Source organism: Bradyrhizobium sp. HKCCYLRH1034 (assembly GCF_051168375.1).
Lineage (GTDB): Bacteria > Pseudomonadota > Alphaproteobacteria > Rhizobiales > Xanthobacteraceae > Bradyrhizobium.
On sequence record NZ_JBNPUW010000003.1, the window covers coordinates 170,597 to 282,786 of the forward strand.

General features: G+C 66.0%; 102 protein-coding genes (1 of these 102 cut by a window edge). 49 read left to right on the top strand and 53 right to left on the bottom strand.

The genetic code is table 11. The features are described from left to right. The first annotated feature begins 309 nt into the window (after positions 1–309). Both ACQR0W_RS07885 and ACQR0W_RS07890 read left to right on the top strand, forming a co-directional pair. Positions 310–2,217, top strand: a complete 1,908-nt coding sequence (locus ACQR0W_RS07885) for an acyl-CoA synthetase (protein ID WP_316170989.1) — start codon at positions 310–312, stop codon at positions 2,215–2,217. Positions 2,218–2,334: 117 nt separating this feature from the next. Beyond that, the gene (locus tag ACQR0W_RS07890) at positions 2,335–3,060 is read left to right on the top strand and encodes an outer membrane protein (protein WP_316170990.1); all 726 of its coding nucleotides are present in this window, start codon (positions 2,335–2,337) and stop codon (positions 3,058–3,060) included. A gap of 57 nt (positions 3,061–3,117) precedes the next feature. Here the strand turns inward: ACQR0W_RS07890 and ACQR0W_RS07895 are convergent, their stop codons facing one another. After that, positions 3,118–4,116 (bottom strand): glycerophosphodiester phosphodiesterase, encoded by a 999-nt coding sequence (locus ACQR0W_RS07895; protein ID WP_316170991.1) that lies wholly within the window; start codon positions 4,114–4,116, stop codon positions 3,118–3,120. 210 nt (positions 4,117–4,326) lie between these two features. Here ACQR0W_RS07895 and ACQR0W_RS07900 point away from each other — a divergent pair, with 210 nt between their 5' ends. From ACQR0W_RS07900 to ACQR0W_RS07910, 3 genes are all read left to right on the top strand, one after another. Next, positions 4,327–5,625, top strand: a complete 1,299-nt coding sequence (locus tag ACQR0W_RS07900) for a flavin-dependent oxidoreductase (protein WP_316170992.1) — start codon at positions 4,327–4,329, stop codon at positions 5,623–5,625. Positions 5,626–5,697: 72 nt separating this feature from the next. Continuing rightward, entirely contained in the window at positions 5,698–6,831 is a 1,134-nt protein-coding gene (locus tag ACQR0W_RS07905; protein WP_315715207.1) for a glycoside hydrolase family 3 N-terminal domain-containing protein, read from the top strand. A 199-nt stretch (positions 6,832–7,030) separates the two neighbouring features. After that, the gene (locus ACQR0W_RS07910; RefSeq protein WP_316203125.1) at positions 7,031–8,155 is read left to right on the top strand and encodes a caspase family protein; all 1,125 of its coding nucleotides are present in this window, start codon (positions 7,031–7,033) and stop codon (positions 8,153–8,155) included. Between the two features lie 142 nt (positions 8,156–8,297). Here the strand turns inward: ACQR0W_RS07910 and secA are convergent, their stop codons facing one another. Then, a complete protein-coding gene (secA, locus tag ACQR0W_RS07915; protein ID WP_315751945.1) occupies positions 8,298–11,150 on the bottom strand; it encodes a preprotein translocase subunit SecA in 2,853 nt (950 codons plus the stop codon). A 392-nt stretch (positions 11,151–11,542) separates the two neighbouring features. Between secA and ACQR0W_RS07920 the strand changes: the two genes are divergently transcribed. Then, a complete protein-coding gene (locus ACQR0W_RS07920; RefSeq protein ID WP_315715204.1) occupies positions 11,543–12,457 on the top strand; it encodes a peptidylprolyl isomerase in 915 nt (304 codons plus the stop codon). A gap of 255 nt (positions 12,458–12,712) precedes the next feature. Further along, positions 12,713–13,954: a bifunctional glutamate N-acetyltransferase/amino-acid acetyltransferase ArgJ gene (argJ, locus tag ACQR0W_RS07925; protein WP_315715203.1), complete on the top strand. Its 1,242-nt coding sequence runs from the start codon at positions 12,713–12,715 to the stop codon at positions 13,952–13,954. Between the two features lie 9 nt (positions 13,955–13,963). On the opposite strand, the gene ACQR0W_RS07930 is transcribed toward argJ, so the two are convergent. Both ACQR0W_RS07930 and ACQR0W_RS07935 read right to left on the bottom strand, forming a co-directional pair. Further along, positions 13,964–14,335, bottom strand: coding sequence for a hypothetical protein (locus ACQR0W_RS07930; RefSeq protein ID WP_315751942.1), 372 nt, complete (start codon positions 14,333–14,335; stop codon positions 13,964–13,966). A gap of 91 nt (positions 14,336–14,426) precedes the next feature. Continuing rightward, positions 14,427–15,776 (bottom strand): TadE/TadG family type IV pilus assembly protein, encoded by a 1,350-nt coding sequence (locus ACQR0W_RS07935; RefSeq protein ID WP_316186612.1) that lies wholly within the window; start codon positions 15,774–15,776, stop codon positions 14,427–14,429. A gap of 180 nt (positions 15,777–15,956) precedes the next feature. Here ACQR0W_RS07935 and ACQR0W_RS07940 point away from each other — a divergent pair, with 180 nt between their 5' ends. Further along, the gene (locus ACQR0W_RS07940; protein ID WP_316166260.1) at positions 15,957–16,367 is read left to right on the top strand and encodes a (deoxy)nucleoside triphosphate pyrophosphohydrolase; all 411 of its coding nucleotides are present in this window, start codon (positions 15,957–15,959) and stop codon (positions 16,365–16,367) included. A 159-nt stretch (positions 16,368–16,526) separates the two neighbouring features. Here the strand turns inward: ACQR0W_RS07940 and ACQR0W_RS07945 are convergent, their stop codons facing one another. After that, complete coding sequence (locus ACQR0W_RS07945; protein WP_316170994.1) at positions 16,527–17,375, bottom strand: methyltransferase domain-containing protein; 849 nt, start codon at positions 17,373–17,375, stop codon at positions 16,527–16,529. Between the two features lie 78 nt (positions 17,376–17,453). Between ACQR0W_RS07945 and ACQR0W_RS07950 the strand changes: the two genes are divergently transcribed. From ACQR0W_RS07950 to ACQR0W_RS07970, 5 genes are all read left to right on the top strand, one after another. Beyond that, entirely contained in the window at positions 17,454–18,257 is an 804-nt protein-coding gene (locus ACQR0W_RS07950; protein WP_316170995.1) for a ComF family protein, read from the top strand. A gap of 29 nt (positions 18,258–18,286) precedes the next feature. Continuing rightward, on the top strand, positions 18,287–18,562 hold the full coding sequence (gene grxC, locus ACQR0W_RS07955; protein WP_315715197.1) for a glutaredoxin 3: 276 nt from the start codon (positions 18,287–18,289) through the stop codon (positions 18,560–18,562). Next, positions 18,559–19,437 (top strand): carbon-nitrogen hydrolase family protein, encoded by an 879-nt coding sequence (locus ACQR0W_RS07960; protein WP_316170996.1) that lies wholly within the window; start codon positions 18,559–18,561, stop codon positions 19,435–19,437. Before grxC ends, ACQR0W_RS07960 begins: the two co-directional genes overlap by 4 nt. Continuing rightward, positions 19,434–19,910 (top strand): DUF1178 family protein, encoded by a 477-nt coding sequence (locus ACQR0W_RS07965; RefSeq protein WP_315751936.1) that lies wholly within the window; start codon positions 19,434–19,436, stop codon positions 19,908–19,910. The genes ACQR0W_RS07960 and ACQR0W_RS07965 overlap by 4 nt, the downstream gene beginning before the upstream one ends. A 140-nt stretch (positions 19,911–20,050) precedes the next feature. Continuing rightward, positions 20,051–20,488, top strand: a complete 438-nt coding sequence (locus tag ACQR0W_RS07970; RefSeq protein WP_315751935.1) for an EamA family transporter — start codon at positions 20,051–20,053, stop codon at positions 20,486–20,488. On the opposite strand, the gene ACQR0W_RS07975 is transcribed toward ACQR0W_RS07970, so the two are convergent. Further along, the gene (locus tag ACQR0W_RS07975) at positions 20,489–21,388 is read right to left on the bottom strand and encodes a DMT family transporter (protein WP_316170997.1); all 900 of its coding nucleotides are present in this window, start codon (positions 21,386–21,388) and stop codon (positions 20,489–20,491) included. A 233-nt stretch (positions 21,389–21,621) separates the two neighbouring features. On the opposite strand from ACQR0W_RS07975, the gene ACQR0W_RS07980 reads away from it, so the two are divergent. Then, entirely contained in the window at positions 21,622–21,903 is a 282-nt protein-coding gene (locus ACQR0W_RS07980) for a GIY-YIG nuclease family protein (protein ID WP_316170998.1), read from the top strand. A 102-nt stretch (positions 21,904–22,005) separates the two neighbouring features. Here ACQR0W_RS07980 and ubiG read toward each other — a convergent pair whose 3' ends face one another. Further along, the gene (gene ubiG, locus ACQR0W_RS07985) at positions 22,006–22,770 is read right to left on the bottom strand and encodes a bifunctional 2-polyprenyl-6-hydroxyphenol methylase/3-demethylubiquinol 3-O-methyltransferase UbiG (RefSeq protein ID WP_409977941.1); all 765 of its coding nucleotides are present in this window, start codon (positions 22,768–22,770) and stop codon (positions 22,006–22,008) included. Between the two features lie 47 nt (positions 22,771–22,817). Then, positions 22,818–23,285 carry a PH domain-containing protein gene (locus tag ACQR0W_RS07990; protein WP_316166266.1) on the bottom strand — a complete coding sequence of 156 codons (468 nt, stop codon included), beginning with the start codon at positions 23,283–23,285 and terminating at the stop codon, positions 22,818–22,820. A gap of 147 nt (positions 23,286–23,432) precedes the next feature. On the opposite strand from ACQR0W_RS07990, the gene ACQR0W_RS07995 reads away from it, so the two are divergent. The 5 genes from ACQR0W_RS07995 (at position 23,433) to ACQR0W_RS08015 (ending at position 30,870) form a co-directional block, all read left to right on the top strand. Further along, positions 23,433–24,689: an aspartate kinase gene (locus ACQR0W_RS07995; protein WP_315715188.1), complete on the top strand. Its 1,257-nt coding sequence runs from the start codon at positions 23,433–23,435 to the stop codon at positions 24,687–24,689. A gap of 302 nt (positions 24,690–24,991) precedes the next feature. Next, a complete protein-coding gene (gene ptsP, locus ACQR0W_RS08000) occupies positions 24,992–27,259 on the top strand; it encodes a phosphoenolpyruvate--protein phosphotransferase (protein WP_315715187.1) in 2,268 nt (755 codons plus the stop codon). 62 nt (positions 27,260–27,321) lie between these two features. Further along, entirely contained in the window at positions 27,322–28,407 is a 1,086-nt protein-coding gene (gene prfA / locus ACQR0W_RS08005; RefSeq protein ID WP_315751933.1) for a peptide chain release factor 1, read from the top strand. 193 nt (positions 28,408–28,600) lie between these two features. Beyond that, positions 28,601–29,488: a peptide chain release factor N(5)-glutamine methyltransferase gene (gene prmC / locus ACQR0W_RS08010; RefSeq protein WP_316171000.1), complete on the top strand. Its 888-nt coding sequence runs from the start codon at positions 28,601–28,603 to the stop codon at positions 29,486–29,488. 551 nt (positions 29,489–30,039) lie between these two features. After that, positions 30,040–30,870 carry a DUF4167 domain-containing protein gene (locus ACQR0W_RS08015; protein ID WP_315751931.1) on the top strand — a complete coding sequence of 277 codons (831 nt, stop codon included), beginning with the start codon at positions 30,040–30,042 and terminating at the stop codon, positions 30,868–30,870. Between the two features lie 87 nt (positions 30,871–30,957). Here ACQR0W_RS08015 and ACQR0W_RS08020 read toward each other — a convergent pair whose 3' ends face one another. Next, complete coding sequence (locus ACQR0W_RS08020) at positions 30,958–31,734, bottom strand: class I SAM-dependent methyltransferase (protein WP_315751930.1); 777 nt, start codon at positions 31,732–31,734, stop codon at positions 30,958–30,960. 193 nt (positions 31,735–31,927) lie between these two features. Here ACQR0W_RS08020 and gloB point away from each other — a divergent pair, with 193 nt between their 5' ends. Both gloB and ACQR0W_RS08030 read left to right on the top strand, forming a co-directional pair. After that, on the top strand, positions 31,928–32,695 hold the full coding sequence (gloB, locus tag ACQR0W_RS08025; protein WP_315715182.1) for a hydroxyacylglutathione hydrolase: 768 nt from the start codon (positions 31,928–31,930) through the stop codon (positions 32,693–32,695). A 14-nt stretch (positions 32,696–32,709) separates the two neighbouring features. Beyond that, positions 32,710–33,144: a cupin domain-containing protein gene (locus ACQR0W_RS08030; protein ID WP_315715181.1), complete on the top strand. Its 435-nt coding sequence runs from the start codon at positions 32,710–32,712 to the stop codon at positions 33,142–33,144. A gap of 1 nt (position 33,145) precedes the next feature. On the opposite strand, the gene ACQR0W_RS08035 is transcribed toward ACQR0W_RS08030, so the two are convergent. The 4 genes from ACQR0W_RS08035 to ACQR0W_RS08050 form a co-directional block, all read right to left on the bottom strand. Next, positions 33,146–35,155 (bottom strand): putative bifunctional diguanylate cyclase/phosphodiesterase, encoded by a 2,010-nt coding sequence (locus ACQR0W_RS08035; protein WP_316171001.1) that lies wholly within the window; start codon positions 35,153–35,155, stop codon positions 33,146–33,148. Between the two features lie 227 nt (positions 35,156–35,382). Beyond that, entirely contained in the window at positions 35,383–36,255 is an 873-nt protein-coding gene (yddG, locus tag ACQR0W_RS08040; protein WP_316171002.1) for an aromatic amino acid exporter YddG, read from the bottom strand. 153 nt (positions 36,256–36,408) lie between these two features. Continuing rightward, entirely contained in the window at positions 36,409–37,134 is a 726-nt protein-coding gene (locus tag ACQR0W_RS08045) for a beta-ketoacyl-ACP reductase (RefSeq protein ID WP_315715178.1), read from the bottom strand. 270 nt (positions 37,135–37,404) lie between these two features. Next, on the bottom strand, positions 37,405–38,583 hold the full coding sequence (locus ACQR0W_RS08050; RefSeq protein ID WP_315715177.1) for an acetyl-CoA C-acetyltransferase: 1,179 nt from the start codon (positions 38,581–38,583) through the stop codon (positions 37,405–37,407). Positions 38,584–38,965: 382 nt separating this feature from the next. On the opposite strand from ACQR0W_RS08050, the gene phaR reads away from it, so the two are divergent. Then, positions 38,966–39,559, top strand: a complete 594-nt coding sequence (phaR, locus tag ACQR0W_RS08055) for a polyhydroxyalkanoate synthesis repressor PhaR (RefSeq protein WP_315715176.1) — start codon at positions 38,966–38,968, stop codon at positions 39,557–39,559. Positions 39,560–39,579: 20 nt separating this feature from the next. Here phaR and ACQR0W_RS08060 read toward each other — a convergent pair whose 3' ends face one another. After that, positions 39,580–41,247, bottom strand: a complete 1,668-nt coding sequence (locus tag ACQR0W_RS08060; protein WP_316171117.1) for an EAL domain-containing protein — start codon at positions 41,245–41,247, stop codon at positions 39,580–39,582. Positions 41,248–41,614: 367 nt separating this feature from the next. Between ACQR0W_RS08060 and ACQR0W_RS08065 the strand changes: the two genes are divergently transcribed. Beyond that, the gene (locus tag ACQR0W_RS08065; RefSeq protein WP_315715175.1) at positions 41,615–41,836 is read left to right on the top strand and encodes a hypothetical protein; all 222 of its coding nucleotides are present in this window, start codon (positions 41,615–41,617) and stop codon (positions 41,834–41,836) included. 18 nt (positions 41,837–41,854) lie between these two features. Here the strand turns inward: ACQR0W_RS08065 and ACQR0W_RS08070 are convergent, their stop codons facing one another. The 3 genes from ACQR0W_RS08070 to ACQR0W_RS08080 form a co-directional block, all read right to left on the bottom strand. Further along, on the bottom strand, positions 41,855–42,565 hold the full coding sequence (locus ACQR0W_RS08070) for a hypothetical protein (protein ID WP_316171003.1): 711 nt from the start codon (positions 42,563–42,565) through the stop codon (positions 41,855–41,857). Between the two features lie 187 nt (positions 42,566–42,752). Continuing rightward, complete coding sequence (rpmF, locus tag ACQR0W_RS08075) at positions 42,753–42,935, bottom strand: 50S ribosomal protein L32 (protein ID WP_006610266.1); 183 nt, start codon at positions 42,933–42,935, stop codon at positions 42,753–42,755. Positions 42,936–43,103: 168 nt separating this feature from the next. Then, the gene (locus ACQR0W_RS08080; protein WP_315751924.1) at positions 43,104–43,775 is read right to left on the bottom strand and encodes a transglycosylase domain-containing protein; all 672 of its coding nucleotides are present in this window, start codon (positions 43,773–43,775) and stop codon (positions 43,104–43,106) included. A 185-nt stretch (positions 43,776–43,960) separates the two neighbouring features. Between ACQR0W_RS08080 and ACQR0W_RS08085 the strand changes: the two genes are divergently transcribed. Then, entirely contained in the window at positions 43,961–44,884 is a 924-nt protein-coding gene (locus tag ACQR0W_RS08085) for a polyprenyl synthetase family protein (RefSeq protein ID WP_315751923.1), read from the top strand. A 9-nt stretch (positions 44,885–44,893) separates the two neighbouring features. Next, the gene (locus ACQR0W_RS08090; protein ID WP_316171004.1) at positions 44,894–45,586 is read left to right on the top strand and encodes a DUF1345 domain-containing protein; all 693 of its coding nucleotides are present in this window, start codon (positions 44,894–44,896) and stop codon (positions 45,584–45,586) included. Here ACQR0W_RS08090 and ACQR0W_RS08095 read toward each other — a convergent pair whose 3' ends face one another. Further along, positions 45,587–47,482, bottom strand: a complete 1,896-nt coding sequence (locus ACQR0W_RS08095) for a caspase family protein (RefSeq protein ID WP_315825546.1) — start codon at positions 47,480–47,482, stop codon at positions 45,587–45,589. A 219-nt stretch (positions 47,483–47,701) separates the two neighbouring features. Between ACQR0W_RS08095 and ACQR0W_RS08100 the strand changes: the two genes are divergently transcribed. Together ACQR0W_RS08100 and ACQR0W_RS08105 are read left to right on the top strand one after the other, a co-directional pair. Continuing rightward, on the top strand, positions 47,702–48,076 hold the full coding sequence (locus ACQR0W_RS08100) for a nuclear transport factor 2 family protein (protein ID WP_315825547.1): 375 nt from the start codon (positions 47,702–47,704) through the stop codon (positions 48,074–48,076). 30 nt (positions 48,077–48,106) lie between these two features. Continuing rightward, a complete protein-coding gene (locus ACQR0W_RS08105) occupies positions 48,107–49,714 on the top strand; it encodes a Na+/H+ antiporter (protein ID WP_315751919.1) in 1,608 nt (535 codons plus the stop codon). A gap of 143 nt (positions 49,715–49,857) precedes the next feature. Here the strand turns inward: ACQR0W_RS08105 and ACQR0W_RS08110 are convergent, their stop codons facing one another. From ACQR0W_RS08110 to ACQR0W_RS08125, 4 genes are all read right to left on the bottom strand, one after another. Beyond that, a complete protein-coding gene (locus ACQR0W_RS08110) occupies positions 49,858–50,370 on the bottom strand; it encodes a GNAT family N-acetyltransferase (protein ID WP_315751918.1) in 513 nt (170 codons plus the stop codon). A gap of 478 nt (positions 50,371–50,848) precedes the next feature. Next, a complete protein-coding gene (gene ispG / locus ACQR0W_RS08115; protein ID WP_315825549.1) occupies positions 50,849–52,150 on the bottom strand; it encodes a flavodoxin-dependent (E)-4-hydroxy-3-methylbut-2-enyl-diphosphate synthase in 1,302 nt (433 codons plus the stop codon). Positions 52,151–52,163: 13 nt separating this feature from the next. Further along, complete coding sequence (locus tag ACQR0W_RS08120) at positions 52,164–53,117, bottom strand: DMT family transporter (RefSeq protein ID WP_316186610.1); 954 nt, start codon at positions 53,115–53,117, stop codon at positions 52,164–52,166. 194 nt (positions 53,118–53,311) lie between these two features. Continuing rightward, positions 53,312–53,803 (bottom strand): Fur family transcriptional regulator, encoded by a 492-nt coding sequence (locus ACQR0W_RS08125; RefSeq protein ID WP_315751916.1) that lies wholly within the window; start codon positions 53,801–53,803, stop codon positions 53,312–53,314. A 173-nt stretch (positions 53,804–53,976) separates the two neighbouring features. Here ACQR0W_RS08125 and ACQR0W_RS08130 point away from each other — a divergent pair, with 173 nt between their 5' ends. From ACQR0W_RS08130 to ACQR0W_RS08140, 3 genes are read left to right on the top strand one after another with little or no spacing between them, the layout of a single operon-like run. Beyond that, a complete protein-coding gene (locus tag ACQR0W_RS08130; protein ID WP_315751915.1) occupies positions 53,977–54,456 on the top strand; it encodes a MarR family winged helix-turn-helix transcriptional regulator in 480 nt (159 codons plus the stop codon). After that, positions 54,449–55,606: an HlyD family secretion protein gene (locus ACQR0W_RS08135; protein WP_316234937.1), complete on the top strand. Its 1,158-nt coding sequence runs from the start codon at positions 54,449–54,451 to the stop codon at positions 55,604–55,606. Before ACQR0W_RS08130 ends, ACQR0W_RS08135 begins: the two co-directional genes overlap by 8 nt. Positions 55,607–55,610: 4 nt before the next feature. Then, positions 55,611–57,167, top strand: a complete 1,557-nt coding sequence (locus ACQR0W_RS08140) for an MDR family MFS transporter (protein ID WP_315751914.1) — start codon at positions 55,611–55,613, stop codon at positions 57,165–57,167. A gap of 264 nt (positions 57,168–57,431) precedes the next feature. On the opposite strand, the gene ACQR0W_RS08145 is transcribed toward ACQR0W_RS08140, so the two are convergent. The 6 genes from ACQR0W_RS08145 to pcaF all read right to left on the bottom strand — a co-directional run bounded on the left by ACQR0W_RS08145 (position 57,432) and on the right by pcaF (position 64,621). After that, positions 57,432–59,123: a flotillin family protein gene (locus tag ACQR0W_RS08145; RefSeq protein ID WP_316186608.1), complete on the bottom strand. Its 1,692-nt coding sequence runs from the start codon at positions 59,121–59,123 to the stop codon at positions 57,432–57,434. 36 nt (positions 59,124–59,159) lie between these two features. Beyond that, complete coding sequence (locus ACQR0W_RS08150; RefSeq protein WP_316234936.1) at positions 59,160–59,810, bottom strand: OB-fold-containig protein; 651 nt, start codon at positions 59,808–59,810, stop codon at positions 59,160–59,162. 22 nt (positions 59,811–59,832) lie between these two features. Beyond that, entirely contained in the window at positions 59,833–61,005 is a 1,173-nt protein-coding gene (locus tag ACQR0W_RS08155) for a PspA/IM30 family protein (protein ID WP_316171118.1), read from the bottom strand. A gap of 257 nt (positions 61,006–61,262) precedes the next feature. Beyond that, positions 61,263–62,327, bottom strand: a complete 1,065-nt coding sequence (locus ACQR0W_RS08160) for a phosphotransferase (protein WP_316200490.1) — start codon at positions 62,325–62,327, stop codon at positions 61,263–61,265. A gap of 60 nt (positions 62,328–62,387) precedes the next feature. Then, complete coding sequence (locus tag ACQR0W_RS08165) at positions 62,388–63,281, bottom strand: dioxygenase (protein ID WP_316166281.1); 894 nt, start codon at positions 63,279–63,281, stop codon at positions 62,388–62,390. Between the two features lie 131 nt (positions 63,282–63,412). After that, a complete protein-coding gene (pcaF, locus tag ACQR0W_RS08170; protein ID WP_316171010.1) occupies positions 63,413–64,621 on the bottom strand; it encodes a 3-oxoadipyl-CoA thiolase in 1,209 nt (402 codons plus the stop codon). Positions 64,622–64,981: 360 nt separating this feature from the next. On the opposite strand from pcaF, the gene mutS reads away from it, so the two are divergent. Then, positions 64,982–67,726, top strand: a complete 2,745-nt coding sequence (gene mutS / locus ACQR0W_RS08175; protein WP_316234935.1) for a DNA mismatch repair protein MutS — start codon at positions 64,982–64,984, stop codon at positions 67,724–67,726. A 217-nt stretch (positions 67,727–67,943) separates the two neighbouring features. On the opposite strand, the gene ACQR0W_RS08180 is transcribed toward mutS, so the two are convergent. The 5 genes from ACQR0W_RS08180 to ACQR0W_RS08200 form a co-directional block, all read right to left on the bottom strand. After that, positions 67,944–68,747: a hypothetical protein gene (locus tag ACQR0W_RS08180; protein ID WP_316171012.1), complete on the bottom strand. Its 804-nt coding sequence runs from the start codon at positions 68,745–68,747 to the stop codon at positions 67,944–67,946. A 219-nt stretch (positions 68,748–68,966) separates the two neighbouring features. Continuing rightward, the gene (locus ACQR0W_RS08185; protein WP_315715155.1) at positions 68,967–69,476 is read right to left on the bottom strand and encodes an OsmC family protein; all 510 of its coding nucleotides are present in this window, start codon (positions 69,474–69,476) and stop codon (positions 68,967–68,969) included. Positions 69,477–69,533: 57 nt separating this feature from the next. Beyond that, a complete protein-coding gene (locus ACQR0W_RS08190) occupies positions 69,534–70,319 on the bottom strand; it encodes an ABC transporter ATP-binding protein (protein ID WP_315715154.1) in 786 nt (261 codons plus the stop codon). Next, the gene (locus ACQR0W_RS08195; protein ID WP_315825556.1) at positions 70,319–71,170 is read right to left on the bottom strand and encodes an ABC transporter permease; all 852 of its coding nucleotides are present in this window, start codon (positions 71,168–71,170) and stop codon (positions 70,319–70,321) included. Before ACQR0W_RS08195 ends, ACQR0W_RS08190 begins: the two co-directional genes overlap by 1 nt. A 326-nt stretch (positions 71,171–71,496) precedes the next feature. Continuing rightward, the gene (locus ACQR0W_RS08200) at positions 71,497–72,471 is read right to left on the bottom strand and encodes an aliphatic sulfonate ABC transporter substrate-binding protein (protein WP_315715152.1); all 975 of its coding nucleotides are present in this window, start codon (positions 72,469–72,471) and stop codon (positions 71,497–71,499) included. 196 nt (positions 72,472–72,667) lie between these two features. Here ACQR0W_RS08200 and ACQR0W_RS08205 point away from each other — a divergent pair, with 196 nt between their 5' ends. The 3 genes from ACQR0W_RS08205 to ACQR0W_RS08215 all read left to right on the top strand — a co-directional run bounded on the left by ACQR0W_RS08205 (position 72,668) and on the right by ACQR0W_RS08215 (position 77,529). Then, a complete protein-coding gene (locus ACQR0W_RS08205; protein WP_315768051.1) occupies positions 72,668–75,463 on the top strand; it encodes a [protein-PII] uridylyltransferase in 2,796 nt (931 codons plus the stop codon). A 94-nt stretch (positions 75,464–75,557) separates the two neighbouring features. Beyond that, on the top strand, positions 75,558–75,923 hold the full coding sequence (locus ACQR0W_RS08210) for a DUF1304 domain-containing protein (protein WP_315825557.1): 366 nt from the start codon (positions 75,558–75,560) through the stop codon (positions 75,921–75,923). Positions 75,924–76,302: 379 nt separating this feature from the next. After that, positions 76,303–77,529, top strand: coding sequence for an ABC transporter substrate-binding protein (locus tag ACQR0W_RS08215; RefSeq protein ID WP_315715149.1), 1,227 nt, complete (start codon positions 76,303–76,305; stop codon positions 77,527–77,529). A gap of 259 nt (positions 77,530–77,788) precedes the next feature. Here ACQR0W_RS08215 and ACQR0W_RS08220 read toward each other — a convergent pair whose 3' ends face one another. The 4 genes from ACQR0W_RS08220 to ACQR0W_RS08235 all read right to left on the bottom strand — a co-directional run bounded on the left by ACQR0W_RS08220 (position 77,789) and on the right by ACQR0W_RS08235 (position 79,837). Then, a complete protein-coding gene (locus tag ACQR0W_RS08220) occupies positions 77,789–78,406 on the bottom strand; it encodes an ATP-dependent Clp protease proteolytic subunit (RefSeq protein ID WP_316171013.1) in 618 nt (205 codons plus the stop codon). Between the two features lie 43 nt (positions 78,407–78,449). Beyond that, positions 78,450–78,809, bottom strand: a complete 360-nt coding sequence (locus tag ACQR0W_RS08225) for an SRPBCC family protein (RefSeq protein ID WP_315768057.1) — start codon at positions 78,807–78,809, stop codon at positions 78,450–78,452. Next, complete coding sequence (locus ACQR0W_RS08230) at positions 78,806–79,120, bottom strand: ArsR/SmtB family transcription factor (RefSeq protein WP_315715146.1); 315 nt, start codon at positions 79,118–79,120, stop codon at positions 78,806–78,808. The genes ACQR0W_RS08225 and ACQR0W_RS08230 overlap by 4 nt, the downstream gene beginning before the upstream one ends. Before the next feature lie 288 nt (positions 79,121–79,408). Beyond that, positions 79,409–79,837 (bottom strand): DUF1330 domain-containing protein, encoded by a 429-nt coding sequence (locus ACQR0W_RS08235; protein ID WP_316171014.1) that lies wholly within the window; start codon positions 79,835–79,837, stop codon positions 79,409–79,411. A gap of 154 nt (positions 79,838–79,991) precedes the next feature. Here ACQR0W_RS08235 and ACQR0W_RS08240 point away from each other — a divergent pair, with 154 nt between their 5' ends. Further along, a complete protein-coding gene (locus ACQR0W_RS08240; RefSeq protein ID WP_316171015.1) occupies positions 79,992–82,190 on the top strand; it encodes a transglycosylase domain-containing protein in 2,199 nt (732 codons plus the stop codon). Between the two features lie 49 nt (positions 82,191–82,239). On the opposite strand, the gene ACQR0W_RS08245 is transcribed toward ACQR0W_RS08240, so the two are convergent. From ACQR0W_RS08245 to ACQR0W_RS08265, 5 genes are all read right to left on the bottom strand, one after another. Continuing rightward, on the bottom strand, positions 82,240–84,903 hold the full coding sequence (locus ACQR0W_RS08245; RefSeq protein WP_316171016.1) for an EAL domain-containing protein: 2,664 nt from the start codon (positions 84,901–84,903) through the stop codon (positions 82,240–82,242). A gap of 317 nt (positions 84,904–85,220) precedes the next feature. Continuing rightward, positions 85,221–86,060 carry a M48 family metallopeptidase gene (locus tag ACQR0W_RS08250; RefSeq protein WP_316171017.1) on the bottom strand — a complete coding sequence of 280 codons (840 nt, stop codon included), beginning with the start codon at positions 86,058–86,060 and terminating at the stop codon, positions 85,221–85,223. A gap of 208 nt (positions 86,061–86,268) precedes the next feature. Then, the gene (locus ACQR0W_RS08255; RefSeq protein WP_315715141.1) at positions 86,269–87,597 is read right to left on the bottom strand and encodes a polyhydroxyalkanoate depolymerase; all 1,329 of its coding nucleotides are present in this window, start codon (positions 87,595–87,597) and stop codon (positions 86,269–86,271) included. Between the two features lie 123 nt (positions 87,598–87,720). Continuing rightward, positions 87,721–88,533 (bottom strand): ABC transporter permease, encoded by an 813-nt coding sequence (locus tag ACQR0W_RS08260; RefSeq protein ID WP_315715140.1) that lies wholly within the window; start codon positions 88,531–88,533, stop codon positions 87,721–87,723. Next, positions 88,530–89,321 (bottom strand): ABC transporter ATP-binding protein, encoded by a 792-nt coding sequence (locus ACQR0W_RS08265; RefSeq protein ID WP_316171018.1) that lies wholly within the window; start codon positions 89,319–89,321, stop codon positions 88,530–88,532. Before ACQR0W_RS08265 ends, ACQR0W_RS08260 begins: the two co-directional genes overlap by 4 nt. Before the next feature lie 97 nt (positions 89,322–89,418). Between ACQR0W_RS08265 and ACQR0W_RS08270 the strand changes: the two genes are divergently transcribed. Together ACQR0W_RS08270 and ACQR0W_RS08275 are read left to right on the top strand one after the other, a co-directional pair. After that, positions 89,419–90,774, top strand: coding sequence for an ActS/PrrB/RegB family redox-sensitive histidine kinase (locus ACQR0W_RS08270; protein WP_315715138.1), 1,356 nt, complete (start codon positions 89,419–89,421; stop codon positions 90,772–90,774). A 175-nt stretch (positions 90,775–90,949) separates the two neighbouring features. Further along, positions 90,950–91,504, top strand: a complete 555-nt coding sequence (locus tag ACQR0W_RS08275; RefSeq protein ID WP_315715137.1) for an ActR/PrrA/RegA family redox response regulator transcription factor — start codon at positions 90,950–90,952, stop codon at positions 91,502–91,504. Between the two features lie 23 nt (positions 91,505–91,527). Here ACQR0W_RS08275 and ACQR0W_RS08280 read toward each other — a convergent pair whose 3' ends face one another. The 3 genes from ACQR0W_RS08280 to ACQR0W_RS08290 form a co-directional block, all read right to left on the bottom strand. Beyond that, positions 91,528–91,893, bottom strand: coding sequence for a hypothetical protein (locus ACQR0W_RS08280; RefSeq protein WP_315715136.1), 366 nt, complete (start codon positions 91,891–91,893; stop codon positions 91,528–91,530). Between the two features lie 218 nt (positions 91,894–92,111). Then, positions 92,112–92,408, bottom strand: coding sequence for a hypothetical protein (locus ACQR0W_RS08285; RefSeq protein ID WP_315715135.1), 297 nt, complete (start codon positions 92,406–92,408; stop codon positions 92,112–92,114). Next, on the bottom strand, positions 92,401–92,670 hold the full coding sequence (locus ACQR0W_RS08290; protein WP_172115156.1) for a hypothetical protein: 270 nt from the start codon (positions 92,668–92,670) through the stop codon (positions 92,401–92,403). Before ACQR0W_RS08290 ends, ACQR0W_RS08285 begins: the two co-directional genes overlap by 8 nt. 504 nt (positions 92,671–93,174) lie before the next feature. Between ACQR0W_RS08290 and ACQR0W_RS08295 the strand changes: the two genes are divergently transcribed. From ACQR0W_RS08295 to ACQR0W_RS08305, 3 genes are all read left to right on the top strand, one after another. Then, positions 93,175–93,312 carry a hypothetical protein gene (locus ACQR0W_RS08295; RefSeq protein WP_172115158.1) on the top strand — a complete coding sequence of 46 codons (138 nt, stop codon included), beginning with the start codon at positions 93,175–93,177 and terminating at the stop codon, positions 93,310–93,312. A gap of 117 nt (positions 93,313–93,429) precedes the next feature. After that, complete coding sequence (locus ACQR0W_RS08300; protein WP_315751895.1) at positions 93,430–93,672, top strand: hypothetical protein; 243 nt, start codon at positions 93,430–93,432, stop codon at positions 93,670–93,672. A gap of 103 nt (positions 93,673–93,775) precedes the next feature. Next, positions 93,776–94,036, top strand: a complete 261-nt coding sequence (locus tag ACQR0W_RS08305) for a DUF1488 domain-containing protein (protein ID WP_315715133.1) — start codon at positions 93,776–93,778, stop codon at positions 94,034–94,036. 156 nt (positions 94,037–94,192) lie between these two features. Here ACQR0W_RS08305 and ACQR0W_RS08310 read toward each other — a convergent pair whose 3' ends face one another. After that, the gene (locus ACQR0W_RS08310) at positions 94,193–94,675 is read right to left on the bottom strand and encodes an MmcB family DNA repair protein (RefSeq protein ID WP_315751894.1); all 483 of its coding nucleotides are present in this window, start codon (positions 94,673–94,675) and stop codon (positions 94,193–94,195) included. A 124-nt stretch (positions 94,676–94,799) separates the two neighbouring features. Between ACQR0W_RS08310 and ACQR0W_RS08315 the strand changes: the two genes are divergently transcribed. After that, positions 94,800–96,521 (top strand): alpha-amylase family protein, encoded by a 1,722-nt coding sequence (locus ACQR0W_RS08315; protein WP_316186604.1) that lies wholly within the window; start codon positions 94,800–94,802, stop codon positions 96,519–96,521. 27 nt (positions 96,522–96,548) lie between these two features. Here ACQR0W_RS08315 and ACQR0W_RS08320 read toward each other — a convergent pair whose 3' ends face one another. From ACQR0W_RS08320 to ACQR0W_RS08335, 4 genes are all read right to left on the bottom strand, one after another. Next, positions 96,549–96,950 carry a hypothetical protein gene (locus ACQR0W_RS08320; RefSeq protein WP_316186603.1) on the bottom strand — a complete coding sequence of 134 codons (402 nt, stop codon included), beginning with the start codon at positions 96,948–96,950 and terminating at the stop codon, positions 96,549–96,551. Positions 96,951–96,985: 35 nt separating this feature from the next. Then, entirely contained in the window at positions 96,986–97,201 is a 216-nt protein-coding gene (locus ACQR0W_RS08325; protein WP_316186602.1) for a nucleotidyl transferase AbiEii/AbiGii toxin family protein, read from the bottom strand. Beyond that, positions 97,173–97,514: a hypothetical protein gene (locus tag ACQR0W_RS08330; protein WP_316186601.1), complete on the bottom strand. Its 342-nt coding sequence runs from the start codon at positions 97,512–97,514 to the stop codon at positions 97,173–97,175. Before ACQR0W_RS08330 ends, ACQR0W_RS08325 begins: the two co-directional genes overlap by 29 nt. Positions 97,515–97,753: 239 nt before the next feature. Then, positions 97,754–99,352 (bottom strand): alpha-amylase family glycosyl hydrolase, encoded by a 1,599-nt coding sequence (locus ACQR0W_RS08335; RefSeq protein WP_316205691.1) that lies wholly within the window; start codon positions 99,350–99,352, stop codon positions 97,754–97,756. Between the two features lie 152 nt (positions 99,353–99,504). On the opposite strand from ACQR0W_RS08335, the gene ACQR0W_RS08340 reads away from it, so the two are divergent. Further along, positions 99,505–100,173 (top strand): MBL fold metallo-hydrolase, encoded by a 669-nt coding sequence (locus tag ACQR0W_RS08340; RefSeq protein ID WP_315751891.1) that lies wholly within the window; start codon positions 99,505–99,507, stop codon positions 100,171–100,173. 44 nt (positions 100,174–100,217) lie between these two features. Here ACQR0W_RS08340 and ACQR0W_RS08345 read toward each other — a convergent pair whose 3' ends face one another. After that, positions 100,218–101,675: an extracellular catalytic domain type 1 short-chain-length polyhydroxyalkanoate depolymerase gene (locus ACQR0W_RS08345; protein WP_316186599.1), complete on the bottom strand. Its 1,458-nt coding sequence runs from the start codon at positions 101,673–101,675 to the stop codon at positions 100,218–100,220. A 452-nt stretch (positions 101,676–102,127) separates the two neighbouring features. On the opposite strand from ACQR0W_RS08345, the gene ACQR0W_RS08350 reads away from it, so the two are divergent. After that, on the top strand, positions 102,128–103,369 hold the full coding sequence (locus tag ACQR0W_RS08350) for an LLM class flavin-dependent oxidoreductase (protein ID WP_315715125.1): 1,242 nt from the start codon (positions 102,128–102,130) through the stop codon (positions 103,367–103,369). 175 nt (positions 103,370–103,544) lie between these two features. On the opposite strand, the gene ACQR0W_RS08355 is transcribed toward ACQR0W_RS08350, so the two are convergent. Then, positions 103,545–103,955, bottom strand: a complete 411-nt coding sequence (locus ACQR0W_RS08355) for a response regulator (RefSeq protein WP_315825568.1) — start codon at positions 103,953–103,955, stop codon at positions 103,545–103,547. A 313-nt stretch (positions 103,956–104,268) separates the two neighbouring features. On the opposite strand from ACQR0W_RS08355, the gene ACQR0W_RS08360 reads away from it, so the two are divergent. The 4 genes from ACQR0W_RS08360 to ACQR0W_RS08375 all read left to right on the top strand — a co-directional run bounded on the left by ACQR0W_RS08360 (position 104,269) and on the right by ACQR0W_RS08375 (position 108,151). Continuing rightward, positions 104,269–105,063: an outer membrane protein gene (locus ACQR0W_RS08360; protein WP_316171026.1), complete on the top strand. Its 795-nt coding sequence runs from the start codon at positions 104,269–104,271 to the stop codon at positions 105,061–105,063. Between the two features lie 114 nt (positions 105,064–105,177). Next, positions 105,178–105,489: a hypothetical protein gene (locus ACQR0W_RS08365; protein WP_315715122.1), complete on the top strand. Its 312-nt coding sequence runs from the start codon at positions 105,178–105,180 to the stop codon at positions 105,487–105,489. A gap of 216 nt (positions 105,490–105,705) precedes the next feature. Then, on the top strand, positions 105,706–105,864 hold the full coding sequence (locus tag ACQR0W_RS08370) for a hypothetical protein (protein ID WP_213737209.1): 159 nt from the start codon (positions 105,706–105,708) through the stop codon (positions 105,862–105,864). A 910-nt stretch (positions 105,865–106,774) separates the two neighbouring features. Beyond that, the gene (locus ACQR0W_RS08375) at positions 106,775–108,151 is read left to right on the top strand and encodes a cytochrome P450 (RefSeq protein ID WP_316171084.1); all 1,377 of its coding nucleotides are present in this window, start codon (positions 106,775–106,777) and stop codon (positions 108,149–108,151) included. Positions 108,152–108,324: 173 nt separating this feature from the next. On the opposite strand, the gene ACQR0W_RS08380 is transcribed toward ACQR0W_RS08375, so the two are convergent. Beyond that, a complete protein-coding gene (locus tag ACQR0W_RS08380; protein ID WP_315715120.1) occupies positions 108,325–109,167 on the bottom strand; it encodes an SDR family NAD(P)-dependent oxidoreductase in 843 nt (280 codons plus the stop codon). A gap of 181 nt (positions 109,168–109,348) precedes the next feature. On the opposite strand from ACQR0W_RS08380, the gene ACQR0W_RS08385 reads away from it, so the two are divergent. Both ACQR0W_RS08385 and ACQR0W_RS08390 read left to right on the top strand, forming a co-directional pair. Next, a complete protein-coding gene (locus ACQR0W_RS08385) occupies positions 109,349–110,317 on the top strand; it encodes a sensor histidine kinase (protein WP_316171085.1) in 969 nt (322 codons plus the stop codon). 191 nt (positions 110,318–110,508) lie between these two features. Beyond that, positions 110,509–112,190: the 5' portion of a putative bifunctional diguanylate cyclase/phosphodiesterase gene (locus ACQR0W_RS08390; RefSeq protein ID WP_315825571.1), read on the top strand. It continues 97 nt past the right edge of the window; the window shows 1,682 of its 1,779 coding nt (coding positions 1–1,682); its start codon is at positions 110,509–110,511; its stop codon lies off the right edge, out of view.

Consider the following 112,190-nt stretch of genomic DNA (forward strand, 5'->3'; position numbering starts at 1 on the left):
TATCCTCCCGTCATTGCGAGCGCAGCGAAGCAATCCAGAGCCCCGCCCACCACCCTGGATTGCTTCGCTGCGCTCGCAATGACGCGGAAATCGGAGCGGTCTTCGCGTCGCATCAAGACGACTTGACCACGCCTCGTCTCCTCGCCTGCGGCAAATCGGGCGGTCCGCCCGGCAACGCCGGGATAGACGCAAGACGAATCCTCCCTCATCCTGTCCTGTGACGATCGCGACGAACGGGCCGCATAGAGCCCGCGCGCAGTCGCCGGCCGCAATCGACCGGACGAGGACACGACACAGGGAGGACAGGCCATGGGCATTCACCTGCTCGATCGCGCCATCGGCAGCGATTATCCGACATTCGCAAGCACCGCTGACATCCGCGCCGTCGAGCAGACGCCGTATGGCGAACGGATCGCCGCGCAGAGCACCTATGAGGCGTTGAAGTGCGGCGCCTCGGTCAACCCGGATGCGCCGGCGATCCAGTTTCTGCCCAACGCCGATCCGGCCGACACGCCGGTCGTGATCTCCTATCGCGACTTCATCGCCCGGGTGACGCAGGCGGCGAACATGTTTCATGCGCTCGGCGTCGGCCCCGACGACGTCGTCAGCTTCATGCTGCCTTTGGTGCCCGACGCCTTCGTCACGCTGTTCGGCGCCGAGGCCGCCGGCATCGCCAACCCGGTCAATCCGCTGCTCGAGCCGCACCAGATCGCCGAGATTCTCGATGCCGCCAGGACCAAGGTGCTGGTGGCGCTCGGCCCCCTGCCCGGCACCGACATCTGGCAGAAGGTCGAGAAGGTGCGCGGCGGCCTCAAGCACCTCAAGGCGATCGTGCAGGTGCATGGCGGCGGCGGGGACCCCGCCAACGGCATTCACGCGTTCAATGACCTGATCGGAGCGCAGCCGAGCGACCATCTCGTCAGCGGCCGGCAGATCAAGGCCAGCGACACCGCCGCCTATTTCCACACCGGCGGCACGACCGGCACGCCGAAGCTGGTGCGCCATAGCCATGGCAACCAAGTCTATCAGGCCTGGGGGATCAACCTGGTCCTGAAGGCCAAGCCCGGCGGCACCTTGCTGTTCGGCATGCCGCTATTCCATGTCGGGGGATCGCTGACCCAGGCGCTGCAGACGCTGTCGGCGGGCGGGTCCCTCGTCGTGCTGTCGGGCGCCGGCTGGCGCAATCCGAATGCGGTGCGCAACATCTGGGGTCTGGTGCAGCGCTTCAAGCCGGAGACGCTGTCGAGCGTGCCGACGGTGCTGGCGGCGACGCTCGCGGTGCCGCAAGGCGCCGCCGACATCTCCAGTCTGCGCTATGCCGCGGGCGGCGGCTCGGCGATTCCGGTCGCCGTGGGGCAGGCGATCATGGACAAGCTCAAGCTGCCGGTGATCGAGGTCTACGGCATGACCGAGACCGCGAGCGTGCACACCATGGCCTATCCGGACCAGCCGATCCGGCTCGGCTCGGTCGGCCTGCCGCTGCCTTACGCGAAGGTGCGGATCGTCAAGCTCGATGCCGACGGGCGCTATGAGCGCGACTGCGCAACGGATGAGATCGGCGTCGTCATCATGGCCGGGCCCGGCGTGTTCTCCGGCTATCTCGACGACGCCCACAACAAGGGCGCCTTCGTCCAGGGACATTGGGTCAATTCCGGCGATCTCGGCCGGCTCGATGCCGACGGCTTCCTGTGGATCACTGGCCGCGCCAAGGACCTCGTGATCCGCGGCGGCCACAACATCGATCCGGCGCCGATCGAGGAGATCCTGTTCCAGCATCCGGCCGTGGGCTTCGCCGCGGTGGTCGGTCAGCCCGACGCCTATGCGGGCGAGCTGCCGATCGGCTATGTGCAGCTCAAGCCCGGCGCGAGCGTGCAACCGGGCGAGCTGGAGGACTGGGTGCGCGCCCGCACTCCGGAGCGCGCCGCGGTGCCGGTGCAGATCATCCCGATCGATCCGATGCCGGTGACCGGCGTCGGCAAGGTGTTCAAGCCGCAACTGCGCTGGGACGCCGCGACGCGGGTGTTCGCCAAGGTGTTGTCGCAACTGACCGACCGCGGCATCGATTGCAGCGTCAAGGTCGGCCCGCACGGCAGCCACGGCAGCATCGCCACGGTGACGTTGCGCAACGTGCCGGCGGAAAGCCGCGAGGCGATCGCAAACGAGGTGCATACGCTGCTCGCGCCGTTCGTGATCCGGCACGAGGTGGTGATGGAGTGAGCTGCCCCGAGTCGCCAGCAAAGTTCCCGTATTTTTGCGGCATGTTGCTGGCGGACAACATACAGAACTACCATCAGGTGCTACCACCTCAGCGCGAATGTGCTGAGGTGTCTTGGAATGCTCAAGGTTCTGCTGACTTCAACGGCGATCGCTTTGTCCGGTGCAGCGGCGGCTGCTGCCGATCTGCCGATCACGGCCAAAGCTCCAATTCCGGTCAGGTTCAGCTGGACCGGTTGCTACATCGGCGGTCACGTCGGAGGAGTCGTCAGCACCGACACCACGATCAACGATTTGGGAGCCGTCAGAGACTACAGCGGGGCCGGCGTTGTTGGCGGCGGCCAAATCGGTTGCGATTATCAGTTCGCACCGGCCTGGGTGATCGGCGCCGAGGCCCGCGCTGCCTGGAGCAGCCTGCGAACCAGCCATGGCGGCACGGTCCGAAATCGCATCACCGGTGTGATTCGCCCGTCGCAGTTCATCACGACGAACGATTTCCTGGGCTCTGCAACGGCCCGGCTCGGCTATGTCTACGCCGAACGCTGGCTGGTCTATGCCCGCGGCGGCGCGGCCTGGACGCGCGAGCGCAACGAGGATCCGTTCATCCTTCCGTCTGGAGTCGCCGTCGATCCGAGCACGACCTCAATGCGAACCGGATGGACGGCGGGCGCAGGTGTGGAGTGGGCCTTTGCCCCGCACTGGTCCGTGAATGCCGAGTACAACTATTACGATTTCGGCAAAAGCGGCATCGTAATGACCAACACGGTGCCGGTCGTCAACATCACGGGCTTCGAGGTCAAGGACCGCATTCACGCCGCGACCCTCGGCGTCAACTATCGGTTCTGAGACGCGCTCTACCTCTCCGGGCGTTGAAGGCAACGGACAGGCCTCCGCCGTTCATTGCTAGTTTGGTCCGGTTGCTGATGCGACGGGCAAGGCGATGCCCTTCTCCGCCAAGGCCTTGCGCAACAGATCCGGCCGATCGGAAATGATGCCATCGACGCCGGTGTCGATCAGCCGCGCCATGTCCTCCAGCTTGTTCACGGTCCAGACCACGACCTGCAGCCCGAGCGCATGCGCTTCGGCGACCAACTCCGGCGTGACGTCGGCGAAATAGGGCGACCACACCTTGCCCCCGGCCGCTTTGATCGTGCGCGGCAGCGAGCCGCCGTGATCGGCAGAATTGAAGCCGGCGGTCCAGCGGGTGGCCGCGGTCAACGACACCGTCGGCGCCTTGCCCCGCTGCAGTGACAAATAGACGGTTGGAATCCGAGGTGCGCGTTGCTGTACCAACTGCAGGGTGCGCCAGTCGAACGACTGGATCATGACGCGATCCGCGAACTGCTCAGCATCGATCAGGCCGAGCAGCAGGCTGACGAACCGCGCCGGGTCAGGCGCTTCGTTGGGAAACGCCGGATCGAGCTTGGTCTCGATGTTGAGACGCACATGGTCGTCTCCGGAGCGCCTGACGAGATCGAACACCTGCTTCAGGGGCGGAATGCGCGGCGACACGTCGCCCGCGAGCGGCTGCTGCTCCGGAAACTGCCTGGCATAGTCGCTGCCGGGGCGAATCCGGCCGACATCGTAGGACTGCACCTCGGCCAGCGGCAGGTCGATCAGCAGCGGTCCGGGCGGCGCGACGTAGTTGCCGGAAGCGTCGCGGGCGAGATCGGGATTGAGCCGCCGCTCGTGCGAGACGACCAGCACGCCGTCGGCCGTGGCGCCGACATCGAGCTCCAGCGTATCGACGCCCAACGCGAGCGCTGCGGCGAAGGCCTGCAGCGTGTTCTCCGGATGCAGTGCCCGCCCGCCGCGATGAGCCTCGACGTCGAAGGCTGTCGCGGGACTCGCCAGACCGGCCAGCAACAGGGCCGCACAGAGGGAGAGAGTTGGACGGTGCATGGCACCAGCCTACCATGACGGCGCGGATTGCCCATTCCCCTTGTTTCGGCTGGCCTTCTGAATTAGGCCTTTGCCACAGACCGGCGGATAACGCTGGCCACGGATGGATCGAGGGAGGCGATCCGCGCGCTGCACGCGTCGTGCCAGCATCCCTATCGACCCTCCTTTCGAGCTTTGTTTCCCGAGTTCAGGCGCGACGGACCCATGCCCATGACCGACCTTCCTGTCATCATCGCCGGCGGCGGCATCGGCGGCCTCGCGACCGCACTCACCCTGCAGCAGATCGGCGTGCCCTGCGTGGTCTACGAGAGCGTGCGCGAGATGCGGCCGCTCGGGGTCGGCATCAACCTGCAGCCCAATGCCGTGCGCGAGCTGTATGATCTGGGCATTGGCGCCGACGATCTCGATCAGGTCGGCGTGCCCGCGAAGGAATGGGCGCTGGTCGGGCTGAACGGCAACGACATCTATTCCGAGCCGCGCGGGCTGCTTGCCGGCTACAATTGGCCGCAATATGCGGTTCACCGCGGCAAGCTGCACATGCTGCTGTACAGCCGGCTGGTGCAGCGGGCTGGCGCTGATTGCGTACGGCTCGGCAGCCGCGTCAGCGGCTATGAGAAGAACGCGGACGGCACGGTGACGGCGCGCATCGAGCACGCCGATGGCTCGCGATCCGAGCAGCGCGGACGGCTGCTGATCGGCGCCGACGGCATTCATTCGGCGGTGCGCGCGCAGATGCACCCCACGCAACCACCGATCCATTGGGGCGGCGCAGTGATGTGGCGCGGCGTCACCTGGGCGAAGCCGATGCGCACCGGCTCGTCCTTCGTCGGGCTGGGTACTCACCGCCATCGCGTCGTGGTCTATCCGATCTCGCATCCCGACCCGAAGACGGGGCTGGCGCTGATCAACTGGATCGCGGAAGTGACGATGGACAACACCGAGGGCTGGAAGCAGACCGGCTGGTTCCGCCAGGTCCCGGTGCAGGAGTTTGCGCATCACTTCGCCGGCTGGACCTATGACTGGCTCGACGTGCCCGCGCTGATCGCCGGCGCCGATGGCGCCTATGAGAACCCTATGATCGACCGCGATCCGGTCTCGACCTGGGTCGATGGCCCGGTCGCGCTGATGGGCGACGCCGCGCATGCGATGTACCCGACCGGCTCCAATGGCGCGAGCCAGGCGATCGTCGACGCCCGCGTGCTCGGCACCTGCCTGCTGGCGCACGGCGTGACGCCGGCGGCGCTCGCCGCCTATGACGAGAAACTGTGCGGCCCGATTTCGGCTGTCATCCTGCGCAACCGCGGCGCCGGCCCGTTCGGCCTGCTCAATCTGGTCGACGAGCGCTGCGGCGGGACCTTCACCAATATTGACGAGGTCATCCCACCGGCCGAGCGCGACGCGTTCATGGCCGGCTACAAGAAGGCGGCAGGGTTTGCCATCGAGCAGCTCAATGCCGCGCCGCGGACCATTGCCGAGGGGGCGACGGTCGCGAGCCTGTCAACAACCTGAGATTTGCCTTCGCGGCGATCTGACCCCGTGCATATGAGCGAGTCACCTCCACAGCCGCGAGGCGTGATCGCAATGCTGCGACGACTGGGCCGACTGTCCCTCGCCCTCGCACTCCTGATGCACTCGGGGCACGCCGGCCTTGCCGCCGGCTGCCGCAACACAGCGGCAACGTCGCGGCTCGTGGGCCCGATGATCATGGCCGGCTTCTTCGGGACCAAGGCATCGGATGCCGGATTTCAGCAGATTCTGTCCGATCTCGAGGAGGGGCTGATCGGCGGTGTCGTGATCCTCGGCCGCAATGTCGGAACGTCAGATGATCTCGCCGCGATGATCGATCGACTCCGGTCCTGCAAATGCGCGGCTCCTCCGTTCATCGCCATCGACGATGAAGGCGGAACGGTCGAGCGGCTCGGATCGAATGTCGGCCTTGCGGAAACGCCGTCGGCCGCGGAGATCGCCCGCGGCTCCGTCCCGGCGGCGCGCCGCGCTTACGCGGCACTCGCCGAGAAGCTCGCGACGCTGCACATCAACATGAATCTCGCGCCGGTGGTCGATCTCAACACCAACCCGTCGAACCCGATCATCGGTCAGCGGCAACGCAGCTATGGCCGCGACGCCGACACGGTGGCGCGCTACGCGGCAGCCTTCATCCGGGCGCACCGAAGGCAGGGCATCCTGACGGTGCTCAAGCATTTCCCGGGGCATGGATCGTCCACCGCCGACAGCCACGCCGGCATCGCCGACGTCACGACCACCTGGTCATCGGCGGAGCTGAAGCCGTACAGGCGCCTGATTCGGCGGGGGATGGCCGAGGCGATCATGGTCGGCCATCTCGCCAATACCCGCCGCTGGGGCGGTGTCGCAACGCAGAATGGCGCGCACGCGATCGACCGTCTTCTGCGCCGCGAGCTCGGCTATGACGGCGTGGTCATGACGGATGACCTCGCCATGAAGGCCATTCTCGACGCCAAGCCGCCGGCCACCGCCGCCATCGATGCCGTCAAGGCAGGCGCCGATATCATCATGTTCACCAAGCTGAGCGACGAGGACCAGACGTCCGACGTCGGCCGCGAGATCAACAGCGCGTTGACAGCAGCCGCTTGCTCACGTGAGCTCCCGTTGGATCTGGTCAAACGGTCGTATGCCCGTGTTCGTGGACTAAAGGCGATGAGCATCCAGCGAGATCGAAGCGGGGGGAGTCATTAACTTGTGTCTAAGCGCCAGATTTTTGTTGATCTGCTTAGCGGTATGTGCGTGGTCGGCCGCTGTATGCTCAGTACATGCGCGGCCTATCGAGAGCGATGCTTGGAAACGCTGCCAATCGTCGGATGCCGACCAGCGGATATCCGGCTGCAGCGAAGTAGTCTCTCAAGGTAGAAGTCCTAAGTCTCGGCTTGCCGACGCTTTGGACGGGCGCTGCTGGGCATACCACGTCAAGGGACTGTATGAACTGGCCGTTGCAGACTGCAGGGCAAGCATATCGCTTCGACCGAACTATTCGTACTCCTACAACAATCTGTCCTCGGCTTTCCTGGGATTGAAGAATTTTGGGGAAGCTGCCAACGCCGCGAGGAAGGCTATCGAGCTAAAGCCTCGGTTCTTTTGGTCCCATCTAAATCTGGCCCGATCACTCGCTGGGCTCGGTGAGCTCGATCGAGCCAGAGCGGAATACCAAATAGCTCTCGCTATTGAACCGAGCAGCTCAGAAGCCACCGAAGAGCTGAGAATTCTTTCAGCTCAGACAGCAGAAAAGTTAAATCAACCTTCTTCTTCTGAAACCTCTACGAGGCCTTCCGGTGGCGCCTCTCTACCTATTTGGTCTAAACCCAGCCGTCGGGTTGCCCTCGTGATCGGCAACTCGAAATACAGTTCCGTTCCGGAGCTTCCAAATCCTGTGAGAGACACGGACCTCATTTCACAAACGCTGAAGTCTATCGGGTTTGACGAGGTAATCGCAGGAAAGAACCTGTCGCGCGATGCTTTACACAAGTTGTTGTTGGAGTTCTCGAAGAAGTCTTCGGAGGCCGACTGGTCGGTCATCTACTACTCGGGACATGGCATCGAAGTGGGTGGCGCCGACTACATGATCCCCGTCGACGCTCACCTCGAATCTGACAGAGATGTAGATTTTGAGACCGTTCCACTCTCCTTGGCAATCTCTGCTGCGGACGGTGCAAGGAAGCTGCGCATGGTGATCATGGATGCCTGTCGCAGCAATCCGTTTCTGAGTCAGATGAAACGGACCATCGCCACCCGCTCGTTAGGGCGCGGCTTGGCTGCCGTCGAGCCGGAGCCGGGATCGCTAGTTATATTTTCGGCAAAGCACGGAGAGACTGCCCTCGACGGAGATGGCTCCAACAGCCCGTTTGCGATAGCGCTCGCAAGCCGGCTGAAAGTCGCCGGTCTTGAGGTCCGTCGCTTGTTTGATCTCGTGCGAGACGATGTGCTCCTAGCGACCAATCGCCGGCAACAGCCGTTCTCTTATGGCTCGCTCTCAGGTAACGAAGACTATTTCTTTGTTGCCAAATGAACTGACTGAATCAAGGGCAGTTTCGGAACTCGACGGCTCTTAAATCTAGCTCGATCGGCGGAGCGACATTCGGGTCTTTCCACCCATCCGTCGCTTCGCTCCTTTCACGCGAGCACGTCGAATGTTACTGCCCGGCCCGCGCTTACGCGTAGCGGCCGTGGCAGTGCTTGTACTTCTTGCCGGAGCCGCAGGGGCAGTCCTCGTTGCGGCCAATCTTGCCCCAGGTCGAGGGATCGTTCGGGTTGCGCGCTTCGGCCGGGACCGGGGCGGCGCCCGAAGAGGGCACGAGTGACACGTTGGCGAAGGCCATCTCGTCCTCGCCGGTGCTGGGATCGGCGTGGTGCGCCTGCATCGGCGGCAGCACCGGCTGCTGCTCCTCCGGTGGCACGATCTCGACCCGCATCAGCTGCGCGGTGACGGCCTCGCGCAGATGCGCGATCATCGCCTCGAACAGCGTGAAGGCTTCCGACTTGTACTCCTGCAGCGGATCGCGCTGGCCGTAGCCGCGCAGGCCGATGACCTGGCGCAAATGGTCGAGCATCACCAGGTGCTCGCGCCAGAGGTGGTCGAGCGTCTGCAGCAGGATGGTCTTCTCGACGTAGCGCATCACGTCGGGGCCCCATTGCGCGACCTTGGCGGCCATGCGCTCGTCGGCGTGGGTCTCGATGCGCTTGAGCAACTCCTCGTCGGCGATGCCCTCTTCCTTCGCCCATTCGTCGACCGGCAGGTCGATGTCGAGCACGCGCTTCAGCTCTTCTTTCAGGCCGGCGACGTCCCACTGCTCGGCATAGGCGTGCTCGGGAACGTGCTTGGCGACGAGATCGTCGATGAAGGCGTGACGCATGTCGGTGATCGTCTCGACCACGCTCTCGTCCTGCATCAGCTCGACGCGCTGGTCGAAGATCACCTTGCGCTGGTCGTTCTGGACGTTGTCGAACTTCAGGAGGTTCTTGCGGATGTCGAAGTTGCGCGCCTCGACCTTCTGCTGCGCCTTCTCCAGCGCCTTGTTGATCCAGGGATGGATGATGGCCTCGCCTTCCTTCAGGCCGAGCCGGGTCAGCATGCTGTCAAGCCGGTCGGAGCCGAAGATGCGCATCAGGTCGTCTTCCAGCGACAGGAAGAATTTCGACCGGCCGGGGTCGCCCTGACGGCCGGAGCGGCCGCGCAGCTGGTTGTCGATGCGGCGGGATTCGTGGCGCTCGGAGCCGATGATGTAGAGGCCGCCGGGCTTGGTCACGGTCTTGGCCGGCTTGGAGCCCTTGGCGGGCTCGATCTCGACCGTCTCCTCGGCCTTCAGCACGATCTCGCGGAAGCGGGCGATGTCGGCCTTGATCTGTTCGATCTTGGCGGCCTTCTCGGCCTCGTCGGTGATCCCGGCGGTCTCCTGCTGCAGGCGCATCTCGAGCGAGCCGCCGAGCTTGATGTCGGTGCCGCGGCCGGCCATGTTGGTCGCGATCGTGATCGCGCCGGGCACGCCGGCTTCGGCCACGATATAGGCTTCCTGCTCGTGGAAGCGCGCATTGAGCACCGCGAACAGTTTCGCGGGCTTGCCGGCGCGGGCCGCCGCATAGAGCTTGTCGAGCGCGCGCTCGCTGCCGAAATCGATCTGCTTGTAGCCATGCTGCTTGAGATAGGCGGCCAGCACCTCGGACTTCTCGATCGAGGCGGTGCCGACCAGCACCGGCTGCAGGCGCGAATTCGCCCGCTCGATCTCGGCGAGGATCGCGGCGTATTTCTCCTGCTGGGTGCGATAGACCTCGTCGTCCTCGTCGAGACGCGCGACCGGCAGGTTGGTCGGGATCTCCAGCACCTCGAGCTTGTAGATGTCGAACAGCTCGTCGGCCTCGGTGGCCGCCGTGCCGGTCATGCCGGCGAGCTTCTCGTACATCCGGAAGTAGTTCTGGAAGGTGATCGAGGCCAGCGTCTGGTTCTCGGGCTGCACCGGCTGGTGCTCCTTGGCCTCGAGCGCCTGGTGCAGGCCTTCCGAATAGCGCCGGCCCGGCATCATGCGGCCGGTGAATTCGTCGATGATCACGACCTCGCCGTCGCGGACGATGTAGTCCTTGTCGCGGGTGAACAGCGTGTGCGCGCGCAGCGCCTGGTTGATGTGGTGCACGACGGAGACGTTCTCGACGTCGTAGAGCGACTCGCCCTTGAGTTGGCCGGCATCGCGCAGCAGGGTCTCGATCTTCTCCATGCCGGCTTCGGTGAGCGTCACCGTGCGCTGCTTCTCGTCGACCTCGTAGTCGGTCTTGTCGAGCTTCGGCACGAAGGTGTCGATGGTGTTGTAGAACTCCGAGCGATCGTCGAGCGGGCCGGAGATGATCAGCGGCGTGCGCGCTTCATCGATGAGAATGGAGTCCACCTCGTCGACGATGGCGAAGAAGTGCCCGCGCTGGACCATGTCCTCCAGCCGGTACTTCATGTTGTCGCGCAGATAGTCGAAGCCGTATTCGTTGTTGGTGCCGTAGGTGATGTCGCAGGCATAGGCCGCCTTGCGCTCGGCATCGTCGAGGCCGTGCACGATCACACCCGTGGTCAGGCCGAGGAAGCCGTAGATCTGGCTCATCCAGCCGGCGTCGCGGCGGGCGAGGTAGTCGTTCACCGTCACGACGTGGACGCCCTTGCCGGCGAGCGCGTTGAGGTAGACCGCGAGGGTCGCCACCAGCGTCTTGCCTTCGCCGGTCTTCATCTCGGCGATGTCGCCCTCGTGCAGCACCATGCCGCCGATCAGCTGGACGTCGAAATGGCGCTGGCCGAGGGTGCGCTTGGAGGCCTCGCGGACGGTGGCGAAGGCCGGGACCAGGATGTCGTCGAGCGTCTTGCCGTCGGCGAGCTGCTTCTTGAACTCCTCGGTGCGAGCCTTGAGCTGCTCGTCGGTCAGCTTGGCGAGCTCCGGCTCCAGCGCATTGATGGCATTGACACGGGACTGGTAACCCTTGACGCGACGGTCGTTGGCGGAGCCGAATAGCTTACGGGCGAGCGCGCCGATCATTGCTGAAATCCTGCCTCTATGGGTCTGCGTTGCAGCCGTAACTCATGGTTTGGGTTTGCTGTTCCCGACGTGATGCACCGCAGCACCCGCGCCAGCCTCGACCTTCGGCGCCGGGCGGCGTCCGCCAGATGAGTGGGAGACAGGCAAACCAGGGTTCAACGGCCAAAAACGCAGCAAAATAAGCGCCATCGCCCTTGAAGCGACCGGGCAGAGATATGGCTGGGGGGGAACGTTGTCAACGGCGCCCGACAGCGGGGCCGTCGTTGCCAACCTGTCGCCGATTTCACGAAATTGACAGACTTTTCGCGTTGCCAAGGCACGGCGATTGGGCGAGTGTCCCGGCCGCCCTGAGGCCTCCCCCTCGAGCCCCCTCTTCTCAACAAGGATTTTCCATGACCACGTCGTTCCCGGTTACGAAAACCGGCCTGCGCCTCGGCCTTGCCACCGCTCTCGCCGGAAGTCTCGCGTTGTCCCTGCTTGCCGCGCCCGCACGCGCCGCCGACGATGCCAACCCGGTGCTGGCCAAGGTGAACGGCGCCGAGATCCGCAAGAGCGACGTGACGCTCGCCGAGGAGGAGCTCGGACAGAGCCTCGCGCAGATGGATCCGGCGACCAAGGACGAGAACGTGCTGTCGTTCCTGATCGACATGAAGCTGGTCGCCAAGGCGGCCGAGGACAAGAAGGTCGCCGACAGCGAGGAGTTCAAGAAGCGCCTCGCCTTCACCCGCAACCGGCTGCTGATGGACAGCCTGCTGGCCAGCGAGGGCAAGGCCGCGACCACGCCGGACGCGATGAAGAAGGTCTATGAGGAGGCCGCCAAGCAGATCGGTGGCGAGCAGGAGGTCCACGCCCGCCATATTCTGGTGGAGACCGAGGACGACGCCAAGGCCGTCAAGGCCGAGCTCGCCAAGGGCGCCGATTTCGCCGAACTCGCCAAGAAGAAGTCCAAGGATCCCGGCGCCTCGGACGGCGGCGACCTCGGCTTCTTTACCAAGGAGCAGATGGTGCCGGAATTCGCCAACGTCGCCTTCTCGCTGGAGCCGGGCAAGATCTCCGATCCGGTGAAGACCCAGTTCGGCTGGCACGTCATCAAGGTCGAGGAAAAGCGCAGCCGCAAGCCGCCGGAGTTCGACCAGGTCAAGGGCCAGATCGAGACCTACGTCACCCGCAAGGCCCAGGCCGACTACGTCGGCAAGCTGCGCGAGGCCGCCAAGATCGAGCGCCTGGACAAGCCGGCCGCCGACGCCGCCAAGCCGGCGGACGCGAAGCCGGCCGACGCGAAGCCGGCCGAGCCGGCGAAGAAGTAAGCGGCTCGGCTACTTGGCTTGAGACGGGACATGGTCGCGTCATAAATGGTGTCGTCCCGGCGAAAGCCGGGACCCATACCGCGTGATGTTTGAAACAGGCACGCGGCCGATACCGGGGCTCCCAACTGGACCCTGTGGTTATGGATCCCGGCGTTCGCCGGGATGACAGCAGTGGGTGCAGTGACATCCACTCCCACAACGACGACCGAGATGATACAGAGCGCTTCCCGCTCATTCCTGCCGGAAGCCTCTCCGATGTCCTCAGCCGTCTCCCCGCTCGCCCCCACCGATGTCCCCGACATGCCCGCCGTTGCGGGCGTCAAGCTCGCGACTGCGGCGGCCGGCATCCGCTACAAGAACCGCACCGACGTGCTGCTGGCGCTGCTCGATCCCGGCACCACCGTGGCCGGCGTGTTCACCCTGTCGAAATGCCCGTCGGCGCCGGTCGAATGGTGCCGGGCCAAGCTGAAGGGCGGCAAGGCGCGCGCGCTGGTGGTCAACTCCGGCAACGCCAACGCCTTCACCGGCAAGACCGGCAAGCAGTCGACGGCCCTGACGGCGGCGATCGCCGCCAAGGCGGTCGGCTGCAAGCAGGACGAGATCTTCCTCGCCTCGACCGGCGTGATCGGCGAGCCGCTGGATGCGACCAAGTTCGACGGCGTGCTCGAAGGGTTGGCGGGCACCGCGGCCCCTGAGGACTGGATGGGCGCAGCGCGCGCCATCATGACCACCGACACCTTCCCCAAGGTCGCCACCGCCACCGTCAAGCTCGGAAAGGCCAAGGTGACGATCAACGGCATGGCCAAGGGCGCCGGCATGATCGCGCCCGACATGGCGACGATGTTGTCGTTCATCTTCACCGATGCGCCGATTTCGGCCCCCGCGCTGCAGGCCCTGCTCAAGGCCGGCGTCGAGGACACCTTCAACGCGGTGACGATCGACGGCGACACCTCGACATCCGACACGCTGCTCGCCTTCGCCACCGGGGCCGCCGCGGCGAAGGGCGCACCGAAGATCAGCCGCGCCAGCGATCCGCGCGCGAAAGCGTTCGTGAAGGCGTTCAATGCCGTGCTGGCCGACCTCGCCGAGCAGGTCGCGCGCGACGGCGAGGGCGCCCGCAAGCTGGTCGAGATCATCGTCGAGGGCGCCAAGAGCAAGCCGTCGGCGCGCAGAATCGCGATGTCGATCGCCAACTCGCCGCTGGTCAAGACCGCGATCGCCGGCGAGGACGCCAATTGGGGCCGCGTCGTGATGGCCGTCGGCAAGGCCGGCGAGCCGGCCGACCGCGACAAGCTCTCGATCTCCTTCAACGGCATCCGCGTCGCATCGAAGGGCGCGCGCGATCCGTCCTATGACGAGACGGAAGTCTCCGAGGCGATGAAGGCGCAGAAGGTGCAGATCAAGGTGGCGCTCGGCCTCGGCAAGGGCCGCGACCGCGTGCTGACCTGCGACCTGACCAAGGAGTATGTCGCGATCAACGGCGACTACCGCTCGTAGCCGCCGGGATCAGAGCTGCTGGCTGACATGGACGGTGACCTCGACGCCCTTGGTCACCGGCCGATTGAGCATATCGGCCCCGTGCCGGACGTAGGCAAAGTGGTCTTCGCCGACGAAGCCCGGCTTCGAGACGTACACGACCTGCGCCCCCTGCACGGAGACCACGCCGTGGCTCGCAGCAGACAGCACGCGGACGCCGAAAATCGGTCCGCGCGAGTGCAGGACTGCGATGCTGCAGCGCTTGCCGGTTTTAGCGTACATGTGCCCTTGAGCCGTCTGGTTTTCCAGCGTCGAGAACGGCGGTACGATGCAATTGGCGGCCGAAGCCCCCGCCGAGAACGCCACAGTCAGCACACATGCCAGCGCAGCAGCCTTGATCACGCGAACCTCCCATCGGGTCGAGCACCCGATGGGATTTCACCTCAGGTCGTGACGGCGATCAACGCCATTTTTGATTGCAATCCGCGCCAACTCAACCCGCGATCCGTGCGTCGGCGACCGCCCTGTCGAACAATTTCTGCATCGCATCCGAGATGCCCTGGGTCGGCGACACCTCGAAATAGAACCCATCGGACGCGCACGCCTGCATGTTCTGCGCAATCTCGCTGTTCGGCGAGGGGCCGAACGGCCCCTTGTTGAACGGATCGATCCAGTTCATGTACCAGTTGTTCGTCGGCAGCTGCAGGTAGGTCGTGTAGAGCACGGCGATCTTGATGCCGCGGCTCTTCAGCGCCGTGCACAGCGCCGGATTGATCGGCGACTGGCAGCGGTTGCCGCCGGCCTTGGGCTTCAGGCACGCGGCATTGCTCTCGTCGGCGACGCCATCGGAGACGAAGAACAGGTATTTCAGCGGCGAACCCGACGTGCCGTCGCCCGGTGTCGCAATCTCGTTGTTGATCGCCGGCAACACGCTGGTGAACGGCGTATCCTTGTCTGCCGTATAGGAATCGTTGTTGCCATACACGCCCATCAGGTCGATGTTCCCGGCGGCACTCTTGGCGCTGGAGAGGCTCGACGAGAGCGAGAACAGCGACCGCAACCCGATCGTCTTCGACGCCGCACCGAAATCATAGATCGCCATGCGGAACTGGTTCGGATAGGTCTGGGTCTGCTGCGCCTTGTCCATCAGCTGCTGGGTGGCGCTGCGCAGCACGTCGATCCGGGTGGTGACGCCGATGCTCTTTGCGAGGTTATAGAAGTTGTTCGAATCGTTGTAGTCGTGGCAGGCAAAGGCGCAATAGCGGTTGCTGCCGTATCTTGAGTCCGATGTCGCATTGACCATCTTGGTCACGTCCGCCGGCGTCGCCGCCACGCCCATCGACGGCGAGTTGTCGAGCAGCAGGTAGAAGTCGATGTATTTCGGCATCGAGGCCTTGGCCGTCGACGAGCCCTGCAGGGTCATGGTCTTGAACCCGACGATGTTCATGAACATCATCGGCACGGTGGCCGTGAACGACACGGTGGCGCTCAGCACCGAGCCGGCCTTCTTCACCTCCGGCGTCAGGCTGGTCAGCGTATAGCCTGAGGTGCCCGACATGTTGCCGTTGAAGATCTTCGCCGCGTCGTCATTGCCGGCGGCGATCACGCCGTCCGAGGTCATCGTGCCTGCGGCGATGAAGGCCGGCGAGGTCCGGGACACCGCGCCGACCGAGGCGGCGTCGACCGCCGCCTGCAGTTTGGCGCGCATCTGGTTGGCGCGGCTGTAGTCGACGCCGCAGCCGACCGCGGTGATCAGCGGGACGCAGACGATCGCGAACGTCACCGCGACGTTGCCGCTGACGTCGCGCCGCAGGCGGCCGAGCAGGCTGGATAAAATTCGCATGAATGATGCCTAACAAACCATGAGGAGGCCATGGCGTTCACCCGTGAAAATACGCGGCCGGCCATTAAGGTTGGCTTATTTCGACCGTGGAAACCGGGCTCGAAACGGCCTAGGTTAAGATTCCCTCAACAGGCGCACTTGGTTCTCGTACCGGCGCATCCCTCTCAAACCGATCGGACCATGCCCGACCTGAAACTCACGCTCGTGGTCGCCTGCGCGCTCGTCGACGCCGACAATCGTGTGCTGCTGGCGCAGCGGCCGCCCGGCAAGACGCTCGCGGGACTCTGGGAGTTTCCCGGCGGCAAGCTCGAGCCCGGCGAGCGCCCCGAAGCCAGCCTGATCCGCGAGCTCGACGAGGAGCTCGGCATCATCGTGCGCGAGGCCTGTCTCGCGCCGCTGACGTTTGCCAGCCACGGCTATGAGACGTTCCATCTGTTGATGCCGCTCTACATCTGCCGGCGCTGGGAAGGCGTGGTCACCGCGCGCGAGGGACAGCAACTGGCCTGGGTGCGGCCGAACAAGCTGCGCGACTACCCGATGCCCCCGGCGGACATTCCGCTGCTGCCGCATCTGATCGATCTGTTGATGTGAGGCGCCGCGATAGCCTCACGCTCACTCGTCATGCGCGGGCTTGACCCGCCTGCGGGGCCGTAGCCCCTTCGGCGCGGCGAAGGCCCGCGCATCCATCTACATTTCGGACTCTTCGAGAGGGATGGATCGCCGGGTCAAGCCCGGCGATGACGAGCGGTTTTATTCCTCGCGCGGGCTCCGCTTCACTGCCGCCTCGAGGCTCGTCGTCGCCGAGCCCGGCTTCAGCGGCTTCTGCTGGCTCTCGTGCGGGGCCCAGCCGGAGATCCAGATGATGTCGAAGGTGGCGCGGATGCGGCCGTCGGGATCGGCGAAGCGCTCGGCATAGATCTCGGCCATGCGCAGCAGGGTGGCGCGGCGCGTCGGCGTGCGACGGCGCTCGACCAGGCTGTTGGTCGCGCCCATGCGGCGGAGATCCTGCATCAGGCCGAGCGCGCTGGCATAGCGGACCACGACGCGGTCGACGTCGGTGACGGGTAGCGCGAAGCCGGCACGCTGCAGCAGACCGCCGATGTCGCGCAGATCGGCGAACGGCGCGACACGCGGCGAGACGCCGCCCTCGCATTCGGCTTCGGCCGCCGCGAAGCTCTGCCGGAGCTCGGTCAGCGTATCGCCGCCGATCAGCGCCGCCAGCAGCAGACCATCGGGCCGCAAGGCCCGGCGAATCTGCACCAGCAGTCCGGGCAGATCGTTGACGAATTGAAACGCCAGCGCCGACAGCGCGAGATCGAGCGATTGCGCGGCCAACGGCAGCCGCTCGTCCGCGGTGGCGGGCGCGGCGATATGCGCGAGCTGCGAGAGGCGTCCCGAAAGATACGGCTTCAAGCCGGCGGCCGGCGTCCAGACGTCGGCAGCCGCGGTGAAGGACCGGTTCACCGCGGCAAGGCGATCCGCGATATCTTCGGCGACGCGCTCCAGCAGGAAGGTCTCGGGCGCGCGCGCAGCCCGCCGCAGCCTGAGCGCGAGCAAGCTGCGATCGAACAGAACGGGAGCGGTGACGGGCTGAGTCATGGGGGCTGGTTACGCCGATCCTGGTGGCCGGGCAATGCACCGCTTGAGCCGCGTGGGTTGCGGCGCTAGCCTCAACACATGGGTGTGACGTTTGCTCCAATCAGCGTCGGACGACTTCGTGCAGCCGTGGGCGCGCTGCATGGCAGTCTCGCGCGCGTTGCGAAGCTCGCACTCGACGTCGCGCTTCCCACCCTGTGCATCTGCTGCCGCGAGCCGGTCGACGGCGAGGGCGTGTGTGCGGCCTGCTGGGGCAAATTGTCGTTCATCGAGCGGCCGTATTGCCCGAAGCTCGGCATCCCCTTCGTCTACGATCCGGGCCCCGAGCTGCTGTCGATGGAAGCCATCGCGGCGCCACCGGCCTATGCCCGCGCCCGCGCCGCCGTGCGCTATGACGAGGTCGCCCGCGCGCTGGTGCATCAGCTGAAATATCAGGACCGCACTGATCTGGCGCCGATCATGGGCCGCTGGATGGCGCGCGCCGGCCGCGAGCTGCTGGCCGAGGCCGACCTCGTGGTGCCCGTGCCGCTGCATTGGCGGCGCGGCTTTTCCCGCCGCTACAACCAGTCCGGCGCGCTGGCGCGGGCGGTCGCCCGGTCCAGCGGCGTCCGCATGCAGGGTGATGCGCTGCGCCGCGTGCGGGCGACCGAGCAGCAGGTCGGGTTGTCGCGCGCCCAGCGCACCAGCAATGTGCAGGGCGCATTCCAGGTATCTTCAGACCGCCTGCATGACGTGCAGGGGCGCCGCATCGTCATCGTCGACGACGTGCTGACCACCGGCGCGACGGTGGATGCCTGCGCCCGCGCTCTGCTGCGCGCCAAGGCGGCCGAGGTCAGCGTGCTGGTTTTCGCCCGGGTTGTCGATGCGCCCCGCGCTCCCATATAATCTGTCGTTCTGAAACAGCTGAGCGCGACATGACCGCTGCGATCGAAATCTATACCCGTCCGGGGTGCGGCTACTGCACGGCCGCCAAATCGCTTCTGACCCGCAAGAACGTTGCCTTCACCGAGCATGACGCGGGCAAGGATCCGACAATTCGGCAGAAGATGTATGATCGTGTCGGCCCGGGCTCGACCTTTCCGCAGATCTTCATCGGCCACACCCATGTCGGCGGCTGCGACGACCTCTATGCGCTCGATCGCGAGGGCCGGCTCGACGCCATGCTGGCGGGAGACAAGGCGACATCATGAGCAACGACCGCAGCTTTACCGCCGCCATGGTGCAGATGCGCACCTCGCTCCTGCCCGAGCCGAGCCTCGAGCAGGGCATCAGGCTGATCCGGGAAGCGGTCGCGCAGGGCGCGGAGTACGTCCAGACGCCGGAAGTGAGCAACATGATGCAGCTCAACCGGACGGCGCTGTTCGAGCAGCTCAAGAGCGAGGCGGACGATCCCTCTCTCAAAGCCTATCAGGTGCTCGCCAAGGAGCTGGGCATCCATCTGCACATCGGGTCGCTGGCGCTGCGCTTCTCGGCAGACAAGGCCGTGAACCGCTCCTTCCTGATCGGCCCCGAGGGCAACGTCCTGGCGAGCTACGACAAGATCCACATGTTCGACATCGATCTGCCGGGCGGTGAGAGCTATCGCGAGTCCGCCAACTATCAGCCGGGCGAGACGGCCGTGATCTCGGATCTGCCCTGGGGTCGTCTGGGGCTGACGATCTGCTACGACGTGCGCTTCCCGGCGCTGTATCGCGCGCTGGCCGAGAGCGGCGCCTCCTTCATCAGCGTGCCCTCCGCCTTCACCCGCAAGACCGGCGAGGCGCACTGGCACACGCTGCTGCGCGCCCGCGCCATCGAGACGGGATGCTTCGTGTTCGCCGCCGCCCAGTGCGGCCTGCACGAGAACAAGCGCGAGACCTTCGGCCACTCGCTGATCATCGATCCATGGGGCGAGATTCTCGCCGAGGGCGGCGTCGAGCCCGGCGTGATCATGGCGCGCATCGATCCGTCGCGGGTCGAGAGCGTGCGCCAGACCATTCCTTCGCTGCAGCACGGCCGCCGGTTCGGCATCGCCGACCCCAACGCGGGTCCGGACTATCTGCACCTGGTGCGGGGCTCGGCATGATCCGCTATGCGCTGCGCTGCGAGCGTGACCATACGTTCGAAAGCTGGTTCCAGAGCTCCTCGGCCTACGATTCGCAGGTGAAGCGCAAGCTGGTGGAATGCCCGACCTGCGGCTCGACCAAGGTCGAGAAGGCTATCATGGCGCCGCGCATCGTCAGCAAGAAGGGCCGCGAGGCCGTGCCGGTACCGGCCTCACCGACGCCAGCGCAGGAAGTGATTCCGCCGGGATCGACCGCGCTGATGATGGCGCAGGAGCGCGAGCTGCGCGCCAAGCTCAAGGAGCTGCGCGACCACATCGTCAAGAACGCCGACGATGTCGGCGAACGATTCCCGACCGAAGCCCGCAAGATGCATTACGGCGAGACCGAGCACCGGCCGATCTATGGCGAGGCCTCGCTCGACGAGGCCCGCGAACTGATCGAGGAAGGCATCGAGGTCGCGCCGATCCCGGTGCTGCCGGACGACCGGAATTGAGCAATAGAGACGCCCTCTCCGTCATTGCGAGCGAAGCGAAGCAATCCAGCGCCGGGCAAAGATTCTGGATTGCTTCGCTTCGCTCGCAACGACGGGAGAGAGATCTCGGCCTGCACTCTCTCTTTCGCCGGTGTGACGACATGTCCCCCCTCTCCTCGTCCTGGCAGCTCTGGGCCCTCCTCTCCGCGCTGTTCGCGGCCCTCACCGCCATCTTCGCCAAGGTTGGCGTCGAAGGTCTCAACTCCGATCTTGCCACGCTGATCCGCACCGCGATCGTGCTGGTGACGCTGGCGCTGATCCTGTTTGCGACGGGCCAGCTCACCAGCCCGGGACCGATCTCGACCAAGAGCTGGGTGTTCCTGACGCTGTCGGCGCTCGGCACCGGCGCCTCGTGGCTGTGCTACTTCCGCGCCTTGAAGCTCGGACCAGCGACGCTGGTCGCGCCGATCGACAAGCTCAGCGTCGTGCTGGTCGCCTTGTTCGGCGTCGTGTTTCTCGGCGAACGACCGAGCCTGCAGGGCTGGATCGGCATCGCGCTGATCGCGGCCGGCGCCGTGCTGATCGCGATCAAGGGCTGACTACACGGCGACCAGCAGCGCCACGCCGGCGACGATCAGCGTGATGCCGCCGATCTCGCGCAGCGAAACCGGCTGCTTGAACGAATAGTACGACACGCCCTGCGCGAACAGTACCTCGATCAGCGCGAGCGTGCGGACGTTGGCGGCCGCGGTCAGCGCGAACGCCAGGAACCAGAATTGCGACGCGAAGGCGCCGACGAAGCCGGCCATCATCGACGGCCGCCACAGCGACAGGATTCCGCGCAGGATGTCGGGCGCGCGCGCCAGCAGATAGACGGTGAGGAGCGCCGTCTGCACGAATAGGCCCCAGACCAGCGTGTACGACGCGGCGGTGACGAAGGACACGCCGTCGACGGTGATGATGGCGCCGCGGAAGCCGACGGCCGACAAGGCGAACGACGCCGCGGCAACCAGGCCGGTTACGGTCGGCCTCAACTCGGCAAAGCTCTTCTCACCGCCGGGCCTGAGGGCGGTGATGACGACGCCGATGGTGGCGATCAGGATCGCGATCACCTTTGGAAGCGAGAGCGGATCGCCGAGAAAGATGAAGCCGAAGATCGCGGTCTGGATCGCCTCGGTCTTCAGATAGGCCGTGGTGACGACGAAGGAGCGGTCGGTCATCGCCAGCAGCATCAGCCCGGTGGCGATGATCTGGCTGAGCGCACCGAGCAGCAGCCACGGCCAGAACACCGCCGGCGGCCACGGCAGGTGGTCGCCGGTGGCCAGCAGCACCGCGGTCAGGAACACCAGCGAGAACGGAAAGCCGAACAGGAAGCGGATATTGGTCGCGCCCCAGGTGCCGAGCTTCGCCGTCAGCGACCGCTGCATCGCATTGCGCGCGACCTGGCCAGCGGCGGCGACCAGCGTGAAGGGAATCCAGAGCGAGGTGATGGGGAGCATGCGGCACAATGCAGTAGTGAGATTGGCACCGTGACGACCACGGGGCGCTGGGTCAACAGCGGTGAGGCGGTTCAGCCGCATGTCAGGATTGCAGCTCTCGCCGGAAGGGCCAGGACGGATTGCGTCTTGTGGTAACCTCGCGCCACACATCCGGTGTCGTCCCTGCGAACGCAGGGACCCATAACCACCGGCTTCAATTGGGTTAGGCGATCCATCCACGCGATGGTGCGGCGATGTACTATGTCTATATTCTCGCCAGCGGCCGTCACGGTACGCTGTACATCGGTGTGACCAACTCGTTACGGACGCGGCTCGAGCAGCATCGCAAGGGCGAAGGCTCGGAGTTCGTGAAGAAGTACGGGGTGTTTCGGCTGGTCTACGTCGAAATCTACACTGTTGCTGCGGAAGCGGTCACCCGCGAGAAGCAGCTCAAGCGCTGGAAGCGTGATTGGAAAATCGAACTGATCGAGCGCGACAATCTTGAATGGCGCGATCTCAGCGACCTGATCTCCTAGCGTGCCTCAAACCCCTCCCTGTGGTTATGGGTCCCTGCGTTCGCAGGGACGACACCGGTTATGGAGCGGCAGACGGGTCAAGCCGATGAATGGCCGCGCGCGCTACACCATCTGCTCGGCGACCATCATGTAGTTCACGTCCATGTCGGTCGACAGGCTCCAGCGGTCGGCGAACGGGCTGTAGACCACGCCGCTCTGCTCGGTGATGACCAGACGGTTGTCGAGCAGGTATTTGGTCAGCTCGTCCGGCGTGACGAACTTGCTCCACTCATGCGTGCCGCGCGGCAGCCAGCGCAGCACGTATTCGGCGCCGACGATGGCGAGCGCAAAGCTCTTCCAGTTGCGGTTGAGGGTCGAGACCACCATCATGCCGCCCGGCTTCAGCACCGCGGCACAGCGGCCGAGGAAGGCGCTGACGTCGGTGACGTGCTCGACGACCTCCATCGCCAGCACGATGTCGAAGCGCTCGCGCGGGTCCATCTCCTCGATCGTGGTGCAGCGGTAGTCGATCGACAGATGACCCTTCTCGGCATGCAGCCTGGCGGCGGCAATGTTGCTGGCCGAGGGGTCGACGCCGACGACCTGCGCGCCCAGCCGCGTGAACGGCTCGCACAGCAGTCCCGCGCCGCAGCCGATGTCGAGCATGCGCAGCCCCGACAGGCAGTTGAGGCTCTTGGCGTTGCGCTCGAATTTCCGGCAGGCGGCATCGCGGATATAGGTCAGGCGCAGCGGGTTGATCTTGTGCAGGGGCGCCATCTTGCCCTTGGGGTCCCACCACGTCTCGGACAGTTTGGAGAACTTCGCGATCTCGGCCGGATCGACGGTCGAGCCGGAGGGAACAGAAGTGCTGCGGGAATCCTGAGGCATTGTCATCGCTGAATACTCAATGATCGAAGCTGCGGCGCCGTACCGGGCTAACGCGCCGTGATGGCGTTCCGGAACGCCAGCGGCTCCGCGATGGTCGAAATGGTTTCCTTGCCCTCGCCCACACCCAAGATGGTGACATCGCCGTAATTGAGAACCCGTCCCATGATGGTCTGGTTGACGTCGACGCTCTCGACCTTGTCGAGAGCCATCTCGAAGGTACGGCGCTTGATGAAACCGGTTTTGTGCACGACACGGCGATTGGTGACGTCCGTCTCGGTGGTGAGGCGATGGAACCAGGCCCGAACCGTCCAATACAGGGCAACAATGGCGATGACGGCGGCGGTGGCCAGGCACAGCATGACCAGATTGTCGTTCACGGTCATGCGGGAGAGGACGAGCAATCCAAACACGACGATCCAGGCCCCGATCGCCGGCAGGTAGAACATCCAATGTGCATTGGTCGAATACAGCACCTTCTCGCCGGGTTGCAGGATTTCGTCGATGTAACGCGCCATTCCAAAGCCTCTACCTGACCCTGTCACCACAAGGAACCGTCTTGCCCCCAGCCGCGGCGCTATGTATACGCGCGTTTCGGCTGGCGCGCCTCCGGTTTCGCGCCCAGCCGGTCAACTTATCCTCCTGATGGGAATGAGCGCGTCGTCATGGGTCGCCTCGTGCTGAAATTCGGCGGCACATCCGTCGCCAACATCGACCGCATCCGCAACGTCGCGCGCCACGTCAAGCGCGAGGTCGACGCCGGTCATGAGGTCGCCGTCGTGGTCTCGGCCATGTCCGGCAAGACCAACGAACTGGTCGCCTGGTGCACCGAGGCGTCGCCGATGCACGATGCGCGTGAATACGATGCCGTCGTGGCCTCGGGCGAGCAGGTCACGTCCGGCCTGCTGGCGATCGTGCTGCAGAGCATGGGCATCCAGGCCCGCTCGTGGCAGGGCTGGCAGATCCCGATCAAGACCAGCGATGCCCATGCCTCGGCGCGAATCGTCGATATCGACGGCTCCGAGCTGATCCAGCGCTTTCGCGACCGCAAGGAGGTCGCGGTCATCGCCGGCTTCCAGGGCATCAACGCCGAAACCGGGCGAATCACCACGCTCGGCCGCGGCGGCTCGGACACCTCCGCGGTGGCGATCGCGGCCGCCATCAAGGCCGACCGCTGCGACATCTATACCGACGTCGACGGCGTCTATACCACCGACCCCCGGGTGGTGCCGAAGGCCAAGCGGCTCGACAAGATCGCCTTCGAGGACATGCTGGAGCTGGCGTCGCAGGGTGCCAAGGTGCTGCAGGTCCGTTCGGTGGAACTGGGCATGGTGCACAACATGCCGATCTTCGTCCGCTCCTCATTCGACAAGCCCGAGGATATCGACCCGCACGCCAACCAGCCGCCGGGGACGCTGATCTGCAGCGAGGAACAAATCATGGAAAATCACGTCGTGACCGGCATCGCCTTCTCCAAGGACGAGGCCCAGATCTCGGTGCGCCAGATCGAGGACAAGCCGGGCGTCGCCGCCTCGATCTTCGGACCACTGGCGGATGCCAATATCAACGTCGACATGATCGTCCAGAACGTCTCCGAAGACGGCAAGACCACCGATCTCACCTTCACGGTGCCGGCCACCGATTACAATCGCGCGCGCGAGACCATCACCGCGGCCAAGGACAGGATCGGCTATCAGCGCCTGGATACCGCGACCGACGTCGCCAAGGTTTCGGTGATCGGATCGGGCATGCGCAGCCATGCCGGCGTCGCCGCCAAGGGATTCGCCGCGCTCGCCGCCCGCAACATCAACATTCGCGCGATCACGACCTCCGAGATCAAGTTCTCGGTGCTGATCGACGCCGCCTACACCGAGCTCGCCGTCCGCACGCTGCATACGCTCTACGGACTGGACCAGGCCTAGAAAATCCTCCTCCGCGACCACACCTGTCCCGTTCTGTGACAGCGGGACGGGCCGGAGATCGTTCGAAAGCCGTTGACGCCGCCCGCGGTGGCAGGCGTTTTGCTTGGCAAAACAAGCCCTAATTCGCTATACGCCATCGCAGGATGGCAGCCGCAAACTGCGCTCCAGTGAAGGTTGTTCTGGTTCGGGCCGGCACTCTGAGCGTGCGATAGTGCCGAATCGAGAAAGCTGTTCGATGCCGCGAGTTTAGCGCCAGATCCGGCCGCGTGCCGGGCTGGCCCCAGGAAGGGGGATTGTGCCACATGCGAAGCGCGTCGGGAGGCCCCCGCGTCCTGCTCAGACGGCTTCGCGAGACCATGGCGGAGCAGGTCTCGGCACAGGAGCGGCTCGACAAGATCGTGGTGCTGATCGCGGCCAACATGGTCGCGGAGGTCTGCTCGGTCTATGTGCTGCGCGTCGACAACACGCTCGAGCTCTATGCCACCGAAGGTCTGAACCGCGACGCCGTGCACATGACCGTGCTGAGCGCGCATGAAGGTCTCGTCGGCCTCGTCGCCAGCGAAGCGACGCCGCTCAACCTGAACGACGCGCAGAGCCATCCCGCCTTCTCGTATCGGCCGGAGACCGGCGAAGAGATCTACCACTCCTTCCTTGGCGTGCCGATCCTGCGCGCCGGCAACACGCTCGGCGTGCTGGTGGTGCAGAACCGAGCCAAGCGCACCTATGTCGAGGAAGAGGTCGAGGCGCTGCAGACCACCGCGATGGTGCTCGCCGAGATGATCGCCTCCGGCGAGCTCGCAGCACTGGCGCAGCCCGGCGCCGAGCCGGCGGCGCGGCACTCGATCCACAAGACCGGCACGGTGCTGTCCGATGGCATCGCGCTCGGCCATGTCGTGCTGCACGAGCCGCGCGTCGTCATCAACAACTACATCGCCGAGGACCTGCCCAAGGAGATCAAGCGGCTCGACGCCGCGCTGCTCAAGCTGCGCGCCGACCTCGACCGCATGCTGGAGCGCGGCGACGTCGCCGATGGCGGCGAGCACCGCGAGGTGCTCGAAGCCTATCGCATGTTCGCCAACGACCAGGGCTGGTCGCACAAGCTGCACGAGGCGGTGGCGACCGGCCTCACGGCGGAAGCCGCCGTCGAGCGCGTGCAGTCGGACACCCGCGCCCGCATGCTGCGCTCGACCGATCCGTATCTGCGCGAGCGGCTGCACGACCTCGAGGATCTCGGCTACCGGCTGCTACGTCAGCTCGTCGGCCAGGACCACGCGCCGCGGCGCGAGCACCTGCCGGACAACGCCATCCTGATCGCACGCGCGATGGGTCCGGCGGCGCTGCTCGACTACGACCGCAAGCGGCTGCGCGGCCTCGTGCTCGAGGAAGGCACCGCCAATTCGCATGTCGCGATCGTGGCGCGCGCACTGGGCATTCCCGCCGTCGGCGAGGTGCCGAACGCGCCGGGCATCGCCGATCCCGGCGACGCCATCATCGTCGATGGCACCTCAGGCTCGATCTATGTGCGCCCGTCGTCGGAGATCGAATCCGCCTATGCCGAGCGGGTGCGCTTCCGCGCCCGCCGTCAGGCGCAATATGGCGAGCTGCGCAACAAGCCCTGCGTGACCAAGGACGGCCAGCCGGTCGAGCTGATGATCAATGCCGGCCTGGTCATCGACCTGCCGCACATCGAGGACACCGGCAGCGCCGGCATCGGCCTGTTCCGCACCGAGCTGCAATTCATGGTGTCCGCCAGCCTGCCGCGCTCGAGCGACCAGCTGGCGCTGTATCGCACGGTTCTCGACGCCGCCGGCCACAAGCCGGTCACGTTCCGCACCTTGGACATCGGCGGCGACAAGGCGCTGCCGTACATGGAGACCGTGATCGAGGAGAATCCGGCGCTCGGCTGGCGCGCGATCCGCCTCGGCCTCGACCGTCCGGGCCTGCTGCGCGGCCAGATCCGGGCGCTGCTGCGCGCCGGCGGCGGCCGCTCGCTGCGCATCATGTTCCCGATGATCTCGGAAGTCGCCGAGTTCGACACGGCGAAAGCGATCGTCGAGCGCGAGCTGACCTATCTACGCCAGCACGGCCACACGCTTCCGGAACGCGTCGACGTCGGCACCATGCTCGAGGTCCCGGCGCTGCTGTACCAGCTCGACGAGCTGCTTTCGAAGGTCGACTTCATCTCGGTCGGCTCGAACGACCTGTTCCAGTTCCTGTTCGCGGTCGATCGCGGCAATGCCAAGGTCTCCGAGCGCTTCGACACGCTGTCGACGCCGATCCTGCGGGCGTTGCAGCAGATCGTGCACAAGGCCAAGGCCGCCAAGCGGTCGGTGTCACTGTGCGGCGAGATGGCCTCCAAGCCGATCGGCGCATTGGCACTGATCGCGCTCGGCTACCGCTCGCTGTCGTTGTCGGCCACCGCACACGGCCCTGTGAAGGCGATGATCCTCGAACTCGACGCCGGCAAGGCGGCGACGAAGATGGCCGAATGGCTGGCCGCGCCGGCCGGCAGCTTCTCGATGCGGCAGAAGCTGACCGAGTTCGCCGAGAGCGAAGGCCTCGCGCTGTAGCGGCTCTGTCGCGGCCTGCGCGTCTTCCGTTCGTATCGTTTGCTCCTAGAACAGATTGCATCATGTCGTCGCTTCCCCAAGCCAAACTGGATATCCTGCTCGCGCATCACGCCTCGCTCGAGGCGGAGCTGCTCGGCCAGGTCAATTCCGACCGCTACGTGCAGATCACCCGTGAGCTGGCCGAGCTCAATCCGCTGATCGACGCGGTCAAGGCCTATCGCGCCGGCGTCAAGGAGCTCGCCGACACTGAGGCGCTGATCGCCGATCCCGCCACCGATGCCGAAATGCGCGCGATGGCCGAGGCCGAGCGCGACGAGCTGATCGCGCGCCGCGGCGAGCTTGAGCAGAAGATCCGCGTCGCGCTGCTGCCGAAGGATGCGATGGACGACCGCAACGTCGTGCTCGAAATCCGCGCCGGCACCGGCGGCGACGAGGCCTCGTTGTTCGCCGGCGACCTGTTCCGGATGTATGAGCGCTTCGCCGCCCTGCAGGGCTGGAAGGTCGAGGTGGTCTCAGCCTCCGAAGGCACCGTCGGCGGCTACAAGGAGATCATCGCCGAGGTGCAGGGCCGCGGCGCGTTCGCCAAGCTGAAATTCGAATCCGGCGTGCACCGCGTGCAGCGCGTGCCCGATACCGAGACGCAGGGCCGCATCCACACCTCCGCGGCGACGGTCGCCGTGCTGCCCGAGGTCGAGGATGTCGACGTCGACATCAAGCCGGACGACCTGCGCATCGAGACCATGCGCGCGCAAGGCGCCGGCGGCCAGCACGTCAACAAGACGGAATCGGCGATCCGCATCACCCATATCCCGACCGGGATCGTCGTGATGATGCAGGACAGCCGCTCGCAGCACAAGAACCGCGCCTCCGCGATGAACATCCTGCGCTCGCGCATCTACGACGCCGAGCGGCAGAAGGTCGACGCGGCCCGCTCGGCCGAGCGCAAGGAGAAAGTCGGCTCGGGCGACCGCTCGGAGCGCATCCGCACCTATAATTTTCCGCAAGGGCGCGTCACCGACCACCGCATCAACCTGACGCTCTACAAGCTGCCGCAGGTGATCGCCGGCGAAGCGCTGGGCGAACTCATCGACGCGCTGACGACCGAGCACCAGGCCGCGCAGCTCGCCGCGCAAGGTGCTGCGGCGTGATGCGCACCGGCGCATTGCAGGAGGCGATGCGACGCTGCCCCGACACAAACGGTGTCGTCCCGGCGAACGCAGGGACCCCTAACCACCGGCCTTCGTGGCTGTCACAGAAGGCAACTCCGACCGCCCGTCCCGCCACGGCACGGCGTATGGCTCCCCGGTTTCGCGGGGATGACGCGTGGAGGGAGTTTGCGCGATGACCGGCCTCATCGCCGGCGTGACGATCGATGCCGCCCGCCGTGCCCTGGCCGCGCGCTTTGCAGATGCGGGCCTCGACTCGCCCGAGCTCGATGCGCGGCTGCTGGTCGGCCATGCGCTGCAGCTCGACCTCACCGGGCTCGTGATGCACGGGAGACGACAGCTCTCCCATGACGACGCGCAGCGCCTGGAAACGCTGGTGCAGCGCCGGCTGGCCGGCGAACCGGTCGCCCGCATCCTCGGCACCAAAGAGTTCTGGGGCCTGGACCTGCGATTGTCGGCCGACACGCTGGTGCCGCGGCCGGACACAGAGACTGTCGTCGAGCTGGCACTGGAACATCTCGCGGCCGGCGGCGACCTGAAGCGTCGCTTGCGCATCGCCGATCTCGGCACGGGCTCCGGCGCGATCCTGCTGGCGCTGCTGTCCGAGCTGCCGCGGGCCTTTGGACTCGGTACCGACATCAGCTTGGCCGCGCTGACCACCGCGCGGGATAATGCGCGCGCGCTCGGATTAGCCGACCGCGCCGGCTTCGTCGCCTGCTCCTACGCCGCAGCGCTGTCTGCGGGTTTCGACCTGATCGTGTCGAACCCGCCCTACATCCCATCGTCCGAGATCGGTGCGCTCGACGTCGAGGTGCGCACTCATGATCCGCTGCGCGCCCTGGACGGGGGCAAGGACGGGCTCGACGCCTACCGCGCGCTGATGCCGCAGGCGGCGGCCCTGCTGCGGCCGGACGGCGCTGTCATCGTGGAGGTCGGGCTTGGCCAGAGTGACGAGGTCGCTGCATTGATGGTGAGGGCTGGCCTGACGGCCGATTCCTCGACGATCCGGGCCGATCTGGCCGGTATTCCCCGAACCGTCATGGGCCTAAAAAAGCTCCGGTAAAGGTCGGGGAATGCAGAAAAAGCTCTTGGAATATCCCCCGGGAGCGACTACGTTCCATCCATAGCACCGGTGCAGGCCACGATGAGCGGTATTCACGGAACACCGCCGCGGTCAGATGCCAGAGAGCCGCGCCGGGCGATAGGTTCCAGAACGCAGATCTGCTGAGCGCGAGAGCCCGGATGGCTGCGCAGCCCGCGACTGCAAAGCGAACGAAAGCCTGACTTTGCACTTGAGGTCTTACGCTAAGCAAACTGGGTCGGTCGTGGCGCATGTCGCCTTGGCTGGCTGAATGACGTGGTTCGCCGGTCCCAGGGGCTGGCGGGTGGGGAACGCGTTTTGAACGCGCTTTTGTCGAGAGAATCGGCTGTCGATCACATCGGCATGGGTCAAACCGGCATGTCGGAACCGACATGGGTCGGATGGGACCATTTGGACCGCGCGCGAGGCGTCCGAGCCCGGCGAAGGTATTTCAATACACTCTCGGTATTCCGATAACAATCAGTGCTCAGACAATCGGTGCTCCTAACGCAGGGTTGGAATAAAGGCAGGACATGAGAAACGGTCAGAACAACAAGCGGATGCGCAACCGGAACAGCGGCGGTAACAACAACAATAACCGGCGCGGCCAGAATCCGCTGACCCGGGTGTTCGAGTCCAATGGACCGGACATCAAGATCCGCGGCACTGCCTCTCATGTCGCCGAGAAATATGTCCAGCTTGCCCGCGACGCCCGCTCTTCGGGTGACCCCGTAGCCGCCGAGAACTACTACCAGCACGCCGAGCATTATTTCCGCCTGATTGCCGCCGCGCAGGAGCAGTTCCGCCAGAATCAGCCGCAGCAGCCGCGCAACACCGAGGACCTGACCGTCGACGACCTCGACGATGACGGTGAGAGCTTCTCGCATTTCGGCCAGGAGCCCGGCTTCGTTCCGGCCCAGCCGCAGCCTCAGCCCCAACCCTTCATGCGCGACCGCGAAGGCGGCCAGCGCGAGCGCGGCGACAACCAGCCCTATCAGCGCGAGCAGCAGCCGCGCGAGCACCGCGAAGCGCGTGAGCATCGCGAGCCGCGCGAACACCGCGAGCCGCGGGAACACCGTGAACCCCGCGAACATCGCGAGCGGGAGCCGCGCGAGCACCGGGAGCGGCCGCAGCCCGTCCAGTACCAGCCGCAGCCGCAACCCCAGCCCGTCATCGCCGACAGCGGCGTCGATCGGCTGCCGTCCTTCATCACCGGTCCGCAGCCGCAGATCGCCAATCCCCCGGCCGCCTTCGAGGGCGCTGCCGAGCGCTATCCGCGGCGCCGCCGGCGTCCGCATGGTCCGCGCGCTGAAGCAGCCGCTGCTGCACCGGCGCCGAGCGAGGACCTCAATCCGGGCGAATAGTGATTACCCTCCATCATGACGAAACGGGTGGGCTCTGAGCCCACCCGTTTTTTTTGCGCGGGAAGCGCGCAGGAAAACGGCCCGGGATCATGCTTCGCGCGACGGCGGACCGACCTCGCGGCGACCGGCGCCACCAGATCCGGGGGCCGACGGTGACGGCGCCAGCACCGGTTCGAGCCGCGGGATCAGCCGGATGCGCTCACGGCGCGCCGGGATCACCCGGTAGACCTGCTTGGTCGCCTCCACGATGTGGACACCGGCGAACGGCAGCGACAGCGCCGCGCCGACTCGCTCCCAGGCCATCGCCGATTTCAGGAACCAGCCGCCGACCGGAGGCATGAACAGCGCCTCGCCCCAGCCGGTCGGCGTGAACCAGGTCTGCCGCAGCAGTTGCGTGATCTGCGAGCGCGAATAGGGCCGGCCATGGCCGAACGGCGTGTTGTCGGTCCGCGTCCAGACGCCGCGCCGGTTCGGGATCACGATGATCATGCGTCCCGCCGGCGCCAGCACCCGCCACATCTCGCGCAGCAGCCCGGCCGGGTCGTCCGACATCTCCAGCGCATGCACGATCAGGATGCGGTCGATCGCCGCATCGGGCAGCGGCAGCGAGAACTCGTCCACCAGCGAGGCCAGCGTCGGCCGCGCCGTCGGCCATTTCAGCACCCCCTGCGCCGCCGGCATGAAGGCGATGCAGCGTTCGGAATCCTCGCGGAACAGGCCGAGATAAGGCGTGGGATAGCCGACGCCGAGCACCCGCTGCCCGGCCGCGCTCGGCCAGCGCGCCCGGATACCGCGGTTGATCAAGAGCCGCGCGACGATCCCGAGGCGACCCGAATAGAAATTTCGCAGATCGATCACGTCCATGACGTCAATGTATCATGCGAGCGCGCGCTGCCGCGCGCCGAATATTGCGTTGCGCCTCCAGCGTTAACGCCATATCTCTGCGCGGGACATCGGAGGCCGCCCCGCAGCGCTGCGCCCGGGCTCCGCTTCCACGACCTTCTGGCATCGCGAGCGCGACTGTCGTGCCTCGCCCGGTCCCGCCGACGGAGACATCATGGCCGCCGACATCCGCGCCTTCACCTGCCTGTCCGACAATTTCGGCTATCTGATCCATGACCCGGCAACCGGTGCGACTGCCTCGATCGACGCCCCCGAGGCCGGACCGATCGTCCGGCAACTGGACGCCGAAGGCTGGACGCTCACCGACATCCTGATCACGCATCATCATCACGACCATGTCGGCGGCGTCGCCGAGCTCAAGCAGAAATATGGCTGCCGGGTGGTCGCACCCCACGACAAGACGACGGCGATCGCCAACGTCGATCTGCGAGTCGCCCATGGCGATGTCGTGAAGATCGGCGAGTTGCTCGCGCGGGTGCTGGAAACGCCGGGCCATACGCTCGACCACGTCTCCTACGTGTTCGATGCCGACAAGGCGCTGTTTGCGGCCGACACGCTGTTCTCGGTCGGCTGCGGCCGGGTGTTCGAGGGCACCTATCCGATGATGTGGGACTCGCTTCTCAAGCTGCGCGCGCTGCCGGACGACTTCCGGCTCTATTGCGGCCACGAATACACAGCCTCGAACGTCAAATTCGCCCTCACCGTCGACGGCGACAACGCGGCGCTGAAGGCTCGCGCCGAGGAGGTCACGCGGCTGCGTGCCGCCAACCGGCCGACCATTCCGTCGCTGCTGGGCGACGAGAAGACCGCCAACGTGTTCCTGCGCGCCGACGATCCGGCCGTCGCACTGCGGCTGCGCATGAAGGGCGCCAGCGCCGAGCAAGTGTTCGGCGAGCTGCGCGAGCGCAAGAACAAGTCGTAACGGCGAGGACGACGATGGCCACGCTCTCGGCTGCCGACATCATCGCGCGTCTCGGCCTGCAGCCTCATCCGGAGGGCGGACATTTTCGCGAGACCTTCCGCGATCCGGCCGTCGACGCCTCCGGCCGCGCCGCATCGACCTTGATCTATTTCCTGCTCGCGCGCGGCGAGCGTTCGCATTGGCACAGGGTCGACGCGGTCGAGACCTGGCACTTCTATGCCGGTGCGCCGCTGACCTTGCGGATCGCCGCCGAAGGCCAGGCGCCGCAAACGACGACGCTGGGCATCGACCTCGCAGCCGGCCAGCAGCCGCAGGCGGTGGTGCCCGCCCATGCCTGGCAGGCCGCCGAGAGCGCCGGCGATTGGACGCTCGTCGGCTGCACGGTGGCGCCGGGCTTCATGTTCGAAGGATTCGAGCTTGCGCCGCCCGGCTGGGAGCCGGAGGTCTGAGTCACGCGCTCGCGCCGGCGACCTTCGCGGCCGGCTCGGCGAAGCGCTGGCGCTCCTGGGCGAGGAAGCCGGAAATCGAGTCGGCCGGCATCGGCTTCGCGAAGTAGTAGCCCTGGATGTAGTCCGCGCCCAGACGCCGCAGGCTGTCGAGCTGCTCCTTGGTCTCGACACCCTCGACGACGCACGAAATTTCCATGTCGGCGCAGAGGCCGGTCAGCGACTTGATGATCTTGTGGCTGATCGGGTTGGCATTGACGTCGCTCACGAAACTGCGGTCGACCTTGAGCTTGTCGAGCGGCAGCCGGTGGACGTGACTGAGCGACGAGTAGCCGGTGCCGAAATCGTCCAGCGAGATGCCGCAACCGATCGCCTTCAATGCCGCGATCGACTGCTCGGCGCGGGCGAAGTCGAAGGTGACGGCGGTCTCGGTGATCTCGAACTCGATGCGGCGCGGCGGCACGCCGCTGGCATGGATGACCGCCAGCAGCGGCAGGACGCCATCCGGCGAACAGATGTCGTGCGCGGAGAGATTGAACGACACGCGAATGTCGTCCGGCCAGGTCCGCGCGGCGGCGAGCGCCTTGACCAGCAGACAACGCGTCAGGCTGCGGATGACGCCGATCCGCTCGGCGGCCGGGATGAAGCTTGCGGGCGACACCGTACCCAGCTTGGGGCTGTGCCAGCGCGCCAGGACCTCGAATCCGGTGGTGCGCGAATTCGTCGCGTCCATGATCGGCTGAAACGCCAGGTCCATCTCGGCGTCGAAATCGGCCGTGCGCAACAGGTGCTCGATCACGCTGCGGCTACGGATCTCCGCCTCGAGCTCGGTCGAGAAGATGATGGCCTGGCCGCGGGCGCGGCGCTTGGCGTGGTAGAGCGCATAGTCGGCGCATTCGTACAGCGCATCCGCAACCATGGCCGAGCGCGGATACAACGCAAAGCCGGTCGAGCACGACAGGCCGGTATGGGTCGTGTCGAACTGATAGGGCAGCTTGATGAGGTCGGTGATCTGCCGTCCGAGGTTGAGCAGATCGTCGTCCGTGGGATTGCCGGCGACCACCAGTCCGAACTCGTCGCCGCCGAGCCGGGCGAGATGGACCTGGCCGCCATGGCCGGCACAGGCGTCGCGGATGCGGCGCGCGGCCTCGATCAGCACGCGGTCGCCGACCGTGTGCCCATAGGTGTCGTTGATCGGCTTGAAGCCGTCGAGATCGATGATGCCGACGGCGAGCCGCGTGCCGTCCCGGTCGGCCTCGGCGAAAGCTTGCGTGAGCTCCGAGAAGAAGCGACGGCGATTGGGCAGATCGGTCAGCGAATCCAGATTGGCGAGGCGGAAGTTTTCATCCGACAGCGCTTGCGTCGCCGCCTGCTCCGCGAGCAGCGATTTGCGGCTGGCGACGAGCGCGGCGAAATCCCGATAATAGATGAACAGCACCGTGACCATCGCGCCGGACACGAGCAGCTGATTGACTGCGATCGCCCGCAGCGCGTGAACGCCCGTGGACATGAAGAAGATGACATAGGGCACGATGACCACGAGGGTCACGATCAGGGCTGCGGAGCGCAGGTGCATCAGGCAGAAGATGATGCCGATGACCGTGACCGCCATGTAGAACGCGACCTGCCCCTTGGCGAATGGATCGCCGTAGGGAAACAACGCGAAGGACCAGACGACGAACAGCGCCCCGATCGGGCCGGCAATCCGGTTGGTGACACGCAGGTTGCGCAGCACCTCGGCGTCGCTGCTGGCGGCCTCGCCCTGCCGCAGCCACCACAGCATGCGCGCGCCGGTAATCGTCGATAGCAACGCCGGCACGGAAATCGTGAGCCACGTCGGCGCCAGCGGCAGGAACGTGTAGGCGAGCGCCAGGCTGTTGGTGATGAGAATGAAATAGAGCAGCGGCACCTGCTTGGAGAACGCCTGGAACTGCGCGCGCGTCAGCTCGGGACTGTCGGCGGGAACGCGAAACAACTCCCCTGCGCGGGCCATGTAACGTCTCACGTCCGGCATTGCCGCCCCGTTGTCAGCACCATTTCGCAGGGACTATCGCTCAGCACGGGTAAAGGGCGGGTTAGGTGCAGACCGCGCCAAACTGTAATCGGCGGTTGTGAGCTACCGGCCGGCGCGCCGGTTTTGCGCACGGTTAAGTGCGCAGCAAGGATAGCCGCCGGATTCGGACCGCCGTGCCGAGTCAGCATGCGAGCCGGCCCCGCCTGACGTCGCTCGACCTGATGCGGTCAGCGCTTGCGCAGGAGGAACATGTCCTTGGCCGCGACCAGACCGCCGCCGGCAATCAGCAGTGCGGCCACCGCCAGGGTGGCGCTCGGCCGGGCATAGCCGGCAACGATCAGGAAAGCCGTCGACAGCAGCGGCGTCGCATAGGATGCGGCACCGAGCACGCGAATGTCTCCGCGCTTCATCCCGATGTCCCAGGCATAGAACGCGGCGCCAACCGGGCCGATGCCGAGACCGGCAACAGCGAGCCACTGCGTCGGGCCGTCGGGCCAGACCGTTCGCTCGACCGCAACATGGACCAGGGCCGCGAGCGCGGACGTCGCCATGCAGAAGCCGGCGACGGCATCGGTCGGCACCGCCTTCAGACGGCGCGAGAGCACCGAATAGATCGCCCACACGAACGCCGCGACGAAGGCGGCCGCGAGCCCCGGCAACTGGCTCGCAGCGAAGCTCGCACCGTTGCCGAGCAACAGCAGCGCGGTGCCGACAAGCCCGATCACGGCGCCGGTCACGTGATGAACCGCGAGCCGCTCCCCCGGCAGAAGCGCCGAAAATAGCACGATCAGCAGCGGCCAAAGATAGTTCAGCAGCCCGGCTTCTGCCGGCGGCGCGAAGCGCAGCGCCAGGAAGTACAGCGCGTGATAACCGAACAGCCCGCCGACGCCCACGGCCCACGCCGTCAGCGGCTGCCGCAGCACCCGTAGCCCGTCCGGTCGGCGGACCAGACTGAGCAGGCCGACCGCGCCGCCGATCGCGAAGGTCATCGCCGCAAGCTGGAAGGCGGGGATCGTGCCAGTTGCCACCGTCAACAAGGCGAGCAGCGACCACATCAGGATCGCGGTCAGACCGATCAGGGTCGCATTGCGCTGGGACATCAGGCGGCAGGCTCCGTCACGGCCGGCTCATGCCGGCCACCCACGCCTGCGTCCGTGCGGGAAGCGTCCAAGACGTGAATGCCCGCGGCGAGCGCGGGCATCAGGTTTTCCTTAACCGCAGATGGTGGCCGGAGGCAACGCCGCCGGCGAGGCTCACACCATGTACTGGCCGCCATTGACCGACAGCGTCGAACCGGTGATGGCTCCGGCCTCATCAGCGGCGAGGAACACCACGGCGCGCGCGATCTCCTCGGGCTCGCCGAGGCGCCCCACCGGAATCAGCGGCAGGATGGCTTTCTCGAGCACGTCCTTCGGCACCGCCTGCACCATCTCGGTATTGATGTAGCCCGGGCAGATCACGTTGACGGTGATGCCGGCCTTGGCCGTCTCCAGCGCGAGCGCCTTGGTGAAGCCGATGTCGCCGGCCTTCGCCGCGGAGTAGTTGACCTGGCCGAACTGGCCCTTCTGGCCGTTGATCGAGGAGATGTTGATGATGCGGCCGAACTTGCGCGCGCGCATGCCCTCGATGACCGGGCGGGTCATGTTGAACAGCGAGCCGAGATTGGTGTTGATCACCGCGCTCCACTGCTCGAGCGTCATCTTGTGGAAGGCCGTATCACGGGTGATGCCGGCATTGTTGATCAGCACATCGATCGGACCGAGATCGGCTTCGACCTTCTTGATGCCTTCGCCGCAGGCCTCGAACGAGCTGACGTCCCATTTGTAGACGGGGATCTCGGTCTCGCTCTTGAACTTCTCCGCCGCGGCATCGTTGCCGCCGTAATTCGCCGCGACCTTGTATCCCGCCGCCTTCAGCGCCTTGCTGATCGCCGCTCCGATACCGCGCGTTCCCCCCGTCACCAACGCCACACGTGCCATGTCGAATCCTTCCCTCGATGACTGATCGCACAGGACAACCTCTGGCTGTCGCCGCGCTTGCCGTTGTTATTGGATCATGAACCTCCGCGCGACGATCAACTTGCCGCACGACAACCCATGCTCGCTCAACTCCATTTTTTAGTGGTCGATTATGCGACGTGTTTGACGGACATCAAGAACAAAACGCCCGGCGAGATCGCCGGGCGTTGATCTTTAGTTGAGCTGGACGCGATTGCGAAGACTGAACGGTTCGCAGTCACTGCCGGCTTTTTAGTCGCGTGCAACGCACAGCGCGATGCCCATGCCGCCGCCGATGCACAGCGTGGCAAGACCCTTCTTCGCGTCGCGCTTCTGCATCTCGTGCAGCAGAGTCACGAGCACGCGCGCGCCAGACGCACCGATCGGATGGCCGATCGCGATCGCGCCGCCGTTGACGTTGACCTTGGCCGGATCCCAGCCGAGATCCTTGTTCACCGCGCAAGCCTGCGCGGCGAACGCCTCGTTGGCTTCGATCAGGTCGAGGTCGGCGATGTTCCAGCCGGCCTTCTTAAGCGCCGAACGCGACGCCGGGATCGGGCCGGTGCCCATGATCTTCGGGTCGACGCCGGCCTGGCCCCAGGACACGATCCGCGCGAGCGGGGTCTTGCCCTCCTTGGCCGCCTGCTTGGCGGTCATCAGCACCACGGCAGCCGCGCCGTCATTGATGCCCGACGCGTTGCCGGCGGTGACCGTGCCGTCCTTCTCGAACGCCGCACGCAGCTTGGCCATGGCCTCGATCGTCGCGCCATGACGCGGATATTCGTCGGTGTCGACCACGGTGTCACCCTTGCGGCTCTTGACCGTCACGGGCGCGATCTCGTCCTTGAACCTGCCGGCCTTCTGAGCCGCCTCGGCCTTGTTCTGCGATGCAACCGCGAACTCGTCCTGCTGCGCGCGCGTGATCTGATATTGCTTCGCAACGTTCTCGGCGGTGTTGCCCATGTGATAGCCGTTGAAGGCGTCCCACAGGCCGTCCTTGATCATCGTGTCGACCAGATCGAGCGAGCCCATCTTCACGCCGGCGCGCAGATATTGCGCATGCGCCGCCATGCTCATCGACTCCTGGCCGCCGGCGACCACGATGTCGGAGTCACCATTGACGAGCGCCTGGTAGCCGAGCGCAACGGACCGCAGGCCGGAGCCGCACAGTTGGTTGATGCCCCAGGCCGGGCTCTCGACTGGAATGCCGGCGGCGATCGAAGCCTGGCGCGCCGGGTTCTGGCCCTGCGCCGCAGTCAGGATCTGGCCCATAATGACCTCCGAGACGCGGCCCGGCTCGACGCCGGCGCGCTCCAGCGCGGCCTTGATGGCCACCGCCCCCAATTCGTGAGCCGGGACACTGGCGAAGGCACCGTTGAAACTTCCAACCGCGGTGCGGGCGGCGCTGACGATGACGACATCGTCTGACATGAGCATCTCCTGGGGTTCTTGATCTTGGACGTGAAAGCGAGGGCTTGAGACTCGAGGGTATTTGAAATGAAAATGATCTTTTCAGTTCACGGTCGTGCCGGCCCTCCGCAAGCCCCGGATTGGCGAGTGCGCAACCTTCGTCCTTCATCCTGTTAACGTCGTTGCGACATGTCAATTGGCGGCATCAGCAATTCCTGTTGCAGCGCATTCAAATTGGGATGGTTGGCCGTTTCGTGAGCAAGATTTCTGCTGCGGGATTAACCGTTCCGCACAAAACCGTAGCCGAACTCGCTCGAAAGTGATTACGTTATTGCATTGCGTAGCTCTTCGCCCTGCGGCGACGCCGCCGGGTTCCCTGTTCTCGGTTTGCATGTGTGAGCTCATGGCGAAATCTGACCAACCCACCACAATCAAGAAATACGCGAACCGGCGGCTCTACAATACCGGGACGAGTACCTACGTGACCCTCGAAGATCTGGCCTCGATGGTTAAGAACGGGGAGGATTTCCTGGTCTACGACGCCAAGACTGGCGACGACATCACGCGGTCGGTCCTCGCGCAGATCATCTTCGAGCAGGAGAACAAGGCCGGCCAGAACCTGCTGCCGACCACGTTCCTGCGCCAGCTGATCCGCTTCTACGGCGACAGCATGCAGATGGTGGTGCCAAAGTACCTTGAGCAGTCGATCGATACCCTGACCCGGGAGCAGGAGAAATTCCGCAAGCAGATCGCCGACACCTTCAGCGGGACGCCGTTCGCGCCGCTCGAGGAGCAGGTGCGCCGCAACATGGAACTGTTCCAGCAGACCTTCTCGATGTTCAAGCCGTTCACGCCGCCGGTGCGCGCCGACGAGAAGGCCGCCGAGCCGGCCCCGGCCGCCGACGACAACATCGACGAGCTGCGCCGTCAGATGAAGGAAATGCAGGACCGGCTCGATCGCATGTCGGAGCCGAAGAAGGACGAGCAGCAAGGCTGACGCCGAGGGCCGGCGGCTGATCAACCCGCCGCCGGCAGCTCCACCCTGCCGTTACCGATCCACGGCCGATCGACCGAGGCGAGGCCAATCACCCGGCCCTGGATGTAATCGCAGCCCCAGTCGCGCAGCAGCGCGACCGACGCCTCGTCCTGCACCCATTCCGCGACCGTCTTGATCTGCAGCCGTCGCGCCAGCTCGACCAGCGTCTGCACAAAGGCGCGGTCGTCAGCCGAGCGCACGAGATTCTGCACGAAGGCGCCGTCGATCTTGACGATGTCGACGCCGAGCTTGCGCAGATTGCGGAACGAGGTGTGCCCGGCGCCGAAATCATCGATGGCGATTCGGCTGCCGAGATCTTTCAGCCGCGTCACGAAGCCGCGGAGATCGTCGACGTCCTGGATCTCGACCGTCTCGGTGATCTCGACGATCAGCCGTTCGGCGACCCCAGGATGGGCGCGCATCATGGACTCGATCGAGGCCCACCAGTCCGGATCCATGGTGGTCTCAGGCGAGATGTTGAGGCTCAGGGTGACGTCGGGCGTGCTCGCGAGCTCCGCCACCACCAGCTCCAGAATGCGGTGATCGACCAGACGGATCAAACCGAGCCGTTCGGCGACTGGGACGACGTCCGGCGCCAGCAAGGCCCGGCCGTCATCCTGGCGCATCCGCACCAGGCATTCATAGAAGGCGGGCGCAAGCGTGTTGGCATTCACCACCGGCTCGAACGCTGTGACGATGCGCCGCTCATTGAGCGCGGTCACGATCTCGTCGGTGACGCGGATGTTGACCTTGCGCTGTGCGTCGCGCTCCACGTTCGGCCGCCAGGTCGAGAACGATCCGATGCGGCGGCGCTTGGCGGCGTCGAGCGTCTCATGGGCGCGGTTGACCGCTTCCTCGACCGAGCGGGCGTGACGGGGAACGCTCACGGCGCCGATCGTCGCGGTGACGGCGACCGGACCTGACTTGGTCGGCACCACCTCGTCGCGCACGGTCGCGAGAAAGCGCTCGGCCGCGGTGGTCATGTCGTCCATCGTGCAGTTCTTCAGGATCAACCCGAACTTGTTGCCCGAGAACCGCCCGAGCGTGTCGCCACCGCGGAGCCGGCCCCGGATGCGCTGGGCGATCTCCAACACGACGCCGTCGGCGACGTCGAAGCCGAAGGCGTCGTTGATGCGCGCGAGATGATCGATACCGACCAGCATGAAGGCGCAGGAGAAGCGGAACCGCTGCGACTCCTCGATCACCTCGGCAAGCGTCGCCAGCAGATGCGTCCGGTTCAGCTCGCCGGTCAGCGGATCGTGCCGTGACAGCTTGAGCAGCTGCTCCTCGCGGGCGTGGCGCTCGTTGTTGATCCGCACGATGCCCTGTGCACGCAAGGGCCGCCCATCGGGGCCGGCGAACCAGCAGCCGGTCTCCTCGACCCAGATCAATGGCGCACCGGCGTGGGTGCGCACGCCATATTCGATCCGGTACGGCGTGCCGGCGGCGCCATGCAGCGGCGCCCCCTGGTGCATGATCTCGGAGCGGATGCTGCGGTCCGGCTCGATGAGCTTGCTGAATTCGGCGCCGTTGCAGAGTTGCGGCAGCGGAACGTCGGCAAACACCGCCCCGACGTGATCGCTCCAGACGATCACGTCGCTCGCCAGATCCCAGACGAAGGCGGCTTGGCCCAGGGATGCCAGGATCATCGCGGTCTGTGGCAATTCGGATGTCAAGGTCGCCTCGTTTCGGCACAGGCCGGCAGCACCGGCGCTGATTTGGGAACGGCCAGCGCGCATCCGCGCGAGCGGCGGCGGCCGAGTTCGCGAATCAGACTACGCATCTCTGGTTAACGGAGAGCATGCCGAGGCGACGAGCGCGTGTCCGAGACGCGTCAACCATGTTTGGAACATGCAGCGCTCCAGAGCGCTTGGAACGGCATTGCTCTTGCGAGATCGAGGAGCGAAAGGCTCCGGCGTCCCAGAACGTGACAATCGCGCCGGCGGTGGTTGGACAATGTTAACGATTGATCAGGACGGCGATCGCCTGGATGGGTCGGAGGAGACCTCCCGCTCCGTGACGCTGCTGCCGAGCGATGCGAGCCATGACCTTCGCGCGCGGATCGTTCGCGCAGCACGCCCCGACGCCGGCTTCGTGACCCATCTGATCGCGACCGCCGAGCAGCTGCCGCAAACCCGCACGCTCAGGCGCGCGGCGGTTGCCGACGTCCACAGTGCCTATGCGGCGAGGCTTCAGCCGGTCACGCGTGCCGGCGGCCGGACCCGAGAAATGATCTGAGCGGCGCGCTCCTGCGCCTCAGGGCTTCGGCGCGTCGGGTTTGGGCGGCTCTGGAGCGCCCGGAGCAGCGGTCTCGGTCTCCTTTGCCTCCGCGACCCAGCCGGTCGTCGGAGCGGGAGCCGGCCGGGGGACCGAGCGGTCGAGCAGCACGGACTCGGCGACCGAAGCAGCAGCCGGCACGGCATCGATCGGCTCTTCAACGACGGGCGCGGCAGCATCCGCCTTCTGAACCTCCGCCTTGGCCGGTTCTTTGACCGAATCTCTGGCCGGCTCCTCGATCGGCTGAGGTTCCGGATCAGGCACGGTCGCTTCGGCCGGCGCCGGCACGGAAGCGGGAGCTGCGACGACTGAGCGGGCGGCGCGCCTGGTGCGCAGCGAGACTCCGCCGAAGAAATCGACCATCGCCAGCAGGGTCAGCAGCAGGAAGGTCGAATTCCCGAACTTCTGCCACATCGCGAATTCCGCCGCGGCGCCGCCGAAGACCAGCAGCGACAGCAGATGATCGGTCAGATATTTCCCGTTCGGCTTCGCCGCCTTGATGATTTCGAGCAGCAGCAGCAGCACGCCCAGGGCCAGCAGCATGTCGCCGAGCGAGATCGTCCAGACCTCGCCGGACGGAAGCTGAAGGCGCAGCAGCGTCTCGCTGAACGCGACCCCCGGCATCAGGAAGACGATCATGTTGTAGATCGCCAGCGGGATCAGCAGCAGCGGGAAACCGACCATGGACATCGGTTGAAGCCTTGGATGGCGCGGGCGGCGGCCCGGCGCAAAATCAATCGGTGCGAAGATGAGACAGCGAGACGGGATCACGCGACACAGATACGCAACGGTCCCGGCGAATCACGTCGCACGGGACCGCTTTCAACCCCATCGATGGCCGAATTCGGGCAGCTTGGAAAGCGGCCCGCGCGGACAATCAGGCGTCTTTCTTCTTCAGGACCTGGCGGCCCTTGTACATGCCGGTCTTCAGGTCCAGGTGGTGCGGACGACGCAGCTCGCCGGAATCCTTGTCCTCGACATAGGTCGGCTTCTTGATGGCGTCAGCCGAGCGGCGCATGCCGCGGCGCGACGGCGAAGTTTTTCTTCTGGGGACGGCCATATCGGTATCCTCTAGGGTATTTTTGCAAGGCATCGTCCGCAAAGGACGGCTGCAGCCATGAAGCTGGCGAGCCCGGATGCCGATCAAGGCCGCGCTTATAGAGGAAGGGGTGCGGCATGGCTAGGGCTCTCCGAGGCATTTTTGGCCAAAATTGCGCCCGCTCGGACCTCACCGCCGCTCCCCCCAGCAGGCCTGCAGGCTGGAGGCCTGGGCCCGCACCATGTAGGTCGCCGACAGCCGCCGCACACCCGGCCCCGGGGCCCGGGCGCTGCGCCGGACGGGGTTCGGCAGGATCGAGGCCATCAGCGCCGCCTCGCGCGGCCCTAAGCCAGCTGCCGAGCGGTTGAACGCGTAATTGGCGCCCGCCTCCACCCCGAACTGGCCGCTGGGACCGAGTTCGGCGATGTTGAGGTAGATTTCGAGGATACGCCGCTTGCCGAGGACGAGGTCGATCCACAGCGCCAGCGGCAGTTCCAGCGCCTTGCGAACATAGCTGCGGCCCTGCCACAGGAACAGGTTCTTGGCGACCTGCTGGGTGATGGTCGAGCCGCCCCGCGAGACCTCGCCGTCCTCGGCATCGTCCATGACCTCGCGCAGCGCGCCCCAGTCGATGCCGTGATGGCTGCAGAATTTGGCATCCTCCGCGGCCACCACCGAGCGCGGCAAATACGGCGACATCGCCGAGAGGTCGATCCAGTGCCGCGTCACCGGCTGCCCCGTCACCGACCGCCACAGCATCAGGGTCGAGACGGGGTGACCCACGGCATAGAACGGCGTCAGCGCATAGGGCACGAGCAGCACCAGCACGGCGATCACGAGGATGGTTCTGACGGTACGCAAGGGCAGGCGTCGCTCGGTTGGGACCGCCGCGGGGGCGGACAATTGGCCGGGATTATCCGACATCTCGATGTGGTTTCCTGCTTTTTTCCGCCGTTACGGCCGAAAGCCGCCACCGCTCCGGCAATTGACGAAGTCGCCGCCATCAACGATTGTCCGGCGAATTTTGCCCCTGGAGCTCTTGTTAAATGACTGCGACGGCCCTCACCGACTTCACCCAACGCCTGGACAAGACCGCGGAAGAGACCGAAGCCCTGCTCGGCGAGCTCCTCGGCGATGCGCCGCTGGCGGACGAGATCATCAGGCCGAAGCGGCTGATCGAGTCGATGCGCTATTCGAGCCTGAACGGCGGCAAGCGGCTGCGCCCGTTCCTGGTGGTCGAGAGCGCCGCCGTGTTCGGCGTCCCGCGCAAGGGCGCGCTGCTGACCGGCGCGGCGCTCGAATGCATCCACTGCTACTCGCTCATCCACGACGATCTGCCGGCAATGGACAATTCCGACCTGCGGCGCGGGCGTCCGACCCTGCACAAGGTCTATGACGACGCCACCGCGATCCTGGCCGGCGACGCGCTGCTGACCATCGCCTTCGACATCATCACCCGCGACGAGATCCATCCCGATGCCGGCGTCCGCCTCGCTTTGACCCGGGCGCTGGCCCGCTGCGCCGGTGTCGGCGGCATGGCCGGCGGCCAGATCCTCGACCTCGCCGGCGAGGGCCGGTTCGGCGACAGTGGCCCGGTCGACGTCGCCCGCGTCCAGCAGATGAAGACCGGCGCCCTGCTCCGCTTCGGCTGCATCGCCGGCGCCCTGCTCGGCCAGGCCTCGGCGGCCGAGTACCAGGCGCTCGACGACTACGGCCGCGCGCTCGGCGAAGCCTTCCAGATCGCCGACGACCTGCTCGACGTCGAGGGCGATGCCGCCACCCTCGGCAAGCCGGCCGGTGCCGACGCCGAGCTCGGCAAGACCACCTTCGTCACCCAGCTCGGCGTCGAGGGCGCCAGGCAGCGCGTCCGCGACCTGCTCGCCCGCGGCGATGCCGCGCTATCGGTCTTCGGCGCCAAGGGCGACGTGCTGCGGGCCGCCGCGCACTTCGTCGCCGAACGCAAGAGCTGAGGCGAGGCATTGGGCGGAGTCCATCCCGACGATCCGGACCTCGCCCGCTTCACGCGGCTGCCGGCTGCGCTGCGCGTCATCTATGCGCGGCCGCGCACCTTCATATCGCTGGGCCTCGCGATCGTTGCGTTCTTCCTGCTGCCGCCGGCACTCCGCCTGATCACGCGGCTCCTGATCAGCTGGGACATCTTCACCGCGCTCTACCTCGTGCTGGTCGCGGCGATGATGCTGCGCAGCGAGCATCATCACATCCGCCGCAAGGCGGTCATGCAGGACGACGGCCGTTTCGTGATCCTGCTGGTCACGGCGCTCGGCGCCTTCGCCAGCATCGCCGCGATCGTGCTCGAGCTCGGCGCTTCCAAGCGCGACGCTCCGGCGCTGACGCTGGCGCTGCTCACCGTCTCGCTGTCCTGGGCCGCGGTGCATGCGACCTTCGCCCTGCACTACGCCCATGACTACTACCGCGGCGCCAAGCCCGGCGGCCTGCAATTCCCCAGCGGCGACAAGGACGAGCACGCCGATTACTGGGACTTCGTCTACTTCTCCTTCATCATCGGCATGACCGCCCAGGTCTCCGACGTCGGCATCACCGACAAGATCATCCGCCGCACCGCGACCGTGCACGGCATCATCTCGTTCGTCTACAACACCGCGCTGGTCGCCCTGATGGTCAACATCGCCGCCAGCGTAATCTCGTCCTGATCAGTTGCACACCTCGACGCTGGCATTGTTGGCCGGGCCGCCGCCGCCGCGATATTCCAGCCGGCAACCGGGCCTGACGGCGCGGCACAGATAAGCGTCGCAATAGATCTGCCCGCCCGACTTCGGCCGGGCGGCTTGCGTCTGCGGCCTGGTGTAGCCCGGAGCCGCCCCGACGCCGAGACCGCCACCACCTCCGATCCCAACCCCGACGCCCGCACCGGGAGCCGGCATCGGCAGCCCGGCCTCCGGTGCCGCACGGGCGCGGCGGCGCGACGGCACATCTTCGTCGCTGCCATCGCGCTTGGCGACCGGCTTCCTGTCGCGCCGCTTCTCGCATTCATTGTCGTCGTTGACGAACGAACCCTCGGCGCAAACGATGCGGGTGCAGCGGTCGCCGTCCGGCTTGGTGCCATGCTGGCAGACCAGCGGGCAGACGCGCGCCTGCTTGAGCTTGATCGCCTGGAGCGCATCGGCCGAGGCGGCCTGGGTATCGAGCTTGGTGCCGGCATAGCGGTTGAACTGCGACAGCGAGCGGCGCGAGGCCGAGCCCCAGTCGCCATCGGCATCCTCGGTGAGGCAGCCGACGCGGCGCAGCTCGAGCTGCACCGACTTGGCGAGATCGGCGGGCTGCGCGGCCGGGGTGAGCGAGGCGACCTGGCCCTGCTGCGGTGCTGCGGGCGTGGGCGCGCCGGGCGAGGTCGCCGCGCGCGGATTGTCGACCGCCGCGAGCTGCTGCTCACCGCGCTTCTTCTCGGCGTCGGCCGCCTGCTGCTGCGCCACCTGATTAGCCTTCTCAGCGACAATCCGAGCCTGCTCCGCCGCCCTGGCCTCGGCCTCCGCCTTGGCGAGGGTCTCCTTGCGCGCGCCCTCGGCGGCGAGCCGCGCCCGCTCGGCCTCGGTGGCGCGGGCCTTCTCGGAAGCGGCGGCGCGATTCTCCTCGGCGGCGAGCTTGTCGAGCTGCAACTTGGCGAGGCTGGCGTAGAACCCGTCGGGATATTGCGCCAGGAAGGCGTTCAGCGCGCCCTTGTTGCCGACCTGCATCGCGAGCTCGTAGTCGCGCCGGATGTCGGCCTGCGGGCTCGGCGGCGGCGTCACCGGCATCTGTGTCACGACGCGCGGCACGCCAGGGACCAGCGGCACGTCCTCGCCGCCGAGCGAGCCGTACACGAACGGCTCCTGGCGGTTGGCGGTCGCTTTCAGCACCTCGTCGCGGACGAAGCCGAACGCCTTGCGGACGTCGAGGCCGGGGGTCGCGATATGCCGCGACAGCGCTAGCGTGAATGGCGAGTTCTTGCCGTCGCCGTCCTGCGCGGTCGAGCCGGCCTTGGCGGAATAGGCGATCAGCGTATTTGGGCTGGTCGGCTCGACCTTGGCGAGGCCGCGGCCGAGGCTGCGGGTCGCCACCGTCCGCTGCATGTTGCGGGTGAACGGGTTGTCGCGGCAGGCGTCGAGAATGACCAGGCGCAGCTTCTTCGCCGGCTCGACGGCGACCAGAATACGGTCGAGCGACAGCGTCTCGTCATAGACGTCGGTGTCACGCTCGAGCCGGGCGTCGATCGGGATCAGATAGTTCGCCCCTTCGACCTCCATGCCGTGGCCGGCGTAGTAGACCACCGCAATATCGGCATCGCGGGCGGCGTCGGCGAAATCGCGCAAGGCTCGCCTGGTCTCCCGCGCGGTCAGATCGCGCCGGTAATCGACGACATCGAAGCCCGCGCTCTTGAAGGTCGCCGTCATCACCGCGCCGTCATTGGCGGGGTTCGTCAGTTGCGGCACGTTCTGATAGGCGGAATTGCCGATGACGAGCGCCACCCGCTTGTCGGCGAGCGCGGGGTGGCCGACCAGCAGCAGCGCTCCCGCCAGGATGTAACCGCCCAATCGAAGTGACCAAGACATCGTACCTACCCCATACCGCTGGGAGACCTGCTGGGACCTGCCTATCAGAGTGCAGCCCATTGGGCTTGTGACCGGGATCACGCAGATTTATTCCCGATCGACCTGGCCTCGGCCATTATAGTCTGTCGCTGGCGCAATGACGCCAGTTCATGCCTTGCCAAGCGCTGTTTTGCATCGAAAATGCGATCCTTGTTTGTCCAGGTTCCCAGGGAGTTGGCCGTGAGCACAGACCGTTCCACCGTCGAGGCCGTCGTTCAGGGCTATTTCGATGCGCTCTACGAGGGCGACGCCGACAAGCTCGGTGCCGTGTTCCACCCCACCGCCGACCTGCGCTGGGTCGAGAATGGCGAACTCAAGATCCTGACCGTGCCGGACTGGCTGGCCTGGGTGCGCAAGCGCCCATCGGCCAAGGCTGAGGGCAAGCCGCGCGAGGACTTCATCGTCACCATCGATCGTTCGGACGACAAGACGGCCTTCATCAAGGTGCGCTGCCAGCTGCCGCCGCGCTTTTTCACCGATTATCTCGTGGCGATGAAACTGAAGGACGGCTGGCAGATCGTGTCGAAGTCCTACCGCTACGACCTCCGGGATTGACGCCGGCGCGACGACGCCAAGCCCCCAGCCATGGAAGCTCACTTTCAGATATTCCTGATCCTGCTGGCCGTGTTGGCGGGAACCGCACTTCTTGCACGGCGGGCCAACCTGGCGCCGGCGATCCTCCTGATGCTCGCGGGCATCGCGCTCGCCTTCGTGCCGACGATGCCGGCGTTCGCGCTGCCCCCCGAGCTCGTGCTGCTGGTGGTGCTGCCGCCGCTGATCTATTCGTCGAGCGTCGCGATGAGCTGGCGCGAGTTCAAGCGCAATCTGCGGCCGATCGTGCTGCTCGCGGTCGGCTGCGTGATCTTCACCGCCTCCATGGTGGCCACCGCGACCCACTATCTTCTCGGCCTGCCCTGGAGCCTCGGCTTCCTGCTCGGCGCCATCGTTGCGCCGCCAGACGTGGTGGCGCCGCTCGCCATCGCCCGCCGGCTGCACCTGCCGCGCCGGGTCATGGTCATTCTCGAAGGCGAGGGCCTCGCCAATGACGCGACCGCGCTGATCCTCTATCGCTTCGCGGTGGCCGCCATCACCACCGGCGCCTTCTCCTTTCCGGTCGCGGCCGGCGAGTTCGGCCTGATCGTGGTCGGCGAGATCGCGTTCGGCATCGGCGTCGGCTGGCTGATGCTGCGCGCCCGTCACTATGCCCGCGACCCGCAGGTCGAGATCACCCTGTCGGTGCTGACGCCGTATCTGGCGTTCTGGATCCCCGAGCATGTCGGCGGCTCCGGCGTGATCGCGACGGTGGCCTGCGGCCTCTACATGAGCTGGAACGGACCGCTGTGGATCTCCTCGGCGACCCGCCTGCAGGGCATCTTCTTCTGGGACCTGATGATCTACCTCATCGAGGGCATGCTGTTCCTGCTGACCGGCTTCCAGATGCGGCTGATCTACGAGAAGTCGAAGGTCTTTCCGCTCGACGACATCATGATCGCGACCGCGCTGGTGCTCGCCATCGTCGTGATCGCGCGCTTCGCCTGGACCTTCCCGGCGACCATCCTGCCGCGTTTGCTGAGCTCGTCGCTGCGAGCCCGCGATCCCTTGCCGCCCTGGCGGCAGACCTTCATCATCGGCTTCACCGGCGTGCGCGGCACGGTCTCGCTCGCCACCGCGCTGGCGCTTCCGCTGACGCTGTCGACCGGCGACGCGTTTCCCTATCGCGACCAGATCCTGTTCATCGCCTTCGGCGTGATCTTCTTCACCCTGATCGGCCTCGGCCTGACCCTGCCGGCCGTCGTGCGCTGGCTCGGGGTCGGCAACCAGGGTCGCGCCGAGCATCAGCGCGAGCATGAGCAGGAGATCGCGGCCCGGCGCGAGGCGCTCGACAGCGCCTTGCGGTCGCTGGAGACGATGACCAGCGATCGCGAGCTGTCGGACGAGGTGGTGCGGCTGCTACGGGCGCGCCACGAGGTCCGGACCAACCAGCTCCCGGAAGGTCTGAAGCCCGAGGACAACGACGCATCCGCGCTCGGCATCGAGCTGACCCGCGAGCTGATCACGGCAGAACGCAAATTCATCCACGTGATGCTGCGCGACGGCAAGATCACCGACGAGACCCGCCGCCGCATCGAGCGCGATCTCGATCTGGAGGAAGCGAGCCTCGCCAATCGCTCGTATGGTGAGTTGCCGCTGTAGGAGCTGAGAGCTGGTCACGCGGTTGTAGGACGCGATGTTGCGGCAAACGCCGTCATTGCGAGCGCAGCGAAGCAATCCAGAAATCCTTGCGCGGCCCTGGATTGCTTCGCTGCGCTCGCAATGACGTGGAGGGGAGCCTCACGTCACCGCTCGATCATCCAGCGCGTCACGGCCTGGTGGTAGTTCATCGGACCCGGCACCGTCTTGTAGGTCTTCAAGTAACGGAAGCCGGCCTTCTGCAGCGCGCGGTTGGGGGCGGTGTTGTAGGCGTGCGGCTCGCAGAACAGCTGCTTGAGCCGCAACCTCTCGAAATAGAAATCGATGCTGCGGCGGACGCATGCAGTGCCGAGGCCGCGGCCGCGCAGCTCCGGTTCGGTGACGTGCAGGTGCATGTGGGCGCGGTTGCCGTAGACGATGCGGTCGCAGCTGGAAAAGCCGATGGCGCGGCCGTCGAGCCGCCAGATCACCAGCAGCGCCGCGCGCTCAGCCAACGGCGTCTCGTACAGTGTCTGGAAGAGTCCGGCCCACACCGGCCTGGTCGGCATCCGCGTCGGGTCGATGCCCATCAGGTCGAGTTGCTCGATGCTCGACGAATAGAAGTAGTCGATGACCAGCGAGGTCTCGGCAAGTTCCATTTCGCGGATGTCGAGATTCATCGAGGCGTCCTCTTCAGCAGGCCTCAAGGTGCTGATCATGCGGGCGGCAGTGGGGCGGCGCCGTTCTGATGGGGGCAACCGCGACATCACGGCGTGCGTTGCAGCCGATCCGCATGCAAAAATTTCAGACCGCGGCGCGCGGCACAAGCAGCCGTCGGTTGCAGGTCGGCTGTCGCTCTCACGGCAGGCCGATTGGACATGAAATCTAGCCGAGGACTCTTTCTCAAGCTCCTCGCCTGCGACAGAGCGATCGCATATGACGATCGGAGTTGTGCGCCCGTCTGCTGCCACATCGTCATGGCCGGGCTCGTCCCGGCCATCCACGCCGCTCGGCATCCTCGGAACGACATGGATGCCCGGGACAAGCCCGGGCGTGACGGAGTAACGAATGGTCAGACCTTCTCGCCGCAAGCAACCGCGCGATCAACCCAGCGGCACAGGAGGCGCCGCTGGCTGAGCCGGGACCAGCGTGCCCGCCCTACTCCGCCGCGGTCACGCTCTCCGGCGCCTTGGCGCCGCTGCCGTAGCGCTGGTCGATGTAGTCGATGACGAGCGCCTTGAAGTCGGCCGCGATGGTGGGGCCGCGCAGGGTGCGGAACTTCTTGCCGTCGACGAAGACCGGCGCGGCCGGGGCCTCGCCGGTGCCGGGCAGGGAGATGCCGATATTGGCATGCTTGGATTCGCCGGGGCCGTTGACGATGCAGCCCATGACGGCGACGTTGAGCGCCTCGACGCCGGGATATTGCGTCTTCCAGGCCGGCATCTCCTCGCGGATGAAGTCCTGGATCGAGCGCGCCAGCTCCTGGAACGTGGTCGAGGTGGTGCGGCCGCAGCCGGGGCACGCCGCAACCAGCGGCACGAAGGTGCGGAAGCCCATGGTCTGCAACAGCTCCTGCGCGACCTGAACTTCGAGGGTGCGGTCGCCGCCGGGCTCGGGGGTCAGCGAGATGCGGATGGTGTCGCCGATGCCCTGCTGCAGCAGGATGCCGAGCGCCGCCGAGGAGGCGACGATGCCCTTCGAGCCCATGCCGGCCTCGGTGAGGCCGAGATGGATGGCGTAGTCGGAGCGTGCGGCGAGGTCCTGATAGACCGCGATCAGGTCCTGCACGGCCGAGACCTTGGCCGACAGGATGATGCGGTCCTTCGGCATGCCGAGCTCCTGGGCCCGGGCGGCCGACAGCAATGCCGACTGCACCATGGCTTCGCGCATCACCGCGCGCGCATCGCGCGGGTTCGCGGAGGCGGCGTTCTCGTCCATCAGCTTGCTGAGCAGCTCCTGATCGAGCGAGCCCCAATTGGCACCGATGCGCACCGGCTTGCCGTATTTGTTGGCGAGCTCGATGATGGTCGAGAACTGCGTGTCCCGCTTGTCCTTGAAGCCGACATTGCCGGGATTGATGCGGTATTTCGCCAGCGCCTCGGCGCAGGCCGGATAGTCGGTCAGCAGCTTGTGGCCGATATAGTGGAAGTCGCCGATCAGGGGCGTGGTGATGCCGCGCTTGTCGAGCTGCTCGCGGATCTGCGGGACGGCCGCGGCGGCCTCCTCGCGGTCGACCGTGATGCGGACCATCTCGGACCCGGCGCGCGCCAGCGCTGCAACCTGGGCCACCGTCTGGTCGACGTCGGCGGTGTCGGTGTTGGTCATCGACTGCACCACGATCGGGGCGCCGCCGCCAACGGCGACGTTGCCGACCATGACGCGGGTGGTTCGATGCCGGGGAGCGGGTCCGGCGACATCGGACGCTGAGGTGTTCTCGGTCAGGATCTCGGGCTTGTTCATGGGCGCTCGGATATCAGGTTTTGGTGACATTCAGCAATGGATCAGTCGCGGCCAGGACCACGCGGTTCGGGCGGTTTACGAGAAAAAGCCCAACGATCACAAGCACGGCAGCCAGGCCAAAGGCCAGCGTCAGGGCGTCATGCAGGATGAAATAGCTCGCCACCACCCCGAATAAAGGGGTGATGAAGGTAAATGCCGACAATTTGCTGGCCGAGTAGGCCTTGATCAGGGCGAACCAGATCGTGAACGTGGTCCCGACCACCCAGATCGACTGGTAGGCCATCAGGCCGATCACGAACGGGCTGGGAACCTGGGTCAACCGCTCCCCGGCAATGAGGGCCGCCAGGGCCATGATCGGGACGGAGACCGCCACTTGGTACCCCAATGCCCGCTCGGGCGCGATGAAGCGCAGCCGGGTGCCTTTGACGAACACCGTGGTCACGCCCCAGAGCAGGCCGCCGCCGACCACCAAGAGATCGCCGAGCAGCACGCGGCCGTCGACATCGGCCTGGGGAATGCCGATCGCCAGCGCCACACCGGTGAAGCTGAGCGCCAGCCCGCCCCATTGCGCCGGCCCCATCCGTTCGCCGAGGAAGCGGAACGAGCCGAGCGCGACGAAGAACGGCGCGGTATACAGGAACACGATGGCGCGCGACGCCGAGGTCAGCAGCAGGCCCTGATAGATCAGCACGAATTCCAAGCCGAACAGCAGGCCTGCCACCAGGCCGAGCCCCAGCGTGCCGTCGCGCTCGAACATATTCACGCCGCGCACCCGCGCGAACACCAGCAGCACCGGCAGCGCACCGAGCGAACGGAAGGTGGCCTGCAGCAGCGGCGGAATTTCAGGCAGCGCGAGCTTCACGGCGATCTGGTTGAACGCCCAGGACAGGCACAGCACGAGGATGACGGCGATCGCGCCCAGGCCGAGCGGCCGGGTCGCGGCGGATGAGGTTGGCGTTGCGGACACGAGGACGTTGGCTCCCTGGCGCGTTTCGTTTTTTGGACCGCCATCAAGGTGTGGTCAGCTTTGTCTTGGTCAGTCGGAGATGATGCGGACGTAGAGCGGCGGTGCTGGCCTCTCCCTGCGCGCACCGGACTCGCGCAGAAACTCGAATACGACGGTCATTCACACGTGTACAGCTTGCGCCGCAGTGAGCGTTCTCACGCCGCCTTCTGGCAATGGGCACACAGCCCGGTGATCTCGACGACCGACAGTTTCGGCGTGAAGCCCGATGCCGCGGCGGCCAGCTTCAGGCTTTCCGCGATCGGAGCCGCCGGAACCTCGCCGACGGCGCCGCAGCTCTCGCAGATCAGGAACGCCACCAGCGCGGTCTGCTCGTGGTCATGGGCGCAGGCGAGGAAGGCATTGCGGCTCTCGATGCGGTGCACCAGGCCGTTCGCCATCAGGAACTCGAGCGCGCGATAGACGGTGATCGGCGCCGGCCGCGCGGCGACCTTGGCAAGTTCCTCGATGATCTCGTAGGCGCCGAGCGGCCGGTGGCTCGACAGCAGCGCCTCCAACACCTGGCGGCGCTGCGGCGTGAACTTCTGGCCGCGCTGGGCGCAGATGCGCTCGGCATGGTCCAGGGCATCGGCCGCGCAGCGGCCATGGTCGTGGTCCGGCGCCGGGAAGGTGGGCTTTGCGAGGGTCATTGCCGACAATCTAGCATCTCGGGCCGGTCTCGCCAAAGGCCGCGGCCGAGCCATGCATCTGCGGCGGGACGGGTGCGCTCGGCAGGGCCATCAAATATTCATAAGCTTGCTTATCATATCCGAGGCTCATTACAGCCAAAGCTTAGTTCCCACTCTTGGAATCGAGATCAGCCATGACCCGCACGTCGGTGGACGTGAACTTCCTGTTTACGCTCGGCGAGCTGCAGCGCCTGGTGCGCGCCTATGCCGACAAGGAGGCGGCGCGCTTCGGCATGACCCGCGCGCAATGGGCCGTGCTGGCGAAGGTCGAGCGCTACGAGGGGATGAAGCAGTCCGAGCTCGCCGAGCAGATGGAGATGCAGCCGATCACGCTGACACGGCTGATCGACAAGCTCGCCGAGGCCGGGCTGATCGAGCGGCGCGGCGACGACAGCGACCGCCGCGTCAACCGGCTCTATCTGAAGAAGGCCGCGCGCCCGCTGCTCGCGAAGCTCGCGGTGCTGCGCAGCGATCTGACCGACACCGCCCTCCAGGGCATCAGCGCCGGTGATGCCGAGCGGCTGATGACCCATCTCGAAGCCATCAAGGAAAACGTGAGAAACGCCCTGCAGTCGCTGTGCGACGAGCAGCGAAAGGAGCAGCGCTATGGCTGAGCCCGCCCTGAAACTCGCCCCCGACCAGAAGGCCAGCCCGGATGCGGCGCCGCCCGCGGCCGCCGACGCGAAGCCGGCGCGCCCCGGATTGCTGCGCCGCTACCGTCGCACGCTGCTGCTGGTCGTGCTGCCGCTCGTCGCCGCCATCGGCGGCCTCGTGCTGTATCTCAATGGCGGCCGCTACGTGACGACCGACGACGCCTATGTCGGCGCCCAGAAGGTGCTCATCACCCCAGACATCTCCGGCAAGATCGTCAAGGTCGTCGTCAAGGAAGGCCAGCAGGTGCAGAAGGGCGACGAGCTGTTCGAGATCGACCCCGTGCCCTATCGCCTGGCGGTCGACCAGGCCAAGGCGGCCCTGGAGCAGGCGCGCATCAGCTATGACAACCTCACCGCCAACATCAAGATCTACGGCCAGATGCTCGATCTCGCGCAGCAGGGCATCGACCTGAAGCAGAAGGACGTCGAGCGCAAGCAGACGCTCGCCAAGAGCAATTTCGGCTCGCAGCTCGACCTCGACAATGCCGCGAATGCGCTGGTGACCGCCGGCGCACAGGCGCAGTACATCAAGCAGCAGCTGTCGAACGCGAAAACGCAGCTGCTCGGCAATCCCGATCTGCCGCTGGAGCAGTTCCCGCCTTACGTCCAGGCAAGGGCCAAGCTGGACGACGCGCAGCGCGACCTCGACCACACCACCTTGCGCGCGCCGATGCCGGGCATCGCGACCCAGGTCGACCAGATCCAGCTCGGCCGCTTCGTGGCCGCGGGCACGCCGGTGTTCTCGGTGATCGACATCAGCAATCCCTGGGTCGACGCCAACCCGAAGGAGAGCGACTTCACCTATGTCGCGGTCGGCCAGCCGGTCGAGCTCGACGTCGATGCCTTCCCCAACCACCGCTTCAAGGGCACGGTCGGCTCGCTGTCGCCGGGCACCGGCGCGCAGTTCGCGATCCTGCCGCCGCAAAATGCGAGCGGCAATTTCGTCAAGGTCGTGCAGCGCGTGCCGGTCCGGATCTATTTCGACAAGGCCGACAGATTCGTCGCGAAGCTCAAGGCCGGCATGAGCGTCAACGTGTCGATCGATACCGGCCACGAGCGCACGCTGGCCGGGCTGTTCGGATCGGCGCACGCGGCGGACAAGGACGAGTAGCGTCATGACCGCGCCTGCGGCCTCATCCGCAGTTCCGGGCCTCCGCCGGAACATGGTGACGATCTGCGCCATGACGGCGACGATCATGCAGGCGCTCGACACCACCATCGCCAACGTCGCGCTGCCCTACATGCAGGGCACGCTGTCGGCCTCGCAGGACCAGATCAACTGGGTGCTGACGTCCTACATCGTCGCGGCCGCGATCATGACCGCTCCGGTGGGATGGATCGCCAACCGCTTCGGCCGCAAGCGCACCTTCATCGTCTGCTCGGCCGGCTTCACCATCGCCTCCGTGATGTGCGGGCTCGCCCAGGACATCACCCAGATGGTGCTGTTCCGCCTCCTGCAGGGCGTGTTCGGCGCCTCGCTGGTGCCGCTGTCGCAGGCGGTCATGCTCGACTCCTACGCGCTGCATGAGCGCGCCAAGGCGATGGCGATCTGGGGCATGGGCGTGATGCTCGGCCCGATCATGGGGCCGTCGCTCGGCGCCTGGCTGACCGAGACCTATTCCTGGCATTGGGTGTTCTTCGTCAACCTGCCGTTCGGCGCCGTGACCGTGCTCGGCCTGATGGCGTTCATGGAGGAGACCAAGCCGAACGCGGAGCTGACCTTCGACTGGTTCGGTTTCGCGGCGCTCGCCATCGGCATCGGCTCGCTGCAGATCGCGCTCGACCGCGGCGAGGACCAGGGCTGGCTGGAGAGCAACGAGATCATCATCGAGTTCATCATCGCCGCCGTCGGCTTCTATTATTTCCTGGCGCATTCGCTGACGACGCAGCGGCCGTTCATCCAGTTCGCGCTGTTCAAGGACCGCAATTTCGTCGGCGGCTGCGTGTTCATGACGGTAATGGGCCTCGTGCTTTTCTCGACCATGGCGCTGTCGTCGCCGTTCCTGCAGAACGTCATCGGCTATCCCATCATCACCGCCGGCGTGCTGCTCGCGACCCGCGGCTGCGGCACCTTCGTCGCGATGATGCTGGTCGGGCGTCTCTTGCGCTATATCGAGGCGCGCACGCTGATCATCGTCGGCCTGGCGCTGACCGCAGTGTCGCTGTTCCAGATGACGGCGTGGACCGACCAGACTGGCGTGCCCGAGATCATCACCATCAGCATCATGCAGGGGTTCGGCTTCGGCCTCGTGTTCGTGCCGCTTTCGACCGTGGCATTCCTGACCTTGCCGGGCGAGTTGCGGACTGATGGAACCTCGATGCTGACCCTGGTGCGAAATGTCGCAAGCTCGATCGGCATCTCGATCGCGATCGCGCAGCTCACCGAGGGAACACGGCGCAACCACGCGATCCTGGTCGAGCACATCAACCCGTTCAATCACGCGCTGCAGATGCCCAATGTTGCCGGCCTCCTGAACCTGTCCACCGATGCCGGGCGCGCGATGGCCGACGCGATGGTGACCGTGCAGGCGCAGATCCTGGCATTCTCGCACGACTACCAGCTGGTCATGACGTTCATCCTGGTCTCGATCCCGCTCGCGGTCATGATCGGCTCGACGCGCACCGCGTTGCGCGCGCAGTCCGCCCCGGCCGACCACGCCGTCATGGAGTGACCGCTTCCCCCGCGACGGAAAATGCGCGCGCTGTCGAGACAGGGTGGGGGCGGGATAGCAAAAAGGTGACCGCGACGTGATGGATTTGTAACTTCAATCCGGCGCGTTTCCGGCTATCTTCTGCTCACCCCACTCGGTTCTCTGCGTATGAGTTGCGCGCAGGGACTGCACCTCATGAGCGCCCCACTCGTGATGTGCCGGGCGGGGGCGGTGGCTCCTCCAGCGCCGCCCCCAGCCCCGGGGCCTCCCTTTTCACATTTTGGCCTACGGCTTCTGCAGCGGCTCGATCTTCGCCGGTGCGGCAGCGGGCCTGGCCTCGGCCGTCGGCAGGATCACGCCGGCCAGCGCCTGCACCGGATCGTCGCCGGGCTTGAAGCCGGACTGCACCAGGATCTCGTCGATCAACGGCTTCAGCGCGTGCACGCGCAGCAGTTCGCCGGCGAGGCCTTCGCCGAAGCCGACATTGCCGCCGGCACCGCCATTGCCGCCGAACGCGCCGCCGGTGTGCAGGATGCGAACGTCCTTCAGATTGGCGATCGGCTTGACCATCTCGCCGAGCGCGGCCGGCATGGTCGCGATGCGCTGCTTGGCGAGCTCGAAATCGATCACGTTGCTGCCGAGCTTGTTCTGGGCTTCGTTCTTCATCAGGATGACCGCGGCTTCCGCCTCGCCGATCTGGCGCACGCCGACGGCCTTGATCTTGTTGGCCTCGGCCTCCGCCTCGGCCAGGGTCTTGGCCGCCTCGCCGCGATCGACCGCGGCGCGCTTTTCTGCCTCGGCGGCAACGGTAATGCCGGTCGAGCGCTGCTCGGCCTCTTTCCGCGCCGCCATGACCGCGGTCTGACGTTCGCGGTCGGCGATTTCGATGGCGCGCGCCGTCGTCACCTTTTCCTCCGCGGAGACCGCAAGCGCCTCGGCCGCCTTGGCGACCGCGCGCGCTTCCGAGGTTTCCTTGCTCTTGGTCGCGATCTGGATGTCGTTGTCCTGCGTCGCGATCTGGATCTCGCGGTCGGCGTCGGCCTTGCGGCGGTTGATCGCGAGATTGCTTTCGATCGCCGCGGTCTCGCGCACCTTCAAGGCTTCCGCCTCGCGCTGCGCGATCTTCTGCTGCGCCTCGATGCGCGCATTCTCCTCGGTCTGCCACGCCGTCTGCGTCGCGCTTGCGACCTCGGCGCGGGTGCTCGCGGTCTTGTTGGCGATGTCGCGCTCCTGGCTGAGCTCGGCCTCCTTCTTGGTGCGCTCGATCTGGAGCGTGAGCTGGCGCGCCTCGAGGTCCTTCTGCGCGATCGCGACCTCATTGTCGCGTACGATCGCGTTGCGGTCGCGGCGCCGCGTCTCGGTGACCGTCTTCAACAGCGTCAGGCCTTCGGCGTCGAAGAAGTTCTCGGCGTTGAAGAACGAGATGTCGGTCTGGTCGAGCTTGGTCAGCGAGACCGATTCCAGCTCCAGGCCGTTGGACTGCACGTCGGCCTCGACTGCGGCCTGGACGTGCTTGACGAAATCCGAGCGCTTCTCCTGCAGGTCCAACAGCTCCATCGTGGCCGCGACCGAGCGCAGGCCGTCGACGAACTTGGCCTCGACCTGGTCGCGCAGCAATTCGGCATTGTTGGTGACGGCGCCGAGCGTCTGCGCCGCCAGTGCGATCGAATCCACGTCGGGCTTCACGCGCACGTAGAACTCGGCGTCGATGTCGACGCGCATGCGGTCCTTGGTGATCAGCGAATCCTTCTTCGAGCGCTCGACGCGGAGCCGCAAGGTCTTGAGGTTGACGCGCGCGATGGAGTGGAAGATCGGCAGCACCACGGCGCCGCCGTCGAGCACCACCTTCTTGCCGCCCAGGCCGGTGCGCACGAACGCCTCGTCGCGGGTGGACCGATGGTAGAGAACGGCAAAGACAGTGCCGAGAACAACCAGCAGCACAACGCCGATCGACGCAGGCAGAACCAGATCAAACATGGGATTTACTTTCGGGTTGAGGAAAGTGTCTTGGAGCTAAAGTGTCTTGGAGTTCGTGAGTTCGTCGGCTGCGGCGATCGCGATGAAGCGGCCATCCTTGCGGTCGACGAGGAGAACCGACGCGCCCACCGGCAATGACGGCGAATCCGGCGCGGCCGAGGCCGTCACCATGTGCCAGTTGCCGTGGACATCCTTGACGCGGACGCGGCCGGGCAGCCCGCCATCGAGCGGGCCGACCGCCACCTCGCCGGTGCGGCCGACGAGATCGGACAGCCCGACCGCATAGCTCTCATCCTGCGGCACCAGCCGCGCCGCGTAGCGCGTCGAGCGCCGCAGCAGCGGCACCGTGACGACGGCGGCGAGCACGCCCGCGGCCGTTGGCGGCAGCGCCACCGCCACCAGCCGCGCGGCATCCTGGATCAGAAAGCCCGTGATCGAGAAGATGCCGAGCGCGAGCAGGATGCAGATCATCAGCGGCACGCCGCCGACATTGATCCAGGACAGCACGTGGCCCACGCTGGTGCTGTGGCCGTCGTGACCGAGATCGACGGTCTGGCCGAGCAGCTCGCTGATCGACAGGCCGATCAGCATCGAGCCGATCTCGACGCCGCCGACCAGAACGATCATCACGGCGGCAATCGCGAACGGCCGCACCTCGGGTTGCATGAAATGGTCGACGATGGTCATGGGACGACGCGCCCCCGCCCGTTCAATTCTGCGATTTCAGCCGCGCCAGCCGCTCGGCGATGTCCTTGTCACGCTTCAGCTTCGACAATTCGTCGATGTCGGGCGACGGCGGGATGCCTTCCGGCACGCCGGTGGCGCGGGCGATGACGCGGGAGGCGCGCGCGGCCTTGGCGAGGCCGGCATCCGGCCCCTTGCGCGATGTGGCCTTCGGCTGGTCGGCGAGCGCCTCGCTGTGCTCGAGCTCGGCGAGACGCGCCTGCGCGTCCTGCAGGCTCGACAGAATCGCACGCAGCGTCGTCAGCACCGCATCGATGCGCTCGGCATTCTCGTCGATCGCCTTCGACAGCACCTCGAACTGGGCTTCGAGATCCATCTGCCGGGCGATGCCGGCGCGGGCGAGGTCGTCGCGGTGCTCGACGATGGCGACGCGGATCTGCTCGGCCAGCACGGTCGTCTCGCGCTCGATCTCGGCGCGGCGTGCATTGAGCCGATATTCCTCCGCGCGCGCATGCGACAGGCTCTCGCGCGATTCGCGCTCGGCCTGCTCGATCTCGCGGATCGCCTGGCTGACCAGCGCGACCCGGTTCTTGTCCTCGGCCTTTTCGATCGCTCCATACGCGATCCCGGCGATGAGGCGCCCGGCGCGTGACAGGAGCGTGTCGGGGGCCGGCGCGTGTTCGGCGAGCATGACGTGGTCCTTTCGTGGGCTGACGGTTGGGCTGAGACGAGCGTGTGACGTTGCGGTAACGCCGAAATGGACTTCGAAGTCATCTTCGTCCGTTCGCACGAGCTGCGCCGGCGTCGCGTGCGGCCAGCCCGCGACGTAGCCGGTCACCTCGAACGGGATCGCGATGCGACCGCGCGCGGTGCCGAGCGACAACATGCCGGCATTCCTGACATTCACCAGACGGTCGTCGAGCGGCAGCCGCGGATTCGAGGCGGCGCGATAGGCGGCACGGTCGCGCAAGCCGAGCGTGACGAGGCGCGACGGCAGCCGCGTGGCCTTGCGGATCGGGTCGTAGGCATGGCCGTGCAGCGCGACGAGATTGGCGCCGATGCCTTTGCCAGCAGCGATCTCGTCGAGCATGTCCATCATCCGGGCATAGTCGGCGAAGGTCGCCTCGATCGCGTCCCGCGCCTCGGGGGAGAGGAGCAGACGGTAGCGAACAGCCTGATCGTAGGTGCTTCCGGCCATCGGGAATGTTAAAGCACAATATCCGTGCTTTAGCAAGCCAGCTCCCGATCCAAGAACGCCGCTCCCTTCCGTGACCATGTCGAACGCCATGCCCATGCCGATATGTCGCGCCGATGCTGGCCGGCGGTTTAAGGCCGGCGAACAATCTCTGGTGATCGTTAAGGGGGCTGCTAGCGACGCCGGCAAATGCACCGCAGTGACGTGTAGCGACAAAGATCTCGCCGCGCGCGTGCGGCCCTGTCGCGAGGGAAGCGCCGTCAGTCCAGCAATTCGCGGCAGCCGAGATCGTCGAACGCAAGGAAGATGCGCTCGAGATTATTCCACCAGATCACCGGCGGGAGCTGGATCGCCCATTGCCAGACCGGCTGGGCGATGTGCCAGAGCACGGCGAGACGATAGTCCTGATCCAGCGCCGCCCTGTCGTAGCCGGTCACACCGCCTGCGACCAATGTCTGATGATAGCTGTCGAGCAACGGCCGCTCGATCCGCGCCCGACGGTCGGGATAGATTTGCAGCGCGATCATGTAGGCGAGATCGTTCGCGGGCACGCCGATCCGCCACTGGTCGAAATCAAAGGCGCGCACGTCGTCGCTGTCGGCGGCCTTCGGCACCAGAAAATTCCAGACATGCGCGTCGCCATGCGCAATGCTGAGGTTTCGCCGCGACAGATAGCGTTCCGAGAGCCGCGGCGTCGCCGCCATCAGGCGTTCGTAGACCGCGCGGCGGTCCGCGCTCAGGCGGTCTCCCAACTGATCGGCGAAGCGCTGATAGTGGCCGGCAAAGGTCCTGCTGCGCTCGGCGCGCTCGTCCGCGGTCGCGAAGCTGCCGATGGACACGCCGAGCCGCGGATCGTCCCACCACGCCGCATGCAGCCGCGCCAGCGCCCGCACGATCCCCTCGGCCTGGGGCAGCGCGGGCGGCAGCGGCCATGGCGTCGCCGTCTGGTGCGTGTCGGTGAGATCCTCGAGCAGCAAGTGCCAGGTGAGCGCGGCTTCGTCCCACGCGCCGCCGTAAGAGCCGGGCACCAGGCCCGTCGGCATGAGCCGCGCCAGTCCGCGATAAAAATTGACCTCGTGGCGCCCGCCCCGCCACAGCGTCTTGGCGAAGGCCGGCATCGGGATTTTCAGGATCAGCGTCTTCGGCGCGTCCGGGGCCGCGCCGCTATAGGACAAACCGAGGCGGATGATGCGCGACACCAGCATCGGCCGGTCGCTGATCACGGCGACGTCGGAGACCGCGCCGGACTGGAGCACACCCGCCTCGCGCATCGTCGCCGTCAACGCGGCGGGCTCGGCGACGGACGGCAAGTCGGTGGAGGACATGTGGGCGCCGTCCCTTCAGGGTTGCAGCTTAGCCCACACTAGCATGGATATTCCGAATCGCTACTTGATCGGCGCGCGCGGCAGCACGGTGTCGCCGATCTCCATCCGGTAGACGTGATCGAGCGAATACCAGGGCGTGGTGACGTCGGCGTCCGTCGGATGCGGCTCGTCGTGGCGGACGAAATTGCCGAGCAGCGCCTTCGTGACGCCGAACTGCACGTCGCTGTCGATGTGCGGGTCGTTGGGGTCGTAGACCTGCGAGATCAGGACCTTGAATCCCGGCTTGACGATCAGCGCATGCAGATGCGCCGGGCGATAGGGATGGCGGCCCTGCGCCTTCAGCAGGCGGCCGACGACCCCGTCGGTCGGGATGGGATAGCCGACCATCATCACCGAGCGAAACCAGAAGCGGCCATCGGCATCGGTCACGAGCTTGCCGCGCAGGTTCATGTCGGCCTGATCGGGATCCTGGTTCTCGTAGTAGCCGACCGGCGAGGCGTGCCAGACGTCGACCTCGGCGCCGGCGACCGGCGCGCCGTTCGGATCGACCACGCGACCGTGCACGAACAGCGCCGGGCCGGGCGTCGCCGAGCGCACGATCGAGCCGCCGTTATCAGTGCGCGGCGAGTTCAACCGCCAGAACGGGCCGAGCAGCGACTGCGCGGTCTCGGTGTTGCCGCCATCGCCATTGTTGAGCAGGCAGACCAGCGGCGAGACGCCGAGCGAGCCGGCCATCAGCACGACTTCGTTGTGGCTGTCGTTGGTGCGCTGACCGAGTTCGGCGATGATGGCGGCGGCTTCGCGAAATTCGACCTCGGTAAGCCTGACATCGCGGACGAAGCCGTGCAGGTGCTTGATCAGCGACACCATGATCTCGCGCAGCCGCGGGTTCTCGGTGCGCTCCATCACCGCCAGCACCGCCGGCGTGACGTCCTGTTCGCGGGAGATGGTCATCGTCAGGACTCCGTCATTCCGGGGGCGACGCGCCAGCGTCGAACCCGGAATCTCGATATTGCAGGACTCATCTCCAGATTCCGGGTTCAGCCCTGCGGGCTGCCCGGAATGACGAAGCGCTCAGCGCGTCGTCAGTTGATCGTCTCGATCGCCAGCGCGACGCCCTGGCCGACGCCGACGCACATCGTGGCGAGCGCACGCTTGCCGCCGCGGACCTCGAGGCCGTGCACCGCGGTCATCGCGATGCGCGCGCCGCTCATGCCGAGCGGATGGCCGAGCGCGATGGCGCCGCCATGCGGGTTGACGAAATCGGCGTCCTCGGCGACGCCGAGCTGGCGCAGGCAGGCGATGCCCTGGGACGCGAACGCCTCGTTCAGCTCGATCAGGTCGAAATCGGTGATCTTCAGGCCGAGCCGCTCCATCAGCTTGCGCACGGCCGGCACCGGGCCGATGCCCATGATGCGCGGAGGCACGCCGGCCGAGGCGAGGCCGAGCACGCGCGCCCGCGGCGTCAGGCCGTGCTTCTTCACGGCGGCTTCGGAAGCGAGGATCATGGCGGCGGCGCCGTCATTGACGCCCGCGGCGTTGCCGGCGGTGACCGTGCCCGGATTGCGCACGATCGGCTTCAGCTTGGCCAGACCTTCCAGCGTGGTTTCGGGCCGCGGATGCTCGTCCTTGTCCACCGTCACAGGTCCGGCCTTGCCGCCGGGCACCATGACCGGCGTGATCTCGGCGGCGAAATAGCCCGAGGCGATGGCCTTTCCGGCGCGCTGCTGGGAGCGGATCGCGAACGCGTCCTGGTCGGCGCGCGAGACCTGGAATTCTTCGGCGACGTTCTCGCCGGTCTCCGGCATCGAATCGACGCCATACTGCTGCTTCATCAGGGGATTGATGAAGCGCCAGCCGATCGTGGTGTCGAAGATCTCGGCCGAGCGCGAGAACGCCTCCGTCGCCTTGCCCTGCACGAACGGCGCGCGCGTCATGGATTCGACGCCGCCCGCGATCGCGAGATCGACCTCGCCGGCGCGGATCGCACGTCCCGCCGCGCCGACCGCGTCGAGACCGGAGGCGCAGAGACGGTTCAAGGTCTGGCCGGGAATTGAATCCGGCAGGCCCGCGAGCAGCAGCGCCATGCGCGCGACGTTGCGGTTGTCCTCGCCGGCCTGGTTGGCGCAGCCGAAGAACACCTCGTCGACGGCAGCCCAGTCGAGATTGGGATGCTTCGCCTTGAGTGCCTTGAGCGGGGTGGCCGCGAGATCGTCGGTGCGCACCTTGGCCAGCGCTCCGCCGAACCGGCCGATCGGAGTCCGCACCGCATCACAAATGAACACGTCTCGCATCGCTCTCTCCCGAACTTTCGTGTTTCTGGTCAGAATTGACGGCGGTTTTAGGAGTGCGATCGGGGCAGGTCAAATGACGGGAGCGCGGGGTGGCATGCGCGGCGCTGTCGTATGCGACGCTATCTCAACGCGAGCGGTGCGCCCCCTCCCCCGCTTGCGGGGGAGGGTTGGGGTGGGGGCCGCCCCAAGCGAGAATCCCCGTGAGGAGAGACTTCCCCCACCCGTATCGCATCTTCGATGCGATACGATCTCCCCCGCAAGCGGGGGAGATGCAACAGCAGGCACCGCTCATCGTGGAAAACCGGGACATCGCCTGCAAAGCGGTAGGACCGTCCGGGCAAATTGGCTAGTTTCCGCGCCATGACGATCCAGCAGCCCATCTCCGCCCCGGTTCCGCAAGAATCAATGCCTGCGGCCGCGCCCGCCGAGGCGCCGGCCAAGCTCACGCCGATGATGGAGCAGTATCTCGACATCAAGGCAGCGCATCCGGGGCTGATGCTGTTCTACCGGATGGGCGACTTCTACGAGCTGTTCTTCGAGGATGCGGAAGCCGCCTCGCGAGCGCTCGGCATCGTGCTGACCAAGCGCGGCAAGCACCTGGGCCAGGACATCCCGATGTGCGGCGTGCCGGTGGAGCGCTCCGAGGACTATCTGCATCGCTTGATCGCGCAAGGCATCCGCGTCGCCGTCTGCGAGCAGATGGAGGATCCGGCGGCGGCGCGGGCGCGCGGCAACAAGAGCGTGGTCAAGCGCGGCGTGGTGCGCGTGGTCACGCCGGGCACGCTGACGGAAGACAATCTGCTCGATGCGCGCGCCAACAACTATCTGCTGTCGATCGCGCGCAGCCGCGGCTCCTCCGGCGGCGACCGGCTCGGGCTTGCCTGGATCGATATCTCGACGTCGGACTTCATCGTCACCGAATGCGCGTTCGCCGAGCTGACGGCGACCTTGGCACGGATCAATCCCAACGAAGTCATCGTCTCCGACGCGCTGTACTCGGACGAAGCGTTCGAGCCGGTGCTGCGCGAGCTCGCCGCGGTGACGCCGCTCACGCGCGACGTGTTCGACGGGGCCACCGCCGAACGGCGGCTGTGCGACTATTTCGCCGTCGCCACCATGGACGGCCTCGCGGTGCTGTCGCGTTTGGAAGCGACCGCGGCGGCCGCCTGCGTCACCTATGTCGAACGTACGCAAGTGGGGCAGCGCCCGCCGCTGGCGCCGCCGGCGCGCGAGGCGACCGGCAGCACGATGGCGATCGATCCGGCGACGCGCGCCAATCTCGAGCTGACGCGCACGCTCGCCGGCGAGCGCCGCGGCTCGCTGCTCGACGCGATCGACTGCACGGTGACCTCGGCCGGCTCGCGCCTGCTGGCGCAGCGGCTCGCCGCGCCGCTGACGGAGCCGGTGCAGATCGGCCGGCGGCTCGATGCCGTCAACGTCTTCGTCGCCGACAGCGCCGCGCGCGAGGACATCCGCTCGATCCTGCGCGGCGCGCCCGACATGACCCGTGCTATGGCGCGGCTGTCCGTCGGCCGCGGCGGTCCGCGCGATCTCGCCGCTCTGCGCGACGGTATCGTTGCGGCCGACCAGGCGCTGGCGCGGCTGTCGGCGCTCGACCAGCCGCCGCAGGAGGTGGCGTCGGTCATGTCCGCGCTGGCGCGGCCGGCGCGCGCGCTGGCGGAAGAATTTGCGCGCGCGCTCGACGAGCAGCTGCCGCTGATCAAGCGCGATGGCGGCTTCGTGCGCGCCGGTTACGACGCGACGCTGGACGAGACGCGCAATCTGCGCGACGCCTCGCGGCTCGTCGTCGCCTCGATGCAGGCGCGCTATGCCGACCAGACCGGCGTCAAGGCGCTGAAGATCCGGCACAACAACGTGCTCGGCTATTTCGTCGAGGTCACCGCGCAGCACGGCGACAAGCTGATGTCGGCGCCGTTGAACGCGACCTTCATCCACCGCCAGACGCTGGCGGGCCAGGTGCGCTTCACGACATCAGAGCTCGGCGAGATCGAGGCCAAGATTGCGAATGCCGGCGAGCGCGCGCTCAATCTCGAGCTCGAGATCTTCGACCGGCTGTGCGCACAGGCCCTCGCGATCGGCGACGATCTGCGCGCCGCCGCGCACGGCTTTGCGATGCTCGATGTCGCCACTGCGCTGGCGAAGCTCGCGGTCGACGACAATTATGTGCGCCCGGAGGTCGACGGCTCGCTGGGCTTCGCCATCGAGGGCGGCCGTCATCCGGTGGTGGAGCAGGCGCTGAAGCGTGAGGGGCAGCCGTTCATCGCCAATTCCTGCGACCTGTCGCCGACGCCGGGGCACAAGAGCGGTCAGCTCTGGCTGCTCACCGGGCCGAACATGGCGGGCAAGTCGACCTTCCTGCGCCAGAACGCGCTGATTGCGCTGCTGGCGCAGATCGGCTCGTTCGTGCCGGCGAGCCGGGCCCGCATCGGCATCGTCGACCGGCTGTTCTCGCGCGTCGGCGCCGCCGACGATCTGGCGCGCGGACGCTCGACCTTCATGGTCGAGATGGTCGAGACCGCGGCGATCCTCAACCAGGCCGGCGAGCGCGCGCTGGTGATCCTCGACGAGATCGGGCGCGGCACCGCGACCTTCGACGGCCTCTCCATCGCCTGGGCTGCGATCGAGCACCTGCACGAGAGCAACCGCTGCCGCACGCTGTTCGCCACGCATTATCACGAGCTGACGGCGCTCGCCGCCAAGCTGCCGCGGCTGTTCAACGCCACGGTGCGGGTCAAGGAATGGCAGGGCGACGTCGTGTTCCTGCACGAGGTGCTGCCCGGCTCCGCCGACCGCTCCTACGGCATCCAGGTGGCGAAGCTCGCCGGCCTGCCGCCGGCCGTGATCAGCCGCGCCAAATCGGTGCTGGCGAAACTGGAGGCCGCCGACCGCGGCCAAAACGCCCGCGCGCTGGTCGATGATCTGCCGCTGTTCGCGGTGCCCTCGCGCGCAGCCGTGGAGCCCGCGATGTCGAAGGAGGCAGAGGAACTGATCGCCGCCGTGAAGGCGCTGCATCCGGACGAGATGACCCCGCGCGAGGCGATGGACGCGCTGTATCAACTGAAGTCGAAACTGCCGAACAAGTAGTTGCCGTCATTCCGGGGCGCGCGTAGCGCGAACCTGGAATCCATCCTTCGTCAGCGCATGCAGCCAGATGGATTCCGGGCTCGCCGCCTTCGGCGTCGCCCCGGAATGACAGAGAGATGAGTTCACGGTGCCGTAGGGTGGGCAAAGACGCGAGGCGTCGTGCCCACCATTTGCAGCGTGACATGCAACTCGGTGGGCACGCTTCGCTTTGCCCACCCTACGCAAGCTGACGAGCTGCCTTCCGTCGCCCCAGCCACCACAGGCCGAGATTCCAGCCGACGCAGGTCGCCAGCGCACCACTCAGGCCGGCGGCGGCGCCGAGGTGCAGGCTGCCGAGGTGCAGCACCACCACGGCCAGCGAGAAGCCGATCAGGCCGTAGGCGCCATTGGCCAGCACGGCCGCCGTCGCGGGCCCGCCGATGCGCGGCTGCAGGATCAGCATCATCGAGGTGAAGACGATGGGAAACAGCGCCAGGATGCCGGACACGCTGGGACCGGCCCAGCCGGAGACCGAGGTGACGGTGGCGACGAGCGCTGCCACCAGCGAAGCGCGCAAGGGCACGTCGTACCAGCGCCGGGTGATCAGCGGCATCTTCGCATGGCGATAGCGCTGCAACAACGGCAGGCAGATCGCGAAAGTGATGATGTTGGCGACGATGCCCATCAAGAGCGTCCATTGCACGCTCTTGATCAGCGCGGCGAGACCGAGCCACACCGCCACCGCGGTGGCGCTTGCCACCAGCACGCTGCGGCGCTGCGCCAGCACGGCGTAAGCGAGACTGAGGAAGATCGTGGCGGCATTGATCGGCAGGCTGGTCAGCGCGCCCTGCGCGATGAAGGCGGCATCGTGATCCAGCGCCAGGAACACGTAGGTCGGACCGGCCGAGATCGGCAGGGTCGCGACCAGCGCGCCGATCACGGGCCCGGTGCGCTCGGCGATCATCGACGCCGACACCACGAACGACGCCGCGATCGCCATGCGCAGAGCCAGCAGCAGCAGGAAGGAGGGATCGAGGGACATCAGTTCATGCTGCGCAGGCGGTGGGCTCCCTCCCCCGCCTGCGGGGGAGGGCTGGGGTGGGGGCGCGGCTCGGGTGGCGATGATGGGGTGTGCCGTGTGGAGAGAAGTCCCCCACCCGCCTCGCATCGGCGATGCGAGGCGACCTCCCCCGCAGGCGGGGGAGGCGCAGACCGAGCGAGCCTCAACAGCTTGTCTCCTCAGAGGCAGCGCCGCCGCGCACTACACCCGCTTCAAGCTGACAGACACCTTCGGGCCGTTCTTGATGGTCTGATAGACCACGCAATAGCGCTCGGTAAGCTTGAGCAGGAGGTCGAGCTTGTCCTGCGGCGCGTCGGTGTCGACCTCGAAGCGCAGACGGATTTCCTGGAAGCCGACCGGCGCCTCCTTGTCGACGCCGAGCGTGCCGCGGAAATCGAGATCGCCTTCGGCGAACACGTGGCCGCTCTTGAGCGGCACCTCGACTGCGGTCGCGACCGATTTCAAGGTGACGCCGGCGCAGGCCACCAGAGCCTCCAGCAACATGTCGCCGGAGCACAGCTCGAGCCCCGAGCCGCCGGTCCCCGGATGCAGGCCGGCCACCGCCATCGCGCGCCCGGTCTCGAGCTTGCAGGTCAGCCCCTCCTGCCCGACCTCGCCCTTGGCCTTCAAGGTGATCACGGCGGCGGACGGGTCGGCCTTGTAGCGTTCCTTGATCGGCGCCTGCATGGCGCGCAGCTCGGCAGCATCCATTTGTCGTTCTCTCCCGGATTTATTTCAGACGAGATTTACCGGGCCGGGCCGCCAAAGTCACCACCACAGGCCGCCGCCGGGCTCACGCCTGCCCTGCGTGTCCGGCATCGTCCGGTCGAGCGAGCGGTCCAGCGCGGTCAAGACATGCCGCTTGAACTGCTCGAACAAGGGCGCGTTGCGGTCGCGCGGCCGCGACAGATTGATGGTGATCTCCTCGAACAGCCGGCCCGGATGCGGCCGCATCACCAGCACGCGGTCGGCCAGCACCACGGCCTCCTCGACGTCGTGGGTCACGAGCACCAGCGTCGGGCGCGTATCGGCCCAGAGATCGAGCAGATGATCCTGCAGATCCTTGCGGGTGAAGGCATCGAGCGCAGAGAACGGCTCGTCGAGCAGGAGCACCTCCGGCTGCGCCACCAATGCGCGGGCGATCGCGACGCGTTGCGCCTGGCCGCCGGACAGTTCGCGCGGCCAGACCTTGGCCTTGTCGGCGAGGCCCACACGTTGCAGCGCGCGGGCGACACGGTCGCGACGCTCGGCTGCCGGCAGCTCGGACAGGCCGAAGCCAATGTTGTCGGCGACCGTGAGCCACGGCAGCAGCCGCGGCTCCTGGAAGATGATGCCGACCTTGGGATGCGGCGCAATGATCGCCTCGCCGTCGAGCGTCACGGTGCCGGCGCTGGCGCGGTCGAGCCCGGCGATGGTGCGCAACAACGTCGACTTGCCGCAGCCGGAGCCGCCGATGATGGCGATGATCTCGCCGAGCTGGATCCCGGCCGAGAACCGCTCCAGCGCGTGGACACCGTTGGGATAGACCTTGGTGACGGATGCGAGCTGCAGCATCAGGCCGCCCCGCTCTGGCGCGCGAAACTGTCCTGCCAGCGCAACAGCGGCGCGGTTGATATCTCCAGGAGCCAGTCGGTGACCTTGCCGATGATCGCGAAGATGACGATGGCCGCCACGATCTGTGCCGGCTTGCCGAGCTGCTGGCCGTCGATCAGGAGGTAGCCAAGCCCTTCGGAGGCGCCCATGAACTCGGCGGCAACGACGAACATCCACCCCAGGCCGAGGCCGACGCGCAGCGCCACCACATAGGCCGGCAGCACCGCGGGCAGCAGGATGCGGCGGATCATGGCCGGTCCGGACAGGCGGAAAACGCGGCCGACCTCGACGATCTTGCGGTCGACCGAAAGAATGGCACCGGTCAGGCCGAGATAGACCGGGAAGAACACGCCGACTGCGATCAGCGCCACCTTGGAGGTCTCGAAGATGCCGAGCCACAAGATGAACAACGGCACCCAGGCGATCGACGGAATCGCACGCAGCGCCTGGATCGTCGGATCGACCAGCCGGCGCGCGAAACCCCAATAGCCGCAGATGCCGCCGAGCAGCGTGCCGGCGGCGACGCCGAGGCCGAAGCCGATGCCGACGCGGGTCAAGGTCATCGTGATGTGGCGGGAGAGTTCGCCGGAGCGGGCGAGCTCGGCGATGGTGGTGAAGACCTTCGAGGGCGGCGGCACCAGCCGGCCGTTGGACCAGCCGGCCCGGACGGCAAGCTCCCAGGCGAGTGCGAGCGATAGCGGCAGCAGCAGGCCCACCAGCGGCCGCGCGAAGCGTGCGAGCCGCGGCGTGGTAGCGGTCTGGGATGTCGGGGCGGCCGAAGCCGGTGCCTGCAATTCGACGGTCATGGTCATAGTGAGAACAGTGTCTCGCGCGGGAATGCAAGGCGTGGCGTTGGCGGATAGTCGTGGTGGCCGATCAGCATGGTGACCAAGGACGGCGCCCAGCAATCGCTGTCGTCCCGGCCTTGCGCCGGGACCCATACTCCGCGGCGGTCGTTGTGGAGCGAGATGCCGCTCAAGCGTGGTCAACAACAGGCGTCACGGAGTATGGGTCCCGGATCTGCGCCCGCCAACGCCATCGCGTTGGCGAGCTTGTCCGGGACGACACCGGTTTTTGATCGCCGGCTCTTGGCATAGGCGATTTGGCGCAGCGGCCTATTGCCCGAGCCGTGCAAGTCCTAATTCGTCGGCAACGGGACCTGGTCGTCGATCAGGGCGTCCAGCGTGGCCTTCACATCCACCTTGGCATCGACGACACCGGCCTGCTGCAAAGCCAGGCCAGCGGCCAAAATCGACTCGCGCTGGGGTGCGCCGATGCGGCTATGGGTCAGCTCGGTGCGCTCCTTGAGCTGCTTGTCGACCACCGTCTCAGGCAGCTTCGTGACGGCGATGAAGGTCTTCTTGAGGTCGTCGTAGTTGGCCAGCGCGTCCTTGCGCGCGACCTCGTAGGTGGCGAGCACGCGGCGGACGATCTCCGGATTGTCCTTCAGGAACTGCTCGCGCACGTTCAGGATGCCCCAGGTGTTGGCGTCGGCCTTGCGGTAGAACAGCCTGGCACCCTCCTCGACCTCGGCCTGCGCCATCATCGGATCGAGCCCGGCCCAGGCGTCGACGTCGCCGCGGATCAGCGCCGCCTTGCCGTCGGCGTGCTGCAGCAATACCGGCGTGATGTCCTTGTCGGTGAGGCCCGCCGACAGCAGCGCGCGCACCAGGAAGATGTGCGGATCGGTGCCGCGGGTCACCGCGACCCGCTTGCCCTTGAGGTCGGCCACAGAGGCAATCTTGGAATCCTTGCCCGTGACCAGCGCGGTCCATTCGGGCCGCGAATAGACGTAGACCGACTTGATCGGGTTGCCGTTGATCCGGGCGACAAGCGCGGCGGAGCCGGCGGTCGAGCCGAAATCGAGCGAGCCGGCGTTGAGGAATTCGAGCGCCTTGTTGGAGCCGGCCGACTGCACCCAGACGATGCTGATGCCGTCCTTGGCGAACTCCTTCTCCAGAAGTCCTTTCTGCTTCAGCACCAGCGACACCGGATTGTAGGTCGCCCAATCCAAGCGGATCTCCTTCACCGGCTCGGCCGCGCGTGCAGCGCCGCATCCCAGTAGAACCACGGCCGCAACCGCAGCAAATCCGCGCCTCGACAATCCACCCATCGTCACCCCTCCAACCCTCAAGAAACATTGCTGTTGTTTCAATGAGTTATGCCAGGAGCGCGCGAGAATTGCTTTTCCTTTCGACGGCGCCGTTCAGAACGATCATCATCTCGTGAGCACCGATGACAGCATGGATCGATTGTTGCATTGGAAGTTTCGTGACAGCACAGGCCTTGTTCGATATCCGGTTGCATCCATGGACAGCGTCGCCCCCCATTCCCACCCTGATAGCCTTTCCGATTTCGACAGCGCCGGCATCGCGGCTGCGGTCGACGCGTTGGCCGCGCAGCATTCGGGACGCGAGGACATGTTCCGCGCCGCCGTGGTGCAATTCCTCAAGGCCGAGCTGGTCAAGGCGCGCGCGGCGGCCCAGGCGCAACTGTTGAAGGACCGCCATGGCCGGCGCTGCGCCGAGCAGCTCTGCTTCGTGCAGGACGAGATCATTCGCATCCTCTACGCCGCCGCCACCCAGCACCTCTATCGCTCGCAGGTGCCGAGCGGCGCCGAGCGCATGGCGGTGGTCGCCACCGGCGGCTATGGCCGTGGCCTGATGGCGCCGGAGTCCGACATCGATCTCCTGTTCATCCTGCCCTACAAGCAGACCGCCTGGGGCGAGCAGGTCGCCGAAGCCATTCTGTACTCGCTGTGGGACATGGGATTGAAGGTCGGCCACGCGACCCGCTCGGTCGACGAATCGATCCGCCAGGCGCGCGGCGACATGACCATCCGCACCGCCATCCTGGAGACGCGTTATCTCGCGGGCGACCGGCCGCTCTATGACGAGCTGGTCGCGCGCTTCGACAGCGAGGTGGTGCAGGGCACCGCAGCCGAGTTCGTGGCCGCCAAGCTCGCCGAGCGCGAGGAGCGGCACCGCCGCGGCGGCCAGTCGCGCTATCTCGTCGAGCCCAACGTCAAGGACGGCAAGGGCGGCCTGCGCGACCTGCACACGCTGTTCTGGATCGCTAAATACGTCTACCGCGTGCGCGAGACCGCCGAATTGGTCGAGCGCGGCGTGTTCGACGCGCATGAATACCGCACCTTCCGGCGCTGCGCGGACTTCCTGTGGTCGGTGCGCTGCAACCTGCATTTCGTCAGCGGCCGTCCGGAAGAACGGCTGTCGTTCGACCTGCAGCGCGAGATCGCGGTGCGGCTTGGCTACACCAGCCATCCTGGCATGCAGGATGTCGAGCGCTTCATGAAGCACTACTTCCTGGTCGCCAAGGAGGTCGGCAATCTCACCGCCATCCTGTGCGCCAAGCTCGAGGACCAGCAGGCCAAGCCGGCGCCGGTGCTGAGCCGGATGATCTCGCGCCTGACCACCGGCGCCACCTGGCGGCGCGTGCCGGAGAGCGACGACTTCATCGTCGACAACAACCGCATCAACCTCGCCGCGCCCGACGTCTTCAAGCACGATCCGGTCAATCTGATCCGCATCTTCCGGCTGGCGCAGAAGCACAACCTCGCCTTCCATCCCGACGCGATGCGCGCGGTCACGCGCTCTTTGAACCTGATCAACACCGAGCTGCGCGACGATCCCGAGGCCAACCGGCTGTTCATGGAGATCCTGACCTCCAACGATGCCGAGGTCGTGCTGCGGCGGATGAACGAGACCGGCGTGCTCGGCCACTTCATTCGCGCCTTCGGCCGCATCGTCTCGATGATGCAGTTCAACATGTATCATCACTACACGGTCGACGAGCACCTGATCCGCTGCATCGGGTTCCTGCAGGAGATCGAGCGCGGCGGCATCGACGAGTTCACCCTGGCCTCCGACCTGATGCGCAAGATCCGGCCCGAGCACCGCGCTGTCATCTACATCACCGTGCTGCTGCACGACGTCGCCAAGGGGCGGCCCGAGGACCATTCCATCGCCGGCGCCAAGATCGCGCGCCGGCTGTGCCCGCGGCTCGGCTTCAACAATGCCGACACCGAACTGGTCGCCTGGCTGATCGAGGAGCATCTGACGATGTCGACGGTGGCGCAGTCGCGCGACCTGTCGGACCGCAAGACGATCGAGAATTTCGCCGCCGTGGTGCAGTCCGTCGAGCAGATGAAGCTGCTGACCATCCTGACCACCGCCGACATCCGCGGAGTCGGCCCCGGCGTCTGGAACGGCTGGAAGGCGCAGCTGCTGCGTACGCTGTATTACGAGACCGAGCCGGTACTGACCGGCGGCTTCTCCGAGGTCAACCGCGCCAAGCGCATCACCGCGGCGCAGGCCGAATTCCGCAACGCCTTCACCGACTGGCCCGAGGACGAGCTCAACACCTATATCGGCCGGCACTATCCGGCCTACTGGCTCAAGGTCGAGCTGCCGCGCAAGATCCGCCATGCCCGCTTCGTGCGATCGAGCGAGGATGCCGGCCACAAGCTCGCGATCAACGTCGGCTTCGATCCGGCGCGCGGCGTGACCGAGCTGACGATCTTCGCGATGGACCATCCCTGGCTGCTGTCGATCATCGCCGGCGCCTGCGCCTCGGCCGGCGCCAACATCGTCGACGCCCAGATCTACACCACGACCGACGGCCGCGCGCTCGACACCATCGCGATCTCCCGCGAATATGAGCGCGACGAGGACGAAGGCCGCCGCGCGACGCGGATCGGCGAGACCATCGAGCAGGTGCTGGAGGGCAAGCTGCGGCTGCCGGACGCCGTGGCGCGGCGGACGACGCGGGGCAAACAGCACAAGGCGTTCTCGGTCGAGCCGGAGGTCACCATCAACAATCAATGGTCGGAGCTCTACACCGTCATCGAGGTCTCCGGCCTCGATCGCCCCGGCCTGCTGTACGAGCTGACCACCGCGATTTCGAAGCTGAATCTCAACATCGCCTCGGCCCATGTCGCCACCTTCGGCGAACGCGCCCGCGACGTGTTCTACGTCACCGACCTCCTGGGCGCGCAGATCAACGCGCCGACCCGGCAGGCCGCGATCAAGAGCGCGCTGCTGCATCTGCTGGCGAACGACGACGCGGCCGCTCAACCGGCGGCATGAGCGACCATCGCGCGGCCCTGAGCCGCTCGGAGCTCGATTTGAACGAGGGGACCGGCACCAGCGCCGGCCCGCGCAGGCTTGGGGGAGCCGAACCATGGCATTGATTGCAGGCATCGTCGTCGGGCTGATCGGCCTGCTGCACGTCTACATTCTGGTACTCGAGATGTTTCTCTGGACCAAACCGGCCGGCTTGAGAGCGTTCAACAACACGCCGGAGCGCGCGGAGCAGACCAAGGTGCTCGGCGCCAATCAGGGCCTCTACAACGGCTTCCTCGCCGCCGGCCTGTTCTGGGGCCTGGCGCACCCGACGCCGGCCTTCGCGTTCCAGATCAAGATCTTCTTCCTGCTCTGCGTGCTCGTCGCCGGGCTCTATGGCGCCGCCACCGCCAGCCGCAAGATCCTGTTCATCCAGAGCGTGCCGGCCACGATCGGCCTGGTGCTGGTTTGGCTCGCGGGCTGAGCCGGGCTGTATCTCCATCCTCTGTGTCGTCCCGGACAAGCCGTGACGCGCACAAGCGCGTCACGGCGCCGATCCGGGGCCCATAATCCCAGGCAGCGTTTTGGGGCAGGATCGCCACTCCGAGCCGTAGCCACACGACGGCCTGTGGCCATGGATCCCGGCTCTGCGCCCGACGTCGCTGCGCGACGCCGGGCTTGGCCGGGACGACACCGAACTTGTTGAGCCAGTTGGGCTCATCATAGCGACATCGACGGAACCGCCGCACCCGTGCTCCCCTCGCCTTGCGTCCGCCCAGCCCTTCCTCCACACTCCCTCCCAGCGATGGCGCCCCGGTCGGGCAGACCAGCCGCATAACAAATCAGGAGGAACGATAGACCCCATGCGACAGGGATATTTCCGTCTTGCAGGGGCGGCCGCTTTGGCCGTCACCCTCTCCGTCACGTCAGCCTCGGCCCAGAAGAAGTACGACCCCGGCGCCTCCGACACCGAGATCAAGATCGGCCAGACAGTGCCGTTCTCGGGTCCCGCCTCGGCCTATGCCTCGATCGGCAAGACCCAGGCCGCCTATTTCAACATGATCAACGAGCAGGGCGGCATCAACGGCCGCAAGATCAAGCTGATCCAGTATGACGACGCCTACTCGCCGCCCAAGGCCGTCGAGCAGGTCCGCAAGCTGGTCGAGGACGACGGAGTTCTGCTGACCTTCCAGATCATCGGCACGCCGTCCAACGCCGCGGTCCAGAAATACCTCAACGCCAAGAAGGTGCCGCAGTTGTTCGCCGCCACCGGCGCCACCAAGTTCACGGACCCCAAGAACTTCCCGTGGACCATGGGGTACAATCCCAACTACTTCACCGAGGGCCGCATCTACGGCCAGTATATTCTGAAGGAGCATCCCAACGCCAAGATCGGCGTGCTCTATCAGAATGACGATCTCGGCAAGGACTACCTGAACGGCATCAAGGCCGGCCTCGGCGACAAGGCGTCGACGATGATCGTGTCCGAAGCCTCCTACGAGGTTTCCGATCCGACCATCGACTCGCAGATCCTGAAGATCAAGTCGGCGGGAGCCGACCTGTTGTTCTCGGCCGCGACGCCGAAACAAGCCGCGCAGGCGATCAAGAAGCTCCATGAGCTCGATTGGCACCCCGTGCACATTGTCGACATCAACGCGACCTCGGTCGGCGCGGTCATGCAGCCTGCGGGCCTCGACGCTGCCAAGGGCGTCATCTCCGTCAACTACGGCAAGGATCCGCTCGACCCGCAGTGGAAGGACGATCCGGGCCTGAAGCGCTATTTCGATTTCATGGCCAAGTATTATCCCGAGGGTGACAAGAACTCGAACTTCAACACCTACGGCTATTCGACCGCGCAGCTCCTGGTCACCGTGCTGCAGATGTGCGGCGACAACCTGACGCACGAGAACGTCATGAAGCAGGCGGCGTCGCTGAAGGATGTAACCGGCGACTTCTCGCTACCGGGAATGAAGATCAACACCTCGCCGACCGACTATCGCGTCAACAAGCAACTGCAGATGATGAAGTTCAACGGCGAGCGCTGGGAGCTGTTCGGCCCGATCCTGGAGGACAAGGGCGCGGCGGGCTAGCTGCACTCGACGTCGTTCCAGGGCGTCGCGACAGCGACGAACCGGGAAATCTCGAGAGTCCGGGTTCGATGCTGCGCATCGCCCCGGAATGACGCGGTCAACATCGATGGTACGGGGCTGCGCGATGGCGCGGCCCCGTTCTGCATTGCGGCACGGGTTGCGCCCGTTCGCCGCTGCGTGCGCTCGCCGACGGTCATTCGACCGCATCGCGGGTAACGACGGCTGTTGCGGCAGGATCCGCCGCCGCGTCGAGGGAGTATCAGTCGTTGATGACGTCACCCAGGTCGCGTTGCTTGACGACGCGGTCGATCAAGCCCCACTGCAAGGCTTCGTCCGCGGTCATGAAGTGATCGCGATCCAGGGTGCGCTCGACGTCCTCATAGCTGCGCCCGCAATGCTCGGCGTAGAGCCTGATCATGCGGTGCTTGGTCTGCTCCATCTCCCTCGCGTGAATCAGGATGTCGGACGCCTGGCCCTGAAAGCCGCCGAGCGGCTGATGGACGTGAAGGCTTGCATTGGGCAGCGCCGTCCGCTCGCCGGGCTCTCCCGCCATCAGAAGAAACGAGCCCATCGAACGCGCCGTTCCCATGCAGAGCGTGTGCACCGGTGCTCTGACGAATTGCATCGTGTCATACATCGCCAGGCCGCTGGTGATCACGCCGCCGGGTGAATTGATGTAGAGATGGATCGGCCGCTTTGGGTTCTCCGCCTCGAGGAAAAGCAGTTGCGCGCAGACCAGGGCGGAGACCGTATCGTTGACCTCGCCGTTGAGGAAGACGATCCGCTCGCGCAGCAGCCGCGAATAGATGTCGAAGGATCGCTCTCCCCGGCTCGACTGCTCGATGACCATAGGGACGAGTTGCATCGTGTCGCGCATGCGCGAGCTCCCGGTTTCAGTGAGGTGTCGGTGACTTGGAGGATCAGGCCGCGCGCATCAGGCTGCGCCTGTTGCTGTTCGCCGCCGACGGCGTCCGCCGCATCAGCGTCGTGGCGACCAACCCGTGAATGATTCTGAGCCTGGTGCCGCCCTCGGCATTGGGCATGACCTGGAACGTCACGATGCTCTCCAGGTACGGCGGTTCGTGGTCGCGCATCCGGTAGCGGACTTCTTCGCCGGGCGTCGCGGAGATTGGCGCAGCGTCGGCGAGGTCGCCGCGCGGCAGCCAGTTCTCGCGCAGCGCAGGAATGCTGATGGCACGCCAGACCTTCTCCGGCGGCGCGTCCAGTTCGTAGTCGAGCACCAGATCGTCGCTCTGCAGGTCAGCCTTGATATCGGTCATTGGTCCATGTCCTTCAGCACGGCCTTCAACGCATCGACCCGCGACGGCCAGTAGGCACGGTACTTCGCCAGCCAGCGCGCGATCTGCGCCAAGCCCTCCGGATCGACCTCATAGTTGACGAAGCGACCCTGCCGTTCTTCCCTCACCAATCCCGCGCTTCGGAGAACCGCGAGGTGCTGGGACATCGCCGGCTGGCTGATCGTCAGACCCTCGCGAAGCGCGCTGGCATTCATGCTGCCGTTCGCCAGCTTCTCGAAGATCGCGTATCGCGTCGGATCAGCCAGGGCCCTGAAGATGTCACTCTCGATCATGCCAACACATAAGCATAAACTTATGTGTCGTGCAAGCGGCAACGGAGGCTGAGAACGCGGATGTCTTCGAGCAGAGCGACGCGCCCGGGCGCTTCTGGATCAGCATTCGCTCTCACCCAGCCCACTGCCGCGCTCCCTCCCCCCTTGTGGGGGAGGGTTGGGGAGGGAGTAGCCACGGAGACGGTCGCCCGGAGCGCCCCCTCTCCCTAGCCCTCCCCCACACAGGGGGAGGGAACGTACCTTTTGCTTGGCGACTGGGAACTACCAATCTTGCGGGTGTAGTCAGACTTACACCGCTGGCACCTCGCCAAAGTTCTTGCTCACCGGCAGCACGGCGTGGCGGATCAGGCGCGAGTCTTCGACCGCCGCCTGGCGATGCTTCACCGCCTCGCGATAGACGGGATCGCGGATCATCTCGACGAAGGCTTGCACGCTCGGATATTCGGCGATGAAACAGTGGTCCCAACGTTCGTCCTGCGGACCGATCAGCATCAGCTCGAAGCGGCCCTGCCAGACGATGCGGCCGCCGAGGCGCTCGAACACCGGGCCGCTCTCGCGGCCATAGGCGGCATAGGCTTCCGCGCCGCTGACCTTGCGTCCATCGGGATAGGCTGCCTCCCTGCGCAGCCGCACCAGGTTCAGCATGTGGATCGGCCCCGGGCGGTCGTTCTCCCGAAACTGCGCGAACACCTCCTTGGTGGGATCGATATGGCCCATGAACTCCCTCGCCTGTTGTTGTTTACCTTGGCTTAACCATAACGCGGCGTTAGCGGCGCGAAACTCCTAATCGCGCGTTAAGGTCTTTCTAACTGCCCCTTAAACTCCGGACGTTACCGTGGTCGGACGGCGGGGTCGCGGGCTCGGGTTGCGTATGGCGCGGGGACGGAAACAGGGCGGCGGACGCAAGGAGCCGCGATTCGGTCTTGCGGCCGCGATGGCCGATCTGCGCCTCGACCCCAAGGATCGCATTCCCTCCGACGACACGCCCAAGAAGTCAGTTGCAAAGACTGCAAAGAAAAGGCCGGTCGAGCCCGACGACGAGGACGATGTGCCGGCGCGCGAGCCGAAGGCCTCGACACCGAAACCAAAGCCGAGACGTGGCAAGTCGCGCTGGGGAATGTCGATCGGGCGCATGTTCTACTGGGCGCTGGTCTGCGGCCTGTGGGGCGTGATCGCGCTGGTCGGCGTCGTGATCTGGGCCGGCGCGCATCTGCCGCCGATCCAATCGCTGGAGATCCCCAAGCGGCCGCCGACGATCGAGATCGTGGGCTATGACGGCACCATGCTGGCGCAGCGCGGCGAGATGGCCGGCGCCAACGTCGCGCTGAAGGATCTGCCGCCCTATCTGCCGAAGGCGTTCATCGCCATCGAGGACCGCCGCTTCTACCAGCATTTCGGCATCGACCCGATCGGCATCGCCCGCGCCGTCGTCGCCAACATCCTGCATCGCGGCGTGTCGCAGGGCGGCTCGACCCTGACGCAGCAGCTCGCCAAGAACCTGTTCCTGACCCAGGAGCGCACGCTGGCGCGCAAGCTGCAGGAGGCGGAGCTGGCGCTGTGGCTGGAGCGCAAATATTCCAAGCGCGAGATCCTCGAGCTGTATCTCAACCGGGTCTATTTCGGCTCGGGCGCCTACGGCGTCGAGGCCGCAGCGCAGCGCTATTTCGGCAAGTCGGCGCGGCAGGTGACGATCGGCGAAGCCGCGATGCTCGCAGGTCTCGTCAAGTCGCCGTCGCGGCTGGCGCCGAACCGCAACCCGGAGGGCGCGGCCAAGCGCGCCCAGACCGTGCTGGCGGCGATGGCGGAGGCCAAGTTCATCACCGAGGCCCAGGCGCAGGCCCAGATCGCGCATCCATCCGTCGCGGTGAAGCCGGCCGGCGCCGGTACCATCAACTACGTCGCCGACTGGATCGGCGAGGTGCTCGACGACCTCGTCGGCCAGGTCGAGGAATCGATCGTGGTGGAGACCACGATCGATCCGAAGCTGCAGAGCGTGGCGGAAGCGGCCATCATCGACGAGCTCGCGGCGAAGAGCGTCAAGTTCAACGTCAGCCAGGGCGCGCTGGTGGCGATGACCCCCGACGGCGCCGTGCGCGCCATGGTCGGCGGTCGCAACTATGCCGACAGCCAGTTCAACCGCGCCGTAACCGCCAAACGCCAGCCCGGCTCGGCGTTCAAGCCGTTCGTCTATCTCACCGCGATCGAGCAGGGCCTGACGCCGGACACGGTTCGCCAGGACGCGCCGCTCGATCTGAAGGGCTGGAAGCCGGAGAACTACACCCGCGAATATTTCGGCCCGGTGACGCTGACCCAGGCGCTGGCGATGTCGCTCAACACGGTCGCGGTGCGCGTCGGCCTCGAGGTCGGACCGAAGAACGTGGTGCGGACCGCACACCGGCTCGGCATCGCCTCCAAGCTCGATCCCAACCCGTCGATCGCGCTCGGCACCTCCGAGGTGTCGATGATCGAGCTGGTCGGCGCCTACGCGCCGTTCTCCAATGGCGGCCTCACCGTCTCGCCGCATGTGGTGACGCGGATCAGGACGCTCGACGGCAAGCTGCTCTACATGCGCCAGACCGAGCAGCCGGTGCAGGTGATCGAGCCGCGCAACGCGGCGATGATGAATCAGATGATGCAGGAGACGCTGATCTCCGGCACCGCGAAGAAGGCGGAGATCCCGGGCTGGATCGCTGCCGGCAAGACCGGCACCAGCCAGGATTTCCGCGACGCCTGGTTCATCGGCTACACCGCGCATCTCGTCACCGGCGTCTGGCTCGGCAATGACGACAACTCGCCGACCAAGAAGGCGACCGGCGGCGGCCTGCCCGTCGAGGTCTGGACCCGCTTCATGCGATCAGCGCATCAGGGCGTGCCGGTCGCGGCGCTGCCGAACGCGCAGGGCTCGGGCCTGGTCCCGACCCTGGCGCAGATCGCCTCGCAGATCACGGCGCCATCCGCGCCGGCACCGAGCGCACGCTCGGCGCCGCCGAGCCGCGGCAACGCGCGGCCGGAAGCCGCCGCGGGTCTCGACGGCTGGCTGGTGGATCGATTGTTCGGTGGAAAGCGCTGAGCCGGCGAAGATGAGGTGAGAGGCGCATCCGCGAGGGGATGCACCCTTCTCAGCTGGCGGCTGCGGCGATGGGACGCGCTGCCGGCTCGGCGGTTGCCGCGCCGGACGCTCGGGCCAGTTTGCGCCCGATCTGCCGCAGCATCAGGCTCGCCCGCAGCGCGCTGTAGTCCAGCAGCCAGCGGCTGAAGGCGCTGGCGGCCATCGGCCGCGCGAACAGGAAGCCCTGCATTGCATCGCAACCGAGCTCGGCCAGCAGCTTGCGCTGCGGCTCGGTCTCGACACCTTCGGCGACCACAGCCACGTCGAGGCTCTGGCCGACGCGCACGACCGCGGTCACGATCGCCCGCGTGCCGCTGTCGTTCTCGAAATCGCGCATGAAGCTGCGATCGATCTTCAGCTCGTCGATCGGCAGCTGGGCCAGTCGGCTCAGGCTCGAATAGCCGGTGCCGAAATCGTCCAGCGACAGGCCGACGCCCATGTTGCGCAGTTCGTTCATGGTCGCGATCACGGTGGCGCGCTCGTTGAGGATGACGCCCTCGGTGATCTCCAGCATCAGCATCTTCGCCGGCAGGTCGTTGGCGGCCAGGATCTGCGCCACCATCGCCGCCAGGTTGACGTTCTGGAAGTTGATCGGCGACAGGTTCACCGAGATGCAGGGGATGTCGAGACCGGCGCGGCGCCACGACGCCATCTGCTGGCAGGCCAGCTTGATCGACCACACGCCGATCTGCTCGATCAGGCCGCATTCCTCGGCGAGCGGAATGAACTTGGCGGGCGAGACCTCGCCGAGCACCGGATCGTGCCAGCGCGCCAGCGCTTCCACGCCGTGGATCGCGCCGTCGCGGGTGCGGATCTGCGGCTGATAGTGCAATGTCAGGGCCTCGCTGGCGATCGCCTCGCGCAGCGCGGTCGAATGCATCAGCCGTTCTTCGGCGAGCTTGTCGATGTCGGCGCTGAAGAAGCGGTAGGTCGCCCGGCCGCCGCGCTTGGCCTTGTACATCGCCGCGTCGGCCTGCTTGATCAGGGTCTCGATGTCCTTGGCATTATCAGGATAGAGGCTGAGCCCCATGCTCGCCGACATCGGCACTTGGCGCTTGCCGATCGTCAGCGGCATCGCCAGCGCGGCGGTGATGCGCGCCGCCGCGAGCGAGGCTTCCAGGGCATCGCGGTTCTGCAGCACGATCACGAACTCGTCGCCGCCGAGCCGGCCCAGCATGTCGCCGGGGCGGATCTGCGCTCGCAGGCGGTTGGCGAAGCCGACCAGGAACTCGTCGCCGGCGGCATGGCCCAGCGTGTCGTTGACGTCCTTGAAATTGTCGGCGTCGAGGAAGGCCACGGCGACGTGTCCGCCGTCCGGACACGCCTTGATGGCTTCGGCGATCAGCGACGGGATGCGGGCCCGGTTCGGCAGGCCCGTCAGCATGTCGTGATAGGCGACCTGTGAGATCGTCGAGCGGACCTCCTGGCGCTCGATGGCGAGCGCACCGAGCTGGACGCAGGCGGCGACGATCTGCTCGTGCCAGGGACTGGGGCCGCGGCATTCACGGAAGTAGAAGGCAAAGGTGCCGATGACGCGGCCATCCTTACCCTTGATGGGCGACGACCAGCAGGCACGCAGGCCGGCGGCGAGCGGGCCGGCCTTGTAGGGTTGCCAACGCGGATCATTATCGATGTCGTGCGACAGCACCGGCTCGCAGAGATAGGCGGCGGTGCCGCAGGAGCCGACGTCCGGCCCGATCGCGACGCCGTCGAGGCTGGCCGAATAAGCGGGCGGCAGGCTGGGGCCGCCGAGCGGATGTACGTGCCCATCGGAATCGACGTGCAGGATCGAGCAGACGGCGTCCGGAGCGAGCTCTTCGACCCGGCGGCACAGCTGATCGGCGATGGTCGTGATCGAAACGTCGGACGCCAGCGACGCCATGATCAACTGCTGCAGCGAGCGCAACTGCTTGGTCTCCCGGATGTCCGTGAGCAGCCCGAACAGATATCTGACCTTGCCCCGCTTGGTCCGGTGCGCCTTGACATAGGCGGTCGTCCAGATCTCGCGGCCGTCCTTGTCGTAGACCAGCACGTCCTCTTCGATGCCACGGTCGTCCTCGAGGCATTGTCTCAGCCGGTCGACGATGGCGGGATCGGTGCAGGGGCCGATCAGCAGCTCCTCGGCGCGGCGCCCGATCGCCTGTTCAGGCGTGTAGCCGAACAGGCTGGCAAAGGCGGCGTTGGTGTAGAGGATGTTGAGATCGCGGTCGGTGACGATGACGGCCCGGTTGGTCCGGTCGGCGACCGACGTCAGCAGCGCATTGCGCTCGCGCATGTCGACTTCGGTGGTCACGTCACGAATGAACAGCAGCGAACGGACCGGCTCATCCTCCCGGCCCGGCGGGAGCGCGCACAGCGACAGGCGGAGGCGGGTCCGCCCGCCGTCGGCATGGCGCATCGTCGTTTCGCGGGCGTCGGACTGGTCCGCCTCGTGCTGCGCGTCGGTCGTCTCGTCGCACGCGATCGCCGGGATCAGATCCGCGGGCAGACCCAGACTTTCGAGGTCGGCGCCGACCAGAGCGGCCGGCTCGCGCCGCAGCAGCACCGACGCCGCCCGATTGGCGTGCTGGACGTGGCCCTGCGCGTCGAGAAAGAGAATCGCCTCGGAAACACCGTCGAGCGCGGCCGAGAGCAATTGTGTGGATGCGGCCGGTTGGAACTCGCTTGCAAGCATCGTTCGATTCGAGGCGCGCTGCACGTTTCGAGAGAAACGATCTGCGCTTTGGTTGCAGCGAACGACCCGGCAGCTCGCTGGGACGTCACCTTGGGTTTGATTGCGGTAAATCTGGCGAGCGCAGCGTTACAGCCACGTTAAAGCGCCGCCGAATTGGGCAATATCCTTCGACTGCAGACGAGAAGGCTTAAGAATTCGATAGTCCGCAGGCGGGTTCTGAGTTCATCGTTGCAGATTGGAACCCGACGAAGAAATGGCCCGGACCAGAAGGCCGGGCCATTGGGATTCACATCGTCGAGCGGTCCGTCGTCGAGACCTCAATCGTCGATGCCGTAGCGATGCAGGTCGTTGCCGCAGGTGTCGAGCCACTTCTTGGCGCGCTCGACCGAGGCGCAGATCCGGCCACACACCTTCCAGAACCGCGGCGAGTGGTTCATCTCGATCAGATGCGCGACCTCGTGCGCGGCGAGATAATCGAGCACGAAGGACGGCGCCAGGATCAGGCGCCACGAGAACGACAGCGAGCCGGCCGAGGTGCACGAGCCCCAGCGGCTGGACTGGTCGCGGATCGACAGCCGCTTGACCTTGACGCCAAGCTGCTCGGCATAGGCGTCGGCCGCCTTCTGCAGGTCACGGCGCGCCTCGCGCTTCAGGAAGTCGAGCACGCGGCGTTCAGTGTGCTCGATCCCGCCGGCCACGCACAGGATCTTCTCGCCACTGTCTCGCGTCTCGGTCCACACCGTGCCGCGTTCGCCCGCGCGATGCACGATCTTGTGCGGCACGCCGCGAAGCGGCACCAACGTGCCCGGCAGGAACGGGGCCGCCTTCGGCAGACGTCCTAGACGGGCTGCGATCCAGGCGCCGTGACGCTGCGCGAAGTCTTTCGCCTCGATGATGGTGCCGCGCGGCGGCATCGTGAGGATCGCCTCGCGATCCGACGGATGAATTCTCAGGGTATAACGTCGCGCACGACGGTGACGCCGCAATCTAATCGAGTAGATTTGCGAGCCATGCTTGACGAGAAGACGCGAGGGTTCGGCGGGCCGCCGATAGAGTAGCGCGCGAGTGGCCATTTCTGTCAGTCCGGGGGGTAAGAGCTCGCCCGGATTTTGCCATATCCACCGCCAGGGAAAGCGCTCGGCGCAAAAACAAATCATTTGCCCAACATACAGGGGTTCAGAAGGTTCCGCACCCTAGCAGTTGGGCCTCGCGCGCCCCCGAAAACATGAATTCAGATTCAAAAGCATCGCTCAAGAAGCGACGCCACATTCACTGCTTGAGTCACTCCTGAGTTTCGGTTTCGACCGTCCCTTCAAAGGGTTACCGCGCAGCCGGATTCGGATGCGCGGTGACCATCGTCTTCGCTCATTCAGCCGCAATGGCGAGCAGCGACTTCGGATCGGCTGCCGACAACATGAAATCGTTGATGCGCGGCACGATCTCCGACTTGAATCGCGAGCCGTTGAACACGCCGTAGTGACCGACACCCGGTTGCACGTAGTGAACCCGGCGGTGATCCGGGATCGACGAGCAGAGTCCGTGCGTCGCCTCGGTCTGACCGAGACCGGAGATATCGTCCTTCTCGCCTTCGACCGTCATCAACGCCACACGCGTAACCTTCGACGGATCGACCAGGGTGCCGCGATGGGTCATCTCGCCCTTCGGCAGCGCGTGCTTGATGAACACCGTCTCCACCGTCTGCAAATAATATTCCGCAGCCAGGTCCATGACGGCGAGATACTCGTCGTAGAAGTCGCGATGCTTGTCGACCTGATCGCCATCGCCCTTCACCAGGTTGGCGAACAGCGCCTTGTGGGCGTCGACATGGCGGTCGAGATTCATGCTGATGAAGCCGTTCAGCTGCAGGAAGCCCGGATAGACGTCGCGCATCACGCCCGGATGCGGGAACGGCACCTTGGTGATGACGTGGTTGCGGAACCAGTCGATGCCGCGCTCCTGGGCGAGATTGTTCACGCCGGTGGGGTTGCGCCTGGTGTCGATGGGGCCGCCCATCAAGGTCATCGAGATCGGCGCAAACGGGTCACGCTCGGCCTCCATGACCGAGACCGCCGCCAGCACCGGCACCGCCGGCTGGCACACCGCCATGACGTGCATGTTGGTGCCGAGAAAGCGCAGCATCTCGATGACATAGTCGATGTAGTCGTCGAGATCGAAGCGGCCTTCGGCCAGCGGGACCATCCGCGCATCGGACCAATCGGTGATATAGACCTCGTGGGTCGGCAGGAACGCTTCCACCGTGCCGCGCAACAGGGTGGCGTAATGGCCGGACATCGGCGCCACGATCAGCAGCCGGGGCTGCGGCGCGCGCAAGGGGCGGGTCAGCTTGCGGTCGAAATAGAGCAGCCTGCAGAACGGCTTTTCCCAGATCGAGCGGACCTCGACCGGGGTCCGGATGCCGTTGACCTCGGTCTCGTCGAGTCCCCATTCGGGCTTGCCGTAGCGGCGTGTGGTGCGCTCGAACAGTTCGCAGGCCGCCGCGACCGATTTGCCCATCTGGGTGTGGGCCCAGGGATTGAGCGGATTCTGAAACAGGATCTTGGTGGCGTCGGTGACGGCGCGCGCCGGATTGAGCGAGGCATGCGCCATTTCGTACATCCAGTACATCGGCGTCGTCAGGACCGGACTGCCTTCCGACGCCAGGGGCGGTGCACCGCCAAACTCACCTATCGGCATTCTCGTTCAACCTCTCTGCAGCGCAGCATACTGCCGAATGCGCAATTATGCGTCAATGCGGTGGTGTACGAGAAGGTGCCTCAAAGCGACGAAAAAGCCCGGAAATCCACGGGAAAAGCGCAATTATTCCCCTGCCGCCAGCAGCGAGCCGGCGCGGCGTGCGCTGCGCAAGAGAGCAATGAATGCCGCAAACGACGCCAGCAGCAGGGCGGCATTGAGCCCGAGCGCGGTCAGCATCAGGTCGGACCGGAAGACGTGATCCGCCAGCAGCGCGCGCATGCCCTCGAACACGTAGGTCGGCGGCAGGGACCAGGCAACCAGTTGCAGCCAGTGCGGCAGCACCTGAACGGGATAGTACACGCAGGCCAGCGGCATCAGCGCGAACATCAGTGTCCAGACGATGCTTTCGGCGCCGAGCCCGTTGCGCAGCACCAGCCCCGACACGAAGATGCCGACCGCCCAGGAGGTGAAGATCAGGTTGCAGAAGAAGGCGATCAGCGGCAGGCCGATGCTGTAGAAGTTGAAGTCGAAGAACCAGACCGCGATCAGGGTCATCGGAATGATGCCGATGGCCAGCCGGATCAGGCTCATCGTCATCAGCGCCAGCAGGAATTCGATCGGGGTCAGCGGACTCATCATCAGGTTGCCGATGTTGCGCGCCCACATCTCCTCCAGGAAGGAGATCGAGAAGCCGAGCTGTCCGCGGAACAGGATGTCCCACAGGATCACCGCGCCGATCAGGGTGCCGCCGGCGCGGGCGAAGAAGCCGGCATTGGCGGCGATGTAGGTCTGCAGAAACCCCCAGGTGATGATCTGCAAGGTCGGCCAGTACATCAGCTCCAGCAGCCGCGGCCAGGACGACAGCAGCAGATACCAGTAGCGCAGGATCATCGCGCCGATCCGGTGCGGGGCGATGCGGAGCGAAAGATCGTTCATTGCGCCGCCTCCCGGTCGCGGCCGCGGGCGACGTCGAGAAAGACCTCCTCGAGCGTCGAGCGGTTGTAGCGCGCCATGATCTGCGCCGGGCTGTCGTCGTCCTCGATGCGGCCGCGCTTCATGATGATGACGCGGTCGCATAGACGCTCGACCTCGAGCATGTTGTGGGAGGCGAGCAGGATGGTGGCGCCGCGGCGCTGTCGGTATCGCTCAAGATGGCCGCGCACCCAGTCGGCGGTGTCGGGATCGAGCGAGGCCGTCGGCTCATCCAGCAGCAGCAGCTCGGGATCGTTGATCAGCGCCTTCGCCAGCGCCACGCGGGTCTTCTGCCCGGCCGAGAGCTTGCCATTGGCGCGATCGATGAAGTCGCTCAGGTCGAGCTGCGCCGCGAGCTCGGCGATCCGCTCCTTGAGGTGGTCCACCGCATAGAGTCGGCCGAAGATGGTGAGGTTCTGCCGCACCGTGAGCCGCATCGGCATGTCGACATAGGGGCTCTCGAAATTCATCCGCCCCAGCACGGCCGCAGCCTCGTCCGGCATCCTGTGGCCGAGCACGGCGACCTCGCCCGAGGTCGGCTGCACCAGCCCCATGATCATCGCAATCGTCGTGGTCTTGCCGGCACCGTTGCCGCCGAGCAGCCCGGTGATGCTGCCCCGGCGGATCGCAAACGAGACGCCGTCGACAGCGGTCGTCGTCTTGTAGACCTTGGTCAGCCGCGACACGGCAATCGCGGGGGAAACCGAGCTGGAATCGGATGAGAGGGTCGGCACTGCGTCATCTTGCGTCATGGGAGGGGTTCATTGAGGCATTGTGCCGCAAACCGCAACAGGCCACCAACGGCGGGCCAGATTTGTCGCCGTGCTTGCGCGGCATTAGGTTCCCGTCATGACCGACGACGCCCTGATCATCGACACGCCCGACACCGACTATCGCCATCCGCGACAGCGCGTCCGGCTCGACACCATCCTGCGGCTGCGCTGGCTGGCCGCGCTCGGTCAATTGAGCGCGATCTTCATCGTGGTGCAGGGCCTGGAGTTCGACCTGCCAGTGGTGCCCTGTCTCGCGGTGATCAGCATCTCGGCGCTGCTCAATCTCGGCCTGCAGATCGCCTTCAACCCGATGCAGTTGCTGGAGCCGGCCCACGCCGGCGGCCTGCTCGCGCTCAACATCATCGAGCTGACGGTGCTGCTCTATCTCACCGGCGGGCTGGAGAATCCCTTCTCCTACATGTTCCTCGCCCCGGTGCTGATCTCGGCGACCGCCCTCCCCGTCCGCCTGACGATCATGCTCGGCCTGCTCGCCGTCACCTGCGCCACCGCCTTGTTCTTCATGCATCTGCCGCTGCCGTGGGAAGGCGAGGAGCCGCTGATCTTCCCGCCGATCTATCTGTTCGGTGTCTGGCTCTCAATCGCGCTCGCGATCGGGGTCACCAGCCTCTATGCGTTCCAGGTGACCGAGGAGGCGCGCAAGCTGTCGGACGCGCTGGCGGCGACCGAGCTGGTGCTGGCGCGCGAGCAGCACCTCACCCAGCTCGACGGCCTCGCGGCGGCCGCCGCGCACGAGCTGGGCACGCCGCTCGCGACCATCGTGCTGATCTCGCGCGAGTTGGAGCGCGCCCTGCAGGACAACAGCCAGGTCACCTCCGACATCAAGACCCTGCGCGAGCAGGCGCAGCGCTGCCGCGACATTCTCGGCAAGATCACCCAGCTGTCCTCGATCGGGTCGATGTACGACCGGATGAAGCTGTCGACCTTGATCGAGGAGACGGTCGCACCGCATCGCGACTTTGGCGTCGACATCAAGGTGCGCGTCGCGGTCACCGCGGCCAAGGAGCCGGTCGGCTCGCGCAACCCCGCAATCCTCTATGGCGTCGGCAACATCCTGGAGAACGCCGTCGATTTCGCGCGCAACGCCGTCGAGGTGAACGCCTGGTGGAACAACGAGACGGTCGAGATCGTGGTGTCCGACGACGGCCCCGGCTTTGCGCCTGATATCCTGAAGCGGATCGGCGAGCCCTATCTGTCACGCCGGCCCAGCGCCGAGGACGGCCCGGGAGGTAACCAGGGCGGCGGCCTCGGGCTCGGCGTGTTCATCGCCCGCACCCTGCTGGAGCGGACCGGAGCCAAGGTCTCGTTCAGCAACCGCACCTTCCCCGACCATGGCGCCGTGGTCCAGATCGTCTGGCCGCGGCGGCGCTTCGAGGCCAGCGAGGACGACGATGGCGAGGCGGAGCCGGAATGAAACCTCCAGGGCAGCCGCCGCTGGCGCGGTCCTGGCATACAGCACACCGGCCCCGCGCGGCGTCACGCCGCAGACTGCGGCAACCCGCGATCTTGGCAGCGGCGACTCGGCAGACCATATGAGGATGGACCAGATCGTCTCGCAACCATCGAGCCTTCTTCTCAAGGATATGACCGTGGGCGCCATCGCCGAACTGACGAACCATCCGGACCGCTCTCTCCTCATCGTGGAGGACGACAAGCCGTTCCTGGAGCGCCTGTCGCGCGCCATGGAGACCCGCGGTTTCACGGTGACCTCCTGCGAGAGCGTCGCCGAAGGTATTTCACAGATCGGCAAGGCGGCGCCGGCCTTCGCCGTGGTCGACCTCCGGCTGGGCGACGGCAACGGCCTCGACGTGGTGTCGGCGCTGAAGCGCAAGCGTCCCGAAGCGCGCGCCATCGTGCTGACCGGCTACGGCAACATCGCCACCGCCGTGACGGCGGTGAAGATGGGCGCCGTCGACTATCTCGCCAAACCGGCCGATGCCGATGACGTCGTTGCAGCGCTGCTGTCGACCACCAGCGAAAAATCCGAGCTGCCGCAGAATCCGATGTCGGCCGACCGTGTCCGCTGGGAGCACATCCAGCGCATCTATGAGATGTGCAACCGTAACGTCTCGGAAACGGCGCGCCGGCTCAACATGCACCGCCGCACCCTGCAGCGCATCCTCGCCAAGCGCGCACCGAAATAGGCGGATTTTTTGTTCGCCGCGGGTCAATGCGACTTCACGAACGCCTGCAACGCATGGAAGACGGTGCGCCGCGGGTTGCGGCTGCACCAATTGCGCATCCAGCTGTCGACCTCGGTCAGATCGAGCTTGATCTGCCGGCCCTCATCGCCGCGATCCGCGTTGATGGCGGACACGTAGCCCATCATCCACTGCTGATATTTTGAGATGGCGTTGACGTAGGGGCCGTCGCCACTGGTGATGGCCTTGTAGGTGCCGGGTGGCTGCTCCTCGGCGGCGGCGATGAAGCGCTCGCAGGAATCGGCGCCCACGCCCAGGACGTAGAACGCCATTTCCTCCGCGCGGACTCCGGTCGCGAAGAGCAGTGTCAACGCCAAGACCACCCGTCGCATCTGTCGTCCCTGTCCGCACCCCTGGGCTGGATACCGCTCGAGCCTTAAAAATGTTCCGGCATGTTGCGCCCCATGCGGGGCAATTGTCGGGCAGAGCCGGGGAAATTGCCAGGAGGCCGGGACGAGCGGATGTTGTCGCGCGCTGGCAACGGTCCTGAATCGGGCGCGGGCGGATTCACAGGTGGATCTGGAAGGCGCCACGATGCGCCGGCCCGACGTCAGCTCTCCCCCGTCAGCCGGGAGAAATCGGCCAGGACAGCAGCGATCAGCTCCCGATGCCTGGTATCCTGTTCCGCAAGGCTCGCGGCGTAGATGTTCAGGAGATAGCGCGCCTTCGCGGCGGCTTCCGGCCACGACTCGGCCGCGTTGGCGAGCAGGTGCTGCTCGAGAACAGCCTGCCGATCGCGCAGCTCCCGCGCATGACTTTCGGCCTCTGCCAACGCGCGACGGAGGTCCACGGCCTTCTGCGCGCTCATCCCGCGGTGCCTGTCGAGATCGAGCGGCTCGTCAGTCATCCGACGCACTCGCGTCGACACGCTGCGCGTCTGCAAGATCGACCGAGCTGATGGACAGCATCTCGACGGCAGCGGAGCGCGAACCGGCGACCGGGACCATCATCATTGTCGCAACCCGGCGGTAGGCAGCAAAGGACAATCCCTCGATCAGTTCCTCGTCCGTGACCACCTCGTAGGTGCCCTCGGGCAAGAGACGCTCGATGCTCCTGATCCGGAACGGGTGTTTGAAGGTGACGAATTCGCGCCGCGAGCGGATGCTCATCTGCGCCTACCTTTCGCAACGGCTGTCGCTGTCGCGACTTCGAAGTCTTTCGAAGCATGCGCCTTGCGGCCGGCAATAGCCACCGCTTTCTCATCAGCACGACGTGATGAGCGGCGTGGCGTCATCGGACCGTGTCGCTGCGCTTTGGTGCTCGCTATTGCAGGGGCCAGGGTGTATCAATGGCGATCACCGCCATTCCGACGGCATTCACCGGTGACTGAGGGTCACGAGCGCTCCCGCCGCAAACCACGCGAGGGGTAGCCAATGCCGCAGTTTCGTCTGAGCGAGTGGATCGTTCCACCCATTATCGTGCCGCTTCTGCTGATCCTTCTCGCGCTCGCAGTTGCCGCACTGCATTCGTAGATCCGACCACCGCGGCGCCCGCATCGGCAACCGGTGGACGACGGCCGCCCGGCCGACCGGCAGTGACGCTGCGCACGCAGGATCGACGGGGCGCTCGTCCGATGCGTTGAACCAGCTCCAACCCGAGTCGAGGAGACCGACATGGCCAAAGGTCAGCAAAAAGGCAATCGCGAAGCCAAGAAACCCAAGAAGGAAAAGCCCAAGAGCATTGCCGCAGCGCCGAGCCAGAAGGCCGGAGCATGGCAGCCGGATTTTTCCAGCGACAAGAAGAAGCGCTAGGGGATTTCCGGTCCTCATCAGTCTGGATGGTCTCCCGCACGCAAGGCCGTGCGCAATCAAGGCCGCGCGCAAGCAGCGACGACGCGGCCGACCGGTAGACAGCCCAAAGGACAGAACATGGCGCGCGAAACGATCTATGTCGTTCAGGCGTTCAGCGCCGGCCGGGGCGGACGCGCGAAAGCCGAGACGCCGATCGCCTGCAAGACGGAAGCGAGCGCGCTCCGGACTGCGGAACGGCTGGTGTCCAGCAAGGCAGGCGTCGTCGCGTTCTCATCCTCGGGCGATCCCGACATGGGCGACTATGACGATGAGCCGACGATCTTCTTCCGCCACGGTGAGTTGCCGTCGGCCTTCGATTGAGATGCGCGCAACCCCTTTGTCGCCGGCGACCATTGCCGAACGACGCCCCTTGGATGACGTCCGCCCTCACCGCGGTGTCCTCCGAACCTGATCGGTCACACACATGATTGAGTTTCCAAATCACAGCCGCTCCTATGACCGCACGCGACGTGCCGTACGGTTCTGGGGCTATGACAGCGCGATGGAAGCGTCGTTCTTCGTCGACGAGGGTGCGTTGAGACGCCTTCAGCCCGACGCCCGCCCCGACGAGTCGGGCTTTCTGACCGCATTCGATTCCAACCGCGAGCGGATCTGCGCCGCCGCCGCCCGGCTCTATGTCCGCGGCAGCCGGGGCTCCTACGATCTCGTCGCCGCCAATTTCTGAAGGCGATGCCTGCCGGCGATCGGCCAGGCCGGCGGTGATGCGGATCGGCTCTCAGCGATGCTGATGTCTCTCATCTCGAGACTCGTGACCTGACGGAGCCTCTGTCACCTACCTAGGCGGGGAAACCCCGTCCAGTGGAGCGCATTTGAGGATTGTCTAGCGGTCCGCGTGGCCCTGCGGGTCGATCAGCCGGTTGATCCGCTGCGCCGCCGCGAGCCCGAAGCGTACCGTCATCAACTTGCGCGTCGGTGCCGGCAATCTGTGCTCAGGCGCCTCGCAGTGCAGGTGGGCGCCATAGGCATCGGCGACGATCAGGCCGGTGTCCTGCGGAAAGATCTCGCACGGCAGATCCTGCGTGAAGGCGAAGAACAGCCGGTCGCAATGGGCACGGTAGTCCTCCCATTTGTGATCCGCGCGCAGATCCTCGACCGACGACTTGATCTCGACGATCCAGATCTCGCCGCGCTCGTTCAGCGCCACCAGGTCGGCGCGACGGCCCGACGGCAGCGGCAGCTCGCTGATGGTGGCAAAGCCGAGCGAGCGCAGCAGGCGCGAGGTGCCGCGCGCGATCGCCAGCGCCGTCTCCGACTGGCGGCGGTCGGTGGGAACGAGGCTGATCCTGGCGGCGGACGATTCCATTGCCGCAGCATAACCGATTCCAGGCGTCGCCCAAGCCCGCCGATCACCCGGGAACCGGAACCTGACGCCGGCCTTTCGCTTAACAAGCCGGCCGCCGGCCGGGCGGCGCAGCGAGGCGCCGTCCATGATCGACGATCTCTGGTACAAGAACGCGGTGTTCTACTGTCTGTCGGTCGGCACCTATATGGACGCCGACGGCGATGGCATCGGCGATTTCAAGGGGCTGACGCGCCGGCTCGACTATCTGCACGGGCTCGGCATCACCGCGATCTGGCTGATGCCGTTCCAGCCCTCGCCGCAGCACGACGACGGCTACGACGTCGCCGACTATTACGGCGTCGACCCGCGCTACGGCACGCTCGGTGATTTCGTCCAGTTCACGCATGGCTGCAAGCAGCGCGGCATCCGGGTGATCATCGACCTCGTCGTCAACCACACCTCCGACCGGCATCCCTGGTTCGTCGACGCCCGCAGCTCGAAGAGCGCCCGCTACCGCGACTGGTATGTCTGGTCGGACAAGAAGCCGGCCAATGCCGACAAGGGGATGGTGTTTCCCGGCGTGCAGAAGTCGACCTGGACCCGCGACAAGGAATCGGGCGCCTGGTACTTCCACCGCTTCTACGACTTCCAGCCCGATCTCAACACCTCCAATCCCGAGGTGCAGGCAGAGATCCTGAAGATCATGGGCTTCTGGATCCAGCTCGGCGTCTCCGGCTTCCGCATGGACGCGGTTCCGTTCGTGATCGCGGCCAAGGGCGCCGATGTCAGGAAGCCGGTCGAGCAGTACGACATGCTCAGGACCTTCCGCGAATTCCTGCAATGGCGCCAGGGCGAAGCGATCATCCTGGCCGAAGCCAACGTGCTGCCGGAAACCGACATGGAGTATTTCGGCGACGACGGCGACCGCATGCACATGATGTTCAACTTCCACGTCAACCAGCATCTGTTCTACGCGCTGGCGGCCTCCGACACGCGGCCGCTGGCCGAGGCGCTTTATCAGACGAAGGCGCGGCCGGCCTCGGCGCAATGGGGCCTGTTCCTGCGCAATCACGACGAGCTCGATCTGGGACGCCTGACCAAGCCGCAGCGCGCGGCGGTGTTCGCGGCGTTCGGCCCGGACAAGAACATGCAGTTGTACGATCGCGGCATTCGGCGGCGGCTGGCGCCGATGCTCGGCGGCGACCGCCGCCGCATCGAGCTCGCCTACAGCCTGATGTTCACCTTGCCCGGCACGCCCGTGATCCGCTATGGCGACGAGCTCGCGATGGGCGACGATCTCAGCCTGGCCGAGCGCAATTGCGCGCGCACCCCGATGCAATGGTCGACCGAGCCGCATGGCGGCTTCACCAAGAGCGACGCGCCAGCGTCTCCGGTGATCGATCACGGCCCCTATGGCTATGATCACATCAACGCCGCCCGGCAGCGGCGTGATCCGAATTCCATGCTGAACTGGACCGAGCGCATCATCCGCATGCGCAAGGAGGTGCCGGAAGTCGGCTGGGGCGATTTCGAGGTGATCGCGACCAGGGATCCGGCCGTGCTGATCATGCGCTACGACTGGCGCAACAACTCGGTGCTGTTCGTGCACAATCTCGACGAGAAGCCGCGGGAGATCAGCTTCGATGCCGGACTGCCGGACGATGGCGGGAAGCTGCTGATCAATCTGCTGTCGGAGGATCACAGCCAGGCCGACGACCGCGACCGCCACACCCTGGTGCTCGAGCCCTACGGCTACCGCTGGTACCGCGTCGGCGGATTGGACTATCTGCTGCGGCGAAGCGATATCGAGACGAAGAGCCCGGTGAAAAAGCGGCGGAAGGCGCGGCGGCGATCGACGACCAACTGATGACGGGCGTCTTCAAGGAGAACGGCTTCAGCCGCTCGGCTGCGCATCTCGTTCGTGAACGAGGCGCTGAATTTCGACCAACGCCTCCAACGCCATTTCGCAGGAGGTGTCGACGAACTTCTCTCCGCGAGCCGTCAAATTGATGAGGTCTCGCATTTCCGCCTGGAACTGATATCTTGCCAGACTTAAACGATTGTGTGCGGCCGATACGACATCGCGGGTCATTGCCGGAGATTGCGCGATCTCGCCGAGCGCCGGTCGATCATAGAGATAGACCGCGGCAAGGTCGAACGTGTCGCGCGCCGTGTAGGTCGATGCACGATAGATCAACTTTTTCGTCGCAATCTCTGCCGGTCGCTCCGCCGGTATAATCCGGCCGCCGAAGCTCAACGGATACGTCGGATGATCCGTAAAGGTGGGCGCATTCAAGAAATCGATCTCACCTACGTCCCGGAGAATCAGCTTCAGATATTTGCCCGGCCATTGCCACCGCAAAGGGCCTTCGTGACAGGATTCATGTTCGGCGCGAGCCGCTTCAGGGCCGTGCTCGAATCCAGAAAGATGTCGACGTCGTAGCTGATGCGATGATCGAAGCTCTGCGCCAGGGCCGTGCCGCCCCCGAACGTCCACGCCCCAGGGCCGCCCTCCAGGCTATCGAGGGACAGCAGCGCCTTCTGCATGAGGTCTTGCCACCTCGAAGGCCGCCATTTCCCTGACCCATCTCTCATTTTCGGACCCCACAACCTGCCAAGTGTCGATCGCCTTCGATAGTTCTTCGAACGTCACAGCCTTGTCGAGGACGAGATGATGGATCACAGAGGCATCAATTTCGTCAAAGAACGCCTGCACGTGGACACGCCATTTCGGCTCCAGTTTCTCGGCTTTGAGGCAGGCCAGCAACGTCGCCTCGCCAATGCGGACCGGCAGCGGCGTATTGATCGTGGTCACGGCCGCGGTGAGACTGTCAGACGTCGGCGGCGGCGGCGTATTCATCAGTTCGAACTCCCGCGAAGTACCGGTTTCGGAGACCAGTACACGTCATCTCCTTGAAGGCCGAAGATTCCCCGGCATCTGTCGCGCAATATGGCGCCGTTCGGTGGGAACCTCAACAATTCCGGGGACACGGCGGCACGGAAGACCCGAGCAATACGGCTGAAGGCGTCCAGCGAAGCCCTGCGATCGGGCCTCAACGACATCGATTGCGACGCGCCGCCCCCTCGCCGGAGAAGTGGCTACGTCCTCCTGCCGACGACCACGCCCTCATTGCCGCGCAGATCCAGCGTGCCGTCGATGCGCTCGCCGCCGCGGTCGAGCCAGGTCGAGAGCAGGATCTCGCCGGTAAGGCCGCCTGCTTCGGTCGCGATGGAAACCGGCTCGCCGCCGAGATTGAGCGCGATGGTCAGCACCTCGCCGTCGTCTTCGCGGCGGTAGAGCAGGAGATCGCCTTGCGCCGCGACCGACCGATAGGACCCGGTGACGAGCACGCGGTGCTGCTTCCGCAGACGAATGAGCGCACGGGTGAGATTGAGGATCGAGCGCCGGTCGGCGGTCAGATTGACGACATTCTCATGCATGTAGTCATCGGCAACCGGCAGCCACGGCGCGGCTTGGCTGAAGCCGGCCTGCGGCAGCGCGCTCCATTGCATCGGGGTGCGGCAGCCGTCGCGGCCGACGCCGATGCCGGGCACGTTCTTCTCGAAGGGATCGCGCACCTGCTCCGGGCTGATGGCGACCTGATGCATCCCGATCTCGTCGCCGTAATACAGCGTCGGCGTGCCGCGCAAGGTCAGCAGCAGCATCGCCGCTACCCGCGCCTGCTCGGGTCCGACACGGCTCGCCACCCGGGGCCGGTCGTGGTTGCCGAGCACCCAGTTGGGCCAGGCGCCCGGTGGCAGCGCGGCTTCGTAGTCGGCGATGATCCTCTCGATCTCGCGCGCATGCCAGGGCGCGGACAGCAGCGCGAAATTGAACGGCAGATGCGCGCCGCCGAGATCCTTGCCGTAATAGGTCATCAGCCGCTCCAGCGGCAGGTAGATCTCGCCGATCAGCACGCGGTCGTCGAATTCGTCGATCACCTGCCGCATCTCGGCGACGACCTCATGCACTTCCGGTTGGTCGGCGGAGTAGCGCGACAGGATCTGCTCATGCGGCGGCCTTCCGCCGTGATAGTCGGGATTGGCCGGGTTGTCGCGAAACTCGGCGTCCTTGATGAGGTGCCAGATCACGTCCACGCGAAAGCCGTCGACGCCCTTGCGCAGCCAGAACCGCATGACGTCATAGATCGCCGCCCGCACCTGCGCATTGCGCCAGTTCAGGTCCGGCTGCTGCGCCAGGAAGGCGTGATAGTAGTACTGCCCGGTCTGGGACTCGAACTGCCAGGCGCTGCCGCCGAACTCGGACAGCCAGTTGTTCGGCGGCCCGCCATCGGCGGCGGGATCGCGCCAGATGTACCAGTCGCGGTGCGGGTCGTCGCGCGAGTGGCACGCCTGCAGAAACCAGGGATGCTGATCGGAGGTGTGGTTCGGCACGAGATCGAGAATGAGCTTGAGGCCGCCGTCATGCGCGGCCTTCACCAGCGCGTCGAAATCCTCCATCGTCCCGAACAGCGGATCGATACCGGTGTAGTCGGCGATGTCGTAGCCGAAATCGGCCATCGGCGAGGTAAAGATCGGCGACAGCCAGATCGCATCGACACCGAGCGTCAAGAGATAGGGCAGGCGATGGATGATGCCGGTGAGGTCGCCGACCCCGTCGCCGTCGCTGTCCTGGAACGAGCGCGGATAGATCTGGTAGAAAATCCCCTCGCGCCACCAGGCGCCCTGCTCCGCCATGTCGACCGCTTTCTGCTCGCAACCTGCGGCCCAACGCAGGAACCGGCGGCAGGTTCACAAGCCCCGCCTTGGTCGCCCTGGCCGGAACGTCGAGCCGCCGCCCGCAGGTGTTTTTCACTTGGCGCATTGCGAAAAATCGGCATGCTGGCGCCATGACCGAGCAGAACCAGACCAGGGCGAAGGCCGGCGCGATGATCGTGCCCGTGACGCCGTTCGAGCAGAACTGCACCATCCTGTGGTGCGAGGCGACGAAGAAGGCGATCGTGATCGATCCCGGCGGCGACGTGCCGAACATCCAGGCGGCGATCGCGCAGGCCAATGTCACCGTGGAGAAGATCTGGCTGACGCATGGCCATATCGATCACGTCGGCGGCGCGGCCGATCTGCGCGATCAGCTGAAGGTGCCGATCGAGGGGCCGCATGTCGCCGACAAATTCCTGCTCGACAACGTCGTCGCCAGTGGCGCGCGCTTCGGCATCACGGGCGTGCGCGACGTGACGCCCGACCGCTGGCTCGAGGAAGGCGATACGGTCGAGATCGGCGAGCTCGTCTTCGACATCCTGCACTGCCCCGGCCATTCGCCGGGCAGCGTCGTGTTCTTCAACAAGGAAATGCGCTTCGCCCATGTCGGCGACGTCTTGTTCAACGGCTCGGTCGGCCGCACCGACCTGCCCGGCGGCAGCCACGACACGCTGATCCGCTCGATCAAGGACAAGCTGCTGCCGCTCGGCGACGACGTCGGCTTCATCTGCGGCCATGGCGCCGGATCGAGCTTCGGCCAGGAGCGGATGACGAACCCGTTCCTGACGGGGACCGTCTGACCCGCGCGTCTCTCGCGCGCGAGCCATGAACGGCTGCGGCGCGTCTACTTCAGGCCGGCCGCTTGCAGGGCACGGTCGATCACGGCGGCGACGTTGATGGTCCGGCGCCGCGGCTTGGCGGTCGCGCCACTGCCGTTGATCGAAGATTCGCCGGTCGACGACTCCAGCCGTTTCGGCTCTGGGGGCTTGGAGACGGCCACGGGCTTGGACTCCGGCTTCTGGTCCGGCTTGGGCTTCGCCGCTTTCCGCGACTCGGATGCCGGCGCCTCGGGCGCGACCTTGGGCTGCGGGACCGCAGCGGATGCCGGTGCAGAGAGCAACATGCCGGTCGGCGACATTCGGGGCTCGACCACTTTGATCTCGGCTGGCTTGACGTCGACCGTCTCCGCAGCGGGGGATGGGGCGTCCGCCGCGCGTCGCAAGATCTTGGTCAAGGCCGGCACCGCCGAGATCGGCGACACCTGCGGGATCAGCTTCGTGCTCGGCGACGTCGTGGCCGCCTTGAGCGGACGAATCCAATCGGTGACGCCGAAGAATTTCGCGATGTGATAGGACGAGGAAATGCCGGCCTCGAGCAGGAACGGTCCGGCCTTGCCATAGCGCTTGTCGTTGGCCGCGAGCCCGATCGGCGTGCCATGCGCCATGTTGGAAATCGTGAACGATTCCACGACGGTCTCGCCGTCGGCATTCCACCATTGCTCATGCGGATAGCCGTTCACCTCGGCTGCGGCCATTGGCGCCAACGGCAGATGGTGCAGGTCCAGCCACTGCTTGACGATCTCGCCCGCATTGTCGGGATGCACCGTGTAGTCCGCTGTGCCGTGCCACACCGACAGCTTCGGCCACTTGCCGCGGTGGTTCGAGGCACGGCGAACGAGATCGCCGAGCTCGCCGGCGGGGCGCGCCGGCGGCATCCGCATCTGCAGGATCGCGTCGCGCATGCTGCGCGCGGTGCCGAACGGCAGCCCGGCGATGACGGCGCCGGCAGCGAACAATTCGGGATGCGCGGAAAGCAGCGCCATGGTCATCGCGCCGCCCGCCGACAGGCCGGTGACGTAGATGCGCCTGGGATCGATGGCATAGTCCGCCACCATGCGCGCGATCATCTCACGGATCGAGGCGACCTCGCCCTGGTCGCGCGTGATGTCCTCCGACTGAAACCAGTTGAAGCAGCGCTGCGGATTGTTGACCCGCTGCTGCTCCGGCAACAGCAGCGCGAAGCCGAAATGCTTGGCGAGCGTCGACCAGCCGGCGCCGAGATCGTACTCGGCGGCGCCCTGCCCGCAGCCATGCAGCACGACGACCAGTGGCGCCAGCGGCTGACGCTGCGCCGGCACATGGGCGAACATCTTCAGGCGCCCAGGATTGGTGCCGAAATGCTCGATCTCGATCAGCGGAGTCTCCGGGGCGCGACGCGGCTGACGATGAAAATCGGCAAATCCGGTGATGCTGTTCAGCTCGCGCAGCCTTCGCAAGTACTCAACATTTTCAGCGAGGGACAACGGCAAGCTCCTTAGGCATTCACGTATTCACGTCAGCGGGTAGACAATCCACCATCACCCAGATGGTTGCTGCAGTGCAAAAGAAAAAGCCCGCGAGACTGCGGACCTCAGCAATTTGATTGCGAATTTCGTTCTTGCTGCGATCTAAATGCCACGCCGAGGCGGCACTTCACGCAGCAATCACCGAAACGCGAACCGCGGAGCACGTCAATCGCCGCGAACGTGAGAGCGAGGCGCGCCGCAACCAGCAAGACCCGCACCACGCGCTCGACGGCATCATCACATGGCGAATCGCTCCGCGCGAATGAAGTGTGAGCACCGATCGGCGATCAGTAAACAAACAAATGGCAGCCATGCACCGGTCGCCGTGCGCGGCAAGATGATTGCCTCACACCGAGGCGCCAACTAGCCTGATCGGCAAGCAACAACGAATTCCGCTTGGGAGAAAACACATGGCGCGGCTCAAATTTGGCGCTTTCCTCGCTCCGCATCATCCGATCGGCGAGCATCCGATGCTGCAATTCCGCCGCGACCTCGATCTGGTTTCTCAGCTCGACGAGCTCGGCTATGACGAGTTCTGGTGCGGCGAGCATCATTCCAGCGGCTGGGAAATGATTGCCTCGCCCGAGATGTTTCTCGCCGCAGCCGGCGAGCGCACCAAGCGCATCAGACTCGGCACCGGCGTCATCTCGCTGCCCTATCATCATCCCTACAACGTCGCGCAGCGGATGGTGCAGCTCGATCACATGACTGGCGGCCGCGCCATCTTCGGCTCGGGCCCGGGCGCGCTCGCCTCCGATGCCCACACGCTCGGCATCGATCCGATGACGCAGCGTGACCGTCAGGACGAGGCGATCGCGATCATCCGTCGCCTGTTCAACGGCGAGCGCGTCACCGCCAAGAGCGACTGGTTCACGATGAATGACGCAGCGCTGCAGATCCTCCCCTTGCAGGAGGAGATGCCGTTCGTCGTGGCGTCGCAGATCTCGCCGTCCGGCATGACGCTCGCGGGCAAATACGGCATCGGCATCATCTCGCTCGGCTCGATGTCGACGCAGGGCCTGATGGCGCTGCCGCAGCAATGGGAGTTCGCCGAGGATGCCGCGAAGAAGCACGGCACGACCGTGAGCCGCGCGAACTGGCGCGTGCTGTTGTCCTGGCACATCGCCGAGACGCGCGAGCAGGCGCGCCGCGAGGCCGGCCCTGGGCTGATGCGCTGGCACAACGAGTATACCGTGGGCACCCTGATGCGGCCGGGCCTGAAGCCGTTCTCTTCGCCCGATGAAGCCGTCGACAAGACCGCCTTCGTCGACGGCGCGGCGTCGACGATCGGCACGCCCGACGACCTCGTCAAGACGATCAAGAACCTGATGCAGGTGTCCGGCGGTGTCGGCGCCATCATCGGCTTCGTGCACGACTGGGCCAATCCGGAGAACACGCGCCGCAGCTGGGACATGGTCGCGCGCTACGTCGTGCCGGAGATCAACGGCTACATCGACGGGCTGCGCCGCTCGCAGAAATTCGTCATCGAGAACCGCGCCATCTTCGAGCGCGCCGGTCAGGCCGTGATGGCCAAGATCATGGACAACGACAAGGCCGCCGCGGCGCTGTCGCAGACGGGACCCGGCCGCGTCGCGATTCCCGCGGTGAATGCGCCGGACCTGCAGCAGGCCGCGGCGAAGCAGCGGGGGTGAATCAACGACGGTGCGTAGGGCGGATTAGCGCAGCGTAATCCGCCGACCCTCACGAGAGACTTCATCAGGTCGTCGTCGGTATCACGATCGAGCATGGTATATGCCAAGTGGGCAGGTCACTACGCCGTATCCTGACGGCGGATTACGCTGCGCTAATCCGCCCTACCCATGGCCCTCACCTCACCGCCGCGACCAGCCTCTCGCAGTCGGCGATGGTGGCGATCTGCTTCAGCGTCTCGCGCAGCGCCGGCAGGTCGACGGGCTTCTGGAATTGCGGATAGACGACGAGCCCGAGCACGGTCGCGAGCCGGACATGCTCCTCGCGCGTGGCGTCCTCGGCGCCGCTGATGAAGATCACCGGCGTGCGCGATTTCAGCTCGTTGAGCAGCAGCAGGATATCGGCGCCGCAGCGATCGCCGAGCGACAGATCCAGGGTGATGCAGTCGAAGGTCCGCTGGCGCAGCACCTCCGCCGCAGCCCCGACCGAGGTCACGCAGGTCGCCTCGTAGCCGCATTGCGCGGCGATCTTGCGCAGGATCGACAGATGCACCTCGGCATCCTCGATCACCAGCAACTGATTGCTCATGCCCTTGCCCTCGTTGTCTGCTGACCAGACGTCAGGTCTGGCCGTTGCTAGATGAGGCCGATGGCCGGGTGGTAAACATTTGGCTCCGTGGATTTACGGGTCAAGAGGACGCGGGGGCCGACCTCGGGCGGGGTGGACCGTCCAACGTCGCTTCGGCCAAGTCGACGTATCTCACCAGCAACACCGCGAACTTTTTGGCTCAGCCGATCGCGATGCAATTGCCGCGCTCGATGCAACCGGCGATGGTGCCGCAACCATGTCGAATCGACGTCGCGCGCTAGGGCAAAGCATGACGAAATCTGGAGTAGCGGCGATGGCGTTCGCGTTCGCGAGCATCGCGCTGGCGGGAGCAGCGAAGGCGGCCGACCTGCCGGTGAAGGCACCGCCGGTCGTCGCCGCGCCGTCGTGGACCGGCGTCTATGCCGGCGTGTCGGTCGGTGCCCGCTGGGCGGACAATGATTGGCGGACCAGCGACATCTCCCCGAACTTCGGTGCCGGCGTGTTCGTGCCGACGGCAGGCACCGGCGGGGCCATGGACAGTGTGGCGGCCAGGATCGGCGGCTATCTCGGCGTCAACTGGCAGTTCGCTCCGTCATGGGTGGCTGGCGTCGAGGGCGACTTTGGCTGGGCCGACAACACCAAGCGGGCGAGTGCGCTGCCGGGCACGGCCGGGCTGTTCTTCGGCACGCCGCTGGTCGGCCTGCCGTCCGGCTCGGTGAAGGAAACCTGGGACGGCAGCGTGCGCGCCCGTCTGGGTTATCTGGTCGCGCCCTCTACGCTGGTCTATGGCAGCGGCGGCGTGGCGTGGCAGCGCCTCGAGCTGAACGCCAGTTGCACCATCGTTCCCGGCAACCCGTTCTGCTTCGGCAGTCCGCACGACGAGACCTACGCCTCGACCCGGGTCGGCTGGACCGTCGGCGGCGGCATCGAGCACATGATCGGCGGCCGCTGGCTGGTGCGGGCCGACTACCGCTATGCCGATTTCGGCACCTGGACTCAGCCCTTCTTCGTCGCAGGCGGCGTCGGGGTCGGGTTCGACGACCGCTTCACCGCGCACGTGACGACGCGAACTCATACGGCGACGGTCGGCCTCGCCTACAAGTTCTGAGGCGCGGTCGGTGCTGAAACGAGCTGTCTTGCGCACGCCGATGAAAGTGAGCACCGTCAAACCATAGGCCGGCGAGGCTTGGCTCCAATCTGCCCGGGCGCTACTTTGAGCGGCATGCCTGCTGCCAAACCTCAATGCTTTCCACGGCCGCCCGCCCCCGTGTCTGCTGATGAAATCATTTTCATCAAGGACACGATCAAGCGATTCTATGGCGACGACGCGATCGTGCGCAACTTCGGCCCAGACCCGGCTCGCCTACAGCTGCACGTCGAAACCAGCCGCGACATTGGAGCGGCGAGATATGACTGCCTCGGCGTCTTGATGACCCGAATCGACCGCGATCAGATCGCCCTTGAGGTGACGCGGCGGGGCACACGGATATATGGCCACGCGAAACTCGCCTACCGTCATGGCGTCGCACTTTGAAAATCGGCGCCTTGGGACGAACGGACGCGTGCGCGACGCGGCTACGCGCGCAGCCGAGGACGCATCGGCGATCGGGCGTCACGAGGATTTTCTTAACCCCGGCCTGCCATGTTCGCCGCCAATCGCGCACGGTCTGCGGGGGACCGCTCGCGCGTAGGATGCGCCAGGCAGCCCGCCGTCTCGACCCGGCAGGTTTTTCCGCGAAAAAGGTCGCAAATGTCGCTCTCCTCAGCCAAGAACTACGCGCTGCGCGCCGAACGTTCGCAGGACCCCAAGGAGGCCGCCGACCTCCTGGCAAAGGCGATCCTGGAGCTGGCGGCCTCGATCGAGGCAACCGACGCCAAGGTGAAAAAGATCAACAAATCGGGCGGCTGATGGACTTGGCGTCCGGGTCGGAACGCGTGGCGGCTTCTGCCTGCGGCGAGGCTTGCCCGCCTCGAAAGATGATCCGCTGATCCTGCGCGGATTGACCGCCGACATCGCGGCATCGCCGGCGAGCGACAGCAGGACGTATTGGCGACCGTCGGGGCCGACGGGCAAATCGCTTCCAGCAAAGCGCCTTTGAAACGGCGAAACCACACCGCGCTGGCCTGTCGATCACAGGCTCATCACCATGAAGCGGTGCGCGCCGAAAAACTCATTTCACGAAACACCTCAATCACATCATCCCTGTCCAGTCCTGCGCGCAAAAATATTCTGCTTTCGTTTTTCCGAATCAGGCATACCTTCACACAGTCCCGTCTCGATTAAGAGGGGCGCTTCGCGGTCGTCACGAACGTTGAGGCGGGATGCGGTGGGCGTGTCGATGTCGCAGCGTGGTTATCCCGCGCGGACGAACGGCGGCGATGCGCACGGTCAAGTCGCGTGGTCCTGGCACCCCGATGCTGGTGTTACGCTTGCAGCGGCGCTCACGCGTCGCGCAGGCAACGGTGGCCAAAAAGCCCGGCGCACCGGGGAGAACGCGAAGCAGCCGTGAAAACCATCGCGCGGGGAATGCCGGGATGCCTCGGCTGAACCTGTGGTACCTGCCGCCTGCATTTTTTTCTGCAGGCGGGCCATGGGTGCGGCCAGCGCCCGGCATTCCCCGTGCCCTCTGCTTGGGGGGGGCAGCAAGTCCAGCAGGACTCGGACGCATGAAGCGCGTCGCGAGATCGCCAACGCGTGCGATGCAGCACAACTACACCGAGACGAAATAACGCAGCGTATTGCATGATGGCTGCAACCGCCCTTCAATGTGTGCCGGCGCGTCGCCGCGCCCCGCCGCCTCGAACACGGAGCCTCCTTGATGTCGATGCAAAGTGTGGCCACGCCATCGTTCCGCCTGACCTCGCCGCGGCGCAACTCACTGACCCATATCCCCGGCGACGAAGGCTGGCCGATCATCGGCAAGACATTCGAGACCCTCGCCGACCCCAAGGGTCACGTCGAGCGCAACGCCAGGAAGTATGGCCCCGTCTACCGCACCCACATGTTCGGCGAGGTCAACGTCGTGCTGCTCGGCCCCGAGGCCAACGAGCTGGTGCTGTTCGACCAGGCCAAGCTGTTCTCCTCGGCGCATGGCTGGGGCCACATCCTCAACCTGCTGTTTCCGCGCGGCCTGATGCTGCTCGATTTCGACGAGCATCGCATGCACCGCAAGGCGCTGTCCGTCGCCTTCAAGGCCGGGCCGATGAAGTCCTATCTCGCCGGCCTCGACCGCGGCATCGCCGCGCGCATCGCGCAGTGGAAAGCAAATCCGGGCGAGATGCTGTTCTATCCGGCGATCAAGCAGCTCACGCTCGACCTCGCCGCGACGTCCTTCCTCGGCACCGAGATCGGGCCGGAGGTCGACGCCATCAACCGCGCCTTCGTCGACATGGTCGCGGCCTCGGTGGCGCCGATCCGCAGGCCGCTGCCAGGCACGCAGATGGCGCGCGGGGTCAAGGGCCGGCAGCGCATCGTCGCCTATTTCTCCGAGCAGATCCCGTTGCGACGTGCGAAAGGCGATGGCGACGATCTGTTCTCGCATCTGTGCCGCGCCACCGATGACCACGGCGCGTTGCTGTCGACGCAGGACATCGTCGACCACATGAGCTTCCTGATGATGGCGGCGCACGACACGCTGACCTCGTCGCTGACCTCCTTCGTCGCCCAGCTCGCCGCGCATCCACAGTGGCAGCAGAAGCTGCGCGACGAGGTGACGAGCCTCGGCCTCGCCAAGGACGAACCGATGAACTCGGAGCATCTGGAGAAGATGAAGCTGACCGAGATGGCGTTCCAGGAGACCCTGCGGCTGATGCCGCCGGTGCCGTCGCTGCCGCGCCGGCCGATCCGGGATTTCACCTTCAAGGGCTACGCGATTCCCGCCGGCACCGGCGTCGGCATCAACCCGATGTACACCCATCACATGCCGGAGATCTGGCCGGAGCCGGAGCGGTTCGACCCGATGCGCTTCACCGACGAGGCCCAGCGCGGCCGCCACCGCTTCGCCTGGGTGCCGTTCGGCGGCGGTGCGCACATGTGCCTCGGCCTGCACTTCGCCTACATGCAGGTGAAGTGCTTCGCGCGGCACTTCCTCGCCAACCTCGAGGTCTCCTTCGCCCCCGGCTATCAGCCGAACTGGCAGGTCTGGCCGATCCCGAAACCGCGCGACGGGCTGAAGGTGATGCTGAAGGCGGTGTGACCCCCGCGCATTGATGCAGCGAGGGCGCCAAGGATCTTGGTTTGTTGCGGACTCTTTCCCCCTCGTCTTCCTCCTCGTCATGGCCGGGCTTGACCCGGCCATTCATCCTGCTGCAATGCGCGGATGAGCGACGTGGATGTCCGGGCATGACGAAATGTGTACTTCGCCGTCCCCTACTCCACCGCATCCCCCAGCAGCTTGCGCATCGCCTGATAGCCCTGCTGCTGCTGGCTCCAGTTGCGGCCGCCGGTGATGGCACCGTCGATGACGAGATCATGGCCGTTGATGAAGCTCGATTCGTCGCTGGCGAGAAACACCGCAGCGTAGGCGATGTCGTCGGGCAGGCCGGCACGCGGAATCGGCTGCGCCGTGGCATAGGCGTTGCGGATCGTCTCCGGCGTCTTCTCGGCCGCCTCGGTCGACAGGCCCAGCGCCTTGCCGAAGATGCCGGTGGCGATCAGTCCGGGCGAGATCGAGTTGACGCGCACGCCGGATTCGCCGAGCTCCATCGCCACGCATTTCGTCAGATGGATCACCGCCGCCTTCGCCGTGCTGTAGACCACCGAGGTGGAGAAGCCGGCGAGCCGGCCGGCGATCGAGCCGTTGTTGATGATGCTGCCGGAGCCTTGCCGCTTCATGTGGGGCGCGGCGTATTTCATGCCGAGCATGACGCTGCGCACCAGCACCGCCATGGCCTGGTCGAACCGATCGGCGTCGAGGCCTTCGATGCCGCCAGTCTGCGCCGGACCGCCCGCATTGTTGAACACGCAATCGAGCCGGCCAAAGCGCTCGACCGCGCCATCGATCAATGCCCGCATCTGCCCGTCGACCGTGACGTCGGTCTGCCGGAACACGCAGCTCGCCCCGAGCCTGCTCGCCAGCGCCTCGCCCTCGGCGCTGCGCCGGCCCGCGACGACGACCTTCGCACCCTCGGCTACGAAGATTTCCGCCGTGCGCAGGCCGATGCCGCTGGTCGCGCCCGTGATCACGGCGACCTTGCCCTCCAACCGTCCCATTCCCTGCTCCTTCCTTTGCTGCTGCGTGCTCGTTCTGGGCGGCGGAATAACAAGCGCCTGAGTTCCGCCGCGGAACCATCATCCTGCGCGCCAGGTTGCAACACACGCAAGACGGCCTCCATCAACCGGACAAATTACCGCCACGTCGGCCTTAATTTGGTTGCGCAGTTGAGGCTCATGGATGTCCATGACGCGACTCATCGACGACATCAAGCGGATCTGGCGCGGCGAGCAGCAGCCTTCCCTGACATGGAGTTGCATGTTTGCAGCGATGTGCCTGCTCGCAGCCACGGCGATCCGCTACGGCATGGCGCATCTGCGGCCCGACGTGTTCTTCACGCCCTACATCCCGGCCGTCTTCTTCGCCACCGCGATGGGCGGATCGGGCGTCGGCCTGGCGACGGCGATCGCAGGCGCGGCGCTCGGCCTGACGCTCGATTTTGGCGGCGGTCCGGCCGATGGCGCCCGGCTCGCGCTGATGGCGATGTATATGGTCGTGGCGCTGCTGGTGATCTGGGGCGTCGATCACTACCGGCGCCTGGCCGCCAAGCAGCGCGAGATCGCCCGGCGGCTCACCCAGGAGGAGCAGTATCGCAAGCTCCTGGTCGACGAGCTGCACCACCGGCTCAAGAACAAGACATCCACCATTCACGCCGTGCTGCATCAGGTGCTGTACGACCAGCCGCAGGTGTGGAGCCGCATCGACCAGCGCATCCGCGCGCTCGCGACCGCGGACGACCTGATCGCGCGCGCCGACGGACAGGGCTGCGACCTGAAGGATCTGCTGGTCTCGGAGCTCGGGCCATATGGCCATGTCCGCTTCGAGCTCCACGGCCCGCCGCTGTTCCTGCCTGCCAAGCTCGCCGTCAGCCTCGCTTTGATCTTTCACGAGCTTGCGACCAATGCCGGCAAGTACGGCGCCTTTGCCTCGCCGCGCGGCTTCCTTCAGGTGTCATGGACGATGCAGGAGGACCGCCTCCATCTGACCTGGGACGAGGCCGCGGGTCCGCCGATCGGTCCGATCGGCAGGCCCGGTTTCGGAAGCAAATTGCTGAAGTCCGTGCTGTCGTCGTTCGATGGCAGGACCGAGACCAGATTTCTCGAATCCGGCCTTCACTGCACCTTGCAGTGTCGCGTGCCACCAAGCTGAACCGGCCGCCGGGCGGCCATTCCTGCCTACCACTTTCGCCGCATGCGCGCGGCCGCGTCGCTGCTCCGATTCAGGAACGGTTAATGACGCCGCGGCACAAAGCTCCGTCATTCCCGAGACTTGGCTCGCGCGTTCCGGGTTTCTACGTAGCGCTTAACTAAAATGAAGCGGGAACTTTGCACAATCGGCGCATGTACAGCAGCGACCGATTCAACTTTTCCCCCGGGCCGAACGAGGGGCTGGGCTCGACCGAGGCCGAGCTGCGCTTCCTGCGCAGCGTCCTCAGCCAGCTGCCGTCGGGCGTCACGGTCCAGGACGAGCATGGTCGCTTTCTGCTGGTCAACGATACGGCCGCCGTCCAGCTCGGCGCCGCCGCCAACAGCATCGACGGCCTCTCGGCGCCGCATCTCCATAACCGGCGCACGGCCTGCCGCGAGATCCTCGGCCGGGGTCGGACGGTGATCGGCGAGGAAAAAGTGGCAGGCGAGCGCGGCGCGCAGACCCTGCTGACCGCGCATCGGCCGGTTCGCATCGGCGACCAGACCGTCCTCATCTCCAGCTCGGCCGATATCAGCGAGCAGAAGGAGTTCGAGGACCAGTTGTTTCGCGCCGCCTATTACGACGAGTTGACCGGCCTGCCGATGCGCCGCGTGGTCGAGCATCGCGCCGACCTGCTGGTCCGGCGCGGCCGCGTCGACGGACGCTTCGCACTCGCCTTTCTCGACCTCGACAATTTCAAGTACATCAACGACTATTACGGCCACGCCACCGGCGATGCGCTGCTGGTCGAGCTCGCCAAGCGCATCAGCCGCGACCTGCGCGAGTCGGACCTGCTGTCGCGCATCAGCGGCGACGAGTTCCTGCTGCTGCTGCATCCGATCGAGCGCGCCGAGGAGGTCGCCGAATTCCTGCACGCGATGCTGGAACGCCTGAACGCGCCCTTCTTCATCGACGGCGCCGAAGTGTTCGCCTCCGCGTCCGTCGGAGTGAGCCTGTTTCCCGAACACGGCGCAAGCTACGACGTGCTGCGCCAGAACGCGGATCTGGCGATGTACCGCGTCAAGAACGGCGGCAAGGGCACGCTGGCCTTCTTCTCCAGCGCGATGGAGCACGAGGCGCTGGCGCGCATGAAGGTCGAGCAGTCGCTGCGGCTCGCGATCCTCGAAAAGCGCTTCTGCTGCGCGTTCCAGGCCAAGGTCGACATCCGCACCGAGGAGATCAAGGGCATCGAGGCGCTGGTGCGGCTGCGCGACAATGAAGGCGTGATCCAGGCACCCGGATCGTTCATCAACCTCGCGGTCGAGCTCGGTCTCATCGACGAGCTCGCCCATCTCGTGCTCGACGAGATCATCAAGTCGATCGATCTGATCAACGACGCGTTTGGGCCGGAAGCGACGATCAGCATCAACGTCGCGGCGAAACAGGCGTCGAATCCGGAATTCATGCAGCCCTTCGCCCGGGCGATCGCAGCGACCGGCTTTCCCAAGCGGTTCATGATCGAGGTCACCGAGGACGCGTTCGTGACCCGCAGCCATTTCCAGGACGAGATCGTGCCGCTGCTGCGCGGGATCGGCGTCGGCATCTCGATCGATGATTTCGGCATCGGCTATTCGTCGCTGTCGGCACTCGCCGATATCACGGCGGACGAGATCAAGATCGACCGCTCCTTCATCACCGACATTCATAAGCGACCGCGCAGCCAGGGCATCCTGCGTGCGATCGAATCCCTGAGCGAGGCGCTGGGCATGACGGTGATCGCGGAGGGCATCGAGTCGTTTGAGGAGCTCGCCTATCTGCAGGCCGCGACCAAGATCCGCTATGCGCAGGGCTACTACTTCTCGCGTCCGATCTTCCTGGAGGAGCTGAAGCCGGC

Coding starts and splice junctions, on each gene's coding strand:
- ACQR0W_RS08190 (WP_315715154.1), bottom strand. CDS start 70,319: ATGCTGCAGCTCGCATCCGTCACCAAGGTCTATCCCAACGGTGTCCAC.
- ACQR0W_RS08260 (WP_315715140.1), bottom strand. CDS start 88,533: ATGAACGATCTTTCGCTCCGCATCGCCCCGCACCGGATCGGCGCGATG.
- ACQR0W_RS07885 (WP_316170989.1), top strand. CDS start 310: ATGGGCATTCACCTGCTCGATCGCGCCATCGGCAGCGATTATCCGACA.
- ACQR0W_RS08140 (WP_315751914.1), top strand. CDS start 55,611: ATGACCGCGCCTGCGGCCTCATCCGCAGTTCCGGGCCTCCGCCGGAAC.
- mutS (WP_316234935.1), top strand. CDS start 64,982: ATGACGATCCAGCAGCCCATCTCCGCCCCGGTTCCGCAAGAATCAATG.
- ACQR0W_RS08280 (WP_315715136.1), bottom strand. CDS start 91,893: ATGCGACGGGTGGTCTTGGCGTTGACACTGCTCTTCGCGACCGGAGTC.
- ACQR0W_RS08255 (WP_315715141.1), bottom strand. CDS start 87,597: ATGCCGATAGGTGAGTTTGGCGGTGCACCGCCCCTGGCGTCGGAAGGC.
- ACQR0W_RS08315 (WP_316186604.1), top strand. CDS start 94,800: ATGATCGACGATCTCTGGTACAAGAACGCGGTGTTCTACTGTCTGTCG.
- ACQR0W_RS08370 (WP_213737209.1), top strand. CDS start 105,706: ATGTCGCTCTCCTCAGCCAAGAACTACGCGCTGCGCGCCGAACGTTCG.
- rpmF (WP_006610266.1), bottom strand. CDS start 42,935: ATGGCCGTCCCCAGAAGAAAAACTTCGCCGTCGCGCCGCGGCATGCGC.
- ACQR0W_RS08085 (WP_315751923.1), top strand. CDS start 43,961: ATGACTGCGACGGCCCTCACCGACTTCACCCAACGCCTGGACAAGACC.
- ACQR0W_RS08130 (WP_315751915.1), top strand. CDS start 53,977: ATGACCCGCACGTCGGTGGACGTGAACTTCCTGTTTACGCTCGGCGAG.
- ACQR0W_RS08350 (WP_315715125.1), top strand. CDS start 102,128: ATGGCGCGGCTCAAATTTGGCGCTTTCCTCGCTCCGCATCATCCGATC.
- ACQR0W_RS08035 (WP_316171001.1), bottom strand. CDS start 35,155: ATGCCGGACGTGAGACGTTACATGGCCCGCGCAGGGGAGTTGTTTCGC.
- ACQR0W_RS08265 (WP_316171018.1), bottom strand. CDS start 89,321: ATGACGCAAGATGACGCAGTGCCGACCCTCTCATCCGATTCCAGCTCG.
- ACQR0W_RS08210 (WP_315825557.1), top strand. CDS start 75,558: ATGGCATTGATTGCAGGCATCGTCGTCGGGCTGATCGGCCTGCTGCAC.
- ACQR0W_RS08330 (WP_316186601.1), bottom strand. CDS start 97,514: ATGAATACGCCGCCGCCGCCGACGTCTGACAGTCTCACCGCGGCCGTG.
- ACQR0W_RS08150 (WP_316234936.1), bottom strand. CDS start 59,810: ATGACCATCGTCGACCATTTCATGCAACCCGAGGTGCGGCCGTTCGCG.
- ACQR0W_RS07905 (WP_315715207.1), top strand. CDS start 5,698: ATGCTGCGACGACTGGGCCGACTGTCCCTCGCCCTCGCACTCCTGATG.
- ACQR0W_RS08240 (WP_316171015.1), top strand. CDS start 79,992: ATGGCGCGGGGACGGAAACAGGGCGGCGGACGCAAGGAGCCGCGATTC.
- ACQR0W_RS07920 (WP_315715204.1), top strand. CDS start 11,543: ATGACCACGTCGTTCCCGGTTACGAAAACCGGCCTGCGCCTCGGCCTT.
- secA (WP_315751945.1), bottom strand. CDS start 11,150: ATGATCGGCGCGCTCGCCCGTAAGCTATTCGGCTCCGCCAACGACCGT.
- phaR (WP_315715176.1), top strand. CDS start 38,966: ATGGCGAAATCTGACCAACCCACCACAATCAAGAAATACGCGAACCGG.
- ACQR0W_RS08105 (WP_315751919.1), top strand. CDS start 48,107: ATGGAAGCTCACTTTCAGATATTCCTGATCCTGCTGGCCGTGTTGGCG.
- ACQR0W_RS08030 (WP_315715181.1), top strand. CDS start 32,710: ATGGCCACGCTCTCGGCTGCCGACATCATCGCGCGTCTCGGCCTGCAG.
- ACQR0W_RS08360 (WP_316171026.1), top strand. CDS start 104,269: ATGGCGTTCGCGTTCGCGAGCATCGCGCTGGCGGGAGCAGCGAAGGCG.
- ACQR0W_RS08380 (WP_315715120.1), bottom strand. CDS start 109,167: ATGGGACGGTTGGAGGGCAAGGTCGCCGTGATCACGGGCGCGACCAGC.
- ACQR0W_RS08195 (WP_315825556.1), bottom strand. CDS start 71,170: ATGACCATGACCGTCGAATTGCAGGCACCGGCTTCGGCCGCCCCGACA.
- yddG (WP_316171002.1), bottom strand. CDS start 36,255: ATGTCCCAGCGCAATGCGACCCTGATCGGTCTGACCGCGATCCTGATG.
- gloB (WP_315715182.1), top strand. CDS start 31,928: ATGGCCGCCGACATCCGCGCCTTCACCTGCCTGTCCGACAATTTCGGC.
- ACQR0W_RS08375 (WP_316171084.1), top strand. CDS start 106,775: ATGTCGATGCAAAGTGTGGCCACGCCATCGTTCCGCCTGACCTCGCCG.
- ACQR0W_RS07975 (WP_316170997.1), bottom strand. CDS start 21,388: ATGCTCCCCATCACCTCGCTCTGGATTCCCTTCACGCTGGTCGCCGCC.
- ACQR0W_RS08015 (WP_315751931.1), top strand. CDS start 30,040: ATGAGAAACGGTCAGAACAACAAGCGGATGCGCAACCGGAACAGCGGC.
- ACQR0W_RS08300 (WP_315751895.1), top strand. CDS start 93,430: ATGGCGCGCGAAACGATCTATGTCGTTCAGGCGTTCAGCGCCGGCCGG.
- ACQR0W_RS08335 (WP_316205691.1), bottom strand. CDS start 99,352: ATGGCGGAGCAGGGCGCCTGGTGGCGCGAGGGGATTTTCTACCAGATC.
- ACQR0W_RS08225 (WP_315768057.1), bottom strand. CDS start 78,809: ATGACCGATATCAAGGCTGACCTGCAGAGCGACGATCTGGTGCTCGAC.
- ACQR0W_RS08020 (WP_315751930.1), bottom strand. CDS start 31,734: ATGGACGTGATCGATCTGCGAAATTTCTATTCGGGTCGCCTCGGGATC.
- ACQR0W_RS08045 (WP_315715178.1), bottom strand. CDS start 37,134: ATGGCACGTGTGGCGTTGGTGACGGGGGGAACGCGCGGTATCGGAGCG.
- ACQR0W_RS08355 (WP_315825568.1), bottom strand. CDS start 103,955: ATGAGCAATCAGTTGCTGGTGATCGAGGATGCCGAGGTGCATCTGTCG.
- ACQR0W_RS08155 (WP_316171118.1), bottom strand. CDS start 61,005: ATGGCCGGAAGCACCTACGATCAGGCTGTTCGCTACCGTCTGCTCCTC.
- ACQR0W_RS08185 (WP_315715155.1), bottom strand. CDS start 69,476: ATGGATGCTGCCGAGCTGCGCGCCATGCAGGCGCCGATCAAGGAACGC.
- ACQR0W_RS08245 (WP_316171016.1), bottom strand. CDS start 84,903: ATGCTTGCAAGCGAGTTCCAACCGGCCGCATCCACACAATTGCTCTCG.
- ACQR0W_RS08165 (WP_316166281.1), bottom strand. CDS start 63,281: ATGACCATCTCCCGCGAACAGGACGTCACGCCGGCGGTGCTGGCGGTG.
- ACQR0W_RS08285 (WP_315715135.1), bottom strand. CDS start 92,408: ATGACTGACGAGCCGCTCGATCTCGACAGGCACCGCGGGATGAGCGCG.
- ACQR0W_RS07965 (WP_315751936.1), top strand. CDS start 19,434: ATGATCCGCTATGCGCTGCGCTGCGAGCGTGACCATACGTTCGAAAGC.
- ACQR0W_RS07950 (WP_316170995.1), top strand. CDS start 17,454: ATGGGTGTGACGTTTGCTCCAATCAGCGTCGGACGACTTCGTGCAGCC.
- ACQR0W_RS08340 (WP_315751891.1), top strand. CDS start 99,505: ATGACCGAGCAGAACCAGACCAGGGCGAAGGCCGGCGCGATGATCGTG.
- ACQR0W_RS08250 (WP_316171017.1), bottom strand. CDS start 86,060: ATGATTTGTTTTTGCGCCGAGCGCTTTCCCTGGCGGTGGATATGGCAA.
- ACQR0W_RS08325 (WP_316186602.1), bottom strand. CDS start 97,201: ATGCAGAAGGCGCTGCTGTCCCTCGATAGCCTGGAGGGCGGCCCTGGG.
- ACQR0W_RS08060 (WP_316171117.1), bottom strand. CDS start 41,247: ATGATCCTGGCATCCCTGGGCCAAGCCGCCTTCGTCTGGGATCTGGCG.
- pcaF (WP_316171010.1), bottom strand. CDS start 64,621: ATGCGAGACGTGTTCATTTGTGATGCGGTGCGGACTCCGATCGGCCGG.
- ACQR0W_RS07940 (WP_316166260.1), top strand. CDS start 15,957: ATGCCCGACCTGAAACTCACGCTCGTGGTCGCCTGCGCGCTCGTCGAC.
- ACQR0W_RS07900 (WP_316170992.1), top strand. CDS start 4,327: ATGACCGACCTTCCTGTCATCATCGCCGGCGGCGGCATCGGCGGCCTC.
- ACQR0W_RS08235 (WP_316171014.1), bottom strand. CDS start 79,837: ATGGGCCATATCGATCCCACCAAGGAGGTGTTCGCGCAGTTTCGGGAG.
- ACQR0W_RS08305 (WP_315715133.1), top strand. CDS start 93,776: ATGATTGAGTTTCCAAATCACAGCCGCTCCTATGACCGCACGCGACGT.
- ACQR0W_RS07945 (WP_316170994.1), bottom strand. CDS start 17,375: ATGACTCAGCCCGTCACCGCTCCCGTTCTGTTCGATCGCAGCTTGCTC.
- grxC (WP_315715197.1), top strand. CDS start 18,287: ATGACCGCTGCGATCGAAATCTATACCCGTCCGGGGTGCGGCTACTGC.
- argJ (WP_315715203.1), top strand. CDS start 12,713: ATGTCCTCAGCCGTCTCCCCGCTCGCCCCCACCGATGTCCCCGACATG.
- ACQR0W_RS08365 (WP_315715122.1), top strand. CDS start 105,178: ATGCCTGCTGCCAAACCTCAATGCTTTCCACGGCCGCCCGCCCCCGTG.
- ACQR0W_RS08215 (WP_315715149.1), top strand. CDS start 76,303: ATGCGACAGGGATATTTCCGTCTTGCAGGGGCGGCCGCTTTGGCCGTC.
- ptsP (WP_315715187.1), top strand. CDS start 24,992: ATGCGAAGCGCGTCGGGAGGCCCCCGCGTCCTGCTCAGACGGCTTCGC.
- ACQR0W_RS07960 (WP_316170996.1), top strand. CDS start 18,559: ATGAGCAACGACCGCAGCTTTACCGCCGCCATGGTGCAGATGCGCACC.
- ACQR0W_RS07970 (WP_315751935.1), top strand. CDS start 20,051: ATGTCCCCCCTCTCCTCGTCCTGGCAGCTCTGGGCCCTCCTCTCCGCG.
- prfA (WP_315751933.1), top strand. CDS start 27,322: ATGTCGTCGCTTCCCCAAGCCAAACTGGATATCCTGCTCGCGCATCAC.
- ACQR0W_RS08135 (WP_316234937.1), top strand. CDS start 54,449: ATGGCTGAGCCCGCCCTGAAACTCGCCCCCGACCAGAAGGCCAGCCCG.
- ACQR0W_RS08095 (WP_315825546.1), bottom strand. CDS start 47,482: ATGTCTTGGTCACTTCGATTGGGCGGTTACATCCTGGCGGGAGCGCTG.
- ACQR0W_RS08230 (WP_315715146.1), bottom strand. CDS start 79,120: ATGATCGAGAGTGACATCTTCAGGGCCCTGGCTGATCCGACGCGATAC.
- ACQR0W_RS07980 (WP_316170998.1), top strand. CDS start 21,622: ATGTACTATGTCTATATTCTCGCCAGCGGCCGTCACGGTACGCTGTAC.
- ACQR0W_RS08145 (WP_316186608.1), bottom strand. CDS start 59,123: ATGTTTGATCTGGTTCTGCCTGCGTCGATCGGCGTTGTGCTGCTGGTT.
- ACQR0W_RS07995 (WP_315715188.1), top strand. CDS start 23,433: ATGGGTCGCCTCGTGCTGAAATTCGGCGGCACATCCGTCGCCAACATC.
- ACQR0W_RS08050 (WP_315715177.1), bottom strand. CDS start 38,583: ATGTCAGACGATGTCGTCATCGTCAGCGCCGCCCGCACCGCGGTTGGA.
- ACQR0W_RS08310 (WP_315751894.1), bottom strand. CDS start 94,675: ATGGAATCGTCCGCCGCCAGGATCAGCCTCGTTCCCACCGACCGCCGC.
- ACQR0W_RS08270 (WP_315715138.1), top strand. CDS start 89,419: ATGACCGACGACGCCCTGATCATCGACACGCCCGACACCGACTATCGC.
- ACQR0W_RS08070 (WP_316171003.1), bottom strand. CDS start 42,565: ATGTCCATGGTCGGTTTCCCGCTGCTGCTGATCCCGCTGGCGATCTAC.
- ACQR0W_RS08205 (WP_315768051.1), top strand. CDS start 72,668: ATGGACAGCGTCGCCCCCCATTCCCACCCTGATAGCCTTTCCGATTTC.
- ispG (WP_315825549.1), bottom strand. CDS start 52,150: ATGAACAAGCCCGAGATCCTGACCGAGAACACCTCAGCGTCCGATGTC.
- ACQR0W_RS07990 (WP_316166266.1), bottom strand. CDS start 23,285: ATGGCGCGTTACATCGACGAAATCCTGCAACCCGGCGAGAAGGTGCTG.
- ACQR0W_RS08290 (WP_172115156.1), bottom strand. CDS start 92,670: ATGAGCATCCGCTCGCGGCGCGAATTCGTCACCTTCAAACACCCGTTC.
- ACQR0W_RS07935 (WP_316186612.1), bottom strand. CDS start 15,776: ATGCGAATTTTATCCAGCCTGCTCGGCCGCCTGCGGCGCGACGTCAGC.
- ACQR0W_RS08180 (WP_316171012.1), bottom strand. CDS start 68,747: ATGTCCCTCGATCCCTCCTTCCTGCTGCTGCTGGCTCTGCGCATGGCG.
- ubiG (WP_409977941.1), bottom strand. CDS start 22,770: ATGCCTCAGGATTCCCGCAGCACTTCTGTTCCCTCCGGCTCGACCGTC.
- ACQR0W_RS07890 (WP_316170990.1), top strand. CDS start 2,335: ATGCTCAAGGTTCTGCTGACTTCAACGGCGATCGCTTTGTCCGGTGCA.
- ACQR0W_RS08125 (WP_315751916.1), bottom strand. CDS start 53,803: ATGACCCTCGCAAAGCCCACCTTCCCGGCGCCGGACCACGACCATGGC.
- ACQR0W_RS08160 (WP_316200490.1), bottom strand. CDS start 62,327: ATGTCCTCCACCGACTTGCCGTCCGTCGCCGAGCCCGCCGCGTTGACG.
- ACQR0W_RS07895 (WP_316170991.1), bottom strand. CDS start 4,116: ATGCACCGTCCAACTCTCTCCCTCTGTGCGGCCCTGTTGCTGGCCGGT.
- ACQR0W_RS08295 (WP_172115158.1), top strand. CDS start 93,175: ATGGCCAAAGGTCAGCAAAAAGGCAATCGCGAAGCCAAGAAACCCAAG.
- prmC (WP_316171000.1), top strand. CDS start 28,601: ATGACCGGCCTCATCGCCGGCGTGACGATCGATGCCGCCCGCCGTGCC.
- ACQR0W_RS08220 (WP_316171013.1), bottom strand. CDS start 78,406: ATGCGCGACACGATGCAACTCGTCCCTATGGTCATCGAGCAGTCGAGC.
- ACQR0W_RS08110 (WP_315751918.1), bottom strand. CDS start 50,370: ATGAATCTCGACATCCGCGAAATGGAACTTGCCGAGACCTCGCTGGTC.
- ACQR0W_RS08200 (WP_315715152.1), bottom strand. CDS start 72,471: ATGGGTGGATTGTCGAGGCGCGGATTTGCTGCGGTTGCGGCCGTGGTT.
- ACQR0W_RS08385 (WP_316171085.1), top strand. CDS start 109,349: ATGTCCATGACGCGACTCATCGACGACATCAAGCGGATCTGGCGCGGC.